Below are 115,343 nucleotides of genomic sequence, written 5' to 3'. Positions count from 1 at the left end.
CAGGGAATTGTGACAGAGGCTTGCCTGTCGTTGATCAGCCTATTGAAAGAAGCCGGCATTTCCTATATTACAGCGACACATGACAGGAATAATCCAAGAAGCGGAAAGGTAATGAAAAAGATAGGAATGACCTATCGTTATTCCTATGAAGAGCAGTGGCAGCCCAAAAATATACGGGTTACCTTCCGCATGTATCAGCTGAACCTGGATGGACAGGAGGCCCGGGTATATCAGGAATATTGGGATAAGTATCCAAACCATTTTATAGAAGAAATTTAAATCCGGTTTCCGTCGGTTCCCCGTATGGGGCAATCCGGATAAATCACCACTTCAGGCTTGTCATACGGTATTTTTCGCTGTATTCTATAATGAAGTTGGAGGAAACCAGATGAAATTTTTATTAACGGCAGTGAATGCGAAGTATATCCATTCCAATCCTGCCATATACAGTTTGCGTGCCTATAGTGTTCAGAAGGATTCTGAACTTGAGAAAAATATTGAACTTGCAGAATATACCATAAATCAGCCCTTCCAGGATATCCTGGCGGATATTTACAGAAGGAAACCAGACTGTATCGCGTTTTCCTGTTATATATGGAACTGGGAAATAATCAGGGATATCGTCCGGGAACTGGCAAAAATTCTTCCCGATGTCCCTGTTTGGCTGGGAGGGCCGGAGGTATCCTATAATGCGGAGGAAATCCTGGAAAAGCTGCCTTTTCTTACCGGAATTATGGTTGGCGAAGGGGAGGAGACTTTCCGGGAACTGCTTTGCTATTACCGTAATGGCAGCACAAAGGAAACCGCAGATCTTGAAAAGATAGCAGGTATTGTGTTCAGGCGCCATGCCGGTATATGCCGTACAGGGGAGCGGAGGCTTACTGATATCAGCGGACTTCCCTTCTTTTATAATGAAGAGGATATCGGGGATTTTCATAACCGCATCATTTATTATGAATCCAGCAGAGGCTGCCCGTACCGGTGCAGCTACTGTCTCTCCTCCATTGATAAAACGGTACGTCTGCGCAGCCGGGAGCTAGTGGAAAAGGAGCTTCAGTTTTTCCTGGACAAAAAGGTCCCCCAGGTAAAGTTTGTGGATCGAACGTTTAACTGCGATCATAAGCATGCCATGGGCATTTGGAAATATATAAAAGAACACGATAACGGAATTACCAATTTCCATTTTGAGATATCGGCGGATATTCTGAAGGAAGAGGAGCTTGCGATTCTGCAGTCCCTTCGTCCGGGTCTGGTTCAGCTGGAAATCGGGGTACAGTCCACGAACCCCAGAACGATTGAAGAAATCAGGCGCAGCATGGACTGGGAACGGCTTCGGCAGATTGTTGCCGCTCTCCGGGAAAAAGAAAATATCCATATCCATCTCGACTTGATTGCAGGGCTTCCTTATGAAGATATGGAGAGCTTCCGCCATTCCTTTAATGAGGTATATGCCTGCAGGCCGGAGCAGCTGCAGCTGGGATTTTTGAAGGTTCTGAAAGGTTCTTATATGCATGAGAAGGCTTCTGAATATGAGATCCATTATACAGATAAGCCTCCTTATGAAGTCCTTTTTACCAAATGGCTGCCCTATGACCAGGTATTAAAGCTGAAAAAAGTGGAGGAAATGGTGGAGCTTTATTACAACAGCGGCCAGTTTGTCCATACTCTTCCTGTTTTGGAAAAAGCGTTCTCGGATCCCTTCTGCCTGTATGAACGGCTGGCGGAATATTATGAGGAAAAAGGGTATTTTATAAATAATCCGGCAAGGGGATACCGTTATCAGGTGCTTCTGGATTTTGCCGTTTCAGCGGAGCCGGAAAAGGAGGAGCTGTACAGGCAGCTTCTGACTTTGGATATGTATCTGAGAGAAAATATGAAGAGCCGTCCGGCCTTTGCCCTCACACTCCTGGAAAATCAGGAGATAAAAGAAAAAATAAATGATTTTTACCGAAGGGAAGAAAAAAATCCCACATGCCTGACCGAATATGTACAGGATGGCTGCACGTCCCGCCAGATGGCCCGTATGACCCATATTGAATGTTTTACACTGCCGGTCTGGGAAAAGGAGCCTTTGGAACATAATAACGAAACTGCCATTTATTACCTTCTGTTCGATTACAGGAAAAGAAACCCTTTAAACCAGGAGGCGTATACCATATTGCTTCCTTTGACATAATGGAGAGTAAGTAATGAAACAAAAAGAACGAATTGAAACGATTCTCGGACTGCTGGATCAGCATTATGGTACGGATATTATCTGCTATCTTGACCATGAAAATGCATGGCAGCTGCTCATCGCCACTATTTTAAGCGCGCAGTGTACGGATGCCAGAGTCAATGTGGTGACAAAGGATTTATTCCGGAAATATACCGGCGTTGAGGCTTTTGCAAAGGCGGATTTAAAGGAGCTGGAACAGGATATCCGTTCTACCGGTTTTTATCATAATAAGGCAAAAAATATCATTGCCTGCTGTCAGGATCTGGTGAATAAGTTTGACGGGCAGGTGCCGGAATCCATAGAAGATCTGACTTCTCTTGCCGGAGTGGGAAGAAAGACAGCTAATGTAATCAGAGGAAATATTTATAATGAGCCGAGTATCGTTGTGGATACTCATGTAAAAAGAATATCCTTTCGCCTGGGGCTGACAAAAGAAGAGGATCCGGTAAAGGTGGAATTTGATTTAATGAAGGCTCTGCCCAAGGAGCACTGGATACTCTATAATCTGCAGATCATTGCTTTGGGCAGGGAAATCTGCAAAGCGCCCACCGCAAAATGTGAGGAGTGTTTTTTGACCGAATACTGTCCATACTATAAAAAGAACGCCGGCAAACAGGCGCGGGCGAAGAAAAAATCAGGTGCCGGTAAATGAGCGGCCCGGTGAAGGATTATGTCTGCCTGGATTTGGAAACCTCCGGGCTTTATCCTAAATACGATAAAATCATCGAAATCGGAGCCGTGAAGGTGAAAAACGGTCAGATTACCGACCGCTTCCGGTCTTTGGTTAATCCGGGACGGAAGCTGACGGAAATCACAACAGCAATTACGGGAATACATGACGGAGATTTGGTATCCGCACCGGATATTATGGAAATCCTTCCTTCTTTCCTGTCCTTCAGTGAAGCTTTGCCGCTGCTGGGTCACAGCATCCTTTTTGATTATTCATTTATTAAGAAAGCGGCGGTAAATCAGGGATTGTCCTTTGAACGTGAGGGGATAGACACACTGAAGCTTGCAAGGAAATTTCTCCCGGATCTGGAAAGCCGGGCTCTGGAAAATTTATGTGTTCATTTTCATATCCCCCATACGGCTCACAGGGCGTTGGGAGATGCGGAAGCGACACAGCAGCTGTATGTAAAGCTGTGTGAACTGTTTTGGAATGAAAAGGATTTTGCCCCCCGGCAGCTGGTTTATAAGGTGAAAAAAGAAGGACCCGCCTCAGGTGCACAGAAGGAGAGGCTGTACAGGCTTGCCGCCGTCCACAAGCTGGAACTGGATGCGGATATAGAAAAAATGACCAAGAACGAAGCCAGCCGTACCATCGACAAAATCCTGGCGCAATACGGGAAATTAACGGAACATGTGGAAAAACCCTGAAAAACAGCGGTTTGAACGGGATTTTCTGTGGCTTATTTCCGCTTATCTTTGCTTGCAAAAACAGAAGCTTTCATATATAATAATCATCTGAACAGTTAGGGTTGCATATGGTTTTTTCAAACAGGATAAAATCATGTGAAAATGTCGGGAGGCATAAAAATGTTTAATTTGAATAATAAGAAAACACAAAAAGTAATTTCATCAGTCATCATCATTTTACTGGTGTTGGCGATGGTAGTGCCCACACTTCTGTATTTTCTGTAAGGATAGGAGCAGCATATGAAGAAATGGATTTGTTTACTGGCGTTTGTATGTACTCTGGGTGTGGCTGTGCTTGCGGCAGGTATCCATTCCAAGGCGCAGGCAAAGCCGGATGATACGATACTGGAAGGCGTATATGCAGGTGAGATTTCACTCTCCGGTATGACAAGGGACCAGGCGAAGGCGGCTATTCAGTCTTATGTGGATTCGCTGGGAAGCAATACGATTGTTTTAAATGTCATGGACGGCAACACCGTGCCTGTTACGGCTTCCGAGCTCGGACTGAGCTGGGGGAATCCGGAGCTGGTAGAGGATGCGGTCAATCTGGGAAAATCTGGGAACGTGGTAGTGCGTTACAAAGCGCTGAAGGATCTGGAGCATCAGAACAAGGTATATGATATCGCTTTCTCTTTTGACAAAGAAGCGATTACATCCGTTGTGGAAAATAAATGTGACGCTTTTAACGTGGAAGCGATCGATGCCCATTTGAAAAGAGTGGACGGTTCTTTCGTCATCGAGGACGGACAGACCGGTATCGTTGTGGATAACACGGCTTCTGAAAACGCTATTTATGAATATCTTACCACACAGTGGAAGGGCGGCGATACATCCGTTGATCTGGTGGTGACGGAAGAGGTGCCTAAGGGGAATGCAGAGGAACTGACCAAGGTTAAGGATGTTCTCGGTACCTTTACCACCAGCTTTTCTTCCTCCGGCCGGGACAGAAGCGCCAACGTAACCAATGGCTGCAATCTGATAAACGGGGCCACTTTATTTCCCGGTGAAACCTTTTCCACCTATGAAGCGGTAAGTCCGTTTACGGAAAGCAATGGTTATTACATGGCGGGCTCTTACCTTAACGGCCAGGTAGTAGACAGCATAGGCGGCGGTATCTGCCAGGTGTCCACCACTCTTTACAATGCTGTGCTGAAGGCCGAACTTCAGGTAGAGGAAAGGCATAACCATTCCATGATCGTCGGTTATGTAAAGCCTTCCATGGATGCGGCGATTGCCGAATCGGCCGGAAAGGATTTCCGATTTGTCAACAATACAGGTTATCCTATTTATATCGAGGGATATACCAGCAATAAAAATATTACCTTTACCATTTATGGTGTGGAGACAAGAGATCCGGGCCATGTGGTGACTTATGAAAGCGAAGTGCTGGAAACTATCCAGCCGAATTCTGAAACCATTAACCAGACATCCTCACAGCCTATCGGTTTTGTGGATGTACAGTCCGCCCATATCGGCTATAAGGCCAGACTGTGGAAAATAGTTACGGAAAATGGCGTGGAGGTCAGCAGAGAGCAGATCAACAGCAGCAGCTATAAGATGGTTCCCCGTACGGCTACCGTAGGGGTTGCCACAAACGACAGCAACGCTTATAATGAAATGCAGGCGGCCATAGCCACAGGAAGCATCGATCATGTAAAGAGTGTGGCGGCAGCGCTGAAGTCCGGGCAGAGTACCGCTCCGGCTGATAACGGAGGAATGGATCCTGCGTTAGCGGCTATATTGGCAGGAAAATCACCGGAGGAGCAGGCTGCTATCATCCAGCAGTATAACGAACAGCTGGCCCAGCAGCAACAGCAGGCGGGACAATAGAAGCAGGGCAATAACAGAAACAGGAGCACGGAATGAAGATTGGCAAGGTGCCCGAGAGCGTCCTGAAACGCTCGATATTAAGACAACTGAAAACCCGCAGGGGTGAAATCATATTTGGCGCAGGTCTGGGGGAGGACTGCGCCATTTTGGCGCCTGGAGACGGGGAAGTGGTGCTGTTTTCTTCCGATCCTGTGACCGGTACGGGAAAAGATGTGGCATACTACGGAATCCACGCATCAGCCAATGATATCGCGGCGGCAGGAGGAGAGCCGGTAGCGGTATTGCTGACCCTTCTTTTACCCCCTTCCTGTGAAGAAAAGGAATTGAAGGCAATCATGGCTCAGGCGGAAGAAACCTGTGCCTCTTTACATATACAGATAGCGGGCGGACATACAGAGGTTACCGATGCGGTAAACAGGATTGTCCTCACGGTTACCGCGATAGGAAAAGCGGCAGCGGGCGCACCGGTGGCAACCGGTACGGCAAAGCCGGACGGGGATATTGTGGTTACCAAATGGATCGCCCTGGAGGGAACCTCCATTGCGGCGAAGGAGAGGGAAGAGCAGCTGCGCAGGCGTTTTCCTGCTTATTTAGTGGAGGCAGCCAAGGGCTTTGACAAATATCTTTCCATCATTCCGGAGGCCGCAGTCGCCGGAAAGTCCGGCGTTTGGGCCATGACAGACGTGACCGAGGGCGGTATATTCGGTGCGCTCTGGGAGATGGCGGAAAGTTCAGGCGTCGGACTGGAAATAGATTTGAAAAAACTGCCCATCCGGCAGGAGACAGTGGAGATCTGCAATCTTCTTGACTTGAATCCCTATGAATTGATTTCAGGAGGCTGTCTGCTGATTGCAGCGGAAAATGGCGCGGATCTGGTGCGCAGGCTGGAAGAGGAAAATATCCCTGCCACGGTAGTGGGAAGAACTACCGGCGGAAAGGATCGGATCATCAGGAACGGAGAAGAAAAGCGTTTTCTGGAACCGGCAAAACCGGATGAGTTATATCAAATATAGTAAGCCGGCCTGACAGCGGGACCGGCAGACAGGAGTAATAGTATGAGAGAACTGAGAGAACAGTTGTTGGGAATTATTGAAAAAAACAGCCGCATTGATTTAAAGGAGCTGGCTGTTATTCTTGGAGTGGAAGAAGTCGATGTGGTGAACGAGCTGGCAGCGATGGAGTCGGAAGGAATTATCTGCGGCTACCATACGCTGATTGACTGGGATAAGACCAGCCTGGATAAAATATCCGCACTGATCGAAGTGCGTGTAACTCCTCAGAGAGGGCAGGGCTTTGACAATATTGCGGAGAGGGTTTATAAATACCCTGAGGTGAATGCCGTATATCTTATATCCGGCGGCTTTGACCTTCTTGTAACCCTGGAGGGCCGCAACCTGAAGGAAATATCCAGCTTTGTTTCCGAGAAGCTTTCCGCGCTGGACGGCGTGCTCAGCACGGCAACCCACTTTATACTGAAGAAATATAAAGATCACGGAACGATTCTTGCTAAAAAATATGAAGATTCAAGGGAGAAAATTACACCATGAGAAATCCATTGTCCGATAAAATCGTAGATATCAAACCGTCGGGCATTCGGAAGTTTTTTGACATCGTGAGTGAAATGGAGGACGCCATTTCCCTTGGGGTGGGAGAACCCGACTTTGATACCCCCTGGCATATCCGGGATGAGGGTATCTATTCCCTGGAAAAGGGAAGAACCTTTTATACCTCCAATGCAGGATTAAAGGAATTAAAGGTTGAAATATGCAATTATTTAAAGCGCCGCTTTGATCTTACATATGATTATAACAATGAGGTACTGGTTACCGTGGGAGGATCGGAGGCCATTGATATTGCCCTTCGCACTATGGTAAATCCGGGGGATGAGGTACTGATCCCTCAGCCCAGCTATGTTTCATACGAACCCTGCGCCATCCTGGCCGATGCGGTGCCTGTAATTATTAACCTGAAGGCTGAAAATGAATTCCGCCTTACAGCACAGGAGCTGCGGGATGCCATAACGGATAAGACCAAGGTCCTGGTGCTTCCTTTCCCCAATAACCCGACGGGAGCCATTATGGAAAGGGAAGATCTGGAAGCTATCGCGGAAGTAATCCTGGAAAAGGATCTGTTTGTCATTTCCGATGAGATTTACGGAGAACTGACCTACAAAGAAGATCATGTTTCTATTGCCAATATACCGGGAATGCAGGAAAGAACCATTCTCATCAACGGTTTTTCCAAATCCTATGCCATGACAGGCTGGCGTCTGGGTTATGCCTGCGGCCCTTCCGTTATTATTGAGCAAATGCTTAAAATCCATCAGTTTGCCATTATGTGCGCGCCCACCACAAGCCAGTACGCGGCAGTGGAAGCCCTGCGCAACGGCGATGAGGATGTCAGGGAAATGCGCGAGGCCTATAACCAGAGAAGACGTTATCTGATGTATACCTTCCGTGAGATGGGGCTTCCGTGCTTTGAACCCTATGGAGCCTTCTATGTGTTCCCCTGTATAAAAGAATTCGGTATGACCAGTGATGAATTTGCCACCCGTTTTCTGCAGGAGGAAAAGGTAGCCGTTGTACCCGGCACTGCTTTCGGTGACTGCGGGGAAGGCTTTATCCGAATCTCCTATGCCTATTCCCTGGAAAACCTGAAGGTTGCAATCGGAAGGCTGGCGGATTTCGTGGAACGCCTGAAAAAGGAACAAAAAAAATAATATCCGGAAAATGACCGGTTACCTGCTGTGCCATGGCCCTGCCGACCTTTGTGAGAAGGCGGCAGGGCTGTGGTATTTCTGCAGGCAGTGAGCCAAAATCAGGATCGCTTCATAATATTTGATCTCCGGCTTTAGAAAAATGTTTGGGCTGGAAGATGTTTTTTGAATAACAAGGATATTGGAGGAACGAAAGAATGAATATTGTACTGCATCAGCCGGAGATACCGGCGAATACCGGTAATATAGGACGGACCTGCGTAGCTACCGGATCGGTGCTGCATTTAATAGAGCCTTTGGGTTTTCGATTGAATGAAAAGGAGATTAAAAGGGCAGGGATGGATTACTGGAAGGACCTGGATGTCAGACGGTATGTGAATTACGAGGAATTCCTGGAGAAAAATCCTGGAGCCAAAATATGGATGGCAACTACAAAGGCCAGACATGTATACACCGATGTTTCCTTCGGGCCGGATGACTTCATTATGTTCGGTAAGGAAAGTGCAGGGATTCCGGAAGAAATTCTGGTGGATAATGAGGATACATGCATCAGGATTCCCATGCTGGACAAGATTCGTTCTTTGAATTTGAGTAATTCGGTGGCAGTAGTTTTGTATGAGGCTTTGCGACAGAACAATTTCGAAGGGATGCTGCTTGAAGGGGAATTGCATAGGCTTCATTGGAAGGAATAGAGGGGGGCATACAATGGGAGTGGATCCAGGTTTAAAAATTGGAGAGAAGGTTAATTTACAAAAAATACGAGAAATATTTCAGTGTGGAAGTATGGGTGGAATGTTGCCAGTCAATCGTACCAATGTGATGGTTATAATAGCCGACCATACTCTTGATTTTTACCATGATAAATGGAAAGATGGTATTTTATACTATACAGGCACTGGAAAAATAGGGGATCAGCAGTTAGATGGGAATCCGGGATACAAAAATGGTAAATTATATCATTCAAAAACCAATGGGATGCAATTGCATTTATTTGAGATTCTTAAGAAACGCGAATATATTTATAGAGGAATAGTTGTTTTGGCAAATCAACCTTATCAAGAAGAACAACTTGATGAGAATGGTGTGAAAAGAAAGGTATGGATATTTCCACTTAAATTGGTGGAAGAAGAGTTAAAATTAGATTTACTTGATGACCAAACAATAATGACAAGCTTGGCTTCCGTTCAAGATAAAGACTTACCTTTTCATTTTTCTTATAATGGGAAACCAAAGGACAAAGGAAAACCGGTAGTTATAGATAAAATAGAAATATATAAACGGGATAGAAAAATTTCACTTAACGCCTTAGCTTATGCAAGATTTGAATGTGAAATTGATAGAACGCATGAAAGCTTTATAAGAAAAAATTCGAATACTAACTACACAGAACCGCACCATTTAGTTCCAATGGCTTTTCAAAATAATTTTTCTGTTTCTTTGGATGTGGAAGAAAATATTGTATCTCTGTGTAGTAATTGTCATAATTTATTGCACTATGGAAGAGATTATCTTTCTTTGTTGAAAAGACTCTATGAAAGTAGAAAAAATCTTTTGAAAAAAGTGGGTATTGATATAACATTTGAACGCTTAGTTCAAATGTATCAATAGTTATATTGTTTTTGGATAAAAGGAATGAGTAATCGATCAGCTGGTAACCAATCTATCTTGTTTAGGCTTGAAATATCTTCCCAAGCTGAGGCACTATGTACCATAAGAGTTAAATCTCCATTGATAATATTACATAGATAGCATTGCATAGATAAATGAAATTGAGGATAATCATACTCAATTGTCGTAATGTAATCTATAATATTAATGGTAGTTAAAAGTTCTTCTTTTATTTCACGTATTAATGCCTCTTGTGGTGTTTCTCCTAGCTCTATTTTGCCACCTGGGAATTCCCATTTACCTTTAAAATCACCATAACCACGCTGGGTAACAAATATTTTATTTTTATCTACGATTATAGCTGCAACAACTTGAATGGATTTCATTTGTTTTCCTCTTATTGAATCTTATGCTGTTGAAATGATTATAGGATAGAATTAGCTTAAAGACAAGATATACCTGTAGATGAAATGTGTATGAATTGGATAGATATAATTATTTGGATATTTTCGCCATTAATACCAATTGTCCCTTTTCCCTATTTGTGCTACACTGAATATACAAAGTGAAAAGCATTCAAACAGATGCTGACAGCGTATACAGGCGCTGGGAAAACAAAGGATGCCGCGCTCCGTGAGTCATCCTTATGTACAACAAAATAAACTTCGGAAGAAGAATCCGGGAGAGACAAGACCATCTGCGCCGAAGGGGCATAAACTCTCAGGCAAAAGGACCGGATTTGGACGAAACTCTGGAAAGGTGAAGTGCGTAAGATTGAACAGGCGCCGGCACCACCGACGAGGCAGCTTCTTTCTGCAGGGTATGATTCTTCAGACCTATGTGTGGAAAGGGGTAATCTTTCAGGTACGAAGACAGGGAAGGCATATAGCCGTGAGGCTATATGCCTTTTTGTGTCCCGACGGAACCTGGTATAACGTTCTGAAAGCTGGAATGTGAAAAGGAAGGGGTATAGTGCCAATGGAAGAATGCAGGACTTCTCTGTATGACACGCATGTGAAGTACGGAGGGAAAATGGTTCCTTTTGCCGGTTTTCTGCTGCCGGTACAGTATGAAAAAACAGGGGTTATTAAGGAGCATATGGCTGTGAGAACCGGGTGCGGGCTGTTTGATGTGTCTCACATGGGAGAAATCCTTTGCGAGGGGGAAGGAGCCCTGGCTAATCTGAATGCTCTGCTGACCAACGACTTTACGGGGATGTATGACGGGCAGGCCAGGTATAGCCCGATGTGTAATGAGGAAGGCGGCGTGGTGGATGATCTGATCGTATATAAAATCAGGGAAAACCGTTATTTTATCGTGGTAAACGCTGCAAATAAGGACAAAGATTTTGAGTGGATGCTCTCACATCAAAGGGAAGGGGCCATTTTTACGGATATCTCTCCGAAGGTAGGACAGATTGCGCTGCAGGGGCCTCTGGCACAGCGGATCCTTAGCAGGGTTTCGGCGGAAGAATCTATTCCCGGAAGGTATTACAGTTGTGTAACCGAAGGAAAGGCGGCCGGAATAGAGTGTCTGATATCCAGAACCGGCTATACAGGCGAAGACGGCTTCGAGCTTTATATGGACAGTGAAAAGGCGCCGGCTTTGTGGGAGGCGCTTATGGAAGCGGGAAAGGAGGATGGGCTGACGCCCTGCGGGCTGGGAGCCCGGGATACGCTTCGGCTGGAGGCGGCGATGCCTTTGTATGGGCATGAAATGGATGATGAGATAACACCGCTGGAAACAGGGCTGAAATTTTCGGTTAAAATGAAGAAGGATCATTTTATAGGAAAAGAGGCGTTGGAGAAGGCGGGGAACCCCACGAGAAAGAGAGTGGGCCTTAAGGTGACCGGAAGAGGAATTATCAGGGAAGGGGCTGATATCTATATAGGAGATGAGAGAATCGGAAAAAGTACTTCGGGTACACATGCTCCTTACCTGGGATATCCGGTGGCCATGGCTCTGGTTCAGGCGGAAAAGGCAGAAGTGGGAAGCCGTGTGGAAGCGGATGTAAGAGGGCGTCGCGTGGAGGCGGAAGTTGTGGAGCTTCCCTTTTATAAAAGACAGGTATAAGGCAGGGAAACAGAGTCCTGAGATGGTTTCAGCAGCATGAAAAGGAGAGAGTGATGGCAGTTATAAAAGGGCTGGAATGGACATTTGATACGGCGGCTGAAGTATATGAAAAAATGCGCCCGGGATATGTGGAGGAATTGTATCGGGATATTTTTCAATATATTCCTGTCGATGAATCGAGCAATGTTGTCGAAATCGGGATAGGCGGAGGGCAGGCCACGCCGCCTGTAGTGAAAACCGGGTGTAAGCTTACCGCAGTGGAATATGGGGAAGCCTTATCTGAGATATGCCGTGAAAAATTTAAAGAGTATCCTCGTTTTTCTGTGGCAACGTTAAAATTTGAAGACTATGTATGCGAACCAGATTCCTGTGATTTCATCTATTCTGCTTCTGCCTTTCACTGGATACCGGAAGAAACAGGATATAGGAAGGTATTCGAAATGCTGAAAAGCGGAGGGGTTTTTGCCCGTTTTGCCAATCACCCTTATAAAGACAAAGGCAGAGAAGATATCCATGAAGCGTTACAAAGAATCTATGCCGTCTATATGCCGAACTCTTCTGCACCTGAAGAATACAGTGACGCCGATGCAAAAAGGCGCGCAGAGATCGCATATAAATATGGATTTACAGATATTTTCTATAAGCTGTATCACAGGACAAGGACATTTACCGCCGATGAATATATTACTCTTCTGGGCACATATTCTGACCATATAGCGATTGAAGAAAAAACGAGGATGAAATTTTTTTCTGAAATAAAAGACGCGATTAATGGTTTGGGCGGGAAAATTACGATATATGATACGATTGATCTGCAGCTGGCAAGAAAACCGTAATTAGATGTATTCATTGAAAAATAATAAATAACAGGAGGAAAAAGATATGATTTATCCGGAAAATTACAGGTATTCAAAATCACATGAATGGGTATTGTTCGAAGAGGACGGCGCAGCCCGGATCGGGCTTACGGATTATGCGCAGAAGGCATTGGGGGATCTGGTTTTTGTAAATCTGCCGGAACCGGAGGACAGTGTCACTGCGGGAGAGCCTTTCGGAGATGTGGAGTCGGTGAAAGCGGTATCGGATGTTTACTCGCCGGTTACAGGGATTGTGGAGGAAATTAATGAAGAGCTTCTGGACAGCCCGGAGCTCATTAATTCGGAGGCAAATGAAGCATGGCTGGTAAAGGTGAGGGATATCACGGATCAGGAGGAACTGATGGACGCAGCCGAGTATGAGGCTTTTGTGGAATCCTTGGGAGAGTAAAGCCCCGGGAAGGAGAGATAAGCAGATGGGTTCTTATATACCGGCTACAGAAGAGCAGAAACAGAAAATGCTGGAAGCCATGGGGCTTTCATCTACGGATGAGTTGTTTTCCCATATCCCTTCACAGGTAAGACTGCAGGGAAAGCTCAGGATTCCGGAGGGATTATCTGAAATGGAGGTTCTCCGGAAAATGGAAGATTATGCGGGAGAAAACCGTATTTTCAGGCATATTTTCCGGGGAGCGGGCGCTTATGATCATTACATACCTTCCATTGTGAAGGAAGTGGTTTCCAAAGAAGAATTTATTACCGCATATACGCCCTATCAGGCGGAAATCAGCCAGGGGATCCTGCAGTCTATTTTTGAATATCAGACTATGATTTGTGAGCTTACCGGCATGGATGCCGCCAATGCTTCGGTTTATGACGGGGCTGCCGCTGCGGCGGAGAGTGTTTTCATGTGCAGGGACAGGAAACGTACCCGGGTGCTGGTGTCGGAAACCACCAATCCCCAGGTAGTTGAGGTGATGAAAACCTATTGTCACGGGCGTCAGGCTACGGTGGAAATGGTTCCTGCCCGAAACGGAAGCACGGATTCAGAGGCACTTAAGGAAATGCTGGATGAGACGGCGGCCTGTTTTTATGTGCAGCAGCCCAATTATTATGGGATTATCGAAGATGGAGAGGCGCTGGGTGAGCTCGTACATGAAAAAGGCGGAAAGTTCATTATGGGCTGTAATCCTATTGCACTGGCTATCGTGAAAACGCCGGGGGAATGCGGCGCGGATATCGCTGTGGGAGAGGGGCAGTCTTTGGGAATGCCTCTGGCTTTCGGAGGGCCTTATCTGGGATTTATGGCGGCCACCAGGGAAATGATGCGCAAGCTGCCCGGAAGAATTGTGGGGGAAACGGTGGATACGGAAGGAAAGAGGGGCTTCGTGCTGACCCTTCAGGCAAGAGAGCAGCATATAAGGAGGGAAAAAGCGGGCAGCAATATCTGTTCCAATGAAGCGCTTTGTGCGCTGACAGCCTCAGTATATCTGTCCGCCATGGGCCCGGAAGGCCTGCGGAAGGCGGCGGTACTGAGTACCTCCAAGGCTCATTATTTACAGAAGGAGCTGGAAAAAGCAGGGCTTCCTCCGGCATATGAAGGGGAGTTCTTCCATGAATTTGTCACGGATGCCCCACAGGGTGCGGAAAAGATACTTAAGGCTTTGGAAGAGAAAGGCTATTTAGGAGGACTTCCTTTGCCGGATGGCAGGCTTCTCTGGTGCACGACGGAAAAGAATACGAAAGAGGAAATGGATGAGCTGGTAAGCCTGATAAGGGAGGTGGGAAACAGATGAAGCTGATTTTTGAACGAAGTGTGGAAGGAAGAGGCTGCAGCCTGCTTCCCGAGTGTGACGTACCTGTTGTGATGCCGTCCATGGAAAGAAAGAGCCCGCTGCGGCTTCCCCAGGTGTCGGAAAACGATATCAGCAGGCATTATACGCAGCTGGCAAATGCTACCCATGGGGTAAATGACGGCGCATATCCGCTGGGCTCCTGTACCATGAAATATAATCCCAAGGTGAATGATGAAGCGGCTTCCCTGCCCGGCTTTACCCGTGTCCATCCGCTGCAGCCGGAGGAGACGGTGCAGGGATGTCTGCATGTACTGCATGATGCGGAGAAGATATTCTGCGAGATCACGGGAATGGATGCCATGACCTTCCAGCCTGCGGCAGGCGCTCATGGGGAATTTACCGGGCTGCTTCTCATACGGGCCTTTCATGAAAGCCGGGGAGACAGCAGACGGACCAAAATCATCGTTCCGGATTCCGCTCATGGAACCAATCCTGCCAGTGCGGTCATGGCGGGCTACCAGGTGGTGAATATCCCTTCCACGCCGGAGGGCTGTGTGGATTTGGAGAAGCTTGCGGAGGCGGCGGGAGAGGATACGGCGGGCCTGATGCTCACCAATCCCAATACGGTAGGACTGTTTGACAAAAATATTCTGGAAATCACCCGTATTGTCCATGAAGCGGGCGGATTGTGCTATTATGACGGCGCAAACCTGAACGCGGTTATGGGAGTGGTAAGGCCGGGAGACATGGGTTTTGACGTGGTGCACCTGAACCTGCATAAGACCTTTTCCACACCTCATGGAGGAGGCGGGCCGGGAAGCGGGCCTGTGGGCTGTAAGGAATTTCTGAAGCAGTTCCTGCCCGGAAGAGAGGCCGATGAGGGAGAACAGGGCTTTTATTTGCGCGAATATCCCGGTTCCATCGGCATGGTGAGGGCTTTTTACGGGAATTTCCTGGTGGTTGTGAGGGCGCTCTGTTACTGCCTGACATTGGGGCCGGAGGGAATTGTGCAGGCCGCCCATATGGCGGTGCTGAATGCCAACTATGTGCGTGTCAGGCTGTCTGAGGCCTACAAAATGGCATATGAGGAAACCTGTATGCATGAGTTTGTCATGACTCTGCAGCCGGAAAAGGAGACAATGGGAATTACCGCGGTGGATGTGGCAAAGGCGCTTCTTGATTATGGAATCCATCCGCCCACCATGTATTTCCCGCTCATTGTCCATGAAGCGTTAATGATAGAGCCTACGGAGACGGAATCCATGGAAAACCTGGATGAACTGGCGGAGGCATTTCTGGAAATCCACCGGAAGGCGCAGGAGGATCCGGAGTGGATCCGGACCGCGCCGCATACGACGCCGATAACCCGTCTGGATGAGGTGGGGGCGGCGAGGAATCCCAGGCTGCATTATGAATTTACCAGATAAAGGGCGGAAGAAAAATGATAGAGAAGCTATATACGATAGAATCCGGAAGCCTCAATCCCTATCTGAATATGGGCCTGGAAGAATACCTGATGTATCATACGGGCAGGGAGGAGTGTATTCTGTATTTGTGGCAGAATGAGCGTACCGTAGTAATCGGACGGAACCAGAATGCCTGGAAGGAATGCCAAACGGAGGAGCTGGAAGGGGACGGCGGGTATCTGGCCCGCCGTCTTTCCGGAGGCGGGGCCGTGTTTCATGATTTGGGAAATTTGAATTTTACCTTTTTGGTCAGAAAAGAAAACTTTAACGTGGAAAAGCAGACGGAAGTCATCCTCCGGGCTGTCAACAGCTTAGGTATCCATGCGGAAAAAAGCGGCAGAAATGACATTACGGTGGATGGCTGCAAATTTTCGGGAAATGCCTATTTCCATACGGGAGATTATTGCTATCATCACGGAACCATACTGTTGCATGCGGACAGGGAGCTCATGGAAAAGTATCTGCATGTGTCAGATAAAAAGCTGGAATCCAAGGGCGTTGACTCGATCCGAAGCAGAGTGGGAAATCTGTGCGATTGGGCGCCGGAGCTGAACCGGGAACGTATGGCGGAAAAGCTGAAAGAAGCGTTTGGCGTTTGTTTTGGGATCCCCGTGGAGGATTTTCCGGGAGAACGGCTGGCAGGAGAGGAAATCAGCAGACTGGCGGAGCGGTTTTCTTCCTGGGACTGGAAATATGGCAGGCAGATTCCCTTCAGTAAAGAAACGGAAGAACGTTTTTCCTGGGGAGAGATGCGGATTCAGCTCAGAGTGGACGGAGGAAGGATACAGGAGACGCGTCTTTTTACCGATGCCCTTGATGTGGAACTTACGGAGCGTGCGGAAAAATGTCTTTCAGGCCAGGTGTTTCAGAAAAAGGCTGTTCTGGATGCCATAGACGGAATCCCGACAGACAATAAGATGCAGGCCCTGATGAAAAAAGATATATGCGGCCTGATGGAAAGCTTTTTTTAAGGATTCGGCAGAGGCCCGTTAAAAAACGGGCGGGAGGGTTAGTATGGAAATGCAATATGATCTCATCGTAATAGGGGCTGGGCCGGGAGGCTATCCGGCGGCCATCCGGGCTGCGCAGGATGGTAAAAAGGTAGCTGTGGTGGAAAAAGGCAGGCTTGGCGGTACCTGTTTAAACAATGGCTGTATTCCGGTAAAAACGCTTCTTCATTCCTCCGGTCTGTACCGGAAAATGAGGGAAGCATCAGGAGAAGGAATCCGGGTGACAGATGTGCAGTTAGACGGAGCCGCCCTTCATAAGCGTCAGAAGGAAGTGATTCAAACGCTGCAGGAGGGAATCGCCCTGCAGTTTAAGAAAAATAAAATCGCTCTGTATCAGGGAAAAGCCGTGATAACAGAAGAAAACTGCGTAATGGTCACATCGGAAGCGGACGGACAGACCAGCCGTCTTACAGCCCGTCATATTCTGATTGCGGCAGGCTCCGAGCCTGCCATGCTTCCGATTCCCGGTATTTCCTCTCCGGGAGTAGAAAACAGCACTAGTATTCTTTCCGGGGAACGCCTCTATGATCATCTGATTATTATTGGCGGCGGAGTGATTGGAATGGAGTTCGCCCAATTTTACAGTGATATGGGCAAAAAGGTCACTGTCCTGGAGGCTATGGACAGAATCCTTCCCGGCATGGATAAGGAGATTTCCCAGAACCTGAAAATGATTCTGAAAAAAAGAGGGGTGGATGTCCATACAAAAGCGGCGGTAACCCGAGTGGAAAAAATGGAACAGGGCGGCTGGCTGTGTTATTATAAAGAAGGATCGGATCCGGAAAAAACGGAACAGGAATCATGGATCTCTGCGGACGGGCTGCTGGTAGCTGTGGGGAGAAGAGCCTGTGGGGAAGGCGTGTTTTCGCCGGAAATGGCAATCAGGGCCGGTGTGGAAAAAGGAAAAATCCCGGCAGATGAAAATTATCAGACACGGATTCCCGGAATTTATGCGGCAGGAGATGTGACAGGCGGTATACAGCTCGCCCATGCGGCTACGGCGCAGGGACTGCTGGCGCTGGACCATATGGAAGGACGCTGTCCTTCCCGGAACCTGCAGATCATCCCTTCCTGTGTTTATACGGATCCGGAAATCGCCTGTGCGGGAATCACCGCAGATGAAGCGAAGGCAGCAGGCATTCCCGTGAAAACGGGTAAATATATTATGTCTCTCAATGGAAAATCCCTGTTATCGGGGCAGGAAAGAGGATTTATCAAGCTGGTGGCGGAGGAAGGAACCGGCAGGCTTCTGGGCGCGCAGCTTATGTGCGCCAGGGCGACGGATATGATTGGCGCGCCTGCGCTCGCCATAGCCACCCACAGGACTGTGCAGGAGCTGGCGGCGACAATCCTGCCTCACCCCACCTTTGGGGAAGGAATAGGCGAGGCGGCGCAGGAGCTGTGCCGCAGGATGGAATAAGCAGGAAGGAAAAAGGAAAAAATGCAGGTTAAGACAACAAGCGGTTATGCAGAAGGTTACTGGAAGGATGGAATATATCATTTTCAGGGGATTCCCTATGCGGTGGCAAAGCGTTTTATGCCTCCGGAAAAATATCAATGGGAGGGAGTGTACAAGGCTTCCCGGTTTGGAAGAAAAGCGATTCAATCCTGTCCGCCGTCTGCGGAAAATGACCGGCTGACGTATTCGCAAGAATATGGGGAGAGCTGTCTGAGCCTGGATATTTATGTCCCTGGAGAAGCTCCGGAAAAAGAGGAAAAAAAGAAATTGCCGGTGGCGGTGTATATCCACGGAGGCGCTTTCCAGAATGGAAGCAGCCGGGATCGCAGCGGCCCCGGGATGATAAGGGATCACCGGTTTATTTATGTGTCAGTAAATTACCGGCTGGGTGTGCTTGGATACCTGTATCTGGGAAAAGCCCTGGGGGAAAGGTACCGGCATACAGGTAATAACGGTACGCTGGATCAATTGGCCGCGTTGGGATGGATCCGGGAAAATATTGAAGCCTTCGGAGGGGATATCTCCCGGATCACCGTTTTCGGGGAATCCGCCGGAGCGAAGTCCCTCGGCGCGCTTTTGCTGAGGCCGGAGATGAAAGCCCTCTGCAGTCAGGTTATGATGGCAAGCGGAGCTTATCAATGTATCCGGGATGAGAATACAGCGGCGGCAGTGGCGGATATTTTCTTTGAGCTGGCCGGTATGGAAAAACCGGAGGATATCCTTGGCCTGGATGTGGATAATCTGCTCAAAATTCAGGAGAGGCTTGTGGATAACCCGGGAAATACCTGCATGTTCGGTCCGGTGGCAGACGGGATTGTTATCCCTTATGACTGGGAAGAAATCCTGAAGGGCCCTTCCTGTTGGTCGGGTAACGCCATCGTAGGCTGCTGCAGGCATGAAATGATTTTCCGTCGGCTGGAGGATCCTGATTTCGTTTCCCATGCACCGGCGGTTTCCGGAGCCTTATTTGGAAGAAACGCGGGAATTGTCCGGGAAGAATTTGCGGATTATGAGAAGGAATGGGAAAGCAGGGGAGAAAATCTGACGGAGACGCAAAAAGGGGAAAAATGGGAGCAGCTTCTTTCTGATTATATGTACCGTACATACAGCAGCCGTCTGGCCCGGATAATGAGTAGGAACGGAAGCAGGGTATGGTATTACAGCATGGATTTCGGGACGGCCGCCCATGTGCTGGATCAGGCGGCTGCCTTTGACGGGGCCTGGAAGGAGGAGCGGCTTTTTCCGGGAATCCCCCTTGAAGAGCGAAGAAGAATGGCGGGGGTTATTTATGAAACCTATGTCCGTTTTTTTGAAACAGGAGATCCTAACTGGGAAGGAATCCCGGTATGGAAGCCTCTTTGTGAAAGCAGTGAAAAAATGGTTTGGGAGATGCCGATCCACACCGAACCGCTGACGGAAGCGGAAGCGTCTGACCGGTTCCCGGAATCGGTTTACCAGCTTGCAAACAGGTGGGACAGATATCTGGCAATTCCGGAGGTGGAGGAAGCGGCGGCAGCAAAAGAAACCTTTTGGCTTAATCCGGATCGGCTGCCCTTTGACCAGGCGGAGAAGGAGCTTTCCTTTACCATGGAGGATATTCTGGATGCACAGCGGCGCATCCGCCGGTTTGCGCCCTTCCTGGCCTCGTGCTTTCCTGAACTGGAAGAAAGCGCAGGAATCATAGAGTCCCCTCTGCAGGACATTCCCGCTATGGCGGACTCCCTGTGGAAGGATTGGGGAATGACAGGACAGGACGGGATACAAAAGGGCCGTGTGCTGATTAAGCTGGACAGTGAATTGGCTGTGGCGGGATCCGTAAAAGCCAGAGGCGGTATTTATGAGGTTCTCAAGGTAACGGAAGAACTGGCTTTTCGGGCGGGGATCCTGAAGGAAACCGATGATTATTCCCGTTTGAAGGAATACAGGGAGTTCTTTTCCGGCTATACTATACAGGTGGGTTCCACCGGAAATCTGGGATTGAGCATCGGAATCATGAGTGCGGCAATCGGTTACCGCGCCGTGGTGCATATGTCCGCCGATGCCAGGCAATGGAAAAAGGATCTGCTCAGAAGCAAAGGAGTCATTGTCAAAGAGTATGAAGGAGACTATGGAGAGGCAGTCGCTGAAGGAAGGGCGCTTTCCGATAAAGAGGAAACCAGCTATTTTGTGGATGACGAGCATTCCTCCCAGCTTTTCCTGGGATATGCGGTGGCAGCGCTGCATCTTCGGAAGCAGCTGGAAGAAAAAGGCATCCCTGTTGATTGCGATCATCCGTTGTTCGTGTATCTTCCCTGCGGAGTGGGAGGCGCGCCCGGAGGAATTACGCTGGGCCTGAAATATGTATTCAGGGATGCCGTTCACTGCTTTTTTGCGGAACCGGTACAGTGCCCATGCATGCTTCTCGGCATGGCGGCCGGAGAGGGTGAGAGAATCAGCGTACAGGATTTTGGCCTTACAGGAAGGACTATTGCCGACGGTCTTGCGGTAGGCAGGCCCTCGGGGCTGGCGGCCGGGAATATGAAGCCGCTCCTGGACGGTATTTATACGGTAAAGGATTCCTTTTTGTTGGACTGGATGCGCCGTCTGAAGGAAACGGAGGGGATTGTGATGGAACCTTCCGCCTGTGCCGCCTTCGGTGGCCTGAGAGCATTGGCGGGGAAAAAGGGGACTGCCTATTGCAGGGAGCAGGGGCTGCTGGAAAAAAGTGCCCGTGCCACGCATATCGTATGGGCCACGGGAGGCAGTCTTATGCCGGAGGATGTACGCGAAGAGTATCTTCAGACCTATTTGCAGTGACAGGCATCCGGCCTTTTAAACTGTAACCGAAAAAATTTTATTTTTTTATACTGTATGGTTTTATTCTGCCAGACGTGTTAAAATAAATAGAATTTATAGGAATAATAAATGAGTAACTATGTGGGAATAGGAGAAAATATGCAGTATAAAAGGTTTCCTTTATGGGAAAAGGGATGCCTGGCGGCTTTTATAATATTAATTCTGGCAGCTTTATTACCGGCGCGTTCTCTTGAGGCAAAAGAGGACAGGCCGGTAGTTCGTGTGGGATATCCCATTCAGCAGGGATTGACGGAAATAGATGAAAACGGGAATTATACGGGCTATATTTATGACTATTTACAGGAAATCGCCCAATATACCGGATGGGATTATGAGTTTGTCCGGGCTGAAGGGGATATAAACGAAAGCCTTATGACCCTGATGGAGATGCTGGAAAACGGAGAGATCGATATCATGGGAGGTATGCTGTATAACAGCAGGATGGAGGAGATGTATGATTACGCCTCCAACAGCTGCGGTATTGTATACACAGTATTAAAGGTACTCTATGAAGATACGGCGTTTAATGAAGCTTCCAGAGAAGAGAGGCCTCTCCGTGTGGCTATGATAGACGGAGCCGCCCAGCGCAGGGAGGAATTGGAAGAGTACTGCAGGATGAACATGCTGATTCCGGAAATTGTTCCCTGCGATACGGAGGAGGAAATGCTTCAGGCGCTGAGGGAAAACCGTGCGGATGTCATGCTCAGCACCAGTATGGAATTTATGGAAGGCTTACGGACGGTTGCCCGTTTTTCGCCCAGGCCGTTTTACTTTGTATCCACAAAGGGAAAAACAGACCTGCTGAATCAGCTGGATAAGGCTCTGCAGAGCATTGAACAGGCGGATCCCTATTTTTCAGCATCCCTTTATGAACAATATTTCAACCCGCCCAATACGGAGCTGTGGCTTACCTCAGAAGAAAAAAAATATGTGGAGACAGCGGGGACGCTGAAGGTGGGAGTCCTTTCGGATTTGCCGCCCTATCAGTATACGGACGAGGTAACCGGACAGCTTAAGGGGATCGGTGTGGATCTGCTGGAAAAAATACAGGAACAGACAGGACTTTCCTTTCAGCTGGTGGTAGCGCCGGACGAGAAAACCCTGAACCGTATGGCCGCGGAGGGGAGCATTGATCTGGTAGCCGGCATGAATTATGATTATGAGCTGGCAAAAGACAGGAATGTGGCCATGAGCAGGCCTTATATCACCACGCAGTATATGCTTTTGATAAGTGACAGAATGCAGAACCGGCGGCTGGAGGAAATGAGTATGGCCATGGTGGATGGCTGCGGCTGCTATTGGGAGAAAACAGACACAGGTGTTTATTTCCAGTCAAGGGAGGATATTGTCAGGGCGATAAACAGCGGTAAGCCGTATTACAGCTATATGGACGCTTATGTGGCCCAATATTACTTTAACAAGACGGAATTCAAGAGCCTGAAGCTGATTCCTCAGATATCCATTGACAGCAGTACCTGTATCGGGGTGGTTAAGCCTGCCAGCACGGAGCTTCTCAGTATCCTGAACAAGGTGATACAGGCATTGCCCCAGGATGAAATGCAGTCGATTATCTATGCCAATACTATTTTTAAGGAAAGCCCGACCCTGGCGGATTATATTAAGGAAAATCCCTTCCAGGCGGCAGCAGCGGCAGGGGTGGTTATTTTCCTGATCATTGCCGCCCTGGCATGGGGCATTTTCACGAAGGAAAAGCTGAACCGGAAAATAACTCTGGAGCTGGCGAAGCACAGGGAAATTTACGGGCTTGTTAATGATTATTTTTTTGAATATGATATCAAAAAAGATATTTTCACTATTTCCATGAAGCCGGACGGGAATGGGGAGGAACGAACTGCGATCTATAACCTGAAATCCGGAACTGATGAAAAAACAGACTATCGGAAGCAGCTTTTGGAGATTATGGTTCCCGGAAAGGACGGGATCCGGGAGCTTCAGCTTCCGGAATATAAGCAGAACCAGACGGAGGATAAGCTCACGCTCATATGGATCCGGCTTGCCATGAAAACCATCTATGATTATAAAGGAAATCCTGTCTGTATCATTGGGAAAATGAATGATATTGAAGAAGAGAGGCGTGAAAGGGATAAGCTGAAAAATCAGGCGGAAAGAGATGGCCTGACCCATGCGTACAATGCAAAGACCAGCCTGCGGCTCATCGAAGAACGGCTGCAGTGCCTGGAAGAAGGAAACAGGGGAGCGCTTCTGCTCATCGATATTGATAAATTTAAAAATATTAACGATACGTACGGACATATGGCAGGAGACCAGGTTCTCTGTGAGGTTGCGGCAGTGCTCCGGGAATGCTTCCGCGAAGAAGATATTGTGGGAAGGCCCGGAGGAGATGAATTTGTGGTTTATATGGACAGAATGAAGGAAAACAAAGCTCTTGCCGATACCTGTGAGAGACTGCTTCAGAATATCCGTAAAATCAATGCTGCAAATGCAGGAAAGGTGACAATCAGCGTAGGCGCTGTGGTGACAAAGCGCGGCGACCGTTATGATGAGGTATATAAACTGGCGGACAATGCTTTATATCGGGCCAAGAGAGAAGGACGGGACGGTTTTTTTATCGCCTGAATAAAAATGAAAAAGAAGGGCATGATAGTTACGTAAGAAAAGGAGGTAGCTGTCATGGGAAATAAAGGTCTTGATTATACAGCACTTGTGATTACAGTTATCGGCGCCATTAACTGGGGGCTTATCGGTCTGTTCCGATTGGACCTGGTAGCGCTGATATTCGGCCAGATGAGCTGGATTTCCAGAATCGTATATGTGATTGTGGGTATCTGCGGCATCTATCTGCTCACCTTCTTCGGCCGTGTTGGAAACGGCAGAGATGATTAAGCAGAAAATATGAGGAGGCCTCCGGAAGAATGAGAGTTTATTTTCCGGAGGATTCTTTTCTTTTTTCGGAAGGTGTACAGCCATATTTTTCATGGAACATTTTCCGGAACAGCTTATAATTGGTAAATCCGTGCCGGGTAAGCAGTTCAGTTATGCTTGTGTCGGTGCGGAGGATATCTTCGCAAATGTGGGAAAACCGTACCTGGTTAACGAATTCCAGAAAGGTGATTCCCATATTTTTTTTGAAAAAACGGCAGAAATATTCCGGATTCAGCGCGACAAGAGAGGCAGCGTCACTAAGGCTTATGCTTTCGTTATAATGGGCATTTACATAATCCATGACCGTTATCAGACGGGTGCGTTCTTCGTCCGTCATGGAACTGGCCTCCATGCCATCGGGAGCCTTAAAGCTGGTGATACACAAAAACAGCAATTCGTAAAGCAGACTGGTAAAATGGAGCTGATACCCCTGGGGTTTGCCCTCATAAATATACCTGATTTCTTTCAGACAGAAGCGGAAGGCTTCATCAGGCGCGGGGTTCCCGCAGGAACCATTGAGAAAACGGATCCTGTCGAAATCAGGAATGTGTTTCTTCAAAAAAGGATAGGGAATCTGCAGAACCTGGATCCGGGAATGCTCGGAACAGCTGGTGGCGTGGATATCCCTGGAATTGATAATGGCAAAATCGCCTGTTTCCAGGCGGAAGGCGGAGTCATTTATCATGATATCCATATCCCCTCCCGCTATATAGAGGATTTCCAGACTGTTGTGCCAGTGGCGGGGGACCAGGACGCCCGCATCCTCATAGGAAAAGCAGCGGACCTGGATTTCCGGCTCCACCTGTATATTTTCATGAATGTAGCTGGCGGGCAGGGAATTCTTTTTCAGATGAATCCCGTCAAAATAGCTTCCATTATAGGAATCGGCATAAGAGTCGGAGGACGGCTGGTAGCCGATCCCTTTTTCACCCTGAGAAGCCAGGGTGTCCAGTTCTCTTCTGATCTCATTCAGATATTTCATAAAAACCCCCTATAGGTAAAGAATAACCCTAAAATATGATTTAATTATGTTATATTTTTATAAATAAGTCAATATTGACCTATATTAAGTCAGTTTTGCAATAGCGGTTTCCTAAGGAACATGATATTATGAAAATATGGATGTCCTTCGGGATATCAAAGGTTAAGAACGTTGTTTTGTTTATGGGAAGGAGAATGGTATGACAAGGGAAAAACTGCAGGAACTGATTGGGAAGATGACATTGGAGGAAAAGGCCTCTCTGTGTTCAGGAGCGGACTTCTGGCATACGGAGAGTGTGGAAAGGCTGGGAATTCCGGCCATGATGGTTTCCGACGGCCCTCACGGACTCAGGAAACAGGATCAGGAAGCGGATCATCTGGGGGTTAACGACAGCATTAAGGCGGTTTGCTTTCCGGCGGGCTGCGGTACGGCGGCCAGCTTCAACAGGGAACTGATAACCGGCATGGGCGAGGTGCTGGGTGAGGAATGCCAGGCGGAGGGCGTTGGCGTTATTCTTGGGCCTGCCGTAAATATCAAACGTTCCCCTCTCTGCGGACGGAATTTCGAGTATTATTCGGAAGACCCCATGGTTGCTTCTGAGATGGCAGGCGCGCTGATCAAGGGCGTACAGAGCAAAAACGTGGGAACAAGCATCAAGCATTTTCTGGCAAATAACCAGGAGACGCGCAGGATGTCTTCCTCCTCCGAAGTGGATGAAAGAACGCTGCGTGAAATTTACCTGGCGGCTTTTGAGGGCGCGGTGAGCAGCCAGAAGCCCTGGACTGTTATGTGTTCTTATAATAAGATCAACGGCACCTATGCTGCTGAGCATAAAGAAGCCCTGACAGATATCCTCCGCGGGGAATGGGGCTTTGATGGCTTCGTGGTAAGCGACTGGGGTGCGGTGAACAACAGAGTACCCGATTTGGAAGCAGGACTGGATCTGGAGATGCCCGCATCCGGCGGCATCAATGACAAGCAGATCGTGGATGCCGTAAAAGAAGGCCGCCTGGAGGAATCTGTTCTGGACAGAGCGGTGGAAAGAATCCTGAATATCGTATACCGCTTCCAAGAAAACAGGAATGATTCAGCGGTATTTGACAGAGATAAGGATCATGAATATGCGAAAAAGGTAGCGGAGGAAACTATTGTCCTTCTGAAAAATGAAGATGGGCTTCTGCCTCTTTCGGAAAAGGAAGAAATCGCTTTTATCGGTAAATATGCAAGACAGCCCCGTTTTCAGGGCGGCGGCAGCTCCCATATCAACAGCCATAAGGTCACAGGGGCCTGGGATGTGGTAAAGGACTGGGGAAACATTACCTTTGCAGAAGGCTACGGAGATCAGGAAGATGTGACGGATGAAGCGCTGATCGCGGAAGCGGTGGAAAAAGCAGGCAAAACGAAAGCGGCTGTTATTTTTGCAGGACTTCCGGATGCATTTGAATCGGAAGGCTTTGACAGAAGCCATATGGGAATGCCGAACTGCCAGAATGAGCTGATTAACCGCGTGGCCGCCGTTCAGCCGAATACCATTGTGGTATTGCATAACGGTTCCCCAGTGGAAATGCCGTGGGCCGATCAGGTTAAGGGTATCGTGGAAGCATACCTGAGCGGACAGGCGGTAGGGGCCGCTGTTGTGGATATCCTCTTCGGAAAAGTGAATCCCAGTGCAAAACTGCCTGAAACATTCCCTTACAAGCTGGAGGATAACCCGTCCTATCTGTACTACCTGGGAGAAGGCGATAAGGTGGAATATCGGGAAGGTGTTTTTGTAGGCTACCGTTACTATGATACCAAGAAGATGGATGTACGTTTCCCCTTCGGATATGGTTTGTCTTATACAACCTTTGCTTATTCCAATCTTAAGCTGAGCGCGGCACAGATAAAGGATACGGATACCCTCACGGTAAGCGTGGATGTAACCAATACGGGAAGCATGGCGGGCAAGGAAGTGGTACAGCTTTATGTTTCCGATGTGGAAAGCACCGTAATCCGTCCTGTGAAAGAGCTGAAGGGCTTTGACAAGGTGGACCTGCAGCCCGGTGAAACAAAGACCGTAACCTTCACTCTGGGTAAGAGAGCCTTTGCTTACTGGAATACGCAGATTCATGACTGGCATGTGGAAAGCGGGGAATTCCGCATCCTTGTGGGCAAGTCATCAAGAGATATCCAGCTGGAGGAGACGGTTACCGTGGAATCAACGGTTAAGCTTCCCGTACATTTCACTCTGGACAGTACCTTCGGAGATTTGATGCAGGATAAAAAAGCCAGGGAGATTCTGGAGCCTATGATGAAGCTGGATATGGTAGGCGGACAGGAAGAGGACAGCGATGTGGCAGCTTCGGCTATTTCCTCTGAAATGATGGAAGCCATGATGAAATATATGCCTCTCCGCGGCGTGTTAAGCTTCAGCAGCGGTAAGGTGAGCCTGGAGCAGCTTCAGGGGCTTCTGGATCAGCTGAATGCATAAGTAATTATAAGGAATAAAGAAACCAGGCTTTGTCACCTGCCGGTAAGATACCGGCGGCGGCAGGCCTGGTTTTTTCATATCTTTCAGGATAATCGGTAAATGCCCGGTTTTATCAGGAATGCTCAGGACATCCCATTATCCCGGAAATTCTGCGTGTAGCTGTAAGCAGCTCTGGAATGATCCTGTGTTCCATTCTGTCATTATCCATACGTGAGCGCGGCGCGGAAATGCTGATTGCGGCGTAGGGCATATTGGTATAGTCAAAAATAGGACAGGCCGCGCAGCAGACATCGTTTTCATGTTCTTCATCGTCGATGGCGTAGCCGCATTCTTTGATGTGATCGAGCTCCTTCAGCATAAGCTCATAATCAGTTATTGTTTTAACGGTATAAGGAATGATTTCCGTAGCTTTCCAGATCTGCTCCTGTTCGCTTCGGGGGAGATAGGCCATGATGGCTTTGCCCACGCCGGTACAGTACATGGGATTATGGAGGCCGATATGAGAAGCCATCCGTACCGTATTTTTGGACGAATCCTCCTTGTAAATATACACGACCTCGTGCCCCTCCCTCACTACCAGATGGACGGCTTCATTTGTAATCCTGGACAGATGCTGCAGGTAAGGCCTGGCGGCGGAAAGGATATCAAAACCGGCAAGGCTGCGGCTGCTGATTTCAAAAAGCTTCAGGGTGAGAAGATATTTTTTTGACTCCGGATCCTGAGTGATGTATCCCCGCCCGGTCAGAGTGGAAAGCAGGCGGTGTACCGTACTTTTTGGGAGCCCCACATCAGAAGAAAGCTCCAGAAGCGTTAAGCCCTGAGGAGCCGAAGAAAGGTTTTCAATAATATCAAAAGTTCGCTCCACGGATTGGACGGAAGAATTGTCTGCCATAGTATACCTCGATTATTTCAAAATGGTATTTCACAGGAACCGGCTTTGTAACTGTTCAGTTCCTTCACGATTACCTAACTTTAGCACTTTTCATGGCTCAAGGCAAGGAGGCAGGGCAAAGGACAGCTTTGAAAGTTTAATCCTCCAGTATCTCACGAACTTCTTCCGGAGTAATTCTGCCTTTCAGGGCCCAAAAACGAAGGGTTAGCTGGTTGTAAGGAATACCCCAATATTTAGAAAAAGTACATTGACAGAGATGTAATATTGGGGTATAAAAAATATATAGTTCCATATTATAAAATATAGTTCCATTATACGGAATTAATGGGCGGGTTCATACACATTAAAGGGAAATATAGCTTCTCTAATGTGGAAAAGGGGGTATAATTAATGAGAGAATTGTGTTTAAAGCATCCGATTTGTGCTATTTTGAGGAATGTCCCGCTGGAAGAAACAGAAGACTACGCAAGGGTTGTTTTTGAGGGTGGGGTAAAAATGTTTGAGGTGGCGCTTAATTCTGATGATGCGCTTTCACAGATCATTCTGCTGAAAAAAATATTCGGAGAGGAAGCGGCAGTGGGGGCGGGAACAGTTACTACTCCGGAACGGTGCAGGATAGCCCTGGATTCCGGGGCGGAGTTTGTGCTGACACCCTCGGTCAACAGGGATACCATTGAATTCTGCCTGAAACATGCTATCCGGATTTTACCCGGGGTGATGACTCCTACGGATGTGGATGTGTGTTTATCTTATGGGCTAAACACCATGAAGCTGTTTCCGGCAGGGGATTTGCCGGAAAATTACATAAAAAGCCTGAAAGGGCCTTTTGATGGAACGGAATATGTGGCGGTCGGGGGTGTAAATGCCGGAAATATAGGCAGTTTTTTCGAAAGAGGGTTCATTGGAGTGGGAATGGGGCAGAATATGGTGCCCCGCGAATATGTGGAAAAGAAGCAGTGGGAGGAAGCCTCAGCATATGTCAGGGGCCTGGTTCAGGGAATAAGGAGAAAAAGCGTATGAAAATAGCAGAAGTCAATGTTTACTGGGGACGGCCCAGATGGGGATTTGTGGAGATTGTCACGGACGATGGCCTCACCGGCTGGGGAGAAGCGATTATCGAAGGAAAAGCCAATACCGTGCTTGCCTGCGTGGAAGAAATGAAGGAATATCTGTTAGGAAAGGATCCCAGGCGTATAGAGGATATCTGGAATACCCTGTACAGAGCAGGTTTTTATCGGGGAGGCCCTATTCTGATGAGTGCTATTTCCGGCATTGATCAGGCGCTTTGGGATATCAAGGGAAAATATTATCATACGCCTGTTTACGAGCTGATGGGAGGAAGCTGCCGGGATAAAATCAGAGTCTATTCCTGGATAGGAGGAGATCGGCCCAGTGATGTGGCAAGAGATGCTTTGGAAAAGAAGAAAGCCGGATTCACCGCTATAAAAATGAATGCCACAGAAGAGATGCAGATTATAGATTCCTATGAGAAGATTGATCGGGTATTGGAACGGGTGGCATCGATAAGGGAAGCCGTGGGGAAATATTTTGGGATAGCCATTGATTTTCACGGTCGTGTCCATAAGCCCATGGCTAAAATACTGGCAAAAAAACTGGAAGAATTCCAGCCCATGTTTATAGAAGAACCGGTTCTGTGTGAGCATATGGAAGAATTTATAGAAATACGAAGAGCCTGTGATATTCCTATTGCTACGGGAGAAAGGCTGTTTTCAAAATATGACTTTAAACGGCTGCTTCAGACCGGAGGCGTGGATATCATCCAGCCTGATTTGTCTCATGCCGGAGGGATTACGGAAGTGAAGAAAATTGCCGCCATGGCAGAAGCCTATGATGTGGCGCTTGCACCGCACTGCCCGCTGGGGCCGGTAGCCCTGGCAGCCTGCATTCAGGTGGATGCCACCTGCTATAATGCGTTTATCCAGGAACAGAGTATGGGAATTCATTATAATGAGCATCATGGTGTCCTGGATTATATTAAAAATAAGGAAGTCTATACATTTACCGACGGATTCGCCAGCCTTCCCGAGAAGGATGGCCTTGGAATAGAAGTTAACAGGGAATTGGTTCTGGAAGAGAACCGGATGCCTCACAGATGGAAGAATCCGGTATGGAGACATGAGGATGGATCCATAGCGGAATGGTAAAATAACAGACAAAAAGCAGGCGGAAGCGCCTGCTTTTTTGATGCCGTAAGGAAAAAACGACTCTGATTATTCCGATGCGGGTTATTCTAGTTTTTGCATTTAAGTACATTATCAGGCCGTTTAGGCCAATATCAGTATCCTTCTGTTTTCCTGTGATATAATTATTCAAACATGCGGAGCATTTTACCAGCAAAAGGGTAAAACCGTTACGGGATGATATAAATGAGGGGAGCTGTTGGTGTGTACGATATTGGGATTTGTGATGATGGTGAATTCACATGCTCTGAAATAGAAGAAATGTTATTGCAGTATGAAAAAAAACATATGATTAAATTTGCTGTCCATATATGGAATTCGGGAGAACAGCTATGCCGTTACCTGAAAAACTCCGGCGGGCTGGATCTCATTTTTCTTGATATAGAGCTGTTGGATCTGGATGGAATTGTTGTCGGCAGATATATTCGTGAGGAACTGGAAAACAGGGATATACAGATTGTATATATTTCATGTAAAGGGCAATATGCACAGCAATTATTTAAGATGCAGCCGATGGATTTCCTCGTCAAACCAATTTTGCAGAAACAAATAGATGAAACAATGGAATTAGCAATCAAAATAATAGATAAAAACAATATGTTTTTTGAATTTCAGAAAGGCGGTGAGTACTATAAGATTCCTTATGGCGATATTTTGTATTTTTACAGTGCCGGAAGAAAAATACACATTGTGCTTAAAAATAAGGAAATAGAGTTTTATGATAAAATCGATACTATTCGGGAAAAGTTACCGGAGGATTTTATATTGATACATAAATCTTATATTATAAACCGTAATCATGTAAGGAAATATACGTATGAAACAGCAGAAATGAGCAATGACAAAATTTTAAGCATAAGTAAGCCAAACAGAAAAGATGTAAGAGAACATATACTGAATCAAGGGTAAAAGGATGAAGGATGTATAATATATTAATTTGTTGGTTGAGCAATTTTTTCAGAATGGTACTTATACGGCGGTTTATGCAAGTTTTTTTTGGCAAAGAGGCATCAGGTAAAAAGGAACTCATTGTTTATGGCCTCTTTTATGTAGTGAATACCGTCCTTTACTTGGTTTTTCATCTGCCATTACTTAATTTTGTATGTAACCTTGCAGGTATATTTGTTATTACACGGTTGTACACACATACATTTAAAATAAACAGTATGGTTACTTTACTGGTTTATTTTATCAATATGGGATGTGATACGTTAGCGATAGTTATGTTTGTAGATAATTATAGAGAGAGTGTGATACATAATCAGGTATTTAGTCTGATTACAGTTTTGCTGTTTTTTATATGTATATTGGCGGCTGAAAAAATCGTTACCTCTAATAAGATGACTGACGTGGTTCTTCCGGAGCATAGTTTATCATTAATGCTTGTACCGTTGATAAGTATACTATTATTCGGAGGGTTGTTATTTGATAAAAACAGTCCTGATAATATGGTTTTTGAAATGGAAACATTATGTCTTTTGTTTATTAATATGGTAGTTTTCTATTTATACAATGAAATACTGAAAGCTTATACATATAAGATTGACAAACTGGTACTGGAACAAAAGATTTCCATGTATGCCAATCAATTGGATACTATCATGAAAACAGAAAACAAAATAAGAGGTTTGCAGCACGATATGAAACATCATATCATCCAGTTGGAACTTATGGCGAAACAAAACGGCCAATCAGATATAGAGGAATATCTGCAGAATATGGCTGATTTTATGAGTAATCCGGAGGAAGTGGTGCATACAGGAAATCTGGATATAGACAGTGTGCTGAATTACATGATTAGTAAGGCTGAACAGGTTTTAAAGGAAGTGAATGTAAAGGTAAATATTCCTTCAGACATTGCTTCCCATTTTAATATAAATGTGATCATCGGCAATCTTCTTGAGAATGCGATAGAAGCGGCAGTGAATACGGAAAATAAAATATTGGATATTGATATTCATTATAAACAGGGAGTTCTTTATTTGGATATATCAAACAGTTATTCAAATAAAGTAACAGTAAAGGAGCATAGGTTCCTTACAAGTAAGGAAGATGACCATAAACATGGAATAGGATTGGATAATGTAAAAAAGATGGTGGAGGAGCATAATGGTGTATTACAGTTTTGTTATGATGAGAATATGTTTCGTGTAAAAATTATGATGTATGCTGAATAAACAGGATAGCAAAGTTGAGGGAGAAGAGTAAGTGCCCTCAACTTTTTTCGTACATCTGTTTTTTACAATAATATGGTCAATTTTTGGCATGAGAATAAAAACGGGATAAATATGGGATATAATCAAAAATAAAAAAGGGAGGCAAATAAAATGAAGGAAAAGAGAATATCGGAAAAAATGAAAAAAGTTATTGTTTCTCTGGCTCAAAAAGCAGCCTGCATGGAAGCAAATACAGCCTGCTCATTTTGGTATTATCAGACCAATATTCCTGAATGTGTAAAAAAACTGCGTAAGTTTTAGTACAGATATATGAAGCTAACAGAGAATTTTATCCGGGAAGGTATAATAAATGCGGATGATAAAGAAATAATCGAATTTGGTTTGACGCGGATTAAAGATTTAATCATTGGTTTATGTATTACCTTCATTATAGGGATATGCTTTGGCATACCGGGGGAGAGCTTAATATTTTGGATATTCAGTATGCCATTGAGAATAAATGCAGGGGGATATCATGCTGATAGCAGAACGGGATGCAATTTGATATCGTCAGTATCTATAATTGTCTGCTTTTATTTTATATCAAATGTTTTTTGGAAAGAAGTACCCTCCTTTTTTGCGTGCTTGTTATTTTGGGTGATAATTTACAAAATGTCCCCGGTGCAAAATAAAAGAAAAGAACTGGATGCTAAAGAAAAAAGAGTGTATAAACGCAGAAGCAGAATAATCGTAAGTATAGAAGGATTAATTTTAACAACGGCATTTGTTTTCCAATGGAATACTCTGATAAAAATTATTACCATGGTATTTTTTATTATGTCATTGTCACTGGCTGCAGGCCATATTAAAAATAGGATACGGTGATTTATTCGGAAGGTATATAGGGGAAAGGGGAGAGGATGTTGAACAGTACCGGTTATTACAAACATATTCTTAAATGCAGTGAACAAATGGAAGATGGACGTATGATTTTATTTGATCCTGACAGTGGGAAGACCCACGTCCTGAATGCCACGGCAGGGAAAATTTATCGCCTATGTACAAATACAGAGCCTGAAGGGATTGCCCTTTCTATATTAGAGGAAGGCATGGATGTGGATAAGGAAGTGATTTTGGAGGATGTTTGCGACACAATCCAAAATTTTGTGGAACTGAAGATTATTGCAGCAATTTAGGGGCATATCTATGAGAAATTATTTAAAAGGATTATATATTGAAATCATATCTCAATGTAATGAAAAGTGTATTTACTGCTATAACGAAAAAAATATGACAGACTGCGAAATGCTTCCTTATGGGAAGACAGCAGATATTATAAGCCATGCAGTGAAAATGGGAGTTGAGAATATTGCTATATCAGGAGGAGAGCCTTTCCTTCATCCTGAAATTAAAGAGATTATAAGCATTATTAACGAGAATGGCCTGATACCGACAATAATAACAAATTTAACTTTATTGGATGAGAAAATGTCTGAATTCCTTTCAGGCAAAAAGGTAAACCTTCAGCTTACGTTAGACAGTGGGATTGAAGAAATACATGATTTATCCAGAGGTAAAGGAACATTTGGCAAACAGGTCAAAGCCATTGGGTTATTAAAAAAACATAGATTCCGCCATGATATTTTACTTAGGTGTAATATCTGGGAAAAAAATTGTTGCTATGAAAATATCTTATCTATCTTGGATTTTGCCCGGGAATATGGAATTTCAACAGTTAATTTCGCCCTGGCACATCGTACGGATTCCTTTTGCCTTACAGCGGAAAGTGAAAGAGAGAAGGAAGATATTATAAATTGGGTTGAAGCGGCCAAAAAAATTCATCCGAAGCTTGATATTGATTTCCCTGAGGGAAAAGTGAGTTGGGCATGTCCGTTCCTGGTTGGTGAAGAACACTTGGATTGTGGATTGCGGATAACGGCAGCAGGGAATGTATATCCGTGCCAGATGTTTGACAGTGAAGAATTTTGCATTGGAAATATTTATAGTAATAATCTGGAAGAAATTATAGAAGGAGACCCGTTTCGGCGCTTTTTAGAACTGATGAGGCTGAGAAAATTCTTCATACAGAAATGCAGGGAGTGTGTATGCCAGGTTATCTGTTATGGAGGCTGTCCGGCAAAGGCGCTTTTAGATAATAAAAATATACTGACGGTTGAAGGAACCTGTGAAAAGAGAATGTATTATTATAAAGAAATGCTCAAAAACGCGGTTCCTTTAAAGTAAAATATTTTAATATTAAGAAAGGAGGGATTGTATGTATAAGAAAGCTGAAATTTTTACATTAGAGAAGGCTCTATTAAGGGTGGACTCTTATGAATGTCCGAAGAAATATTGCGCTCTTGCGTATTCAGGCTGTCCGTTTTTGTATAGCGGCTGAGAAAGGAGATGTAAATTATGTATGAAAAACCGGATTGTGTAACTGTTAACAGCTCGGAATTAGATGTTTTTGTTTTTTGTCCGATTGGATATGTGGGATGTGGAACAATATATTGCCCTAAAAAATTTTCAAGCTGAAAGTAACAGAGAACAGGAGGCAATATGAAAGAATATTTAAAGCCGGAAGTAATTGTTCTGGATAAGAAAAATATGCCTGCCGTTTTTTTGTCGGGAGACGGAATTTGTTTTTTGGGCTATAAAGCCTGCTCAAATAATTATACTGGTACCGGAGTATGCGATAAAGGCTATGTTGGATGCGGCTTTTGTTATCCCATTGAAAAAGAAGAGGAATAGAGCGTGACCGCCACTCAGCCAGTGGCGGTCAGCTTTTTAAGGAGGTATCTGTGGAGATCAATTTCAGCATGTGGATAGAAATTCTTAAATTACAGCTTGCTGCTGTCGGTTTTCTGCAGATTAAACCGCAGGGAAAAAGCATGTATCCGCTTATGGAAACAGATGATACGATAACAATAATCAGAAAAGATGAATATAAGGTGGGGGATATTGTTTTATATACAAAGAAGGAGCGGCTAATTCTTCACAGAATTATTTATAAAATGGAAGAAGGCATTTATATTCTTGTGGGTGATAACGCACATGGATATGAAGATCAGGCCGCAGATTTCGAAATACTCGGTGCGGCTGAACAGATTATCGATACCAACCGGAAGGAAAAAGAGATTTCAGATTTTCCTCTTTATAATTATGCAGCGGTCAAATATGCACATGTTTTCCGGCATATCAGAAATAGCCCTATTTTAGGGGAGAGGATACGCTATATTGTATATAGGATCCTTCACTTTCTTTTTTATGGTATTCCGGTGATTATATACCGGCTGGAATGTAGGGGGATTCATGGAAAAAGGGAAAGGATTAAAAAAATATAACCTGATATCATTGGTAAGCACTCCTTTGAAAGCAGCTCCCTTTGCTTCAGGAGTATATCTGCTGATGAAGGCAATAGGGGCAGTTGTTCCCCTGATAGCGATAAAACTGGACGCAGGCTTTGTTGATGCTGTTTTAAAAATAAAAGATAGAGGAATAAACAAGGCCTTATTTTGGTTAATATTAATTGCGTTGTTTATATTTATATCAGAGCTTGTAAACTATATTTCACGGCTTTTATGGGAAAAGATCGAAATAAAGCTGAATGAAGAACTGCTGATAAGAGTGTCAGATAAGACCAGTGCTGTTAAGTATAAATATATGGAGAATAAAGAAGCCCTGGATCTTATTTCAAGAGTAAATGCGAATATAGTTCCGTACTTTTCTGAAGGCTTTCTTAAATGTCTGCATGCATTTGACATGGCAATCCGTGTTTGTGGTATTTCCATCATATTAATAAAAGGAGCATGGTGGGGAATTATTTTGATATTTGCGTTTTCCATACCCTTATGTATAATGGCTCAAAAAAGCGGTGCAGAGCATTATGAAGCCGCCATAAGTGTAACAGAGAAAAAAAGAAAGACGGAGGTACTGAATGATATCCTGTGTTCCAAGGATAAGGAAGAAGAGAGGTTTTTGTTTGGTTTTTCAACGGAATTAGGGAAAAAATGGGAGGAGTCATTTAAACAGGTATGTGGGATTCAGCTTGGCGTCAGAAAAAAATGGTTCATTAAAATGAAGGCTTCCGGAGTGTTTGTCTGTGGGGCCTCCATGCTGATTATCGTCTCGCTTCTTCCCGCAGTAATTAGCGGAAGCATGAGTGTTGGCCTGTTTATATCTCTTATTAATGCTATTTTAGAGCTCATGCAGGAAACCACATGGGGACTGACGGAGATTGTGGATTCCTTAACCCGTACAAATCATTTTTTTAAGGATTTGAATTCATTTTTCTCATGGGAAGAAATTGATGAAAAAGATAAAAATAGAATGCCATACGATAAAGAAGCGTTTGTTTTTAAGTCTCTTGTCTTCCGGAATACCAGTTTTACATATCCTGATACAGAGAAACAGGTTCTGAAGAATCTGTTTCTTGAAATGAAAGAAGGGAAACATTATGCGCTTGTCGGAAGCAACGGCGAAGGGAAGACTACAATAATTAAATTGCTGTTGGGTTTGTATGACGGATACGGCGGCGATATTCTGTTAAATGGAGAATCTATCCGAAAGGTGCCTGTCAGGGAAAGAAATCAGATTTTTTCCGTGGTATTTCAGGATTTTGTCAGATACAGTATGACAGTGAGAGAAAATGTTGAACTGGGGAACATTTCCCATAAGGAAATAAAAGAGGAAGAGCTTCTGAAGCTGTTGGATAAAGTCGGGCTGAAGAATAAAATAGATTCCTTATCTGATGGAGTGGAGCATGTTTTAGGTAAGCTTGAGAAAGACGGGCAGGATCTGTCCGGAGGTGAATGGCAGAAGCTGGCGATATTACGGGCCATGTGTTCCCCCGCACCTGTCTTATTGCTGGACGAGCCGGCTTCTGCGCTGGATCCGGAAAGCGAAAGGGATATATATTATTTGTTTTTAAACCTGATGAAGGAGAAAACAGCGGTAATAATATCCCATCGTCTGGGATTTACCAGATGGGTAGATGAGATCCTTGTATTGGGGAATGGCGGTGTCCTGGAAAAAGGGACATTTGATGAGCTGATATCGAAAAAGGGTATTTTTTATGAAATGTTTGAAAGCCAGAAAAAATGGTATGGGAAACAGTAACCTGAACGTCATGCTTTTGCCGTTAAAACTTTTGTGCCAAAAATATTTTTCTTACCTTATTTTATTTTTATTGGTGGGAATTATCTACAGTTTACTGAATACAGCTATCATTATGGCCAAAAGCAGTTTTGTGGATGAAGCCGCCGATTTATTGAATTCTGTTATGGCACAGAAACGGATTTGGTTTATGGCAGGCTTTCTTGGTCTGGTCAGCGCACTGGAGATTATCGGTAATGGAATTTATAATTTCATGTACGTAAGCCTGAGTCTGAAAATGCAGGGAGAAATCCAAAAAACAATATTTCAAAAAATAAACCGCCTGTCCCCGCTGGCTTTTGAAACCTCAGAAAACCTGGAAAGAATAAAAAAGGCCCGGGAAGGCGGAAACGGCATTTTTACCATGTGGCTTACGGTTTTTTCCATTATATCCTTTTATTTGCCCTATTTTATAATGATAGAAATATATTTATATCGAATGCAGCCGGTACTTTCCATTTTTCTTTTACTTATATTTTTGCCGGTATTTTTATCACAAATTATCAATCACACTCTGGTTTCTCATTATGTTGACACAAGTACGCCGTACAAAAGGAAATATGAATATTATAATCGCTGTATTACAGAAAAGAGGTTTTTTAAAGAAACAAGGTTCTGGGGAGCGGTTCCTTTTTTCAGGAGTAAGTTTATTGCTTCCTTAAAGGGCTATTCAGAAGAAACCTGGAAAATAAATAAAAAATCCACATTCATACATATGGGTATGGAAAGCCTTACAATAGCAGGCTATTTTTCAATCCTTTATCTTTTATTCCGTCTGTTGGTTGATAACACTATTACAATCGGAGTCTTTATGGCTGTTTTTACATCTATAAAAAGGATGTATGATTTAATGAATGAAATGATAGTCAGGCATATAGGAGGAATTCTCAGAAATTACGGGAGCGTAAAAAAGTACTGTACCTTTATGAAAATGCCTGAGTATTATGAAGCAGCGGTATCCATGGATGGAGATATCACACTCTCACATATTGATTTTACTTATCCGGAGGGGCAAAAGGCGGTATTCCGGGATTTTAATCTGCGGATAAAGAAGAATGAGACAGTGGCGATTATTGGAGCTAACGGTTCGGGAAAAAGTACACTGGCAAAGCTTCTCGCTTCTATTTATGAGACGGATTCAGGTGAAATAAAAACCTTGGGAAGGGAAAAGACATCAATGGTCTTTCAAAATTTTCAGAAATATGATATGAGTCTGAAGGATAACATACGGATCAGCGACCTTTACAGGGATGATAACGATGAGGGACAGCTCAGCCTGATGGATTCTTTGGATATGGCAGGACTGAACAGCAGGTATCTGCTGGATAATCTGGAGACAGAGGTAGGCAGAAAATTCGGAGGAATCGATTTGTCGGGAGGAGAATGGCAGCGGGTTGCCATAGCGCGCGGTATTTACAGAAAGCATGATTTACTCATATTGGATGAACCCACCGCAGCCATAAATCCCATGGAGGAAGACAGAATTTTCTGTTTGTTTGAGGAGTTGTCCCAAGAATGTACCTCGATCCTGATTACTCATCGTATGGGGGCGGTAAAGATTGCCGACAGGATTATCGTATTGGAAAACGGAAGAATAATTGAAGATGGCACCTATCAGGAATTATGTAAGTCCGGAGGCCGATTCGCAAAAATGATATCCCTGCAGGCGGAACTGTACGAATAGAAAGTGTACTCTGCGCCATGAATTTAATAAATCAATCTATATGGATAGCTCTTTCTTACAAGCACCTTTTCCGCAGTATAAATACCGAATCCCAAAACATGGAAAAATGATTGGTGCAATCCTGTTCCGGGTAAGTTATAATAGATCTGGGAATACTGGCAACAGGAGGATTTTGTCAATGGAAACAGCGCTGCAGAAGTTCAAGGATATGGAAAAAAGCTGGAAGTGGTATCAGATAAACCGTTTTTTTGGAGCCCTTGCCGGAGCGGTGATTTATTCTCTGGGAATAAATCTGTTTATCGTGCCGGTTGCTCTTTACAGCGGCGGGATCATGGGATTTTCCCAGGTGCTGAGGACGCTTCTTATTCAGTATCTGGATTTGCCGCTTCAGAATTTTGATATAGCCGGTGTCATCTATTATCTGATTAACGTTCCCATTTTACTGCTCTCCATGAAACGGATCGGAAGGCGGTTTTTTATAAAAACGGTGATGTGTGTTACCACAGTAACCATTCTTTTGTCGGTCATACCGATCCCGGCACAGCCCATACTGCCTGATGATACTCTGGCGTGCTGTGTCATCGGCGGAATCATCTGCGGCCTGGGAATGGGACTTGCTTTAAAGAGCGGCGGTTCCCTGGGCGGAATGGACATCGTGGGAATGATGCTGATTAAGTGGCGGAAGAATTTCAGGGTGGGACGTGTAAATCTGGTCACCAATATCATCCTGTATTCTATCTGTATGTTCCTGTTTGATATTCCCACAGTGATTTATTCCCTCATTTATGCTTCGTTAAGTTCTTTTGCCATTGATAAGGTACATGCCCAGACGATCAATGTGGAGGTGCGTATCATTACCAAGATGCAGGATGAAGAAATGGAAAAGGAAATCTTCAGCGAACTGGAACGCGGCGTTACCAAGTGGGAAGCCATCGGCGCTTATACGGATGAGTCGGTGCATATTTTATTTGTCCTGATTTCCAAGTACGAGCTGAGCCAGCTGAAGAATATCGTACACAAATATGATCCGCATGCCTTTATTGTGGTAAATGAAGGGGTGAATGTGGTGGGAAATTATAAGACCCGCTTATAGTATAAATAGTTATATAAAAGAAAACCCTTCGGGAGAAAAGGCGTTCCGGCAGTCAGAACGCTTATCACCCGAAGGGTTTTTGTATCGTAAAAAGTTTATTGCTGGTTATCCGATTCCGTTTTAGGATCACAGGTCAAATGCATTCCCAGCTTTTTGAATACCGCCTCATCCACAGAGGAGAGCATAACGGAAGAGTGAACCTCACAGCCCTTCAGCTGGCGCAGGGCGCTTAAGGCGAGGGCGGCCCTTTTGTCCGTAGCTGCACTGATGGACAGGGCGATCAGTATTTCATCCGTGTGGAGTCTGGGGTTAATGCTTCCCAGGTATGAGGTTTTCAGAGTCTGGATAGGTTCAATTGCCTGAGGGGATACTAAATGAACCTCGTGATCAATATCCTCCAGAACCTTCAGGGAATTCAGAAGGCAGGCGGAGGCTGCGCCTAACAGGTCGGAGGTTTTTCCGGTTACCAGAGTGCCGTCGGAAAGCTCTATGGCTACGGCGGGATGTCCGGTTTCCTCTTCCCGCTGCATTGCGGCTTTTACGACAGGCCGGTCATTGATGGTAAGTCCTGCCTGTTTCATGAGAAGCTGAAGCTTATACAGGATATCCTTGGAGCTGTTGCCCCTCTTTAGTTCGCAGAGGCAGTGGTAGTAGCGCCGGATGATTTCCTGATTGGCGGCTTCCCGGCAGCTGTCGTCATCGATAATACAGTTGCCTGCCATATTTACGCCCATATCCGTAGGGGATTTATATGGGCTTTCTCCCAGAATCTGTTCGAAAATAGCGTTGAGTACCGGGAAAATCTCCACATCCCGGTTATAGTTCACTGTGGTTTCCCCATAAGCTTCCAGGTGGAAAGGATCGATCATGTTTACATCGTTCAGATCGGCAGTTGCCGCTTCATAGGCCATATTCACCGGATGCTTCAAAGGAAGGTTCCAGATGGGGAAGGTTTCGAACTTGGCATATCCTGCCTGAATCCCTCTTTGATGCTCATGATACAGCTGGGAAAGACAGGTAGCCATTTTGCCGCTGCCGGGTCCGGGAGCGGTTATGACAACGAGGGGTCTGGTAGTTTCCACATACTCATTCCTGCCATAGCCTTCATCGCTGACGATAAGATCAATATTATCGGGATAGCCTTCGATCACATAATGAAGGAAGGAACGGATTCCCAGATTATTCAGCCGCAGACGGTATTGATCCGCCGAAGGCTGTCCGGAATACTGGGTGATAACAACGGAATTAGCCAGAAAGCCCATTTTTCGGAAGGATTCAATCAGGCGAAGGACTTCCGCGTCATAGGTGAGACCGGAATCCATGCGGATTTTATTCCTTTCAATAGAAGGTGCACTGATGACAAGAACTATTTCAGCCTGTTCTCTCAGCTGGTAAAGCATTTTAAATTTACTGTCCGGCTCAAAACCGGGAAGAACCCGGGAGGCGTGGTAGTCGTCAAAAAGCTTGCCTCCGAATTCCAGATAAAGTTTATCGCCGAACATGGCGATGCGGTCCCTGATATGCTCTGACTGCATTTTCAGATATTTGTTGTTATCAAATCCGTACTTCATTAGTCCCTCTTCATAAATTTTATTTGTTATTTTTCATTTGCAGTGCCGCGGCTATAAATCCACGGAACAGGGGATGGGGTCTGTTCGGCCTTGATTTTAACTCGGGATGAGCCTGGGTGGCAACAAAAAACGGATGCTCCGGAAGCTCACACATTTCCACAATACGGCCGTCGGGAGACAGGCCGGAAAGCTTCATTCCATGGGAAGCCAGCAGGCCGCGGTAATCGTTGTTGACTTCATAGCGGTGTCTGTGCCGTTCGTAAATGGTTTCATCACCATAAAGGGCGAAGGCTTTGGAAGACTTGTCCAGAACACAGGGGTAAGAGCCCAGACGAAGAGTGCCTCCGATATCCTCCACGCCGTTCTGATCCGGCATAAGTGCTATTACGGGATGTGTGGTGGAGGGATCCAGTTCCACGCTGTGTGCATCCGAATAGCCAAGCACATTCCTGGCATATTCCACAATAGCCAGCTGCATGCCGAGACACAATCCCAGATAAGGGATATTATGGGTTCTGGCATAGGAAATTGCCTGGATTTTACCGTCGATTCCCCGATCGCCGAATCCGCCGGGTACAAGGATACCGTCCACGTCCGACAGATATTCATCCGCGTTGGCTTTGGTAACCAGTTCGGAGTCCACCCACTTGATATTCACATTAACCCGGTTGGAAATGCCTCCGTGCTTCAGAGCCTCTACAACGCTGATATAAGCATCATGCAGCTGGATATATTTTCCCACCAGGGCGATGGTGACCTCATCTTCCGGAGAGCGGAGAGCCTCCACCATGCTTGTCCAGTCTGTCAGATCAGGTTCTCTGTTTTCCAGACACAGGCATTCGCAGACCACATCGGCCAGATGTTCTTTTTCCATGGCAAGGGGAGCTTCGTAAAGATATTCCACATCCAGATTCTGCAGCACATGTGCACTGGGCACATTGCAGAAAAGAGCGATTTTATCCTTAATACCCTGATTCAAAGGTATTTCGCTGCGGCATACGATGATATCCGGCTGGATTCCCATTCCCTGCAGTTCCTTTACGCTGGCCTGTGTGGGCTTTGTTTTCAGCTCCTGGGAAGCGCGCAGATACGGAATTAAGGTTACATGGATTAAAATGACATTTTCGTGACCGGCCTCATGCTGGAACTGCCGGATTGACTCCAGAAAAGGCTGGCTTTCGATATCGCCTACCGTACCGCCGACCTCAATGATGGCAATTCTGGTATCGTCATCGGTAAAATTGCGGTAAAACCGGCTTTTGATTTCATTGGTGATGTGGGGGATGACCTGAACCGTACCGCCGCCGTAATCGCCCCTTCGTTCCTTCTGCAGGACGGACCAGTATATTTTGCCGGTGGTGACGTTGGAATTTTTGCCCAGGTTTTCGTCGATAAATCTTTCGTAATGCCCCAGATCCAAATCGGTTTCCGTGCCGTCGTCGGTGACAAAAACCTCACCATGCTGTATCGGGTTCATGGTTCCGGGGTCAATATTGATATACGGGTCGAACTTCTGCATGGTAACCTTATAACCACGTGCCTTCAGAAGCCGGCCTAAAGATGCGGCGGTGATACCTTTACCGAGTCCGGATACCACGCCTCCTGTAACAAATACGTACTTTACTGCCATAGCGTTCTCCATTCTGTCAAAAATAGGTTTATCAAGTTGCCTGCTCCCGGAAAAAGAAGGAGTAAATTAGAAAAGTACGCCCTGAAGCGTACCGGTTCCCCGCCCTTTATTATTGAAAACTCAATTTTAATATTATACAACGGAAAATGGGAAAAAATCTACCGTTTTCTGCAAAAAAATTAATAAATCTTTTATAGTTTGCCCCATAATTTCATAGAATTAATATTGATTTATATTCTTTCAAACTCTATAATAGGAAATGATTATCAGCATTTGTCCAGTTTCTTGAGAGGAGCTGTTAAAGAAAGGTTTTACATTATGGATAATAACAACTTAAATAATTATAACGGCGGCAATGGCTTTAACAACGGCCAGGGCGGCGGCCCGGGGAACGGGCAGGGAGGTCCGGGAGGAAGCGGACAGCCACCTAAGAAGCAGAACCTGCTGCTGCTGTTGGTTGCAGCATTGGTAACGCTGGTATGCATGAGCTTTTTTATGAAAATGCTCAGCGGGGTATCCAATCAGGAAATCACCTATAATGAATTCCTGGAAAAGGTGGATGCGGGAGAGGTCAAGAGCGTGGAAATCAACGATGACCAGATTAATATAGTTCCCAAATCCGAGGAAAGTGATAACCCCTTCGTGCGGGCCGAGGAAATCAACTATTATACGGGACGTGTGGAGGATGATACCCTGATTCAGCATCTGCTGGATAAGGGAGTGGAAATAAAGGGTGAAATTCCTGATAATTCAGGCTTCCTGCTTTCCATACTTCTTACCTATGTACTTCCTTTTGTAATTATTATTTTCCTGTTTAACTTCCTTATGAAAAGGATGTCCGGGGGCGGAGGCCCTATGGGAGTGGGAAAGAGCAATGCCAAGGTTTACGTACAGAAGGAAACCGGCGTAACCTTTAAGGATGTGGCAGGAGAGGACGAGGCCAAGGAATCTCTCGTGGAGGTAGTGGATTTCCTGCACAACCCAGGAAGATATTCCAAGATTGGAGCCAAGCTTCCCAAGGGAGCGCTTCTCGTAGGCCCTCCCGGAACCGGTAAAACCCTGCTTGCCAAGGCAGTGGCGGGGGAAGCCCATGTTCCGTTCTTTTCTTTGACCGGTTCTGATTTTATAGAGCTTTATGTAGGTGTGGGTGCTTCCCGTGTACGTGATTTGTTTAAGGAAGCTACTAAGAATGCGCCTTGTATTATATTCATCGATGAAATTGATGCCATCGGCCGGAGCCGTGATTCCAAATACGGCGGCGGGAATGAAGAGCGGGAACAGACACTGAACCAGCTGCTTTCTGAGATGGATGGCTTTGACAGTTCCAGAGGTATCCTGATTCTGGGTGCTACCAACCGGCCTGAAATCCTGGATAAGGCGCTGCTGCGTCCCGGACGTTTTGACAGGCAGATCATTGTGGATAAGCCAGACCTGAAGGGCCGTGTGGAAATTCTGCGGGTGCATGCCAAGGACGTTCTCATGGATGATACCGTGGATTTCGATGCCATAGCGCTTGCAACCAGCGGGGCTGTAGGCTCGGATCTTGCCAATATGATAAATGAGGCCGCTATCAATGCGGTGAAACAGGGCAGGGATTATGTCTGCCAGAAGGACTTGTTCGAGGCAGTGGAACAGGTGCTTGTAGGAAAAGAGAAAAAGGATCGTATCATGAGCAAGGAGGAACGCCGCATCGTATCCTACCACGAGGTGGGGCATGCGCTTGTGAGCGCTCTTCAGAAGAACTCCGAGCCCGTGCAGAAAATCACCATTGTTCCCAGGACCATGGGCGCGCTGGGATATGTAATGCAGGTGCCGGAGGAGGAAAAATTCCTCAACACCAAGGAGGAGCTGCATGACATGCTGGTAGGCCTGCTGGCAGGCCGGGCCGCGGAGGAGATTGTATTTGACACCGTTACTACGGGGGCTTCCAATGATATAGAGAAAGCCACTTCCATAGCAAGGGCCATGGTAACGCAGTACGGTATGAGCAAGAAATTCGGCCTGATCGGCCTGCAGACCGTGGAAAGCCAGTATCTGGACGGCAGAGCCGTGATGAACTGCTCCGATGTAACAGCGGCGGAGGTTGATTCCGAAGTCATGCGCATCCTGAAGGAATGCTATGAAAAGGCGCTGGAGCTGCTCAGCGGCAACCGTTCCGTTATGGACAAGATTGCTGAATATCTGATAGAAAAAGAAACCATAACCGGTAAGGAATTCATGAAGATATACCGCAAGGAAAAAGGAATTCCGGAACCGGAAGAGAATAGTACCGAAGAAACCAAATCCCGTATTTCTGAAAATGCCCGTCCGGAAGCTGCTGTAAATACGCAAGCCGCAGATTCCTCTTCGGAGGCCGGTGCCGCTCCTGCTGTACAGGAAATGCCCGCCGGACAGAAGACGCAGGACAATACGGAAGAGGAAATTGTTCCCAAACCGTGGGATCTTCATTTCCAACAGAGCCAGAATACAGGTTCTGCCGCTGATGACAGTGAAGCCAGGCCTTCCGGGGAAGGACAGAATAAGAATACCGGCAGCACCGGTCAGAGCGACTGGTGGAACAATTCCGAAAGCGGTATACCCGGACAGGATTTGAATTTTTTCCATACACAGGAATCAGGCTCCGGAAATCCTCCGTCTCAGCAGGCAGAAGAGGATAATACACAGCAGACGTCTGTGTCAGGCGGAACAACAGATTCTGAAGAAGAAAAAGGAAATGATGATACATCCAACGGCCCGCGCGGCCCGGTAGGAAGATTTTCCAATACCGTCCTTCCTCCTTCTGATAAGAAATAAATACAGTTACAGACAGGGATTCTTATGATATTCTAATATAAGAATCCCTTTTCACGTAAAAATAAGCAATAAATTATCCCCTCGCCGCCCGTTGCGACGGAGGACAATCGGAGTGAATAAATATGTTTGATTTTGAAGAAGAGTTAAAGAAGCTTCCGCCAAAGCCCGGCGTTTATATTATGCATGATAGTGAGGATACCATTATTTATGTGGGGAAGGCCATCAGCCTGCGGAACCGGGTGCGCTCTTATTTCCGGGAGAGCACGAATAAAAGCCCCAAAATAGAAAAAATGGTTACTAAAATTGCCAGGTTTGAGTATATTGTGACCGATTCGGAACTGGAAGCGCTGGTTCTGGAAAATAATTTGATTAAGGAGCACAGCCCCCGTTACAATACCATGCTTAAGGATGATAAAACCTATCCTTATATAAAGGTGACAACGGGGGAGGATTATCCAAGAGTCCTGTTTTCCCGGCAGATGAAAAAGGATAAATCCCGTTATTTCGGGCCCTTTACATCGGCGGCTGCGGTAAAGGATACGATTGAACTGATCAATAAGCTTTATAAGCTGCGGACATGCAGCCGGGTACTGCCGAGGGACTGCGGCATGGACAGGCCCTGCCTGAATTATCATATCGGCCAGTGCAGCGCGCCCTGCCAGGGAGGGATACCCAGGGAAGAATACCGGGAACAGGTGGATAAAGCGCTGGATTTCCTGAACGGCAATTTCAAGCCCATTCTTGCGGATTTGCAGCAGAAGATGGAGGAGGCTTCGGAAAATCTGGATTTTGAAGAAGCGATCCGATTCCGGGATCTGTATAACAGTGTGAAGCAGGTGGCGCAGAAACAGAAAATCACGGACAGCAACGGCGAGGATAAGGATATTATCGCCCTTGCCAAGGATGATAATGATGCGGTGGTACAGGTGTTTTTTGTGCGGGACGGCAAGCTGATCGGAAGGGAGCATTTTTATATGACCCATGTAGCGGACAGCAGCTCCGCCCAGATCCTGCTTGATTTTGTAAAACAGTTTTATGCCGGAACACCATTTGTCCCCAAGGAGCTGATGCTTCAGGAGGAGATTGAGGATGTGGAGGTACTGGAGCAGTGGCTGGGATCCCGCAGGGGCAGCCGCGTACATATCTGGGTGCCTAAAAAAGGAACGAAGGAAAAGCTGGTGGAACTGGCGGCAACCAATGCCGCGCTGGTACTCAGCAAGGACAGGGAGCGTATCAAGAGGGAAGAGGGAAGAACCATAGGCGCGGTGAAGGAAATATGCGGCTTGCTTTCCCTTCCGGAAATCAGCAGGATGGAAGCCTTCGATATCTCCAATATCAGCGGATTTGAAAATGTGGGCTCCATGGTGGTATATGAAAAAGGAAAGCCTAAACGCAGTGATTACCGTAAGTTCAAGATACGTACCGTCAGCGGGCCGGATGATTATGCCTGCATGAAGGAGGTTCTGACAAGAAGGTTCCTTCACGGAATGGAAGAAGCGAAGGAGCTTCAGGAAAAACAGCTGGAAAAAGAATTCGGCAGCTTTACCAAATTCCCGGATCTGATACTTATGGACGGCGGTAAGGGGCAGGTTAATGTGGCGCGCCAGGTCCTGGATGAGCTTCGTATAGAAATACCGGTATGCGGTATGGTAAAGGATGATAATCACCGTACGCGGGGATTGTATTATCAGAATAAGGAAATAGCGATTGATACCCGGGGAGAAGGCTTTAAGCTGATTACCAGGATACAGGATGAAGCCCACCGTTTTGCCATTGAATATCACCGTTCCCTGCGCAGCAAGGATCAGGTGCGTTCCGTGCTGGATGATATTCCTGGCGTTGGGCCTGCAAGGCGCAAGGCCCTGATGCGGCATTTTAAGTCGATAGATGATATCCGGAATGCGGAGGTTTCACAGCTGTCGGAGGTTGATGAGATACCGGTGAATATAGCAGAAGAGATCTATGCCTTTTTTCATGGGAAAAAAAGTTAAAGATGTCAATAATTTTATTTACAATAAATTGACTGTGTCAATAAATTATGCTAAGCTAGATATAGAAAATCGAAAGGAGTGTTATAAATGGCTCAGACAAATATTAATATCCGTATGGACGAGAATTTGAAACAGCAATTCGACTGGCTTTGCAGTGAACTCGGATTAAACATGACTACAGCTATTAACATTTTTGCGAAAACCATGGTGCGCCAGCAAAAAATACCATTTGAAGTTGCCCTTGATGTCCCCAACACTGAAACCCTTGCTGCGATTGATGATGTAAATCACGGGCGTAACCTCAGCAAGCCATTCCACAGTGTAACAGATCTTATGGAGGACTTAAATGCTTGAAGTAAGATATTCCGCTAAGTTTAAGAAGGATTATAAGACGGTTATCAAACGCGGCTATAATCCCCAGCTCCTGCAGGATGTCCTGGAAATGTTATGCAGCGGACAGATGTTGCTGCCCAAATTCAGGGATCATAATCTGTCGGGTAACTACGAAGGGCACAGGGAATGCCACATCACGCCTGATTGGCTCTTGATCTATAAGATTGAGCAGGAAATATTGACATTGACATTAACCCGGACCGGAAGCCATAGTGACTTATTTTAAACACGCCCTGAAGCCCCCAAGGTTCGGGGCGTCTTTTGTCAGCATACCTATATTTAAAACGCTCCGGGTGATTCAGGGGTATCTTGCCCTGCAGATGACTGCGGGTTTATATTCCCATGTATTGCCGGAAATCAAACAAAAAGAAATGCAAAGGATTACCGGCCTTTTCTGAATATTATGGCTGCGGATGAACAATTATAGTAAAAGAAGTAAATCTGCACCGCTGAAATCTATTCTTTTTTTCATGGTTCTGTGGTAAAATAAGCAAAGGTATACGTATGGCAGAGAATCCGGGGCCAGGTAAAAGAACCGGCCCGCTGCCTTCGCGAGAATAAAGGAAATTGGAGGACAAGGTATGTCACATGTGAATCTAACGCAGATCATCGAAAAGATGAAGCTGGAAAATCTGACGCCGGAAATTGATGTAAAGGGGATTAAAATCACCCAGCCGGACATCAACAGGCCTGCGCTGCAGATGGCGGGATATTTTGAGCATTATGAGGCCACACGCCTTCAGATTATCGGCTTCGTGGAATACACGTATATGGAATCCATGACGGAGGAAAGAAAGCAGAAAATTTATAATCAGCTGCTGTCCTATCCTATTCCCTGTATTGTATTTTCCAGAGAGCTTCATCCGGATCCCCTTTTCCTTCAAATCGCGAAAGAAAAGAACGTGCCTATTCTTATGACTAAAAAAGCGACCTCCGCTTTTATGGCTGAAATAATCCGCTGGCTGAACGTTATGCTTGCCCCCTGTATTTCCGTGCATGGTGTATTGGTGGATGTATACGGCGAAGGCGTGCTGATTACCGGTGAAAGCGGAATCGGCAAATCGGAGGCGGCTCTGGAGCTGATCAAGAGAGGGCACCGTCTCGTGTCTGATGACGTGGTGGAAATCCGCAAGGTGAGTGACGATACCCTCATAGGAAATGCTCCGGACATTACCAAGCATTTCATCGAACTGCGCGGTATCGGTATCATTGATGTGAAAACCCTGTTCGGTGTATCCAGCGTTAAGGATACGCAGTCCATTGATCTGGTCATCCGTCTGGAAGACTGGAATAAAGATAAAGAATATGACAGGCTGGGACTGGAAGAGGAATATACGGATTACCTGGGCAACAAGGTAGTCTGCCACAACATTCCCATCCGTCCGGGACGTAATCTGGCGATTATCTGCGAATCTGCGGCAGTCAACCACCGCCAGAAGAAGATGGGTTATAACGCGGCTCAGGAATTGTACACCCGTGTGCAGAATTCCCTGGCACGCAGAAGAGAAGAAGATGAGGAGGACGATTAAATCATGGCAAAATATTGTTTCGGGGTAGACGTGGGAGGCACCACGGTAAAGCTGGGCTGTTTTGATACGGAAGGAACCCTTCTGGAAAAATGGGAAATCCATACAAGGACAGAAAACAGCGGGGAGGCAATTCTTCCTGATGTGGCGGACAGCATTCTGGATAAAATGAAGGAAAGAGAAATTGCCAGAGAAGATGTTGTCGGTGTCGGCATCGGCGCTCCCGGGCCTATTGACGGGGAAGGAACGGTTTACAATGCGGTGAATTTAGGCTGGGGAACCTTCAGCATAAAGAACCGCCTGCAGAGCCTTCTGAATATTCCCGTGGAAGCCGGAAATGACGCCAATGTGGCGGCCCTCGGAGAAATGTGGAAGGGCGGCGGACAGGGACATAAGAATCTGGTGGCCGTTACTTTGGGAACCGGTGTGGGCGGCGGAATCATTGCAGACGGCAAGATCCTGTCAGGCACTACCGGGGCAGCAGGCGAGATCGGCCATATCCATGTGATGGACGGAGAGAGTGAAAGATGCAACTGCGGCAATTACGGCTGCCTGGAGCAGTATACCTCTGCCACCGGTATTGTAAGGCTGGCGAAGCGCAGGCTGGAGGAGGACGATAAGCCCAGCGTGCTGAGAAACAACCCGAATATTTCCGCAAAAGCAGTTTTTGATGCGGTAAAAGAAGGGGACGAGCTGGCAATTGAAGTGGCAGAGCGTTTCGGTGAAATCCTGGGTAAAGAGCTGGCAAATATTGCCGGAGTGGTGAACCCGGAAATTTTTGTTATCGGCGGCGGTGTATCCAAAGCGGGTCCGATTCTGCTGGATTTCATCCAGAAGAATTACATACCGTATGTATTTGCGGGAAGCCGCGGTGCGCTGTTTGCTTTGGCAACATTGGGAAATGATGCCGGTATTTATGGGGCTGCCAAGATGGTGCTGGACTAAAAATACCGGTATCGGCATAATATATTGATAAGTTTATATAACTATTCAGTCAGGTCTGCGCATTTACTGCGCAGGGACTGAACAGTTACATGTTTATGAGGAATGGGAGCAGCAGTGAGTAAAGCTTTTATAGATTTTTTGGAGAGTATTGTGGCGGCGGAAAATATCCTTCTGGAGGAACCGATGCATAAGCATACCACCTTTCGCGTGGGCGGCCCTGCAGAGGTATTCGTAACCGTCGAGAATAAGGAACAGCTGGAAAAGATTATCAAATACCTGAATCTTGTGGAAAGGCCCTATTTTATTCTGGGAAACGGAAGCAATCTTCTGGTAGGGGATAAAGGCTACAGGGGAGTCATTATCCGTCTGGGCGGGGAATTCAACATTCTGAAAACGGAAGGCACCCTGCTGACGGCAGGTGCGTCTGTTCTCCTTTCGGCGGCGGCCAGGGCGGCCATGGAAAACGGATTGACCGGGATGGAATTCGCATCAGGGATTCCGGGAAGCATAGGGGGAGGCGTCAAGATGAACGCCGGGGCCTATGACGGGGAAATGCGGCAGATCGTGGAATCCGTGCAGGTCATGTATAAGGACGGAAGCATCTTGGATCTGGATAATGAAACCATGGAGTTCGGATACCGCAACAGCGTGATCAAGAACAGGCCCTATGTGGTCCTTCAGGTAAGCCTGCGCCTTCAGCCGGGAAACAGGGAAGAAATTCTCGCCAGGATGAATGAGCTTGCTGCCAGAAGAAAGGAAAAACAGCCGCTGGAATTTGCCAGTGCAGGCAGTACCTTTAAACGGCCGGAGGGGTATTTTGCAGGAAAGCTTATTATGGACAGCGGGCTTAGGGGAGCCAGGATAGGCGGGGCACAGATCTCTGAGAAGCACTGTGGCTTTGTGATTAACGACGGCACTGCCACGGCTGCGGATATTGCCGAACTGATACAGGAAGTGAGTGAAACTGTAAAGGAGAAATTCGGCGTCACGCTGGAGCCGGAAGTAATTTTACTGGGAGATTTTTAAAAGTATACATGCATTTATGCGGAAAAAGAAACGAAAGCCTCCTGCGGGGCTTTTGCTTTCTTTTAGCCGGACAGGGTACAGGGGAGGAAGAACAGTGAGATTCGTTATTGTAACCGGGATGAGCGGCGGCGGGAAGAGCACGGCCATGAGGATGCTGGAGGATGTGGGATTTTTCTGTGTGGATAATCTTCCTGTGCCTTTGATTGAAAAATTCATGGAGCTGCTCGTGATGCCGGGAAATGAAATATCCAAAGCGGCGCTGGGGCTGGATGTGAGGGCGGATCAGTCCTTTGGGGACGCCATGAAAATACTGGACAGGATGCGGCAGAACGGCTTTATATTTGAAGTCCTTTTTATGGATGCTTCGGATTCCACACTGGTAAAACGCTATAAGGAAAGCCGGAGGGTGCATCCGCTGTGCACACCGGAGGACAGCCGGGTTGAGCACGGCATCTCCAAGGAACGGGAAATCCTGACGGAGATGAAAAAGAAGGCGGATTATATTATTGATACCTCCAAGCTTCTCACCCGGGAATTAAAGGAAGAAATAGACAGAATTTTTGTAAAGAATGGTGAATATAATAATCTCATCATAAGCATTATGTCTTTTGGTTTCAAACATGGGATTCCGGCGGATGCGGATTTGGTGTTTGACGTCAGGTTTTTACCCAATCCCTTTTATATTGATGAACTGAAGTATATGACGGGGAATGATAAAGGGGTACAGGAATATGTGATGGGCTTTCCGGAGGCAGGCCAGTTTATGGACAAGCTGGAGGATATGCTCCGTTTCCTGATTCCCAATTATATTAAAGAAGGAAAATACCAGCTGGTAGTGGCAATAGGCTGTACAGGCGGCAAGCACCGAAGTGTAACGCTGGCGAATGAACTGTACAAACGCATGAAGGATAAAGGAAATTATGGGCTAACCATCAGCCACAGGGATGTAAAATAAATTCCGGAGGCTGGCCTGTGCCGGGAGGGCTGGATATGTCTTTTTCAGGAGAAGTAAAGGAAGAACTGCAGAAGCAGGTGGCGGCGGCAAGGCACTGCCAGATAGCGGAGCTGGCCTCGATTCTGCATTTTTGCGGAAGTTACCGGGCGGCAGATGAAACTTATAATCAGGATGAAGAAAAGAAATCCTCTGCATTTTGTGAAATGCTTCTGATTCAGGCAGAAAATGAAGCTGTTATCAGAAAATGCTTTACATTATTGCAGAAAACATTTAATATAAATACTAGCGTGAATGAAAAACGCGTGGGAAAGAGCGGCAGACCGGGTGTAAACAGTGCAAGGATCAGGGCTTATGATATAGAACTGACGGATCCGGTTCAGATAAAGCAGGTGCTCCAGGCCACAAAGTTTATGGATAATGAGGGAATGCTCCGGGATATGAGAGCTCCTGTGAGCGCTATTCTCATTAAAAATTCATGCTGTCAGAGAGCTTTTTTAAGAGGCGCATTTCTGTCATCGGGTTCTATGAGTGACCCGGGAAAAAGCTATCACCTTGAAATTGTATGCACAAACCTTTTTCAGGCAGAACAGATCCAGACAATTTTACTTTCCTTCGAAGTGGAAGCCAGAATTGTACAGAGGAAAAAGTACCAGGTTGTCTATATGAAGGATGGTACGGGGATATCTGATTTCCTTAATATTGTCGAGGCCCATAAATCCCTGATGAACTTCGAAAACTACAGAATTGTAAAAGAAATGCGTAATTCTGTTAACAGAAGAGTAAATTGTGAAACGGCCAACATCGGTAAGACCGTGAATGCGTCAACGAGACAGGCAGAGGATATCCTGCTTCTTCAGGAAAAGTACGGATTTGAGAATCTTCCGGACGGCCTGAAGGAAATGGCGGAGATAAGACTCGCTTATCCTGATGCCCCTCTTCGTGAGTTAGGCGAATATCTGGATCCCCCCGTAGGTAAGTCAGGAGTGAACCACAGGCTTCGCAAGTTGAGTGAATTAGCCGATAATGTCAGGTCGCAGCAGGGGATAAATAGTTAAAGAAGTGGAAGGAAAGCAGTAAAAGGAGGAGTAATTTATGAAAATGAAAGCAGTCAAAATTCAGTTAAGCGGCGGACTGGAAGCAAGACCGGTTGCTATGCTTGTTCAGGTGGCCAGCCAGCATGACAGCACTGTTTATCTGGAATCAGAAGGTAAAAAGGTAAATGCAAAAAGTATTATGGGAATGATGAGTCTTGGCCTTGACAGCGGCGAGCTGGTGACCGTTATTGCAGACGGCCCCGACGAGGAAGTTGCGGTAGAGGATATTGCAAAGTATCTTTGCAGCGGCAAGAGCAACTGAATGGAATAAAGACTTTCAAATAAAGAGAAAAGGAGCATGCGTATGCTCCTTTTTTGAAGTTCCGAGGGGGCCATATAAGGAGAAATGTGAAGATGGCGAAGAAAAAAATGCTGTTTATTTATAATCCCAAGGCTGGCAAGGGACAGATTAAAAACAATCTCAGTGATATTATTGATATCTTTGTAAAGGCCGGAAATGAGGTCACCGTTTATCCTACGCAGTATGCGGGAGATGCCGTCAGAATGGCGGCGGAGAAGTCTAAAAAGTACGACCTCCTGGTCTGCAGCGGCGGGGACGGAACGCTGGATGAAGTGGTAACCGGCATTATGCAGAGCAACAAGCTGGTGCCTGTGGGTTACATACCGGCAGGAAGCACCAATGATTTTGCCAACAGCCTGGGAATCCCTAAAAATATGAAGGCAGCTGCGGAAACCGTGGTGGACGGCAGGCTGTTTGCCTGTGACATCGGCGCCTTTAATGACGATACCTTTGTTTATATTGCGGCTTTCGGGCTTTTCACCGATGTTTCCTATGAAACAAAACAGGAATACAAAAACGTGCTGGGGCACATGGCATATATACTGGAGGGCATGAAGCGCCTTCCCTCCATCAAATCCTACCAGATGAAATTCACCGCGGAGAATCTGGAGATCGAAGGGGACTTCATTTTCGGAATGATCACCAATTCCATGTCTGTCGGGGGCTTCAAAAGAATTACCGGCAAATATGTGGAGCTGGATGACGGCGAGTTCGAAGTGACGCTGATTAAGCGTCCCGCCAACGCCATTGAGCTGAACCAGATACTTACGGATCTGGTTAACCGAAATATAGACACGGATCAGATGTACTGCTTTAAGACGGCCTCCCTTCATATTGAGTCCGAAGAAGAGGTGCCCTGGACCCTGGACGGTGAGTTCGGCGGAAAGCATTATGTCGTGGATATGCAGAATCGGAAACAGGCGCTGGAAATACGGGTGCCCTGGACTCTGGAAGAGTAGGATTGCGTGAAAAGTTTAACTTTCTTTTTTTAAGAAGATGGGTTATAATAACACCAGTAAAGGGAATTTATTTTACAATTTAACGGAGGTAAATAAAATGTTAGTATCAGCTAAAGAAATGCTCGACAAAGCAAAAGCCGGCCACTATGCAGTAGGCCAGTTCAACATTAACAACCTGGAATGGACCAAAGCCGTTCTGCAGACAGCACAGGAACTGAATTCTCCTGTAATCCTGGGAGTTTCCGAAGGTGCTGGCAAATACATGTGCGGATATAAGACCGTTGTTGGCATGGTAAACGGAATGCTGGAAGAAATGAACATCACTGTTCCGGTAGCTCTTCACCTTGACCATGGCAGCTATGAAGCATGCTACAAGTGCATCGAAGCAGGATTTTCTTCCATCATGTTCGATGGTTCTCATTATGCAATCGAAGAAAACGTTGCAAAGACCAAAGAACTGGTTGCAGCAGCTCATGAAAAAGGAATCTCCATTGAAGCTGAAGTTGGATCCATCGGCGGAGAAGAAGACGGCGTTATCGGAATGGGCGAATGTGCAGATCCTAACGAATGCAAGATGGTTGCTGATCTTGGCGTTGATTTCCTGGCAGCAGGCATCGGCAATATCCACGGCAAATATCCTGCAAACTGGAAGGGACTTTCCTTTGAAACTCTGGATGCTATCCAGCAGCTGACAGGGGACATGCCTCTGGTTCTTCACGGCGGCACAGGTATTCCGGAAGACATGATCAAGAAAGCCATCTCTCTTGGCGTTTCCAAGATCAATGTTAACACCGAATGCCAGCTTTCCTTTGCAGCAGCTACCAGAAAGTATATTGAAGCTGGCAAGGATCTGGAAGGCAAGGGATTTGACCCTCGTAAGCTTCTGGCTCCCGGCGCACAGGCTATCAAAGATACCGTTAAGGAAAAAATGGAAATGTTTGGTTCTGTTGGTAAGGCTTGAGAATAAGCTTTGTCGGAATAGATTTGAAATAGTGAATAAAATGAGAGCGTTGGCTGAGAGGCTGGCGCTCTTTTTTGATCTACAATTTTTAAGCTTAATATGTGTTGACAGTTTATCTGTAAATTTGTTTAAAGGGCGAGAAATTGTTGATTGTAGAAGATGGAGGTTAATGTTATATTGAGCAGGTAAAATAAACAGGGAGCGGAGGTAGCGAAATGGGAGCAGCTAAAAAAACATTCTGGCAGCGTTTCAGAAAACAGGGCGCACTGCAGGTTTTTGTATTGGCGGGAATGGTATATTTGATAATTTTTAATTTGATCCCTATGTTTGGAATTATTATGGGATTTAAAGATTATTCCATAAGCAGCGGCGTGAAAGGAATTTTTACAAGCAGCTGGGTAGGACTTAAGTATTTTAAAGAATTTGTTACGGACTATAAATTTGGGAAACTGGTTCGCAATACAGTGGCGCTTAGTGTATTAAAACTGATCTTCACGTTTCCCCTTCCCATCATTTTTGCTTTGATGATTAATGAAATAAAGCATCTTAAATTCAAAAAAATCCTTCAGACCTGCAGTTATCTGCCGCATTTTATTTCATGGGTAATTATATCCAGTATATCTTATCAATTTTTATCGCAATCAGGAATTATTAATGTATTACTTACTAAGTTCCACTTAATAGAAAAACCTATTAAGTTCCTGACGGATGCTAAATTGTTCTGGGGACTGGCGGTGTCACTGGATATTTGGAAAGAGATGGGCTGGTGGACAATCATTTTTTTAGCTGCCATTGTAGGAATCAGCCAGGATTATTATGAAGCGGCACAAATTGACGGGGCAACAAGAATGCAGAGAATTATTTATATAACTCTTCCCTGTATTAAAAGTACAATCGTAGTTGTATTAATTATGACTATGGGAAATTTATTCGGAGGGGGCTTAAGCGGTTCTAATTTTGAACAGTGCTATCTTCTGGGAAACAATGTGAACTCAGATACTTCTTCTATTATACAGACTTATGTTTTTGATGTTGGTTTGGCACAGGGGCGTTACGCATATGCAACCGCGGTAGGATTAATCCAATCGGTTATTTCCTTGATTCTTATTTTTTCCAGTAACTTTGTTTCCAAGAAGCTGGCCGGTTCCGGATTATTTTAATGAGTTAAATAAAACTACACATAATTGGTGCAGATAGGAGATTATATGGAAAAAGCAACTGCAATTACCAGGAAAAAGATGAGAAAAAGCAAAGAGGACTGGATTCTCGATATTATCATTTATACATTGGCTGTTGTTATACTCTTTATTACTGTGTATCCTTTTTATTATGTCTTTATGCTGTCCTTTAATGAAGGATTGGATGCCAGTCTTGGAGGGATCTATTGGCTGCCCAGAAAATTTACCTTAACTAATTACAGCAAGTTTTTTACTGACTGGAAATGGGTGAGAGGTTTAGGGGTAACTGTGGCAAGAACCGTAATAGGGACTTTTTTGGGAGTACTTTTTACCACATTGGTGGCATATGGGATTTCCTTTAAGGATTTGATCGGCAGAAAAGCTTATATGACATTTATTATTATATGTATGTATTTCTCGGGAGGGATTATTCCTTATTATACATTACTGAGAGGACTGCATCTTATTGATACCTTTTGGGTTTATATTGTACCGGGAATGCTTAATCTGTTTTATATTACAATTGGTAGGACATTTTTTGAAGGGATACCCGATTCACTCAGAGAATCGGCTAAAATAGATGGAGCAAGCGAACTGCGGATTTTTGCAAAAATAATTATGCCTATTTCCAAGCCATTTATGGCTACACTGGCTTTATTTATCGGAGTGGCTCACTGGAATAACTGGTATGATTCTACATTTTTTGTAAAGACGAAGACGCTCCGGACACTGCCTTATCTGATGATGGAAATTATCAATCAGTTCCAGACGAATGCTGCAGATTTGAATGCGGCGGCGCATCAGAGTACAGGAACGACAAGTCTGTCCGTTCAGATGGCAGCAATGGTGATATCTGTGGTCCCGATTATTTTCATCTATCCATTCCTTCAAAAATATTTTGTTACGGGAATGATGGTAGGTGCGGTAAAAGAATAGAAAACAGGAGGGAAAGAAATGAAAAAGAAGTTATTTTCACTGTTACTTTGTGTTACCTGTATAGGAACCCTTCTTACAGGATGTCAGATGACTGACTCTACGGAAGGCGTATCAGCAGTCCAGGAAGAAAGCTCGGATGTAGCGAGTGAAGAAAACGATGCAGACAGCACTGCAGTTTCCAAAACTGCAAATGATGCTGTTAAATTGGATCTGTATATTGATTTTACATGGTTTCCTACGGATACCTGGACGGGTATTATACCTGAAACATTAACAGCAAACGGAGGGGTAACTTTTGATGTTACCCGTTCAGCCGATGACAGCCAGCTTGGCTTAATGATTGCATCTGGAGATTTGCCAGATGTTATTTTCACCTCAGATGAAATTGACAGACTTTGTGACAGCAATCTCTGCTGGAGTTATGACGAATTAATTGAAACATACGGTGTTGACTGGCAGCCGTCCCAGGATAGGATAGGAATCGCAAGAAGCCATAATGCCAATCCAGAGGATGAGCACTATTATACTATTATCCAGAATTACAATACAAATGAGGAATGGGAGAATGCCGAGGGCGTAGTACCTTCCATAGCCTGTGTATATTATAGGAAAGACATCTGGAGAGAGTTGGGAGAACCGGCTATGGATACCATGGAAGATCTGATAAATGTTTGTAAAATGGTAAGAGAAAAATATCCCGAGATGATGCCGGTAAATGCAGGCAGCCCCTCATGGAGGCTTACACCTTTTCAGAGTTGGACAGGAGCTGCAAGTGAATTTATATATACCGATGAGAGTCATACATCCGTTGCATATACAGATACAACTGCTGAATTTTATGATTATCTGAAATATGTTAATGAGATGTATAGAGAAGGACTCTTCTCTGAAGAGAATCTGGCTATTATCAATCAAGACGATGGAAAACAGCAGGCATTGAATGGAAAATGTTTTGTATATGAATGGAATAGCAGGCCTACGCAGCTGGCACAGCTGAATACTTCCACACAGGCGAATGTGGAAGGCGCTGAATGGGCTTCCATGCCGATTCCGGATGACGCTAAAACAATAGTAAGAACCAATGCAGGCTGGGCGGGAGTATTTATCTCCAAAAAGTGTAAGGATCCGGAAGCGGCAATTAAGATGATTGCCTATATGAACAGTACGGAGGGACAGCATCTTGCATTGTGGGGACGCGAAGGTATCGATTATGTTCTGGATGAAAAAGGAACACCCCAGTTTTCCGATGAATGGCTGGAGACTTCTAAGGATCAGGATCTTATGACCAGTAAATTTAATAATAATTATTTTATGTGCACTACCGAACTGGATGAAGCTTATACTTACTATTCAGGTGCGGATCCAGAGGTGATAGCAGATTTTTCCAAAAATTTGGATAAAGTGGTAAACTATCCAGAGCTTTCCATTGCGCTTCCTGTTTCCACTTCCGACATGGGAATCATACGCGCCAAGATTAAAGAGGCGAGAGAGGCGGAGCTTGTAAAGATTTATACTGCGGAGACGGATGAGGAATTTGAGGCTTCCTATAAAGATTATATGAGACTTCTGGATCAGATTGGTGTGCAGGAGCTTAACAAGTATATGACGGAAGAAACGGCAGATATCAAGACAAAATTTAATTTTTAGTTATCAGATGACCTAAAAAGGACACAGGCTATGGAATAGGTTCCATAGCCGTTCCTTTTTCACCGGCTAATATTAGTTACTGATTCCTGTAATCCGAAGGGGAAAGAGATTCATATTTTCTGAAAATCCTGCCGAACTGTGTGGAACTGTTGTAACCGACCTGGCGGGCTATTTCCTCAATGGAATAGTCCGTTTCCTTAAGCATCTTTTTAGCAGCCAGGATCCGTTCTTTATGGAGACAGGTCAGATATGACTGGCCTGTTGCTTTTTTAAAATAGGTACAGACATAATTGGGATGAAGACCTACTGCGTCGGATAAATCATCCAGAGATATGTCCTCACGGTAATGCTCTTTGATAAACGCCAGCAGCTGATTGGTCAGCATTTCATTGCCATTATCAGAATAATTTTCCTTGATCCGGGATTTTAGCTGCAGTATCTGAAGAATAATCTGTTCAGCCAGCCCAGCCTCACTTCCGATTGAACAGGGAGGTGCGGTAAGATGTGAAAAATCCTCAGAAATCCCCATATTTTCCAGATAAAGAATAATGTTCTGAAAAAAACTGATGTAGATCTGTTCCAGATAGGAGTCTGAAGGCTCATCTACCAAACGGAGCTTATGCATGTAATTCAGAAGGGCATAACGCATGGACTCAGTATCGTTTTTGGTGAATATCTGGATACAATCCTGATAAGAAAAGCAAGCGGTTCCGGTAAGGCCTTCATTGGAGCCAAACGCTTTTTTATAGAATATACGCTGACAGGAATTGGTATACAGATGATGAATTTTATGGATGGAATTAGAACTTATGCTGATTCCAAGAAGAAACTGACACCCCAGGATCTGATAAAGTTTATCCTGCAGATTTGACGGTTTCACAAAAAAGGTATCATGGTTGCAGATACAGATTAGCTGTTGTCTTTCATGTAAATAAAAACAACGGCATTGTTTATAATATAGTTTTAAGAGAACTTCCACCTGCAGAGTGTCCGCCTGTGGGGCTTCCAGAGAGGCAGTTATCACTGTAAAGTAGGTATAGGGGAATAATTCCTCCAGAATATCATCCGTCAGGAGCAGGTCAGATGCGGAAACATCATACAGCAACATCGTGAGAGTTTTCAGATAATAGGATTCTCTGGCCTCATCCAGTTCTTTTTTCCTGACTTCATAGGAATGTAGAATAACTTTTTTCAGGGATTCCTCATCAATAGGCTTCAGGATAAAATCAGATACATTATAGCGGAGAGCTCTTCTGGCATATTCGAAATCCGCATGGCTGGTTAAGATGACAATCTGGCTGGAAAGCCCCTGACTGCGGATATACTCAATCAGTTCAAATCCATCCATAACAGGCATTCTTATATCTGTAAGAATAAGATCGGGCGTATTCTTTTCCAGGAAAGACATGGCTTCAGGAACATTATTGGCAAGGGATACTTCTACGGGAAAGGATAAATCAAGTAACTCCTTAATCATAAAGCTGCAGCCATTCAGAATAATACGTTCATCGTCAACAATCAGAATCTGAAACATTTGCACTGCTCCTTTCAATAATAATGAGAGTTCGGGTAAAATGCTCATCCAGCTCCATATGGATAGAGGTATGTCCGTGATAAAAGATGCGCAGCCGCTCCTTAATGTTATATAGGGCGAAGCCATTATGGTTTCCTTTGAACGCTGACAGTTCCCTTTGACCGAATAAGAGTTCATTGATCTCAGTCAGTCTTTCCGGCGAAATTGTTTTGCCGGTATTGGATATCCGTATATAGATATTCACGCTGTCTTCATAGATGGAGACATCGAGTTCACAATTATCGAAGGTATCGGATACCCCATAGATAATGGAATTTTCCAGGATAGGCTGCAGGATAAAGGAAGGAATACGGATTTCGTTCAGGGTTTCATCGGTTTTGAAGGTGTAGTTCAGGCGCTCTCCGAAACGATATTTTTGTATTTTTAAATAATGCCTCGCGATTTCTATTTCATCTGCCATAGTAACAGCTTTGGAAGAAATAGACAGGGACTGTCTGATTAGTGCGGAAAGGGAAAATATCATATCCGCCACATCCCTGTCATGATTCTGCAGGGCGAGCATACGTATGTTTTCCAGTGTGCCATAAATGAAGTGCGGATGAATCTGCGCCTGCAGAGCCTGATATCGGGCATCCTGGCTCAAAAGCTCCATTTTCTGCACTTTGGACATAAGAGTAGAGTTTTCACGAATTAAATTGTTATAAGAATTTATCAAATGATGAAGTTCCTTATACTCCTGTTTGTATTTATCCGGTTCTTCCTGGTAAAGGGTAAGGTCATCCGGGCTGGAAGTACGGATATAAGTGGAAAAATCCAAAATCTGTCTGGATAAATCGGCTATATTCATAAAGAAACGTATGAGCAGGATTAGGAGCAGGCAGATAATCAGACTCAACAGTAAGGTGAGCAGATTATTGGGCTGTCCTGATAAATCACTCAGCTTTCCGGTAATACACAGTCTAAGATTGGTTTGGGGAATTGTGACCGTATTTGTGTATGTGTTTTTCAGAATAGAAGATGCTGCTGTATTTTCGGGCATAGATGAAATATCTTTATCAACGGAAAGAAGAGTATCTTCTGTACTGCTGTATATGGGATATCCATCTTTGTATACAGTAAATAAACCACCATGAAAAGAGGAATTATTTTCAAACTGATTAAAATACTCGGTGAGGATTTCAGGATTAAGCTTCAGCTCCAGATATCCGATAACATGATCATAATTATAGGCGTACATTTTTTGATAAGCATAAATATCAGGAACGTTTTTAGCAATCCCATTCACATTATCAACGGGAGTAATATGCCATAATATCTTGGTGGGTACAGAATCCATGAGCTTTTGTTTTTCATTATCATCCAAAGGTATGTCATCCAGAGGAAAAAATGGTTCCGCATAAAGCAATCCCGGTTTGCTGCTGTAGATCTTTATGGAATTGATAGATGCATTTCCATTCCGCAGATCCTCACACTGAACCCGGATGGATTTTTTAAGAGAGTAAAGCATTTCTCTTTTGTTAGAATAAACATCAAGATAGTAAATGATTTCAGGTATGCTTTCCAGAGATGAAAAAACATTATCCGCATTGGAAAAAGAGAGGTTCAGCTGTGAAAGGGAATTTTCCAAATATGTCTGTTGAATGGAAAGTGTGTTATTGATAAAGTATATGTTCAGTACAGCCAGATATATAATCCATAGTGAAATGGTAGGTATTATAATGGTAAGAAGAAACTGACGCAGGAACTTTATAATAATACTGGATTTACCCTTATGAAATTCATTTAGGAAATAAGAATTAATTTTTTTCATATGTGTATTTTAGCATAGAAAAAGGATAAAGCATACGGTGAAAATGATAAAGGAGGGGATGGAAATGAAGGAATTTCGGTTGGCTGCTGTTTTTTCCAGCCATATGGTTTTGCAGAGAGATAAAAAAGTTTGTGTGTTTGGGGAGGGCCCGGAGGGGGAAAAAGTAACAGTAGAATTTGCAGGACAGTTAATGGAAACCAGGATTAAAGAAGAACGCTGGCAGGTAATTCTGTCACCTATGAAAGCGGGAGTCCGGGGAGAATTGGTAGCGGTATGCGGAACCAGATACCATATTTTTACGGATGTGTGTGTCGGGGAAGTATGGCTTGCGGGCGGCCAGTCCAACATGGAGTACGAGTTATCACGGAGTGTGGGCGGCAAAGAGGCTTTGGCAGGGGAGGAGCCGGATGTACGGTACTATCAGGTGCCCAGGTTAAGCTGGAAAAATGATAATTTTTGTGAAGAGGAAGCAGCTTCAGCCTGGGAACTGTTCTCCGAAGAGAAGGCCGGGAAGTGGTCGGCTGTGGCATTTTATTTTGCCCAGCGTATCAGCAGGGAGTTAGGGGTTACGGTTGGAATTATCGGATGCAGCTGGGGAGGAACTTCCGCGGCTGCATGGGTACCGGAAAATGTACTTCAGGAGGATTCTGTTCTGCGTATTTATTGGGAAGAATATGAAGAAACTGTTGAAGGGGTATCACAGGAGCAGCAGCTCAGAGAGTATGAGGAATATGAAACATATTTCGAGCAATGGAACAGGAAAGCCATGGAATACTGGAGAAAATTTCCTGAACTTACCTGGCAGGAGGTGGAAAGAGACTGCGGAGACAGCCGATGGCCAGGACCTGTAAACTGTGTTCATCCATTCCGACCTTCAGGGCTGTATCATTGTATGCTGGAACGGGTTATGCCTTATACAATGAAAGGATTTCTCTACTATCAGGGAGAAGCCGATGAAGCAAGGGCTGGGATGTATGGCAGACTTTTAGGCAGGCTGATCGAACAGTGGAGGACAGACTGGGAGGAAGAGAATATGCCGTTTTTATTGGTTCAGCTCCCCGGATATCAGAATCCGCTCAGGGAGGATGACAGAAGCTGGTGTATAATCCGTGAGGCGCAGATGCAGGTTTTCCATACCATCAAAAATACAGGGATAGCGGTGATATTGGACTGCGGAGATAAGAACGAGATACATCCGGCAGACAAGCGGGAAGTAGGCAGGAGACTGGCTTTGCAGGCGCTCTGTGAAATATATGGGGTTATTGATAAAGAAGAAGCCTTCGGGCCGGTTTACAGGACCAGTTACCCCTGTGAAGATAAAATGGAAGTGGAATTTGATTATACCGGACGGGGTATACAGCTTCGGGAATATGGAGAAGAAGCTGCACCCTTCGAAATAGCAGGCGAAGATAAAATTTTCAGAAAAGCAAATGCAGAAGTAAAAGGAGGTAAGTTGCTGGTTTGGTCGGATGAAATAAAGATGCCGATGTATGTGAGATACTGCTGGCATAACTTTTCAGTACCTGTTGTATTTGGAATGAATGGGATACCTGCGGCTCCCTTTCGGACATCAAAAAATGATTAATTTCTACAGGATAAATTGACATTCACCGTCTCAGGCGTCTATAGTAAAAGAAAAGAAAATATACCGGAAAGGATGCGGAAAATGATACGGAAAATTACTTATGGAACGCCTTTTGATACCGAGGCGGTAACCGGTGTCTTTGAGGAATGGGCGGGTGAGCTGCCTTATTTTACACAGGAGGAAGGAAGAAAATTCTCCTATACCATGGAAGAAGAGGATATTGTATATGGCCTTGGGGAAAACGTGAGAGGAATCAATAAAAGAGGCTGGATATATGAGAGTAAATGCAGCGATGATCCTAACCACAGAGAAGATAAGCGTTCCCTGTACGGAGCCCATAATTTTCTGCTGGTGGATGGGAAGGAATGCTTCGGTGTGTTTTTTGACTATCCGGGGAAGCTTGTGTTTGACATCGGCTATACGGATCGGAATGTGATGACTGTGGAGGCGGAAGAAGGAAATATAGCTGTCTATATCATGGAAGGGGAAAATCCGGAGATGATTGTAAAACAGTTCCGCGGCCTGGTGGGGAGAAGCTACATCCCGCCGAAATGGGCATTCGGATATGGGCAGAGCAGATGGAGCTATATGAATGAAGATGAGATCCGGGAGGTGGTAAAAAAGCACAGGGAGGCAGGTATCCCGCTGGACAGCATTTATCTGGACATTGATTATATGGTGAAGTACAAGGATTTTACCGTCAATGAAGAGACGTTCCCGGATCTGGCTGGTTTTGCCCGTGAAATGAAGGATCAGGGGATTCATCTGGTTCCGATCATCGATGCCGGGGTGAAAATAGAAGAAGGCTATGATGTGTATGAGGAAGGGGTAAAGAACGGCTATTTCTGCAAGGAGGAGAACGGAGAGGAATTCGTGGCAGGAGTCTGGCCCGGCCGTGTCCATTTCCCGGACATGCTCAGGGAAGACACGAGAAAATGGTTTGGCGGAAAGTATAAGATCCTACTGGATCAGGGGATTGAGGGCTTCTGGAATGACATGAACGAGCCCGCCATTTTCTATTCGGAGAAGCATCTGAAGGAAGTATTTGAGAAGCTGGAGGATTTCAAGGGAATCAATCTGGACAATGAGGCCTCAGCCTCCCTGCATCAGCTGGTGGATGGGCTTAGCAATAATGAAGAGGATTACAAGCTTTTTTATCATGAGCATAAGGACGGAAGGGTGAGGCACGATAAGGTACATAATCTTTATGGTTATAATATGACCCGTGCGGCGGGAGAGGCCTTTGAGGAACTGGAGCCGGATAAAAGGATCCTCATGTTTTCCCGTTCCTCCTATATTGGTATGCACCGTTATGGCGGGATATGGACAGGGGATAACCTTTCCTGGTGGTCGCATATCCTTCTGAATCTGCACATGATGCCCTCTTTAAATATGTGCGGTTTCCTGTATACCGGAGCGGATTTGGGAGGCTTCGGAGCGGATGTGACCGAAGAACTGCTGATGCGCTGGCTGGAATTGGGGATTTTCACACCTCTTATGAGAAATCATTCGGCATGGGGGACCAGGCGTCAGGAGGTTTACCGTTTTACACAGACAGAGAGCTTCCGCAGAATCATTGAGCTGCGTTATGCCCTTCTGCCCTATATTTACAGTGAATACATGAAGGCGGCCCTGCATGATGAGATGATGTTCCGTCCGCTCTCCTTTGTATATCCTTCGGATCGGTCTGCACGCCGGGTGGAAGACCAGCTGATGGCAGGGGAAAGTATAATGATTGCGCCGGTATACGAGCAGAATGCCAGGGGGCGTTATGTGTATCTGCCGGAGCGTATGAAGCTGGTGCGTTTCAGAGGGCCTGAAGACAGAAAAGAAGAGATATTGGAAAAAGGCCATCATTATGTGGAAATAGCGCTGGATGAGGTGGTTTTCTTTATCCGTCCGGATCATCTGGTACCTGTGTCCCGCGGAGGCCAGTATGTGGAGCAGGTGGATTTTGATCATCTTGGGCTGCTTGGATTTGTGGAAGAAAGCGCTTCCTATGAGCTGTATGATGATGACGGTTATGGAAAAGATTATGAAAATCCCGGAAATTATACCAGGGTATATGTGAATAAAAATGGCGGAGTGAGCAGTACGGGAACGGACGGAAAGACGTTCGCACTGCTGTAGGAAGCAAAAACGGAGCCTGTGGCTCCGTTTTTGTTTGTATGAGAGGGCTTCAAAGTAAAGCCGCAGGAAACCTTTCCGTACAGGGCATTCCATGAAGGAGCTGTTCACGGGAATCCTGGTAAAGCATGATAAATATGGAAGAAAATATGCGGGTAAAGACTGCTTCGTCATTCTGCAGGAGAGCATCCGGAAGTTTGGAAAAAAGGCACTGCATTTCCCGCGTGAATGCTTTTGATTCAGCAGTCTGCGTTTTTACTCTGTCCATATAGTGGCCCCAGATCAGAATGTCGTCAAACTGGTCAAGAATATTCTGAAGGCATGGATACGGTATCTGTTTTTTCAGAAAATGGAGCAGAATCTGGACGATTAATGCAGTGGAGCCGGGTTCCGGATATCCGCTCCAAAGCATGGCCGTCTCTTTTTTCCCGGAAGGGCTCAGGGAAGAAAAGGCAGCAGAAGAAAGGCGGTTGGAACAGATGGCAAGTATCTGAAGAATATCCAGAAACATAATTATATGATCGATTATTTTTTTCTCATCCAGCCGTACAGGAGGCAGGGGTTCCCCCTTCCGGCGTACGATTCCTTTTTTGTCCAGAATTCTGACAAAACCGATATCGCTGAGCAGGGCGATGGCGTTGGATGCCGTGGACTTGGAAATACCGTATTCCTGCATCAGCTGTGGCACGGAGGGCAGATAGATACGGCTGTCGAATTCGCCCATTTCCGTCCGCTTGAATAAATCACGGGCCACTACTGTGTATAAGGGAATGCGCGATTTCCCGGAAAACCAATGATAGGAGTCTTTTTCAGGGACTTCGGGATATTTTTCCTTCAGCATATCAAGATAATTGGCGGCATGCTTCCCCATCCCCCGGTATATCTGCTGCAGGCAATCGCTCAATGCCCTGTCCTGCTTTTGTCTGGCAAGGGACAGGACATGGAGTAAAAAAGAACAGGCATAGCCTTCGGTAAGGGTGTAGGGATATGCCATGTCGGAAACCGACAGATAGGGAATCCAGGCGTAATGCTCCATATCCGAACGGAGATCCAGAATAACCGGATTATTCAGGGGTATAAGAAATTCAGTTAAAAACTGATTGATCTGTATATAGGGTTTATAGGAATCCGTTTCCCTGCTGACAGCGGGAAGGGAATCCTCCAGCTTATCATACGCCGTGTAAAGATGGGCGCCCGCCACATAGATGGAGGGCATGAGAATTTCCAGTCCCCGGCATACGTCCGATATGCTTTCACGTCTCCTGAGCAGCGTGGAAATATAGGCCTGGTCCTTATCATTAAAGCAGACGACAGCCCGTTTGCCGGAAGCAGTACGGATAAATCCGTTTTCCTCCAGCATGCGCATGACTTTCCGAATCGTCGTGATGCCGATATTATACTGTCGGCAGAGCTCCTGCTGGGAGGGGAGAGAATGACCGCACCGCAGTGTCCCGTTGTATAACTGCGTGAGCATGGATTGATATACCATTTCATATAAATGAGTTTCGGCCTTCATGGCGGCATCTCCTTACGTCAGTGTACTATATCAAACTAAGTATAACATAAATGAAAAGGATGCAGAAGACTTGCCAATTCATTGAAGAAGGAATAGAATAAACCTATAGCTAAAACGAGAAAGATTACGCGGAGAGTTCTTCAGTAAGTGCAGGGGAGATAAGATGGATACAGAAAACCGGGAAAGAGATTATGAATATACAACGCTCATGAATATGCTGCATGTGAGCGTGAGCAAGCATTTGCTGAACGAACATTTTTCTTTGGTGTGGGCGAATGATTTTTATTATGAATTAATCGGATATACCAAGGAAGAATATGAGGCAATATATCATAATCATTGTGACAGCTATTACAGCAACGATGAACTGGGTATTCATGATGAAGATGACTGGAACGTGCTGGGAGAGGCGGTGACAAAGGCTCTCAGTGAAGGCAAATCAGGATATAGCATCATAGGGCGGATACGGAGGAAGGACGGGGAGTATATTCTTGTACAGATGTCCGCCACTTTTGTGGATGATTATATAGACGGGTATCAGGTATCTTACACGGCAATGACGGATGTGACGGATCTGGTCATGCAGCAGAGGGAGCAGTCGGTAACCTATGATAACCTTCCGGGGTTTGTGGCTAAATGCCGGATCGGGCAGAACATGGAAATGACGCTTTTAAGCGCCAATACCAGGTTTTATGATTTTTTTGGCGAAAATACCGGGAATAGCGGGGAAGAAAATCCTTTATTTTTGAAGAACCTCAAACAGAACGAAGAAGTGATGTATGCGCATAAAGAGGAGTTTGCCGAAGGAAAACCGGTGCATTTTGTGGTGCGTGTGACAAGCCGGGCGGGAAAGGAAGCATGGCTTCAGGTCAATGCCGCCTGTGTGGATACCTTGGGAGAGGCCCCGGTTTATCTGCTCCTGTTTATTGATATTACAAATGAGACAGAGCTGCGCCTGATGCAGGAGAAGCTGGAAAAGCAGGCGCAGGAGCTGAAGACGGCGCTTCATCTGGCGGAGCGGGCGAACCAGGCCAAGTCGGATTTCCTCTCCCACATGTCCCATGACATACGGACGCCTATGAATGCGATTGTAGGGATGACGGACATTGCAAGTCTGCATTTGAATGAGCCGGATAAAATACAGGACTGTCTTAAAAAAATAGCCCTGTCGGGGCGGCACCTGCTGGGGCTGATCAATGATGTCCTGGACATGAGCAAAATAGAAAACGGAAATATTTCTATCAGCCGGATTCCCTTGTCCCTTCCGGAGCTGATAACTAATGTGGTTACCATCACACAGCCTAATATCAAGGCCAGGAATCAGAAGTTTTCGGTGAAGCTTCATAATCTCAGGCATGAAAGATACTGCTCCGATGCGCTGCGTCTGCGGCAGATACTGATAAATCTTTTGTCCAATGCATCCAAATTCACTCCTGCCGGAGGAGAAGTGAGTATGGATATCGAAGAGAGAAAAGGGGAGGACGAGCTTTCCGTTTTTCTGGATATGGTGATAACAGATACCGGTATAGGCATGAGCGAGGAGTTCATGGAGCATATTTTTGAGCCCTTTTCCCGGGAGCAGGACAGCCGTGTGGATAAGACGGAAGGAAGCGGGCTGGGAATGGCTATTACCAAAAGGCTGGTGGAGCTGCTCGGAGGGACTATCCGTGTGACGAGCAAAAACGGCGCTGGTTCTACTTTTTCTGTGACGATTCCCATGCAGATTGATGATATGCCTCCCATATATCCTTATTTCCCGGATCTCAGGATACTTGTGGTGGATGACGGGGAAGACATTCTGGAATATATGGAACAGGCCCTGAAGGAATTCGGCGTCACTGCGGAATGCACGGAAAGCGGTGCGGATGCGGTAGCCAGGGTGAAGGAAGCCCATGAAAAGGGAGAAAATTACGATGCCGTTATCCTGGACTGGAAAATGCCGGTGATGGATGGTTTGCAGACGGCCCGGTGTATCCGGGAAGAGGTGGGAAGCGAAATTCCTGTTTTGATAATGTCCGCCTATGACTGGAGTGAAATAGAAGAGGCGGCGCAGACGGTAGGAGTGGCCGGCTTTCTTCAGAAACCTATTTTTCTTTCAACGCTGTGCTACGGAATACAAAAGTACGTATTGGGTGAGAATGTGTTGAAAAATGAACTTCCGACCTATGATTTTACCGGCAGGCATTTCCTTCTGGTGGAGGATAATGAGCTGAACCGGGAAATCGCAAGAGAGCTTCTGCAGCAGACCGGGGCGGCGGTGGATATTGCCGGAGACGGAAAAGCAGGGCTGGAAGCGTTTGAAAATTCCATGGAAGGTTTTTATGATCTGATTTTGATGGATATCCGGATGCCGGTGATGGACGGTCTGTGCGCCACTAAGGAGATCCGCCGGCTTTCCAGAAGGGATGCGTCCGGGATTCCTGTCATCGCCATGACGGCGGATGCGTTTGCGGAGGATATTACCGTAGCCATGCAGGCGGGGATGAACGCGCATATTGCCAAACCCATAGAGGTGCAGCAATTGTACCGTCTTATAGACTCCTTCCTTGCCTGAGACTGCCCTGGAAAAAGAAAAAAATACATAAAAAAAGCCCTGTAAAAAGGGAGGATGCCAGGTAACTGATTACCTGGCATTTATTATGAAAAAGCTATTTATAAAAAGTTTTGTTGTACGCTTGAGAGGAGAAGATGAAGCAATGGTGCTTTTTGTTTCCTTCATCTTATGACTATAGTATAGGGAATAGAAGTGTCTAAACCATGTTTGACGGATTAATTTTTTTTAAAGTTAATATGAACAATATATGAACCCTAAATAAGGAACAAAAATTCATGAAATGCTGGTATCTTTGAGCTCGTTTCTGTAAACACTGTACTGATTCCGGCCATTTTGCTTGGAGGAATACAGGGCGCTGTCAGCGTTTTTATATAGCTGTGAATAGGTACTTTTCACGGAATCCGTAAAGCAGATACCAATACTGGCCGATATCATATATTTGCGGTGATCCTTGTTCAGACATGTGAAAATGCTTTTGTTCAGTTGGGCCGCTTTTTTTAAAACGATATCTTTATCGGGGAGCTTTGTCATGAAAATCATGAATTCGTCTCCGCCGAGGCGGCAGATACAGTCGCTGCTGCGGAAAATCTGATTCAGCTTTGTCCCCGTTTCACGGATGATCTTATCGCCGTACATATGGCCGAAAACATCGTTCACTGTTTTAAAATGATCAATGTCCATGATCAGCATGGCGCATAAATCGCTGTTCCTTTCCAGATAATCGGTAATGTATTTCTGGGCGGCCTTTCGGTTGCGGAGATTGGTTAAAGGATCTTTATCCCGCTGCTTCAGGATCCGCCCCTTCGCCAGAAGATCGTTGATTCGGGAAGCGCTTGTGTACGAAGCTACAAAGATGCCTATGATAAGGCTGATCGTAATATTTATCAAATCCATCAGAGCCAGGGAAATCTCCTTGGACAGAAAAGAAAAAAGACAGCAGAGTATGGAGGCGGAGGCCATAAGAATGAAAATCCTGCCGGGCCTGTCAAGCAGAAGCGCGCCGAGGGTAATCAGGGTCACACAGAAGGTGACTGCATTTCCATGAGGATGCATCAGGGTTCCCAGAACAGCGGTTTCCAACAGGATGCCCGACCAGAAGCCGTAAAACCAACCGGCGGAAGTCCCGGCCTGTTTTTCCTCAAAAAAGCGGAACAGCAGCACGCAGACCACAGATAATATTGCGCCCAGGGCGTAAATAAGACGGGAACTGCGCATGATTTCGGAGAAGAAGCTCAGTAAAAAGGCCAGGGTGTTGACCGTGACGGAAAGGAAGGAAGCGTAATGAATAAGTATCCGGTTTTCGTTATAGATACGTTTTTGATACAGGGTATAATTGTCCTGTTCTTTTTTTCTGTTTCCCATAAATCCACTGTACGGAAAAAAGAACCGCTTTTAAGCGGTTTCCGGGTTCCTTTCTGAGGGTGTATGATTGTTATCCGGCTTTTCCTGAGATCAGCGCTCCCGGAAAGCCTGTTGTATAGTATCAGATTATCAGGCGCATAACATCAAAACCGCAACAAAAGAGAAGAAGCAGGAAAAAATTATTTCGTACGAAGCAAAAGAAAAATACCCCGCAAGGCTGCGGGGCATTCACTCACATTTTATCAGGTTCGGGATATTCCACACCGAAGGTTTCAACGGTCATAGTCTTAATGCGCTGATCCTCCATGGGACGATCGGAATAATCGGTCTTTGCTTCAGCAATTTTATTTACATTTTCCATGCCTTCCGTTACCTTGCCGAAGGCGGCATAGGAGCCGTCCAGGTGAGGGGCATTTTTATGCATGATAAAGAACTGGCTTCCTGCGGAGTTAGGTGCCATGGAGCGCGCCATGGAAAGAACGCCTTCGGTATGCTGCAAATCATTTTTTACGCCATTCTGCGAAAATTCACCCTTGATGGAATAACCGGGGCCTCCGGTTCCGTTTCCGTCAGGATCTCCGCCCTGGATCATGAAACCCTTGATGACTCTGTGGAAAATCAGTCCGTCATAAAATTTTTTGTTGATCAAGCTGATAAAATTGTTTACGGAAACAGGGGCGGTTTCAGGATAAAGCTCAGCCTTTATGATATCTCCGTTTTCCATAGTGATTGTTACAACAGGATTCTGTGCCATAAAATAAATCTTCCTTTCTGCAGTTATCTTGGTTACAATAATCATGTGGGCTTTCACGGACGGTGATGCGGATTGTCACGGATAAGCCGACAGGTTTATTGTAGCCGAAATAAGTAAATTCGTAAAGGGAGTACGGCGATTATGTTGGAGAAAGTGGTTCTGGAGCTGGGGTGGGAACCGGCGGCAGAGGAGATAGAGGAGCTGAGGGAAGGGCTGGCTTTGTATCAGGTGAAGCTGGAGAGCGGTATGAGGGAAAAGGGTGAACAGGGGGAGGGTGTGGTCTATATTACGGACAGGCCTGACGCGGTTCGGGAGAAAATGGGGGATGAGGCTTGTATATTACTGTTCCTGACAGAGGAAAACAGGAAGCTGGAGTGGGGGAATATTCCTTATGCGGTGGAATCGCTGGAGGGGCTGGACGGGGACTTTCTGGGGAAGGTGTATCAGAGGCACAGAGGGGAGCCCTGGGTGATACTGGAAACGGAAAGGCTGGTGGTCAGGGAAATGGAAGAAGGGGATTTGGAGGCTTTATACCGGATTTATGACCAGAGGGATGCGGCGGATTTCCTGGATGGGCTTTCTGCGGATAGGGATGAGGAAAGGGCTTATATCAAGGACTATATAGAAAAGGTTTATGCTTTTTATGGGTTCGGGATCTGGATGCTGGAGGAGAAATCGGGGGGAAGGTGCGTGGGAAGGGCAGGCTTTCATATGAGAGAAGGCTTTGCCTATCCGGAGCTTGGGTTTATAATGGCACAGGAGGATCAGAGGAAGGGGTATTGTCTGGAAGCCTGTTCTGCTTTGCTGGAGTATGGTTTCCGGGAACTGGAGTTTGACGGAGTCCAGGCTCTGGTGGCGGAAGGGAACAGGGCCTCGGAGGAAGTGTGCAGGAGGCTGGGAGGAACCCCGGCGGAAAAAATCTGCTGGAAGGGAAAGAAGTGTCTGCGGTTTGTCTGGGAGGCTTAACCGCAGCTATCCGCTGTTGACGTGGGGGAAGTGTGAAGTTATAATCGCTTTATAAGTGATTTTACGGAAGAAATATGGGGAGAAATGATGAAAAACAGGGTGGGGAAATTAATAGGTATATTATTGCTGGTTATGGGGCTTTTCCTGGCAGCAGGATGCGGGAGTAAGGCCGGGGAGAGTGAGGCGCAGGAGACGGAGTCGCAGCAGGAAAGAGTAACGATTTATTTTTTCCATAACAATCCCTGCGAATCCTGCCATGAGGGGCAGAAAATCAGGGAGCTGGCAGAGAAGGTGATGGAGGGCAGGGAGAATCCCATTCATTATCAGACAGAGGAATACTATGCTTTCCGGACGGACGGAAAGCAAAAGCTGGAACGGCTGGCGGATGAGCTGGGAATTCCTGATGAGGATCTGTCCTTTCCCATGGTCATTATAGGGAACCGGTGGGTTTCCGGATATACACGGATAGAGGAGGAGCTTTATGACTGTCTGGCGGAGGCTGCGGGAAGGGATACGGAGAGCAGCGGAGCCGGAGAAAAGGGCAGCTCGGAAGAGGCCGGAGGGAATCCGGAGGAAAAAGCGGGACGGGACGGGCTGTTCGCCGCTACGGAGGGAGAGAAGGACAGTATGAATATCCTTCTGTTTACCACCGAAAGCTGCAGCAGCTGTGATAAAGTGAAGGCTTTTCTGAAGGAGCTGCCGACGGAGATGGAGACAGAGAAGGGAGCCTGCTCTGTGAATATACAGGAGCTTTCCGTGATGGAAGAGGAGAATGCCGTTTATCTGCTGCAGCTGTATGAAGCCCGGCAGGTGCCCGTAGCTTTGCAGAAGGTTCCGTTTCTTTTCATAGGGAACAGGTATCTGTCCGGGGAAAAAGAAATCCGAAGCGGGCTTGAGGCTTTGATGAAGGCGGGGGAAGGGATCGGCGCCGATTATAACCCGGAAATACCTGTGGACAGTGAGGCGGGAAAAAATAAATTTGCGGGAATTGCCTCCATAGGCACGGTGGTGGTCACCGGGTTCCTGAACGGTCTGAATCCCTGTGCGCTTTCTATGACGCTCTTGTTCCTGTCGCTGCTTGCGGCAGCAGGAGGACGTTTTCTGCGGTACGGGCTATGCTATCTTGCGGGGAAATTCCTGGCATATCTGGGGCTGGGAATGGCGGTTGCTGCCGCTGCGTCTTCCATTCCCATGGATGCCTTCGGAACGGCCAGAAATATACTGAATGTACTGCTGCTTATTTTCTGCCTGGGCGCGGCTTTTGGCAATCTGTGGGACTTTGTCCAGGTGAAAAAAGGGAATTTCGGCAGAGTCAGGATGCAGCTTCCCAGGGCGCTGCGCAGATGGAATGAGAAAATGATGCAGGCTGCCGTGCGTCCGAGTATGGGGAAGCTTTTGTTCCTCGCTGTATTCGGGGGAAGTGTTGTGATTGCTCTGGGCGAATTTTTCTGCACCGGGCAGATTTATCTGGCGTCCATACTTCAGTGGGTACAGTCGGCTCCCGGAGAAGGAGTTCCCTTTTTCGTATTCTGTCTATATATTGCAGCCATGTGTATTCCGGCGCTGCTCATTATCATTCTTGTGGCAGGAGGGAAGAGCGTTTTTGCCCTTTCGGAGAAAAGCCTGCAGCGGATGCCTGCGGTGAAGCTGCTGTATGCGGTTCTGTTTCTGGCGTTTGCCCTGTTTTCGCTGTATATGCTGATATAAGGGAGGTACCGGACTGTGTTTGGGAAAAAGAAGGAAAAAGAAAAAGAGAAGGTGATCCGCGTCTGCCTGAAGGGAGAAGAGGTCTACCGGGGGACAATGACGGATTTGCCTTTGAAGGAAGAAATTATTCTGAGCAAAAGCGATGAGTTTTTTAATGATCCCAATCCCTGCTTCATCCACCGCAGCGCGGTGCGGGTAAGGCTCATCGCCGAATTGGAGGAGGCCGTGGCGCAGGAAAACTGGGAGCTTTGGAACCGCTATGCAGACCTTCCGGGAGTAGATTACACGGAATACATCTGAGACTGGATGTTAAGAAAATATAAAAAAAATGAGAAAAAACATTTGACAATCATTATGAGGTGTGTATAATAGAGTTCAAACAAAGGCGTTTTAACCATTATCCGGTTAAGACGTCTTTTTTGTTTTTCAGAAATGACGTCATAAGTCTGTTTCTCAAGGAGGGAAAGCGTATGAAAAAGCTGGAAATCATTATTAAGCCCGAAAAGCTGGAGGATTTGAAAGAGGTTCTGGATACGGAAGAGGTAAACGGCCTTAATATAGTGAATATTATGGGTTACGGCAATCAGAAGGGCATTGTTAAGAAATACCGCGGAGCCGAGTACAGAGTGAACCTTCTTCCCAAAATCAAGGTGGAAACTGTTGTGGCGAAGGAAAATGCGGATAAGCTGATCGATAAAATCGTGAAGGAAATAAACACCGGTAATATCGGCGACGGGAAAATCTTCGTATATGATGTGGCGGATGCAGTAAGAATCCGTACCGGCGAGCGGGGAAAAGAAGCCCTGTAAAGGCTGGCCGGGAGAGACAGTAAGGAAATGCATAAAAAGAATATTATGAAAAATAAGTTTATCGAAGGAGATAACAAAGGGTCAAACTCTTTATTATCTCCTTTTTTTATGAAACAGTGAGGGAAAGCATCTTTCCGGATGCTGTGAAAAGAGGAGGAAATGTTATGTATTTATCTGATCTGATTGCGGGCGGCATGAGTTCGGAGGCCGCGGTGGAATTGCTGCTTAATATTGTATGGACCTGTCTTGGCGCGTTTCTGGTATTTTTTATGCAGGCAGGGTTTGCACTGGTTGAAACCGGATTTACGAGAGCGAAGAACGCCGGAAATATAACCATGAAAAACCTGATGGATTTCGTATTGGGAAGTATCTTTTTCTTTATCATCGGTTTTGCAATTATGTTCGGTAAGGATGCTGGAGGATTTATAGGAACAACCGGATTTTTCAGTACATATGGTCTGGCAGATGCGGATGGCATGTTCCATGGGCTTCCCATCGGCGTATTTATGATTTTCCATACAGTATTCTGTGCTACGGCAGCCACGATTGTTTCGGGGGCCATGGCTGAAAGAACAAAATTTTCAACATATCTGATTTACAGCGCGGCTATTTCTATTTTCATTTATCCGGTAACCGGTCACTGGATCTGGTCGGACGGATGGCTTTCCGGTATCGGCTTCCATGATTTTGCCGGTTCCACAGCAGTTCATATGGTAGGCGGTGTATGTGCCTTTGTGGGCGCTGCCATTGTCGGTCCCCGTATCGGTAAGTTTGATAAGAATAAAAAGCCTCAGGCTATTCCGGGCCATAACATCGTTATAGGCGCTTTGGGTGTATTCATTCTCTGGTTCTGCTGGTTTGGCTTCAACTGCGGTTCTACCACTGGTGCGGCTACCAATCTGGGTGATATCGCCATGACCACTAACCTGGCTGCAGTAGTGGCTACGGTCACGGTGCTTTTCATAACCTGGTTCCGCTATGGCAAGCCTGATGTTTCCATGACACTGAACGGAACTCTGGCGGGTCTTGTTGCCATTACCGCCGGCTGCGATGTGGTTTCCCCTTATGCGGCTATGGCCATCGGCCTTATTGCAGGCTTTATCGTAGTCATCATTGTAGAGCTTCTGGATAAGGTCCTGAAGGTGGATGACCCGGTTGGTGCGGTTGCTGTCCACTGCGGCTGCGGCGCGATGGGGACGATCCTCACCGGCGTGTTTGTGAAAGGATCCGTATTGGCGGACTGGGGAATGAGCCGTCTGCAGTTTTTCGGAATCCAGGTTCTTGGAGTAGTATCTGTTATGGCATATGTTGGGGTATGCGCTTTCATCCTGTTTACAATATTGAATAAAACCATTGGGCTGCGGGTATCCGCAGAGGAGGAAATCGACGGTCTGGATATGCATGAGCACGGCATGAGCGCTTATGCGAACTTCCGGCTGCACGATGACAGATAATAAATTTGCGTTCATCTTAATCCCTTAGTTTTAGTATATACGAGTCCGCCAATTCGGGCGGACGGAAATCCCCGGGTGCTTCCACCACCCGGGGATTTTTCTGTCCTGCGCTGTTTCCCGGATTTCAGAAAGGGATATGGCAGCCTCTATTCTTTTTGGGGACATTCAGAAAATAAATGCAGAAAGGCATTTCCGGCCAGGGATATGGGAGTGTCGGTCCTTGATATAACACAGATTTCTCTTTCGGGAATGCTTTCAGTCAGTTCGATTTCAAATACCTTTCCTTCCTTCAGCGCACTTTCCGCAAAGGGGCGGGGGACGAAACCGACTCCCAGGTTATTGACAGCCATGGGGGTGATTAAATCCGTGGTGGCCAGTTCAATATCCGGGCTTATGGTAAGATGATAGGGCAGGAAAAAATCATCCAGATACTGTCTGGTAACGGTTCCCGGTTCCATACAGATTAGGGGATAATCTGCCAGCTCCGGGGGAGTGACACTATGTCCGGAAAGCTCTGAAAAATCATTCCCTGCAATGAAAATATCCTGGAAGCCGGCCAGCCTTGTGACGGAGAAGCGGTCTCTCGGAAGAAAGGCCCCTTTATAGTCCGGGCGCATGACCAATATGGCAAAGTCGATATGCCCCGCGCGCAGGGCGGAAAGGGAGGCGGGAGTGCTGGTATTGTTTACCTTGATTTTCACACCGGGATATAAGGTTTTAAACTGCTTCAGATAGGGAAGCAGAAAAAAATGCAGCGTGGTTTCCCCTGCTCCGATCCGTATCTGGCCCTCCAGCAGTTCCTTTTTTGCCTTCAGGGCGTTTTCCGCTTCAAAGATGTGTTCACAGGCGGCTTTCACGTGTTCATACAGCATCGCCGCTTCCGGAGTCAGGGATACGCCCTTGCGGGAACGCTGGAAAAGGATGCAGTCCAGTTCTTTTTCCAGCATCTGAATGGCATGGGTGACGGTGGGCTGTGTGACGTAAAGCGCCCTGGCAGCCTCCGTAAAGCTTCTGAATTTGGCAACGTAATAGAAGGTTTTGTAAGAATCAAAGCTGACGCCCATGGCAGGTTTTCCTTTCTGTTCCTCTCAGCTGCGGACGAGTACGGATAAAAGCGGTTCTTTTATCCATCGCCGCAGGAATTATATGACAGGATATATAGATAAAATCTATGTAATGAATAGAAAATATTGATTTTATTTATCTTATGGAAAGTAGTATAATACAAAACGGCCTTAAGGGCAAATGGAATGGAATCAGATCACAAATAAACGGAGGAAACGGGATGAATAAGGATTTGACGGCAGGGAAACCACAGAGCGTATTATGGAGATTTTCCATACCTATGTTTGTCAGTGTGATTTTCCAGCAGCTGTATAATATTGCGGACAGTGTAATTGCGGGGAAATTTGCGGGAGAGGACGCATTGGCGGCGGTAGGGGCATCCTACCCGATTACGATGATTTTCATGGCGATTGCCGTGGGAAGCAATATAGGCTGTTCGGTGCTGATTTCCCAGTATTTCGGTGCGAAATGGTATAAAGAAATGAAAACGGCGGTTTCCACGACGCTTCTTGCCTCACTGACGCTGTCCGCAGTGCTTACGGCTGTGGGCCTGGCGGGGAGCAGGGGGCTGATGATCATGATTAATACTCCCGATAATATATTTGCGGATGGTGATTTGTATCTGCGGATTTACATAGGCGGGTTTGTTTTCCTTTTTCTGTATAATGTGGCTACCGGAATTTTCACCTCTCTGGGAGATTCCAAAACGCCGCTGTATTTTCTGATCGGTTCCTCCATCGGAAATATATTTCTGGATATGCTTTTTGTGGCGGTCTTTCACTGGGGCGTGGCAGGTGTGGCCTGGGCGACCTTCCTCGCCCAGGGAATTGCCTGTGTGCTGGCGCTCATCACCCTGAAAAAAAGGCTGGCTTCCATACATACGGAGGAAAAAGCGGAGGTCTTTTCCTGGAATATGCTGGGGAAAATCAGCAGGATTGCCGTTCCCAGTATTTTGCAGCAGAGCTTTATATCCATCGGCAACATTTTTATCCAGGGTTTGATCAATTCCTTTGGTTCTTCCGTTATCGCCGGCTATTCGGCGGCAGTTAAGCTGAATACATTCGCCATTACCAGTCTGACGACTCTGGGCAACGGTACCAGCAGCTTTGCCGCACAGAACCTGGGGGCGGGGAAACAGGAAAGGGTTGAACAGGGATTCAGAGCCTCGGTAAAGCTGGCTTTAATTATTACCGTTCCCTTTTTTGCGGCGTTCTTTTTCGGAAGCCATGCCATGCTGTCTCTGTTTATGAATGAGGGAAGCACCATAGCCATGGAAACGGGAACACAGTTTTTGCGGATTGTGTCGCCCTTCTATTTTGTGATTTCCCTGAAGCTGATGGCGGACGGGGTCCTGCGCGGGGCGGGAGCCATGAAGTCCTTTATGATAGCGACGTTTACGGATCTATTTCTGCGTGTGATACTGGCGTTCCTGCTGTCGGTAAGATTCGGAACGATGGGCATCTGGCTGTCATGGCCTATCGGCTGGACGATAGCCATGGCTTTATCCCTTTTCTTCTATAAAAAGGGTGTGTGGAAGACCGGTTCTTTCACCGCAAGGGAGGAGCAGATGGAGGAAGCGGACATGGAACGGGAGTCAGAGAGCGCATTTCTGTATCCGGAAGAATAAAACATCTGAAGAATTGTCCCCTTATGTGAAGAATTGTTTCTGTACGTTTTCCCTGAAATGTGTTAAAAACAAGATAGGATAACTGCTTCGGCAAAGAAAGGGGAAATAAGGGGATGAAGGATTATTATTTATGGGAAAAACAGCCCGCAGAACAGTTCTGGGACGCTCATTATCTGGGAAACGGAAGCCTCGGCATGTCGGTTATGGGAGATCCGGTACTGGAGGAGGTATATATCAATGAGGATACCCTCTGGTCGGGAAGCGAAGGATTTTACCTGAACCCACAGCATTATGGCTGTTTTATGGAAGCAAGAAGGCTTGCCCTGGAAGGAAAAGGGAAGGAAGCCAATACTATCATTAATAATGATATGGAGGGGCGCTGGTTGGAAACCTATCTTCCGTTAGCCAGCCTTCATATAACCATGGGGCAGGCCGATAACCGCCGGAATATGCCCCTGAAGATGGTGATAGAGCCTCAGCCGGGAGATATTGAGGATTACCGGCGCTGCCTGAGCTTGAGTGATGCGGCGGAGACGGTTTCCTGGATCCGGGACGGGATTCGATACCGGAGGGAATATTTTGTCAGCTATCCGGACAGAACGGCTTATGTCTACTGTACGGCCGAGCCGAAAGAAGGGGAAGGCCGTGATAAGGTGCTGGATTTCGCCTTTGGTGTGGACTCTTCCCTTCATTATATAAACGGGGCAGAGGATGGAGAGGCTTTTTTGACCGGAATAGCTCCGGATCATGCGGAGCCGAGCTATACGGCGGTGGCTCCCCGCTTTATCTATAAGGATCCGGAAAGCTCGGATGCCCTCAGGTTCGCATGCTGTGTAAGGGTGATTTCCACTGACGGCACGGTGGCTTCCGACGGGGCGAGGGTATACGTGAACGGGGCGAGTTATGCGCTGCTCGCTGTCCGCGCCGGGACCAGCTATGCAGGCTTCCGGGTTCCCAGGGACCGGGATGCAGGAAAGGTGCTGGAAGAGTTGCGGAAAGGGCTTGACGGCCTGCAGAAGGCGGGACGGGATTATGAAGGAGCCAGAAAAGATCATGTGACGGATTACCAGGCGCTTTATAACCGGGTGGATCTGGACTTGGGAACGGAGCTGTCCGGAAACCTTCCTACAACACAGAGGCTTCATTTCTGTGGAGAAGGGGTGGATGACCCGTCCCTGGCGGCGCTGATGCTGCAATATTCCCGGTATCTGACCATTGCAGGCTCCAGGCCGGGCAGCCAGGCCCTGAATCTGCAGGGGATATGGAATGATACGCCCAATCCGCCCTGGTCCAGCAATTATACCAACAATATCAATGTAGAGATGAATTACTGGCCCTGTGAGGTGCTGGGACTTCCGGAGTGCCATCTTCCCATGATGGATTTGCTCACGGAGCTGGCAGATTCCGGTAAGCAGACAGCAAAGGAATACTATCATATGAACGGCTGGGTGGCCCACCACAATGCAGATCTGTGGCGTTCCACGGAGCCCAGCTGTGAGGATGCCTCCTGGAGCTGGTGGCCGTTTGGCGGCGCATGGATGTGCGAGCATATCTGGACCCACTATGAATTTACGCAGGACAGGGAATTTTTAAGAAAAATGTATCCGGTACTGCGGGAGGCCGCCGCATTCATGCTGGATTTCCTGGTGGAGAATAAGGACGGCTATCTGGTGACGGCGCCTTCCCTTTCCCCGGAAAATAAGTTCCTCACCAGCGGTGAGGAGACCGTGATCGAACTGATTGACGAGGTGGCGAAGGAGAGCAGATGTTCACCCAATCATCCCTGCATCAGCGCAGTTACGATAGGATCTACCATGGATATGAGTATTCTGCGGGAGCTTTTCTCCAATGTGGCACGGGCGGCGCAAATTCTGGACATCAGTGATGATCCGGTGCCCGTACAGGCGCTGGAATCAATGAAAAAATTTCCGCCCTACCGCACAGGCCGGTTCGGACAGCTGCAGGAATGGTACGAGGATTACGAGGAGTGTACTCCCGGAATGTCCCATACCTCTCATATGTATCCCGTTTATCCGGGAGGTCTGATTACAGAAACCGGAACGCCGGAACTGTTTGAGGCAGCACGCCGAAGCCTGGAAAGAAGGCTCCTTCATGCGAAAAGACAGGGAGGCTGGCCGGGATCCTGGAAGATTTCCCTGATGGCCCGGTTTAAAAATCCGCTGGAATGCGGGCATATCCTGAAAAGTACCGGTGAGAATCTGGGCGCGGGCATGCTGACGGAAGGCAGCCAGCAGATCGATGCAATTTTCGGCCTGGGAGCCGGAGTGGCAGAGATGCTTCTGCAGAGTCATCAGGGCTTTATCGAACTTCTTCCTGCCGTACCGGTGGACTGGATAGACGGTTCCTTCCGCGGAATGTGCGCCAGAGGCGGCTTTGTGGTATCGGCTTCCTGGAAACGGGGAAGACTGACCGGAGCGGAAATAAAAGCGCAGATGAACGGAGCCTGCCGCATAAAAGCCCGCGGGCTGCTCCGGGTGAAGGGATCCGGAAATACCTGGGAGGCGGCGGATGGAATGGCAGAATGGGAAGCCAGGCAGGGAGAAACCTATGTGCTGGAATTTTCCGGGGAAGAGATTGCCGGACGGGAGTACCAAATATAAGAAGGAAGACAATGCTGTCCCGCTGTAGAACAGACAGATAAAAAAAGAACAGGGCCGCACGGAGGGAAAATCCCTTCCGGGCGGTCCTGTTTTCTGCCCGGGAGTCCGGCGTTATCTAAAACGCCCTCCCCGGCACTCTTTATGAAATTAACAATGCCAGCTAAGCCGCACTCACAACAACACGTCCGCTGCGGGTCAGTGCGATGCCGATATGGAAAACCTCCACACAGGCACAGAGCTTATCCGCACCGGTAATGATCCAGGCTTCCTGGGTTTTGGGAAGAGGGCCCAGAGGAAACATATGAGACAGTATGGCTTCTTTTTCTTTTTCGGTGATATCGAAGGTCGCCTTGCTGTTTGCCGCAGCTACCTTGGGATGGCAGAAAGCCTGCAGCTCCCTGGAAGGCCGTCCCTGCTTCGGATCATACAAAAAGAAATCGTGAAGCAGTCCGGCTCTTGCCGCCGCTTTGGCGTCACAGCCCAATTTCTTTGCCAGCAGCCATGAAATATAGGAAACATTCATGCTGTGCATCAGCCTTGTTGTTGCATAGTGATGCTTGAAGCAGTTCAAGGCCAGAAACTCTCTGTTTGTGAGGATGTCAGAGACATCCTCAAGATACTCCGGATCGATATCTTCCGACAATGTAATGTCCATTGGCAACACGTCCTTTCTTTGTCTTTCTATTTATATTATGGCGCAATTCCCAAAGGGTATCAATAACTTTAAGAAAGATGTAAGATTCTTTTCACAAATTTATGAATTACGGCTCATTTATACGCCTGCCTCTTCATTCCCGAAGAATCTTCGGAAAAGGCGGCTGCCCTGTTCGAAAAGCCAAAGGGCCGTATGCATGACCGGCTGGGCGAGAAGCAGGAAAACGGCGAGCACCAGGGCGGTCTGCAGGGTCAGCGGCGTCAGGCTGAAAAGGTTTCCGAAAAAGACGAGGCATACGAGGGCGGCTGCGGTCATGCTGCCCCAGATAACCCGCCTTTTCCAGTCAAAGGGCCTGCATACCTGGTACAGGACTAAAAGGCCCACAAAAAGCACGGTGATGGCTGATATGGTATACAGCTGATCCAGCGGAAAGGCAAAAGCATAGGTAAAAAGCTCCACTCCGAGCACCAGCACAAGGTTTGTCAGCCCTCCGGGGAGAGCCTTGTAGAAAACGTTGCTGAGGAAATGACCCTCCACCCGGCTGTTATTGGGCTCCAGTGCAAGGAAGAAGGACGGGATCCCGATGGTCAGGGAGCCGATAAGGGACAGCTGCAGGGGCAGAAGGGGATAAGGGAAGCCCGCAAACAGACTGACCAGCGAAAGCAGCAGGGAGAAAATATTTTTTACCAGGAACAGGGAAGCGGCCCGCTGGATGTTGTTTATGACTCTTCGTCCTTCGCCTACGATTGCCGGCATGGACTGGAAATCGGAATTCAGCAGCACAAGCTGGGCGATCTGACAGGCGGCCTGGCTGCCGGAAGCCATGGCGATGCCGCAGTCGGCTTCCTTCAGCGCCAGCACATCATTCACGCCGTCGCCGGTCATGGCAACGGTATGGCCGTTTTTCTGCATGGCTCGGATCAGCCGGCATTTCTGTTCCGGAGTGACACGGCCGAAGACCTTGTATTTTTCGGCAGCGGCTTCCAGGCTGCTGTCCGATTTTAAGGTGGAAGCATCCACGAACTGGTCGGCGCCTTCTATGCCGGCCTGTATGGCAACCCGGGACACTGTTTCGGGATTGTCGCCGGAAATGACACGGATAGAAACACCCTGCTCCCTGAAATACCGGAAGGTTTCCGCAGCCTCGTTCCGCAGCCGGTTCGTAATGAGAATCAGGGCCATGGGGTGGATCTGATCTTCTGTAAGGCCGCCTGTATCCGGTTCCCCCTCATAAGAGGCGGCGAGCAGCACACGCATCCCCTGCTCCGCCCAGGGACGTATTTTCTTTTTCAGCTCCTTTATACGTGAGCCCATAATGAATTCCGGCGCGCCGATAAGAAAGCTGCCGTGTTCCGCAAAGGTGATGCCGCTCCATTTTGTTTCGGAAGTAAAGGGATAAAATTCCCGGGCCTCCCAGTCGGAATCATTTTTAAAACAAGCGGCAAGGGCGGCACCGGTGTCATTGTCCGCATCCATATTATCATAGAAAGCCGCCAGCATTTCCATGACAGCCTCTTCCGGGAAATTCTCTTCATCCAAAAGAACAAGCTTGTCCACATCCATTCCGGGTTCTGTGATGGTTCCCGTTTTATCCACACAGAGGGTATCCACGCGCGCCAGGATTTCCACACAGTTCATATCCCTGACAAGAACCTTGCGGCGGGAAAGACGCAGGACGCCAACGGCAATTGCGATACTGGTAAGAAGATACAGGCCCTCGGGGATCATGCCGATAAGGGCCGCCACAGTCGCTTCCACAGCGCCTTTTACGGTGAGGCCCATCTGGTGCTGGGTGAGGAAAAGGCAGATTCCCACAGGCACAAGAAGGATGCCGATCACGCGGATCAGGCGGTCCAGGGAACGCATCATTTCAGATTTGGCGAGCTTTACATCACTTTTGGCCTCTTCCGCAAGCCGGGACGCATAGGAATCGGCGCCGACATGGGTGAGACGGGCGGTACAATGGCCGCCGCTTATAAAGCTGCCGGATTTCAAATCATCGCCGGGCAGCTTGGGAATGGCATCCGTTTCCCCTGTAAGCAGAGACTCATTTACAGTAACCTGCCCCAAAAGGACAACGGCATCCGCACAGATCTGGCTTCCGTTTTCGAATTCCACGATATCATCCCGCACAAGCTCCGAGGAAGGGATTTCCTCCCGCGTACCGTCCCTGATACAGGGAACCTTCTGTTCCGCAAGAAGGGTGAGCCGGTCGATTGCCTTCTTGGAACGGATTTCCTGAAAGATGCCGATAAAGGTATTGGCGGCGGCGATGATAAGGAAAAGCAGGTTGGAATAAGACCCCACTGCGATCAGGCAGACGGCCAATATGACAAATACCAGGTTGAAGAAGGTAAGGGTATTGGATTTTACAATCTGTCCGACTGTTTTGGTAGGAGAGGAATTGCTTATGTTTCCATAACCATTTTCCAGACGCGCCTGCACCTCATCGGCGGACAGGCCGACGGCAGGATCGATTTCCCGGGCCGGGATTTCCGGCCGGGGTATGAGCTCCTCTTTTTCATTTTGATGTTTTTTTCGTATATCAGGCATTTGGATATGTTTCATAGGCACCGTTCCTTTTCTGGCTGCTTCCTGGAGCTGTCAAGAGAATCCTTCGTATTTTCCGTTATTATAACGCGAAAAAATCAGGCTTCCTATATACATTTTACCACTTTTGTCTGATTTTATGGGAATTTAAGGAATCATTAATAAAGCTTTAACACTTAATGCTGAAATTTCTTGTTTGTATAACACAGGAATGCTAGAATAGATAAAATAAGATATTATAGTACGGCTTTTTGATAATGGATATTTGGGGAAACAGGAGGAAAATTACATAAATGGAAAAAAGTATACAGGTGGGAAACATAGTGATCCGCAGAAGCAATGTTTTGGACAAAGAAGAAAAAGAACAGATTTCACGGTTGGCAGCTGTCTGCAACAGGGCCGACGGCACCTGCAATGAGCTGTTTCTGACTAATGAATTTAACGTATATCCGGAAATGCCCTGTTTTTTCCGGGCTTATGTGGAAAACGGGAGCACGGAGTTGGGGCTTGCCGGGATTCTCATCATATATGGAGATCAGGAAAAAATGGCGGAAATATCTGCCTATGTACTTCCTGAACAGAGGGGGAAAGGGGTTTTTCATGCTCTTTTTCATACGGCTCTGGAGTATATCCGGTTTTTTGGCTACAGTGAACTGGAATTTAAAACAGAAAAAGCGTACCCGGCTGCGGGAGATATCCTGAAAAAATATGGGGCAGTGCTTATAAGGAAGGAATATCTGATGATCTGGCGGGAAAAAGAGGAAGCTGCAAAAGACAGCGGAAGTCCTTCGGTGGTCAGACAGGCTCAGAAGGGTGATCTGGACATAATGACTGAGATTCAGGCCGAGGCGTTCGGCGATACGCCTGAAATGGCAAGGCGTTATGTGGAAAGCTCTTATCAGAGCAGTGATACAATGCTGTTTGTTATAGAGACGCAGGGAAGATGTACAGGCTGCTGCTGTGTGGATACCAGCGGGGAACGGGCCATGATATTCGGATTATGTGTGGCGGCGGATTTCCGGGGAAAGGGGCTGGGAGGACAGCTGCTGAGGGAGTCTGTAAAAATAGCGGCAGATAAGAAGGGAGAGGTGTCCCTGTGTGTGGAGGCGGAAAACAAGAACGCCCTGCATCTGTATGAAAGCTGCGGTTTCCGGGAAGCGACGGAGTATTGGTATTTCGGGTGTCCTGTGGCGGTTATAGGCCGGTAAGCTCATCCTGTTTTTGAGAGCGGCGTAAAATTTTGAGACCGGCGGAGGAAAAGCGGCGGGCGGCATTTCGTGTATGGCACAAAACGCTGCCCGCTGCCTGAGAAAAAATCCGGGAGATATCCTTATGTATAAACTCAGCATTCACCGCAAAGGGAGAACATAAGCGTATCCCCCAAACGCATTTCAAGCTCAAGTCTCGTTATGTTATGTCCGTAATATTTCTTTTCATATACCTCAAAGGGACTGCACGGATTTTTGAAATATAAAGTATGTGTTCCTTTATATGAGGCATGGATCATCACAAAGTTCTTATTGGCACAGAGAATATCGTCATCCTTATTGAAAAGGTGGCAGCCCGCATATTCCGCAAGGGAGGCCAGCAGTTCAGCCCTAAGGATCTGCGGAGCACAGTATACGCTTGTCCAGCCGTCCATTTCCTTCAGCCCGTAGGCGGGAAGGCCCAGCTCACAGTAGGTTCCCAGAATCTCGGCCTCCGGATCATCAATATAGAACCCCGGATTCATATAGGCGGGCAGAATCACGTTTTCCAGCCAGACATTGGAGTGCACATCCCTGTCAATATAGCCATACCGGCGATCCTCCGCCGCATACCTTACCGCGGGATGCTTCAGGCTGGTGATTTTAAACCTCGGCGAGCAGGTATGATCGATCCGTCCTGTTTTAAATCCGGTCAGCTGCTCTATATTTTCATTGTCCATCACAAGGTCAGCATCCGGGTTAATAAAGCCGGGGGCATACAGCCACAGCACTACCGCGTGGTTTTTTCTGGCTTTTCGGAGAATCACTTCCCGTTCCTCGTCCGTCAGCCGGAAAACATTCATCATCACATAAAGCTTGTAATCCGGCATATCCTCCCGTGCACAGTCGTTGTGAAAATAATAATCCACCGGCGCGCCGATCCGCGGCAGATCCGAGGTCCTGTAATAATCCAGCATGAGCGTATTCGTATACATGGAAACGGTATGACAGCTTTCCTGATCATAAATCAAAGCGATTTCATTTTCTTTATTTCGGTCGAGGCCGTATGCAAACTGCGCGATTTCCTCCTGTCTTCGGAACAGCTTATAAATCTCCTCATGCTGATACCGTCCGCCTTCCGCATGCTGGTCAAACCACCAGGCATAGATATCCTCGCACAGGACTCTTGCGAAATCCCGTTTCAGGGTGACGATGCTGTCCCGCACATCATAAAGTCCCATGGCGTCCCTGTAAAAGCTGTCCTCCAGATGGGTTCTGCTGTCCTCCTCCGCCACAAACATCTGACCCCGCAGCCGGAAGGAATCCTGCATCTCTCTCTGCGCAACGCTGCCGCCCGGCTCTCTGTTATTATAAACGCCCGGCGCCGCGAGAAAATCCACATAACCGGAGTCCAGAATCGGAAGAGTGGAGGTGGCTGTACTGCTGTTAAAGAAATCGGTGCATCCGTAGGAACCATAAAAAGCTCCCACGATTTTTCCGGCATAACGCTCCTTTAACAGCTTCGCAAAATAAATAATTGCCTCCGCCGTCGCTTCATGAAAGGCATCATAAAAGTCAGCCACATATCTGTAATCCTTCATATTTAAAAATACGCCCAGGTTAGCAGCTTTCTCCGCATCCATATCGATATTTTTACCGATGATCCGCTCCGCGCTTTCATAATACTTCATGGCATCCATGATGCCCTCTTCCATAAAAATGAAATACTGCTCCTGCACGTTGGGAATGATCGGCTTTTCAAAAGAGGCATCCTCCTTTTTCCAGGCCTTTTTCAGCATTTCCTCCGTACCGTACCGTTTCTTCAGGAATTCCCCGTAAAATTTCACGAAAGAGGGTGAAAAATCCCCATATTTATTTTTCCCCCTGTCACAGAGCACATTTACAGGATACCATTCCGAGGTGCCGCCCGCCGCCAGGAAATACCCGATGACCCGATCGGCAAACGAAAGGGAATCCACCTTATCGCAAAACTCCTTCAGGGCCTTTCCCGCCGCTTCCTGCCATTTCCCGGAAGCAAAGGAATACATCCCCGGAATCTCATCCTTATGTACCTCGGAAGACAGGATCGCCGGTTCATGGCTTCCGTCCTGATAGGTTATCAGTTCATCCCTGTTGGCCTCCATCCAGTCCACCGGCGGATGAAGCCCGATTCTTACGATGATATAGGCATCCGGCACCTCTGCCAGCAGCGTTTCCGCATTCCTGACAAATGCCTCCATTCCGCCCGGTTCATGCCGCTGTATTCCCTGTTCATCCGTATAATCCCTTCCAGGCCGCAGCCAGTCCGTATTGGTCATCAAAAAGAAAACCTTCAGCCCGGATTCTCCCAGGCGTTTAATATACTCCGGCTTATGGAAACGTGTTGTCATAGCCATGGGAGGATAAGCCCTTCCGTCAATCACCAGGGCCGGACTCCCATTTACCTTCTTAACCTCAGCAAAACTCATACCCTTACCCTCTCTTCCCCGATATTATATTCACTGCGCATTCTTTTTTCCTTCTATTATTCCTTTACAGAACCTACCGTAATTCCCTTCACAAAGAACTTCTGAAGAAACGGATAAACCACCAGAATCGGTATGATGGAAATGAACAGCTGGGCGCTTCTTACCGTCTTTTCACTGAGGCTGGAAAGCAGGGCGAGCTGCTCCGGCGTCATATTCGTCATGCTCTGGTTATTGTTGATGATCTGCGTTGCCAGGTAGGTTGCCATAGGATAATTGTTCGGATTATTCATGTAGAACATGCCGTCAAACCACGCATTCCAATGCCCGATCATGGAAAAAAGAAGCAGGGATGCCAGGGAAGGCTTGGACATGGGCAGAATGACCCGGAACAGTGTCTGCCAGTGATTGGCCCCATCCACAAAGGCCGCCTCCTCCACCGCACGCGGCAGGCCTCTTATAAAGTTCATCATGATGATCACATTCCAGATATTCATGGCGCAGGGAAGGATCAGAACCCAGAAGCTGTCCAGAAGATGCAGGTTTTTAATAACCATATAGGTCGGGATCAAGCCCCCGCCAAGGAACATGGTTATGGCAAAATAGGTCATATACCAGGTACGCCCCCGGAAATGAATGGAGGAACGGGAGAGCGGATAGGCGGTCAGCACGATCAGAATCATATTCAGGGCTGTGCCTATTACCACTCTTCCTCCCGCTATTCCCACGGAATGGAAGAAATCGTTCTTTTTCATCAGATACTCATAAGCGGAAAGGGAAAACTCCACCGGAAGGAAGGTGACACGTCCGGCCATTGCAGCATTGCTGCTGCTTAAGGACATGGCGAGAACATGCAGTATGGGAAAAATACAGGTGAGCGCCACGAGAGCAAGAACCACCGTATTAAACACCTGATAAATATAATAAGAACCTGAACGCTTGATTTTCATCTGCCGCACCCCCTTTAAAATACGCGGTAATCGCTCTTTTTATAGAGAATCAGATAGCTGGTTCCCACAAAAATCAGCGAAATCACCGATTTGAACAATCCCATGGCCGCCGCGGCCGAATACTGGTGGCTGGTCATGCCGAGCCGGTAGACCAGGGTATCCAGGATATCCACTGTTTTCTCGACGGTAGGATTATACATGATCAGAATCTGTTCAAACCCTGCATTCAGAATATTTCCCAGTCCAAGGACGGTCAGGACTGCCACCATCGGCAGGATGCAGGGCAGTGTTACATGAAGCACCTGTTTCCAGCGTCCTGCGCCGTCCACCTGGGCGGCTTCATAAAGAGTGGGATCCACATTGGTGATGGCCGCCAGCAGCAGAACCGTATTATAGCCCATTCCCTTCCATACATCGGAACCGATAATGATGGTACGGAAATATTTGTTGCTCACCAGAAAGGCCGTGGGATCCGTGCCGAAAAGGTGGAGCATGGTATTATTGATGATACCGTCATAAGCGAAAATTTCCAGTATCATGCCGGCAAGAATTGCCCAGGAAAAGAAATAGGGGATGAATACAATGGTCTGCACCGATCGCTTAAACCAGCTTTTCGTCACCTCATTTAACATCAGCGACAGTATCATGGGAACAAGAATACTCAGAATGATCTTAAAAAAGGAAATGATCATGGTATTTACGAAAGCCGTCCGGAAGCTGGGCATGGTAAAAATATACCGGAACTGCTGTAAGCCTACGAAGGGAGATTCCCGGAAGCCCATCAGGGGTTTAAAATCCTGGAATGCCATCACCAGGCCGAAAATCGGCAGGTATGCAAAAAAAGTGGTGAACAGTACTGCCGGTATCAGCATAATGTGAAGCTCTCTCGTCCTGTACAGGCTCTTTTTTTTCTTTTTCTCTTTTCCTTCTGTTTTCTGCTGTGCCATGGACTTTTACTCCTTTCCAAACCGATAAACAACGGATGCCGCGCGTCGCGGGCCATCCGTTGTTTAAGAAAATGCCATATTTTACGTATAAAATATGGCATAATTCCTTATAATGGCTGCATTTTTAGTTTATTTGTTATTCTGATACCATTCATTTACTTCTTTGGCTATTTCATCGCCGCCCTGTGCCTTCCACTGTTCTACGAACTTGTCGAAATCTGAAACAGGTGTTTCGCCCATTACCATGCTCAGGAAGGTATTGTTGCGCAGCTTGTCAAGCTCAGCTTTTCTGGAAACCATGGCGGGTGTGGTCACATAAACCTCATCGTAAATGATGTCTGCGGTTTCTATCGTATGAATCATGTTGGCGACACCGCCGTCCGGTGCGAGCCGGCTGAAATAAGTCCCCCAGGCGACGCCGTCGTCCGGATTTTCCTTATAATTCAGGTAGGAGGTCCAGGCGCCCCAGAATTCATTGTTTTTAGCGGCATCCGCATCTGTGATTTCCGTCTTGCCTTCTTCGGCAAGCTTGTTGATAACTTCGAAATTGGTCCGTAAGCAGGTAGGAGAGTAGATGCGGTAAGGAAGCCATGTATAAACGTAGCTGTACCATTCTGTTTTTTCTTCCTCTGTCATAGCATTCTGTCTTTCGGGATTGCTGTTTTCCAGCGTATACTGTAAGGACCAGTACATCATCTTGAATACGGCTTCCGGGTTCTTGCAGTCACGGCCGACCACTACAAAGTTATTTACCGGATAACGGTCAACCATGATAGTTGGCTGATTTCCGTCAGGAGAGAGGTTGGGTCCGATCACCCAGTTGGAATCGGGATGTTCTACCTTATTGGTATTAAGCGGCCAGTTGGGAACCCACCAGGAAGCGGGAACAATAGCATATTTTCCGGCTACGATATCATTGACAACAGGAGAATCTGCGGCCCAGATATCATATGCGGCGAAATCCTTCTGGAAATAGCCCTTGTTATACCATTCGTTCAGCTTTGTCAGAGTGGTCTTGATCCCTTCGTCGATACCTGCATACTGCAGAGTCCCGTCTTTATCATACCAGCCGTCCGCCCATGTTTCATAAGCATGGAAGAAGGGCTCAAAATCTGCCAGCTGTGCATCCATATAGTTCTTGCAGGCAGGAATGACAGGGCCGCCGGTCTTTCCGTCGCCGTTATAATCCACTTCCATCAGCTTGTCGCAGAGGGCTTCAAACTCCTCAATGGTTTTCGGCAGCTGATCTGCGGAAGTAATGCCCACGCTTTCCAGCTGTGTCATGTTGTAAATCATCTGGGAGGTCATCTGTGCAGGATCCGTGCCCATAGGCAGTCCGTAGATTTTTCCGTCCTTTTTGGCGACGTTGATGAAGTTTCCGTCATAGTTGAAAATATTGTCCAAATCATCACAACGGTATTTTTCATAGTATTCGGTCAGATCCGCAAGGCCGCCCTGATTGGATAAATCCTCAAAATCATTTGGATTTACCATGAAGACATCCGGAAGATTTCCGGCCGCCAGCTCAGCGCCGAATTTCTGTTCATACTGATCCGCATTCACGATCCAGTCATATATCAGATTGATATTCATTTCTTCCTTCAGAAGCTTTACTGCCGTGGATGTTTCCGGCGTACAGTCGGAAGGCGTATTGGGATCCTCGGATTCCCTGTACTGAAGTACGATGTGAATATCCACCGGTTCGTCATAGGGCTCCAGCAGAAGCTCCTCCACACTCTTGGCCTGCTCCCCGGAATCTGTCTGTGCAGTGCCTGTATCCGCCGCAGCTTCGGTATCGGCGGTTTTGCTGTCGGTATCCGCGCCGCCGGAGGTGGTTTTACTGTTTCCGCAGCCTGCCAGGCATCCCACAGCCATAGCTGCTGTAAGAAGCACTGCAATTAATTTCTTCTTCATACTTAATCCCCCTTATTTATCGTTTATTTATTGATTATAATTATATCAAATGTAATATAAAAACGAAGGGCGCTTTGTGCATAAAAACGGGATAATTGTATTTTTTTATTTTTTTGAATACAATTATCCCCTTTTGATAATACGATTGTGCAGTTTTGATATTCTTACGCTTGCTTCTGTGAAATTTCAGTTATTTTCACGGTACTGTTTTGGATTTTTCCCAGTCCTTTCCCTGAAAATCCTTCGGAAATAGTGTTCGTCCGTATAGCCTACCTGGTTCGCAATCCAATATATGGGCTGTTTGGTCTCTGCCAGATACTTTTTGGCGGATTCAATACGCATGTCATTCAGATAAGTCACAAAAGTCTTTCCTGTGATCTTTTTAAAGTTTTTGGAGAAATGGCTTTTACTCATCCCGGTCAGATGCAGAAGCTCCTCCAGCGTGATTTCCCTGTCCATATGCTCCCTGATATAATTCATGGCCTTATGCATGGCTTCCATTGTACTGATTTCCGCATTCGATTCCCCAATCCGTTTCAACACCAGGCTGCGGGTTTCATCAAACCATGCTCTCCATTGGTACCACCACCGGAAGCCGTTTACCTCTTCAAAATACCGGGTAAAATCCTTCCCTGAAAAATCGGACCAGTAAAGGCTGAAATGATAGAAAACAGCCGTACGCTCCTCCGGGGAAAGCGCGGCACGGCAGATTTTTTCCATTCCCTCTTCATAACATTCCCCATTGAGCATAAATTCCATTTTCAGACACAAATCCAGGATCTCCTTTCTGGAGGCACCGGAATGCACCTGCAGAAGACTGGGGTAAAGATAGGCGTAGGTAAAGCAGCCCGGCCTGCGGTCCTCAAACAGTTTATCTGCCATGGAGGCCTTCAGCGTATCCGCCAGCTGGTCATAGGGGATACCCTTCACCTGCTTGATTTCCAGAAGAGAAGAATCCTCAGGCCCGAAATCCTCGATGATGGATTTCAGTCTTATGACATTGCATTCCCCGGAAAAAAGAAGCCGTGTTTCACTTAAAAATTCAAAGGGAAACCTGTTTCTTTCCAGTGTCTTGACTGCCTCCTCGCACCTCTTCTTATTATCCGTTTCCCAGATATAAACCTCGTTATAGAGCACATTTCTTTCGCCCAGCTGTGTATGGCGCATGGTTTCCAGATAACGGATTTTAATCCCGTCCATGAGGGCATCTATATTTTCTTCCTCGATCTGGGCCTTGGTGATGTAATCCAGGATGCCTATCCGGAGAGCCTGCTGGATGAGTTCAAATTCCTGATGCATGGTAAGAACGACAATCTGAATGTCAGGACGGATCAGCCTGGCCTCCTGCAGAAAAGGGATCCCGGAAAGCCCGGGCATTTCCAGATCGGAGAAAAGAAGATCCACCTCCCTTTTTCTTAGAAATTCCAGCGTCTCTTCCCCGCTTCCCGAATCGCCCACTACCTCCATGCCATATTTTTCCCAGTCAATCAATCCGAGAATTCCCCTGCGGACCAGCTTTTCATCATCCACAACAAATACCCTTATCACTTTACGGATACCCCCTCTCAGACTTATCCGGTTTCCCGCTGATTTCGTCCGCTTCAAACGGAATCCGGATTTCCACCACATTCACCCCGTCCTCCGTCCGCTCCGCTTTCAGTTCAAAATCATTCCCAAACCGGTTTTCCAGCATGCGGGCCACGTACTGAAGCCCGATTCCGTTAGAAGAAATATCATTTTTCTGTACCAGGACCTCTTTGATTTTTTCCGGATTGATCGGAGTACCGTCGTTTTTTACAAGAATTGCAATTTTGCCGTTTGCCAGTAGCTCCACCTCAATCCAGATATTTCCCTCATTGGAACCGCTGTGCAGGATAGCGTTTTCCACGATCGGCTGCAGCACGAACCGGGGCATGTCGGCCTGCAGGATTTCCGGATGCTTTCCGGTGTCCATGGAAAAACGGATATCATACTTCAGCTGCTGCAGGACAATATAGGCGCTCACGGCATCCAGCTCACTTTTCAGAGTGGTATCACTTGTTTTCGACATATTATATAGCAGAAGCTTATTCAGAGCTGTGATAAAATGAACCATTTCCCGATCTTTTTTCCCGGCGGCATACCATTTCAGGGTATCCAGGGTATTGTAAAGGAAATGAGGATTTATTTTGCCCAGAACCACCTTGAGTTCAAGCTCCGACCTCTTTTTCCCCTCCGCCTGAACCCGGTTCAGAAGAAGGAGAATGTTGCTTTTCATCTTGTCGAGCAAGGCAAAATTATCATCAAATTCCTGGATGTTCATCTGCTCCACCTTCGTTTCCACATCGTTGTCCGATGCTATCAGCTGGAGCCTTTTTTCAAATTTGGTAAAAGGGGTATAGATACTTTTCCACTGAAGGACAGAAACAAGAATACAGGCAAAAACAGCCAGCAGGGTGACAACACTTAAATTGAGCGCCATCCCGTAAATCTGCCGGTAATATTCCCTGACAGGAACCCAGAGATGGATTTTCCAGCCGCCTTCCTCTGTCCTGACGTAGGTTTTATAGAGATGATTTTTTTCTTCCAGTTCTTTTCTGTAGGAATCCAGATCCGAATAAAGAGGAACCAGTCTGCTGTCGGAGCAATACATGGTCCGTCCCTCCTCCGATTCGATCAGAAAGACGGTATCCATACCCATGACGCTGCCCGGGATGAGCTTCTGCAGATACTTGTACCCCGATTCCAGATAGATGTAGATATCCCCATATTCCTGTTCCATTTTATAGGAACGCAGCAGGGAGAAACAGGGGTAAGAGGCCACTTTGGATTTCGATTCATGCGGCCCGTAAAAATTCATGTTCTGCCATTTGCACAGATAATAGGTATCATCCGGCAGTTCGCCGTTAGCCAGAGAGGTCTGGTTGATCTTGACAGGCGTTGTTTCGCCTCTGGGAATATAGATATAGGTAAGATTTCCGATGGAGGGGTTGGCAATTTCATAGTTGGCGATCTGCTCTCTGAGATAAATCAGAAGATCCCCCTTTTTTATCGTATCCTCCTCATCAAAATAAAGATGAAGGTTCTTCCCGACAGTACCGTCGGCTTCCAGGAGCCAGGATATGGAATTCATGTTGTTCATGAGATCCTTCATATCGACGGATACTTTGTTCAGATTATTTTCTATTTCCTCATCCACATCATTGTGGTTGATTCTGTAAAACTGCCACAGAATCAGCGATTCCACCACAAGAAGAGGAACCAGCACTCCAAAAATCCAGACCTTGATTATACGTCTGGCGAAAGATTTTGAAGCCTTTCCTCTTAACTTACGTTCATCATGCATGTTATATGTATCCCTTTACATTCCGGTCAACCCCATAATTTATTTACAGTATATCATATATCCGTTTTTCATTCTACCCATAAGTCTTTCATAGGAACGGAAGGAAAATGACGGGGGTCATGCGGCGTAAGGGGCTGGATATAAAAACGGGAATGCCGTCATTAATTCTGCTGTTTCACCATTCCGGGAGATATCCCTTCATATTTCTTGTAAATACGAATAAAAGAGGATACATTGGTATAGCCCACCAATTCCGTAACCTGAGAAACGGAGTAGGTCTGAGACAGCAATAATTCTTTTGCATGCTGTACACGGACATGATTAATATGATCCAAAAGCCCGGTGTTGGTTTCCCGTTTAAAAAGCTTGCTGATGGAAGCCGGAGACATCTGAAAAGCAGCGGAAATGCTGTTCACACTTAAATCATAACATTGATAATTCTGATCAATATAGTCATATATTTGCTGTATCAGCCGGGCTGTACGGGTATGCGTCTGTTGTTCCAATCCCTCGGAAAGCTTTTCCAGGTTAGAACGAAGCGTATCCTTTAATTCTTCTATGGTGGTACAGTTTAAAAGGGCTTCCATCTGTTTTTCCACGGAAACAGGGAAATTTTTATCATCCAGCTTCATGAGGCAGGAACGGAAAAGACTGATGATAGAATACATGTTCAAACGGACATCGGAAAGAGGCTGCCCCTGATAAAAGTGAAGAAGGAAAAGCTGGTCAATATATTCGGCGGCACGGCTGAATTCAGACACAGCTATGGCATTTTGAAATTTGTAGGTAATCCCCGTTAATTGCTGATAATCTTTTGTAAAATGATGTCCGCAGGACCAGTTGATATTATAATCTGCCCAGTTAAGATTAAAAATCCTGCAGTATTCCAGTGCCTCGGCAGCTTCTTTATAAAAATCCGGAAGCGAAGTGACGGAGGTGATTGTCTGCTGGCGGCTTACGCCAATACGAATACTTGCATTGTAGGAAACCAGAAGAGGCAGCAAAATCTGTTTCAGACTGTCTAAAATGGCTGAAATTTCCTCACTGTCCCCGTGGAAAATCGCAATGAACAGGCTATCGTCTATAATATTTTTATACTGCAGGGTATCCGGTATCAGTTCAGACATAACATTTGTGATTATAAAACGAATCAGGGAAAGGTTTTCCTGCTGGTCCCCCTGTTCATGAAAAAGCTGTCCGCAATCCTGAAGATCCAGGATAAGGACCGCGGCAGTTTTTGTCTGCATATTTATGGCCTTTACGATAGGTATTGCCTGTATGGCCGGCCATTCCTGCGCCGTATGCGCTCTGGTAAGAAACCTTCTCAGATAATAATCGGATAGAGCGAGCTTATTCCGGGTCAGTTCCTTTTCTATTTCCGAGGATTTTTGGGTAATATTGTCAATATGGTTTTCAAGCAGGTTATATTCATTTTGTGAACATGTTCCGGCTCCCACTTTGGCAAGCAGTTTAATAAGCGGCTTATAGTTTTTCCTGGCAAAATAATATGCCAGAAGGACGGAGATCGCCATACTGGAAAGGTTGCATAACAAAATCAAAAATTGAGTGTTCTGAAAACGTGAGACATACTCCTTTTCCGGAACATATAAGCTGTAGGTGAAGCCTGAAATATCAGAAGCTATCGATAAAACAGAACTCTTTTTTTCGCTGTCAAAAGTATTAGAAGCCGTTGGAAGAAGTAATTCATTGTTATCGGAATCGGAACGGATGGATAGCATGTGGTTGGCAATGCTGAAAGGCAGCGTGTCAAGGACGGAAAGCTCCATCGTGACAGCCAGATAAGCATTGCCGGGAGAATTGGCGATAAGGGGGAGGGAAAGCAGGTATAATATACCGGAATCAGGCAGGACATAGTAGGTATTCTGAAAAGATTTTTCAGGATATGCCTCCGAAGGCAGGTTTTCTATGCAGTAATCATGGAAAAGCGTGCCGGTATAACAGGATTTGTTGGTAATACAGGTTTGTAAATCCGGAAGATATAATGCGATGGAACTTATATAGTGGTTAGAAATGCTGTAGTCCTGAAAACGCTGCTGCAATAAGTAAAAAGAGTAATGTTCCTGGGCAGAGAGGCCGGATAAGGATACCAGCCTGTCCACTTCCTTATTTAAAGAAAATTCCAGTGCCATCCGGCTCATTTCTGATAATTTTTCATCCAGCAGAATTTGGGTGTTCAACAGTTCATTTCGGTAAGCTTCCTGTGTTTCCTGCCTTACGGATTGGATTAATAGCTGCATCAATATACTGGATATGCAGAATGGCAGGCAAAGTATGATCAGGTAAGAGATGATCCATGAATAAAGTACGGTGTTCCTGTGTACCAGATGCTCCCTTATTTGTTTGCGCATATGATTTTATCCCCCGCTTCAGATAGATATAAAGGAATTATAGCATAAGGATATGAGGAAATGCATGAAAGGGAAGAAATTGAATATGCCGGAAAAAATTGTGCATTCAAAATCGGAGGTAAATCCGATTTGGTTTACTCAGGAAAAAATTGTAAATTTACCGGCCGTGAAAAAGCTGTTATAACCAAAATATGTTCTGACAAGGTGCGCACCGGTTAAGAACGATGGATGTACGTACAGGGTTAAAAATAGTTCACAGGATATAAGAAAAGGAGAGGGATAAGAATGGGATTCTACAGGAAAAAGAGTTGGCTGAAAAAAGGACTGGCTTTAACGGCTTCCCTTGCATTGCTTATGGGAACCGCCGGATGCGGCAGTCCGGCTGAGGAGACACCATCCAAGGCACCTGAAGAAACAAAGAAGGAAGAAAGCGGACAGGAAACAGCAGCGTCTTCCGGCAATGCTTTTGAAGAATTATCATTAGAAGGAGTGGAACTGACAATCTGGGCGCCTATTTATTGGGTGGGAAAGACAATGACTTATGATGATAATGAAGTCTGGCAGAAGGTGCAGGAGGAAACCGGGGTAAAATTAACTTTTATTCATCCGCCGGCAGGAGAAGAAACAGAGCAGTTTAATCTGATGATAGCATCGGACAGCCTTCCGGACATTATCTGTACCGGATGGGGAGGGGATGGATTGTTTATCGGAGGCAGGGATAAATATGTGGAGGATGAAATCATTATCCCGCTGGATGATCTGATTGATACCTATGCGCCTGATTATAAAGAAGCAATAGAAAAGGTTGTTGTAAAAGAGCAGCAGAAGGATTTTTATACAGATAATGGGAATTTAACTGCATTTTATGCCATATCACCTTATGAAGAATGGTGCTATAACGGGATCCTGATACGACAGGACTGGATGGAAGAGTTAGGGCTGGAAAGGCCTTATACGATGGAACAGTATGAGAATGTGCTTACTCAGTTTAAAGAAAAGAAAGGGGCACAGAGCCCTCTGATACTTCCTAAAACAGGTATCGACGGATTTTCCGGTGTGTTTATGACGGCATGGGGGATTGGTCCTGGTTTTTATCAGGAAAACGGAACCGTAAAATATGGCCCTGTTCAGAGCGAGTTTAAGGAATATCTGAAGCTCATGAATGACTGGTATGAAAAAGGTCTGATTGACAAAGATTTTTCCACAAGAGATGACGATGCCATGAAACGTATGATGACGACAGGGGGTTCAGGCATGATAATCCATAGCCCCGATACGGTAGGTTCCTGGATGAATGGGGTGTCTCCTATCATGACCGGCGGATATCCTGTGCTGAAAGAGGGAGAGAGGGTTAATTACCGCCTTACAAATTACCAGGTAAGACCCCAGTTCAGCTATTCGATTACAACAGCCTGTAAAAATCCGGAGGCTGCGGTAAAATTCCTTAATTATGGATATACCAAAGAAGGCTATATGCTTTATAACTATGGTATTGAAGGAGAGACATATAATCTTACAGGGGAAACGGTGACTTATAACGGAATAGAATACCCTCTTGTAGAATATACGGACAAGATGCTGAATAATCCGGACTATCCTGTCCTGGATGCTATTCTCACATTTAAAACCCATATGGGGCCTTTTATCAGATTTGAACATGAAGGGAATCCCGCTTTGGATATGCAGAATGCCGAAATCAGAAAGGCATTGACAGAAGAGGCGGATACGGGCCTGAATATTCCAATGACAACCTTGAACGCAGAAGAAGGGAAGGAATACGCCCGGATTATGAACCAGATACAGACATACCAGGATACTGCCGTGCTGCAGTTTATCATGGGAACAAAAAGCCTGGATGAATTTGATTCTTATGTCAGTGACATGAAAAAGCTGGAAATCGAAACAGCCATATCATACCAGCAGGCGGCGCTGGAAAGATATAATAACAGATAATTTAAGAATAGGAATTCGGATATTTGCGGACGCTGCAGCCGGCAGAAAGAAAACGGCTGCAGCGTCCGGGTTCCTATCTGACAGGAGGGAGATCAAAATTTATGCCGGAGAAATTAATAAAAGATATCAAAAAATATAAATATGTTTATTTGATGCTGATTCCTGTGCTGGCCTATTATATCATTTTCTGTTATGTGCCGATGGGCGGCCTTATAATGGCTTTTAAGGATTATGCGCCGAGAAAGGGAATATTTGGGAGTGATTGGGTTGGATTCAAATATTTTCTTGATTTTTTTAAGGATATGTATTTCGTCCGATTGATGCGCAATACTTTTATGCTGAATGTATACGACATTATTATAGGTTTTCCGGCTCCGATTATCCTTGCCTTGCTGCTGAATGAAATAACGGGTAAAAAATTTAAGAATACGGTCCAGACGATGCTGTATATGCCTAACTTCGTTTCGTTAGTGGTGCTTTGCGGGATTGTAGTGGATTTTTGTGCCACGGAAGGCGTGATCAATGATATTCTGGCGTTTATAGGTTTTGAACCGAATAACCTTCTGCAGAATCCCTGGCTGTTTAAACCCATATTTGTTATAACGAATCTGTGGCAGTATGCCGGATGGAACAGTATCATCTATATGGCGGCAATTATGGGAATAAATGAGGAGCTGTATGACGCTGCATATGTGGATGGCTGCGGCAGGATGAAACGGCTGATTCACGTGACGCTGCCGGGGCTTGTGCCTACGATTGTGATAATGTTTATTCTTCGTCTGGGGAATATCATGACAGTTGGCTTTGAAAAGGTTATTCTGCTCTATAATCCGCTGACCTATGAAACGGCGGATGTAATTTCCTCTTATGTATACAGAAGAGGTATTCTTGAGGCAAACTACAGCTATGCAGCAGCAGTTGGTTTATTTAATTCTCTCATAAATTTCGCTTTTTTAGTACTGGCTAACTGGCTGAGCAAAAAAGCTACGGATGAGAGCCTGTGGTAAATGGGAAACTGTAAATGAGCAGCCGGAAGGCTCAGGGAGAATATGATGAAAAGAAAGAAAAAAGCGTCTTATATTTTGGGAAACCTGGCTATGGAACTTTTTCTGGGGATTGTTGCTGTTTTATGCCTGTATCCTATTTTATATATAATTTTTGCCTCATTCAGTGATCCGCTGAGACTGGTTCAGCATACGGGATTATTATTTAAGCCCCTGGGCTTTACTCTAAAGGGGTATGATGTTGCTCTTAGCTATAAAGGAATATTTACAGGCTATATGAATACGGCTGTAATAGTAGTACTTGGTACTTTGATTAATATGGTAATGACGGTTTTAGGGGCGTATGCACTTTCCAGAAAAGAGATGTATACCTATCGGTTCCTTAACTTGTTTTTTGTTTTTACTATGTTTTTCAGCGGGGGGCTCATCCCTACTTATATATTAATAAAAAACCTGGGTTTAATTGACAGTCTGTTTGCATTGATTCTTCCTGTAGCAATCAATACATGGAATCTTATCATACTGAGGACCACCATTTCCGGCCTCCCGGAAAGCCTGGTGGAATCCGCAAGGATTGACGGTGCAAATGATATTGTGATCCTCTGCAAACTCATCGTTCCGCTTGTGAAGCCGACCCTCGCGGTGCTTGTGCTTTATTACATAGTAGGACACTGGAATTCCTGGTTTAATGCCATGCTCTACATCAAGGACAGAGATAAATTTCCATTACAGCTGATTCTAAGGGAGATATTGATTGCGAATACATCCAATGCGGCTTCTTCCATGGTGATGGATTTGTCTGAAATGGATAAATATAAACAGCTGGTAAAATACTGTACAACTGTAATTGCCACGTTGCCTATCTTATGCGTATATCCTTTTCTTCAAAAATATTTTGTAAAAGGTGTCATGGTCGGCGCGGTAAAGGGCTGAGAACCTGCTGGTAATGCAGGGAATTTATAAGGAGGGAATATGGAAAAATTAAGTGAATACGCCGGGAAAATTCTGAATGACGAAACTTGCATTGCGGTCAGGGATGAATGGTTCGCAAGGATGCGGAATCTGTTTGACGGAAAGGGAGATCCCTTTCTGGACACCCATTTCTTGGCGCTGAACGGAGTTATTGGTAATGCCGATGCCGATCTTTTATATGAAGAACCGGAAGTATGGGTTAACAGGGCGCTGGAGGATCTGGCCGGTAAAGTAAATTGTATAAAAAATGAAGAAATGTTCGTTCCCTTGTGTATTGAACCTCCATTTTACGGAGTGCATTTTATTGATAAAATAATGGGGGCGGAGGTTTTCTTCCAGGGCGGCCAATGGTATAACCATTATCTGGATCAGGAGGTAGGATGCCTGGAGAGGCCGGATCTTGAAAATAATAAAACATGGGAGCTCGCCCGAAGAGCGGCGTCGGCATTTACAGAGGCAAAAGTAGGGCTTCCGTTATTCGGGCTGCCAACCATTGCGAGTGCCCTGAATATTGCAACTAATTTATATGGGGAAGAAATTTTGGTAGCCATGCTGACAGAGCCAGAGGCCGCAGCCCATGATCTGGGAATAATCAATGATTTATTATGTGAAATCCATCAATGGTATCGGGAGCATATTCCGGCTTGCCAGCTTCAGCCGGTTATCTCCTGGAACCGTACTCAGCCGCCGGGCTATGGTCAGCTATGCGGCTGTACCACTCAGCTTCTTTCCGCATCGTTATATGAGGAATTTATTATGCCGTTGGATGATAAACTGCTAGCTGTATATCCTGACGGCGGTATGATACATTTCTGCGGTTCGCACACTCATCTTTTGGAAGTATTGAGAAATATGCCGCATTTGAAGGCAGTCCAGCTAAATGACAGGGCAGCCTGGGATTTGAAAGAATACTATGATAGGCTGCGTGAGGATCAGATGATCTATCTGAATCCATGTGAAGGGATGGGCATTAAGCAGGCAATTGAAATTACCGGAGGCAGACGGCTGGTGATAGCAGATACGGTGGAACATTCCGGTTATGAACCGGCAGAATCATTTTTATAAAAAATTAATAGTAGGAAGCCGGCACTTTCCTTGACATATACGGTATATTTTCTTTATAATATTTTCATCGAAGATATGCAGAGAAAGGAAAGGTCTTTCATGGAAGACGCGGACCCTGAGGGGGAAACGAATCATTATTTGAATAAAATACGAAAACCTTTTAAGGGCATAGCCTGTTAGCATCAGCTTGACAGGCTGTGTCTTTTTGTGCTTTTCGGGGTAAAAGCGCTGCCGCAGGACGGCAAAGAGGGAGGACGGGAAACCGTCCTGAACAACAGAGAAAAAAGGAGAGATTTATTTTGACATCAATACCAAGACAATTGCTTTTACAGGTTATTCTTATTTTATTGAATGCATTTTTTGCTGCCGCGGAAATTGCGGTGGTTTCCCTGAATGGGACGAAGCTGCGCAGGCTTGAGGAGGAAGGGGATAAAAAGGCCGGCCGGCTGCTGAAGCTGGTAGAGGAACCGGCTTCCTTCCTTTCCACCATACAGGTAGGCATCACCATGGCCGGTTTTCTGGGAAGTGCCTTTGCCGCGGATAATTTTTCCGAATATCTGGTAAAATGGGTATACGAGGATATCGGCTTTCATGGAATACCGGAAGCGGCGCTGGATACCATATCTGTGGTGGTAATTACCATTATCCTGGCGTATTTCACCCTTATTTTCGGGGAACTGGTACCCAAGAGGATCGCCATGCAGAAGTCTCTGGAGGTGGCGAAGTTCAGTAGCGGAGTGATATCCGGTGTGGCGGTGGCCATGAAGCCGGTCATCTGGTTCCTGTCCTTTTCCACCAACACGGTCTTACGTATCCTTCATATGAAAACAGAGGCGGAAGAGGATTCTGTTACGGAAGAGGAAATACGCATGATGGTGGAACTGGGCGGTGAGAAGGGCACTATCGATCAGGAGGAACAGGAATGGATACAGAATGTATTCCGGTTCGATGATATTTCTGTAAGGGACGCCATGACAAGAGAGGCCGATGTGGTTGCCTTTTCTCTGGAGGAGGAAGACGAAGTGATCATGCGTACCATCCGGGAAACCGGCCTGTCCAGATACCCGGTATATGACGAGGATATCAATGATATTGTCGGAATTATGAATGCAAGGGATTATCTGCTCAACAGGGCCGGCGATGAGCCCGGGCAGATAAGGGAGCTGCTGCGGGAAGCCTATCTGGTACCTGACACGGTTCATGCGGATGACCTTTTCCGTGATATGCAGACCAATAAGGTACACATTGCCATCGTCATTGATGAATACGGCCAGACGGCGGGAATTATTACCATGGAGGATTTGCTGGAAGAAATTGTGGGAAATATATATGATGAGTTTGATCCGGCTCAGCAGCCGGAGATTGTACAGCTGGAAAATAATCTCTGGCAGGTTTCCGGAGGGACTGATATTGAGGAGCTGGCTGAGGCGCTTGATATTGAACTGCCGGAGGATCCGGATTATGATACGGTGGGAGGCATGGTATACAGCTGCCTCCGCACAATTCCTGCAGACGGCAGCCAGTTTGACGTGCAGGTGAACGGGCTGGATATCCATGTGGAAAAAATCAGGGACCAGCGGATTGAGACGGCCCTGATCCGAAAAAGGGAGGCAGCAGAGGAGGAGCAGAAATGATAAAAGTACTTTGTCTGGATTATGATAATACGGTTTTTGACCACAGGGCCGGTAAAATACCGGAAAGTGCGGAAAAGGCCCTGGAGGCCGTAAGAGGAAAGTGCAGAATTGTCCTGGCAAGCGGACGATTCTTCAATGATGTGTGGAATGCTCCAATAAAAGAGCTGATTAAGCCTGACGGAATCATACATTCCAACGGTTCCATGGTGGAGTCGGAAGGGCTGGTGTTAAAGGAGACCTTCCTGGATCCGAAGCTGCAGAAGGAGGTTCTTGATTTTGCCTATACCCATGAGCTTTGTCTGGGTGGCCTGTATGAAGGGAAATGGTATACGACCAATCCGGAAAAACAGTTGTCCAGATGGAAGGGAAAGGAGCAGCTTTTCCGCAGGGAGCTTTACGATGCAGGAATGCTTTATGAAATTCCCATGCATGCGCTGTACCTGGATGATACCGTGGAAGCGGCCCGGCTGATAGCGGAAAATTTCCCCGGGCTGCGGACGCCGCTCATGAATGAAATTACGGGAGGGGCGGATGTTATCCCCTCTTATCTTTCCAAGGCGTATGGTCTCACTCTTTTGCTGGAGCATTGGGGGCTGGGCTTTGCAGAAACAGCGGCGGTGGGCGACAGCATGAATGACCTGGAAATGATACAGGCAGCAGGTGTGGGGATTGCCATGGGAAATGGGGTCAGTGCGCTGAAGGAAGCCGCGGATTTCGTGACGGCAGATATCAGTGAAGACGGCCTGAAACGAGCGTTGGAATATCTGGAGCTTCTTTCATAAAATATATACATGCTTTGAGAAATCAGTGGAATATACGAAAGCCGTTATTTCGTTTTATAGGTTCTCCAAACCGATATAAATCGGGTTGGAGAACTTTTTCCTGTACGAAGTGACGGATTTTTTATATATTTTTTATACTTTTTTTCTAAAAAGTATATTGTAATTACAAGCTCTCAGGGCTATAATCTTTAACTATAACAATTATTAACATTGTTAAATGTTGTCCTTGCAAAACACATTTCGGTATGCGGCTGCCAAAGAAAAATGCCGGCGGGGAGATACCTTCCGGCGGAGAAGCTACAGCTTCTTCCGCAATCAGGTGCAGCCAACAGCCGCGAAAGGAGAGAAAGAATGACGACGGATGAGATGCGCAGTGCTTTGCTTCGTACGACTTTCCGGTACGGGAAGGTGAATATGGGAATCCGCCTGGGGAACATTACTCATGGAGAGTTTATTACACTGCAAATGGTTCATAGATATATGAAGAACCATCCTGACGAACACGGCATCGGGGTTTCCGAACTGGCGAGATGTTCCTACATGTCTCCTCCCGCCATGTCCCGGACATTGAAGTCTGTGGAAGAAAAGGGGCTGGCGGTACGGATGGTAGATAAAAAGAACAGAAGGAAAACCTACGTCTGTCTGACTGATGAAGGAGAGGATGCCAGACTGCAGGCCTGGAAGACGTGTACGGATTATATCGATTGGGTCCTGAAGGAAATGGGAGAAGAAAAGATGGAAACGTTCCTGGAACTATGGGGGGAATTAGTGGACCTTATGGAGAAAAACATACCTGTGTTTTATGGAGAAACATCTTAATTAATAACAGCATCTGAAAGGAGAAACTGAAAGAATGTGGAAATTGTTTAAACATTTGGGCGAGCATAAGGTGACTGTTCTGCTCATTATTCTGCTTCTGATTGGCCAGGCGTACTGCGATCTGGCACTGCCTTCCTATACTTCTGATATCGTGGATGTGGGAATTCAGCAGGGAGGCATAGAAAATGCGGTGCCTGATAAAATGAGGGAAGAAACCCTTGACAGCCTGGGCCTGTTTATGACAGCCGATGAGAAAAACGAAGTACTTCAGGCCTATGATCTGGTTGACGGTATATATGAGCTGAATACCTCGGATAAAGAGACGATTGATCGTCTTAATAATGATTTCGGAATGCCCATGGTTATACTGAGTTCTGTCCAGGAATCAGGGATGACGGATATGGACAGTCTGAAGGGGATGATAGCTGCCCAGGGAATGGACGATACCAAGCTTACCACGATGAAGGATGAGGCTGTAGAGGAAATGGGGGATATGAGCGATTCCATCATTACCCAGAAGGCAATTCTTTTTATCCAGAAGGAATATGAAGCTATGGGTATGGATCTGAATCAGGTGCAGATGAACTACCTGCTTTCCACAGGGGCCAAAATGCTCGGCCTTACGCTGCTCATGATGGCGGCCGCCATACTTGCAGGCCTTTTATCCTCAAGGACAGCTGCTAAAATCGGTATGGATCTGCGGGGAAAGGTATTTACCAAGGTGGTATCCTTTTCCAATAACGAACTGAATAAGTTCTCCATAGCTTCCCTCATTACACGAAGCACCAACGATATCCAGCAGGTGCAGATGGTAGAGGTTATGCTGCTTCGTATGGTACTGTATGCCCCTATCATTGGTATCGGAGGCATTGTCAAGGTTATGAGTACCAGAACCGGCCTGGGATGGATTATCGGAGTGGCGGTAGTGGCTATTTCCGCAGTGGTTCTTGTGCTGATGCGGATCGCCATGCCCAAATTCAAGAAAATGCAGTCTTTGGTTGACCGTCTGAATCTGGTATCCAGGGAAATCCTTACAGGTGTTTCCGTAATACGTGCCTTCAGCCGGGAAAAGTTTGAGGAAGACCGTTTTGAAACAGCCAATAAGGATCTGATGAAAACACAGCTGTTTACCAACCGGGTTATGACGTTCATGATGCCCATGATGATGATGATCATGAACTGCATCACCGTCATGATTATCTGGTTCGGCGGAAAAGGGATTGATGCCGGAAACCTGCAGGTAGGCGATATGATGGCATTCATTACCTACACCATGCAGATTGTCATGGCATTCCTCATGATCACAATGATTTCCGTTATGCTCCCCCGTGCAGGCGTGGCGGCGGAAAGGATCCAGGAGGTTCTCGATACGGAGCCTACCATACATGATGCGCCTTCTGTAAAGGATGCTCAGTTGTCCCAGGTAAAGGGAGAACTTTCCTTTGAGGATGTTTCCTTCCGTTATGACGGGGCCAAAGCGGATGCACTGGAAAAGATCAGCTTTACCGCGAAGCCGGGAGAAACGACGGCGATCATAGGAAGCACCGGCTGCGGAAAATCCACGCTGATGCATCTGATTCCCCGTTTTTATGATGTGACAGAAGGAAAAATTACGATAGACGGTGTTGATATCCGTGAAATGTCCCAGCATAAGCTGAGAAGCATACTGGGCTTTGTGCCTCAGAAAGCGAACCTGTTCTCAGGTGACATCGAATCCAACATCAAATACGGCGGTTCCTATATTACAGATGAAATGATGGAGCAGGCGGCGGATATTGCCCAGGCAACTGAATTTATCGACAGTAAGCCGGAGGGCTATGAAAGCCCTATCGCCCAGGGCGGCAGCAATGTATCCGGCGGACAGAAGCAGCGTCTGTCCATTGCCAGGGCCATTGCAAAGAATCCGAAGATTTTCCTGTTTGATGACAGCTTTTCCGCCCTTGATTACAAGACGGATATGGTACTGCGGAAAGCCCTTCATGACAAAATTGCCGATGCCACAATCATTATCGTGGCACAGCGTATCAGCACAATCCTCCATGCCAACCAGATCATTGTGCTGGATGAAGGAAAGATAGCCGGTATCGGAACCCATGAAGAACTGCTGGCATCCTGTGAAGCATACCAGGAAATTGCCCGTTCCCAGCTGTCTGAGGCAGAGCTGAAAGGAGGAAGCGCATCATGAGTGAGAATCAGAGAAGACCGGTAAGGATGCATGGCCCCGGCGCCCGGATGGGCGGCGAAAAGGCCAAGGATTTTAAAGGCACCATAAAAAAACTTGTGAAATATATGGGCAGCTATTGGCCCGCATTTGTCGCCGTATTATTTTTTGCGATCGGCAGTACCGTGTTCGGAATCATCGGACCCAAGATCTCCGGTAAGGCTACGACGGAGCTGTTTAACGGACTTGTAGCCAAGGTCTCCGGAACCGGCAGCATTAATTTTGAAAAAATAGGACAGATTTTGCTCCTTCTTTTGGGGCTGTATGTACTGAGCGCAGTCCTTTCCTTCATACAGGGACTGATTATGACCGGTATCTCCCAAAGGCTGGCCTACCGTTTCCGTGAGGAAATCTGTTCCAAGATCAACCGGATGCCCATGAAGTATTTTGAAAGCAGGACCGTGGGCGAGGTACTGTCCCGTATCACCAATGATGTGGATACGCTGGGACAGAGCCTTAACCAGAGCGTTACCCAGCTGATCACCTCCCTGACCACCATGGTGGGTGTACTGATCATGATGCTGAGTATCAGCCCTCTGATGACCCTGATAGCAATTGTCATTCTTCCGATATCAGCGGGACTGATAGGATTCGTAGTAAAAAAATCACAGAAATTCTTCGTTGCACAGCAAAAATATCTGGGCGAAATCAACGGCCAGGTGGAAGAGGTATACAGCGGACATAATATCGTAAAGGCCTATAATAAAGAAGAGGACGTGGAACAGACCTTCCATGACACCAACAATATCCTTTACCAGTCCGCATGGAAATCCCAGTTCCTTTCAGGATTGATGCAGCCTATCATGACCTTTGTGGGAAACCTGGGTTATGTGTCCGTAGCTGTTGTGGGAAGTATGCTGGCTGTGCGCGGAACAATCACCGTAGGTGACATCCAGGCATTTATCCAGTATGTAAGGAACTTTACCCAGCCTATTACCCAGCTGGCGCAGGTTTCCAATATGCTGCAGTCAACTGCCGCCGCCGCAGAACGCGTTTTTGAATTCCTGGAAGAGGAAGAAGAGGTACAGAATGTGGAGAACCCTGTCCATCTGGAATTCCCTCAGGGCAGAGTTGACTTCCAGAACGTAGTATTCGGTTATAATCCGGATAAAATTATTATCCATAACTTTAACTGTTCCGTGAAGCCCGGCCAGACCGTAGCCATCGTAGGGCCTACCGGCGCAGGAAAAACCACAATGGTGAAGCTCCTGATGCGTTTTTACGATGTGAACAGCGGCGCTATCCTGGTGGACGGCTCCAATGTACGCGATTTCAACCGCAGCGAGCTGCGTGAGATTTTCGGAATGGTACTTCAGGACACCTGGCTGTTTAAGGGGACCATTATGGAAAATATCCGGTACGGCCGTCTGGACGCCACGGATGAAGAAGTCATCCAGGCGGCCAAAGCCGCGCACGCCCATCACTTTATCCAGACGCTGCCGGGAGGCTATCAGATGGAGCTTAATGAAGACGCCAGCAACGTTTCCCAGGGGCAGAAACAGCTTCTTACCATCGCCCGTGCCATACTGGCGGATAATAAGATAATGATACTTGATGAAGCGACCAGCTCCGTAGATACCAGAACGGAGCAGCAGATCCAGAAGGCCATGAATCGTCTGATGGAAGGAAGAACCAGCTTTGTTATTGCTCACAGACTTTCCACCATCCGCGATGCGGATTTGATTCTGGTTATGAAAGACGGCGATATCATCGAACAGGGCAAGCATGAAGAACTCCTTGCAAAGAACGGCTTCTATGCAGAGCTTTACAATTCGCAGTTCGTGGATGCAACGGCATAGAAAAGGAGAAATGAAAAATGGGAAATCTGAGAACAATTACTATAGAACGTCAATATGCCAGCGGCGGCCGCGAGATAGGCAAACGGCTGTCGGAGAAGCTGGGGATCCCCTTTTATGACGGGCAGCTTCTTATGCTGGCGGCGGAAAAATACGGTCTTAATCCGGAAGAAGTGAAAGCTAACGACGAGAAAGTCAACAGAAGCCTTCTTTACTCTGTGGCTGCTGCGGTGGAAAATTTCCGGGGAAATGACCGGGGGATGCTGCCTTACCGTATTTACCAGGCCCAGGCGGAGACCATCCGCCGCCTGAGCATGGAAGGCCCCTGCATATTTATCGGCCGCTGCGCAGGAGAGATACTGAAGGAAAAACGAAGGAGCCTGAACGTATTCATATACGCCTCATCCATGGCGGAAAGAAGGGAACGTGCCAACCAAATCGACAATATTCCCATGACTGATGCAGATTCCTATATACACATGAAAGACAAACAGCGCAGAGACTACTATAAAATGTATGCGGAAAAAGAATGGGGAGATCCCCTGAATTACGACCTGTGCATGAACAGCTCCGCACTGGGATACGACAGGTGTGTTGAACTGATAGAAAGAGCTGTGCGGATTTAAGGGGAAATAGGATATACAAAATACAGGCTGGTTTTCATGGGAAAGCCAGCCTGTTTGGATCTTGATGTTTTCAGGGATTTATAACATATTTTGTTGCCTTGGCTTTTCCTGTTACACGGATCTTTCCCTGTGACAGCAAGGAATTAAGAATTTTTCTGGCCGGGAAACCGGAACATCCTAATAACAATTCTACGTCTCTGCGTGTGATTTCCTTTTTGGACTCAAATAAATCTAAAACCCTGCTTTCAATAAGTTACAGCCTGTAAAAGACATTTGCAAGGACCATGTTTCTTGACTGTGATATACCATGCATAATGTCCGGCAATGTAATCCCTTTTACCAATCCCCCGATAGACACGAATTCCATACCGCCCTCCTTATATTTCTTGAAATATTATATCGCAATTGAATCGCGATTCAATCGTGATTATTTTCTTATTTATTATGTTAAAAAAATGTATATTTCAGAAAAAAAGGGAAAAACTTTAGCTACATCGTTCTACAAAGTAAAAAATCAGGAAAATAATTAATATAAGGAAAGGATTTAAGTATGGAATCAGTAAAAATATGTTTTGACAATGCGGATGAAGTATGGAAATTCGTAAACACCATAAGAAAATTTGACGGCGAATACGATTTAGCCATGGGCAGCTACACAGTAGACGCCAAATCGATCCTTGGAGTATGCGCCCTGGGAACCGGAAAATCACTGGAACTAAAACTGATAAACCCCAAAGGAGAAGAAAACCAGCTCCTGACAGCCCTGCATGAATACATGGTAAAAAAATAACGGCAGACGGACATGATAACCATCTGCCGCTAACGGCTACATAAGTTCCCCCTTCACCCCCGCGGGCCCTCTGCACGCCCTCTTTCCCTTCGGCCCCTTCCTGCGCCTTCCCTTCTCCGGCTGCTCCGGCCCGGGTGAGATGCTGGCGGCAGGTTCATCGGATAAAAAGGTGATTATTTCTTACTGTTCTGCATTTCCTGTCTGTGGTCCGCTCTTAGCGGCGACTGTTTGACGACCAAAGGGAGGAGTTCAGCCGCGTTGACCACAGACAGGAAATGCAGAACAGTTAGAAATATCCCTTTTTTGAGGCTGAATCAGCCGCCAGCATCTCACCCGGGCCAAAGCAGCCGGAGAAGGGAAGGCGCAGGAAGGGGCCGAAGGGAAAGGGACGTGCAGAGGGCCCGCGGGGGTGAAGGGGGAACGCCCCTCCATACATCAACTGTACATGAATGCATAGACAGATTTAAAGGGACAATGGTATAATGAAGTCCATTCCCTTTATATGGATTCGGAAATACAGTGAGGTAAAAGTGAATGCAGGAGCAATTTGTAAGAACAGCCCTTCTTCTGGGAGAGGAAGGAATCGATAAATTAAGCCGATCCAAAGTGGCGGTATTCGGAATCGGAGGCGTGGGAGGCTTTACTGTGGAGGCGCTGGCACGAAGCGGCGTGGGGTATTTCCTTCTGGTGGATAATGATAAGGTGGCGCTGTCTAACCTGAACCGGCAGATTATAGCGACCCTGGATACGGTGGGCAGGTATAAAACGCAGGTGATGAAGGAGCGTATTCTTTCGATCAATCCCCAGGCGGCGGTGGAAACACGGGAATGCTTTTTCCTGCCGGAAAACGCGGACGAATTTGATTTTTCTTCCTATAGTTATGTGGTGGATGCGGTGGATACGGTGACGGCAAAGCTGGAACTGGTGGTGCGGGCAAAGGAGGCCGGTGTACCGGTTATCAGCAGTATGGGAGCCGGCAATAAGCTGGAGCCCACCCGCTTTGAGGTGACAGATATCTATCAGACAAGCGTGTGCCCTCTTGCCAGGGTTATGCGCAGAGAGCTGAAGGCCAGGGGAATTCAAGATCTGAAGGTGGTGTATTCCAGAGAAGAGGCACGGAAACCGGAGAAAAGCCTTATGACGG

At 46.4% G+C, this 115,343-nt stretch carries 92 protein-coding genes and 1 riboswitch (2 of these 93 only partly in view); of the genes, 72 read left to right on the top strand and 20 right to left on the bottom strand.

The genetic code is table 11. The features are described 5' to 3' along the window. The 10 genes from BLA28_RS04765 to BLA28_RS04720 all read left to right on the top strand — a co-directional run. On the top strand, nucleotides 1–279 hold the 3' end of the coding sequence (locus BLA28_RS04765; RefSeq protein WP_069156177.1) for a GNAT family N-acetyltransferase. 309 nt of this gene lie to the left of the window's left edge; the window shows 279 of its 588 coding nt (coding positions 310–588); its start codon lies off the left edge, out of view; the stop codon is at nucleotides 277–279. A gap of 109 nt (nucleotides 280–388) precedes the next feature. Then, nucleotides 389–2,176 (top strand): DUF4080 domain-containing protein, encoded by a 1,788-nt coding sequence (locus BLA28_RS04760; protein WP_069156176.1) that lies wholly within the window; start codon nucleotides 389–391, stop codon nucleotides 2,174–2,176. A 13-nt stretch (nucleotides 2,177–2,189) separates the two neighbouring features. After that, complete coding sequence (gene nth / locus BLA28_RS04755) at nucleotides 2,190–2,870, top strand: endonuclease III (RefSeq protein ID WP_069156175.1); 681 nt, start codon at nucleotides 2,190–2,192, stop codon at nucleotides 2,868–2,870. Further along, a complete protein-coding gene (locus BLA28_RS04750) occupies nucleotides 2,867–3,595 on the top strand; it encodes a 3'-5' exonuclease (protein ID WP_069156174.1) in 729 nt (242 codons plus the stop codon). The genes nth and BLA28_RS04750 overlap by 4 nt, the downstream gene beginning before the upstream one ends. Nucleotides 3,596–3,874: 279 nt before the next feature. Next, nucleotides 3,875–5,464: a VanW family protein gene (locus BLA28_RS04745; RefSeq protein WP_044965506.1), complete on the top strand. Its 1,590-nt coding sequence runs from the start codon at nucleotides 3,875–3,877 to the stop codon at nucleotides 5,462–5,464. 32 nt (nucleotides 5,465–5,496) lie between these two features. Then, nucleotides 5,497–6,477: an AIR synthase family protein gene (locus BLA28_RS04740; RefSeq protein ID WP_069151661.1), complete on the top strand. Its 981-nt coding sequence runs from the start codon at nucleotides 5,497–5,499 to the stop codon at nucleotides 6,475–6,477. Between the two features lie 51 nt (nucleotides 6,478–6,528). Next, nucleotides 6,529–7,011 (top strand): Lrp/AsnC family transcriptional regulator, encoded by a 483-nt coding sequence (locus tag BLA28_RS04735; protein ID WP_025485878.1) that lies wholly within the window; start codon nucleotides 6,529–6,531, stop codon nucleotides 7,009–7,011. Beyond that, nucleotides 7,008–8,183, top strand: a complete 1,176-nt coding sequence (locus tag BLA28_RS04730) for an aminotransferase class I/II-fold pyridoxal phosphate-dependent enzyme (RefSeq protein WP_069156173.1) — start codon at nucleotides 7,008–7,010, stop codon at nucleotides 8,181–8,183. The genes BLA28_RS04735 and BLA28_RS04730 overlap by 4 nt, the downstream gene beginning before the upstream one ends. A gap of 194 nt (nucleotides 8,184–8,377) precedes the next feature. Beyond that, nucleotides 8,378–8,872, top strand: coding sequence for a tRNA (cytidine(34)-2'-O)-methyltransferase (locus tag BLA28_RS04725; RefSeq protein WP_009251600.1), 495 nt, complete (start codon nucleotides 8,378–8,380; stop codon nucleotides 8,870–8,872). Nucleotides 8,873–8,885: 13 nt separating this feature from the next. Beyond that, nucleotides 8,886–9,788, top strand: coding sequence for an HNH endonuclease (locus BLA28_RS04720; RefSeq protein ID WP_050018550.1), 903 nt, complete (start codon nucleotides 8,886–8,888; stop codon nucleotides 9,786–9,788). Here the strand turns inward: BLA28_RS04720 and mutT are convergent. Continuing rightward, a complete protein-coding gene (mutT, locus tag BLA28_RS04715; protein ID WP_069156172.1) occupies nucleotides 9,782–10,174 on the bottom strand; it encodes an 8-oxo-dGTP diphosphatase MutT in 393 nt (130 codons plus the stop codon). The two genes, BLA28_RS04720 and mutT, sit on opposite strands and share 7 nt — an antisense overlap. Before the next feature lie 283 nt (nucleotides 10,175–10,457). After that, nucleotides 10,458–10,534: riboswitch (glycine riboswitch) on the top strand. 232 nt (nucleotides 10,535–10,766) lie between these two features. On the opposite strand from mutT, the gene gcvT reads away from it, so the two are divergent. From gcvT to BLA28_RS04660, 10 genes are all read left to right on the top strand, one after another. Further along, on the top strand, nucleotides 10,767–11,861 hold the full coding sequence (gcvT, locus tag BLA28_RS04710; RefSeq protein WP_069156171.1) for a glycine cleavage system aminomethyltransferase GcvT: 1,095 nt from the start codon (nucleotides 10,767–10,769) through the stop codon (nucleotides 11,859–11,861). A gap of 53 nt (nucleotides 11,862–11,914) precedes the next feature. Further along, on the top strand, nucleotides 11,915–12,697 hold the full coding sequence (locus BLA28_RS04705; RefSeq protein ID WP_069156170.1) for a class I SAM-dependent methyltransferase: 783 nt from the start codon (nucleotides 11,915–11,917) through the stop codon (nucleotides 12,695–12,697). A gap of 46 nt (nucleotides 12,698–12,743) precedes the next feature. Beyond that, nucleotides 12,744–13,127 (top strand): glycine cleavage system protein GcvH, encoded by a 384-nt coding sequence (gene gcvH / locus BLA28_RS04700; RefSeq protein ID WP_069156169.1) that lies wholly within the window; start codon nucleotides 12,744–12,746, stop codon nucleotides 13,125–13,127. A 25-nt stretch (nucleotides 13,128–13,152) separates the two neighbouring features. Further along, entirely contained in the window at nucleotides 13,153–14,472 is a 1,320-nt protein-coding gene (gene gcvPA / locus BLA28_RS04695) for an aminomethyl-transferring glycine dehydrogenase subunit GcvPA (RefSeq protein WP_069156168.1), read from the top strand. Next, nucleotides 14,469–15,899, top strand: a complete 1,431-nt coding sequence (gene gcvPB / locus BLA28_RS04690; RefSeq protein WP_069156167.1) for an aminomethyl-transferring glycine dehydrogenase subunit GcvPB — start codon at nucleotides 14,469–14,471, stop codon at nucleotides 15,897–15,899. The genes gcvPA and gcvPB overlap by 4 nt, the downstream gene beginning before the upstream one ends. A 14-nt stretch (nucleotides 15,900–15,913) precedes the next feature. Beyond that, on the top strand, nucleotides 15,914–16,909 hold the full coding sequence (locus BLA28_RS04685; protein ID WP_069156166.1) for a lipoate--protein ligase: 996 nt from the start codon (nucleotides 15,914–15,916) through the stop codon (nucleotides 16,907–16,909). Between the two features lie 43 nt (nucleotides 16,910–16,952). Further along, nucleotides 16,953–18,368 (top strand): dihydrolipoyl dehydrogenase, encoded by a 1,416-nt coding sequence (lpdA, locus tag BLA28_RS04680; RefSeq protein ID WP_069156165.1) that lies wholly within the window; start codon nucleotides 16,953–16,955, stop codon nucleotides 18,366–18,368. A 21-nt stretch (nucleotides 18,369–18,389) separates the two neighbouring features. Then, complete coding sequence (locus BLA28_RS34495; protein WP_081329845.1) at nucleotides 18,390–21,203, top strand: D-serine ammonia-lyase; 2,814 nt, start codon at nucleotides 18,390–18,392, stop codon at nucleotides 21,201–21,203. A 108-nt stretch (nucleotides 21,204–21,311) separates the two neighbouring features. Continuing rightward, on the top strand, nucleotides 21,312–23,840 hold the full coding sequence (locus BLA28_RS04665) for a transporter substrate-binding domain-containing diguanylate cyclase (RefSeq protein ID WP_081329844.1): 2,529 nt from the start codon (nucleotides 21,312–21,314) through the stop codon (nucleotides 23,838–23,840). Between the two features lie 54 nt (nucleotides 23,841–23,894). Further along, nucleotides 23,895–24,107 carry a DUF378 domain-containing protein gene (locus BLA28_RS04660; RefSeq protein ID WP_009251588.1) on the top strand — a complete coding sequence of 71 codons (213 nt, stop codon included), beginning with the start codon at nucleotides 23,895–23,897 and terminating at the stop codon, nucleotides 24,105–24,107. Nucleotides 24,108–24,144: 37 nt separating this feature from the next. On the opposite strand, the gene BLA28_RS04655 is transcribed toward BLA28_RS04660, so the two are convergent. Further along, entirely contained in the window at nucleotides 24,145–25,128 is a 984-nt protein-coding gene (locus BLA28_RS04655; protein WP_081329843.1) for a helix-turn-helix domain-containing protein, read from the bottom strand. A gap of 199 nt (nucleotides 25,129–25,327) precedes the next feature. Between BLA28_RS04655 and BLA28_RS04650 the strand changes: the two genes are divergently transcribed. After that, a complete protein-coding gene (locus BLA28_RS04650; protein ID WP_069156164.1) occupies nucleotides 25,328–27,598 on the top strand; it encodes a glycoside hydrolase family 3 C-terminal domain-containing protein in 2,271 nt (756 codons plus the stop codon). A 112-nt stretch (nucleotides 27,599–27,710) separates the two neighbouring features. Here BLA28_RS04650 and BLA28_RS04645 read toward each other — a convergent pair whose 3' ends face one another. Further along, nucleotides 27,711–28,490: an IclR family transcriptional regulator gene (locus BLA28_RS04645; RefSeq protein WP_069156163.1), complete on the bottom strand. Its 780-nt coding sequence runs from the start codon at nucleotides 28,488–28,490 to the stop codon at nucleotides 27,711–27,713. A 390-nt stretch (nucleotides 28,491–28,880) separates the two neighbouring features. Here BLA28_RS04645 and BLA28_RS04640 point away from each other — a divergent pair, with 390 nt between their 5' ends. The 13 genes from BLA28_RS04640 to BLA28_RS04580 all read left to right on the top strand — a co-directional run bounded on the left by BLA28_RS04640 (nucleotide 28,881) and on the right by BLA28_RS04580 (nucleotide 40,778). Next, nucleotides 28,881–29,510 carry a bifunctional 4-hydroxy-2-oxoglutarate aldolase/2-dehydro-3-deoxy-phosphogluconate aldolase gene (locus tag BLA28_RS04640; protein ID WP_069156162.1) on the top strand — a complete coding sequence of 210 codons (630 nt, stop codon included), beginning with the start codon at nucleotides 28,881–28,883 and terminating at the stop codon, nucleotides 29,508–29,510. Continuing rightward, the gene (dgoD, locus tag BLA28_RS04635; RefSeq protein ID WP_069151675.1) at nucleotides 29,507–30,655 is read left to right on the top strand and encodes a galactonate dehydratase; all 1,149 of its coding nucleotides are present in this window, start codon (nucleotides 29,507–29,509) and stop codon (nucleotides 30,653–30,655) included. The genes BLA28_RS04640 and dgoD overlap by 4 nt, the downstream gene beginning before the upstream one ends. A gap of 222 nt (nucleotides 30,656–30,877) precedes the next feature. Next, nucleotides 30,878–31,600, top strand: coding sequence for a LytR/AlgR family response regulator transcription factor (locus tag BLA28_RS04630; protein ID WP_242880557.1), 723 nt, complete (start codon nucleotides 30,878–30,880; stop codon nucleotides 31,598–31,600). Nucleotides 31,601–31,611: 11 nt separating this feature from the next. Further along, complete coding sequence (locus tag BLA28_RS04625; RefSeq protein ID WP_044972891.1) at nucleotides 31,612–32,868, top strand: sensor histidine kinase; 1,257 nt, start codon at nucleotides 31,612–31,614, stop codon at nucleotides 32,866–32,868. Nucleotides 32,869–33,018: 150 nt separating this feature from the next. Continuing rightward, nucleotides 33,019–33,168 carry a cyclic lactone autoinducer peptide gene (locus BLA28_RS04620; protein WP_081329842.1) on the top strand — a complete coding sequence of 50 codons (150 nt, stop codon included), beginning with the start codon at nucleotides 33,019–33,021 and terminating at the stop codon, nucleotides 33,166–33,168. 9 nt (nucleotides 33,169–33,177) lie between these two features. After that, nucleotides 33,178–33,732 carry an accessory gene regulator B family protein gene (locus BLA28_RS04615; protein WP_069156161.1) on the top strand — a complete coding sequence of 185 codons (555 nt, stop codon included), beginning with the start codon at nucleotides 33,178–33,180 and terminating at the stop codon, nucleotides 33,730–33,732. A 35-nt stretch (nucleotides 33,733–33,767) separates the two neighbouring features. Next, nucleotides 33,768–34,043 carry a PqqD family protein gene (locus BLA28_RS04610; protein ID WP_069156160.1) on the top strand — a complete coding sequence of 92 codons (276 nt, stop codon included), beginning with the start codon at nucleotides 33,768–33,770 and terminating at the stop codon, nucleotides 34,041–34,043. 10 nt (nucleotides 34,044–34,053) lie between these two features. Further along, nucleotides 34,054–35,091 carry a radical SAM/SPASM domain-containing protein gene (locus BLA28_RS04605; protein ID WP_069156159.1) on the top strand — a complete coding sequence of 346 codons (1,038 nt, stop codon included), beginning with the start codon at nucleotides 34,054–34,056 and terminating at the stop codon, nucleotides 35,089–35,091. A gap of 315 nt (nucleotides 35,092–35,406) precedes the next feature. Next, entirely contained in the window at nucleotides 35,407–35,598 is a 192-nt protein-coding gene (locus tag BLA28_RS04600; RefSeq protein WP_044972895.1) for a hypothetical protein, read from the top strand. Nucleotides 35,599–35,648: 50 nt separating this feature from the next. Next, on the top strand, nucleotides 35,649–36,191 hold the full coding sequence (locus tag BLA28_RS04595; protein WP_069156158.1) for a S24/S26 family peptidase: 543 nt from the start codon (nucleotides 35,649–35,651) through the stop codon (nucleotides 36,189–36,191). After that, nucleotides 36,160–37,965: an ABC transporter ATP-binding protein gene (locus BLA28_RS04590; protein ID WP_081329841.1), complete on the top strand. Its 1,806-nt coding sequence runs from the start codon at nucleotides 36,160–36,162 to the stop codon at nucleotides 37,963–37,965. The genes BLA28_RS04595 and BLA28_RS04590 overlap by 32 nt, the downstream gene beginning before the upstream one ends. Then, nucleotides 37,922–39,685, top strand: a complete 1,764-nt coding sequence (locus tag BLA28_RS04585; protein ID WP_069156157.1) for an ABC transporter ATP-binding protein — start codon at nucleotides 37,922–37,924, stop codon at nucleotides 39,683–39,685. The genes BLA28_RS04590 and BLA28_RS04585 overlap by 44 nt, the downstream gene beginning before the upstream one ends. A gap of 178 nt (nucleotides 39,686–39,863) precedes the next feature. Continuing rightward, nucleotides 39,864–40,778 (top strand): YitT family protein, encoded by a 915-nt coding sequence (locus tag BLA28_RS04580; RefSeq protein WP_081329840.1) that lies wholly within the window; start codon nucleotides 39,864–39,866, stop codon nucleotides 40,776–40,778. A gap of 95 nt (nucleotides 40,779–40,873) precedes the next feature. On the opposite strand, the gene BLA28_RS04575 is transcribed toward BLA28_RS04580, so the two are convergent. Further along, nucleotides 40,874–42,349 carry a DUF1846 domain-containing protein gene (locus BLA28_RS04575; RefSeq protein WP_044972898.1) on the bottom strand — a complete coding sequence of 492 codons (1,476 nt, stop codon included), beginning with the start codon at nucleotides 42,347–42,349 and terminating at the stop codon, nucleotides 40,874–40,876. 19 nt (nucleotides 42,350–42,368) lie between these two features. After that, nucleotides 42,369–43,979 carry a CTP synthase gene (locus BLA28_RS04570; protein WP_069156608.1) on the bottom strand — a complete coding sequence of 537 codons (1,611 nt, stop codon included), beginning with the start codon at nucleotides 43,977–43,979 and terminating at the stop codon, nucleotides 42,369–42,371. Nucleotides 43,980–44,297: 318 nt separating this feature from the next. Between BLA28_RS04570 and ftsH the strand changes: the two genes are divergently transcribed. From ftsH to BLA28_RS04490, 15 genes are all read left to right on the top strand, one after another. Further along, complete coding sequence (gene ftsH / locus BLA28_RS04565) at nucleotides 44,298–46,772, top strand: ATP-dependent zinc metalloprotease FtsH (protein WP_071698891.1); 2,475 nt, start codon at nucleotides 44,298–44,300, stop codon at nucleotides 46,770–46,772. Between the two features lie 122 nt (nucleotides 46,773–46,894). Then, nucleotides 46,895–48,763 carry an excinuclease ABC subunit UvrC gene (uvrC, locus tag BLA28_RS04560; protein ID WP_069156155.1) on the top strand — a complete coding sequence of 623 codons (1,869 nt, stop codon included), beginning with the start codon at nucleotides 46,895–46,897 and terminating at the stop codon, nucleotides 48,761–48,763. Between the two features lie 87 nt (nucleotides 48,764–48,850). After that, on the top strand, nucleotides 48,851–49,117 hold the full coding sequence (locus BLA28_RS04555) for a type II toxin-antitoxin system RelB/DinJ family antitoxin (RefSeq protein WP_069156154.1): 267 nt from the start codon (nucleotides 48,851–48,853) through the stop codon (nucleotides 49,115–49,117). Further along, nucleotides 49,110–49,382 (top strand): type II toxin-antitoxin system RelE/ParE family toxin, encoded by a 273-nt coding sequence (locus BLA28_RS04550; RefSeq protein WP_069156153.1) that lies wholly within the window; start codon nucleotides 49,110–49,112, stop codon nucleotides 49,380–49,382. The genes BLA28_RS04555 and BLA28_RS04550 overlap by 8 nt, the downstream gene beginning before the upstream one ends. Nucleotides 49,383–49,737: 355 nt before the next feature. Then, entirely contained in the window at nucleotides 49,738–50,685 is a 948-nt protein-coding gene (hprK, locus tag BLA28_RS04540) for an HPr(Ser) kinase/phosphatase (protein WP_009251561.1), read from the top strand. 3 nt (nucleotides 50,686–50,688) lie between these two features. Continuing rightward, a complete protein-coding gene (locus BLA28_RS04535; RefSeq protein ID WP_069156151.1) occupies nucleotides 50,689–51,627 on the top strand; it encodes an ROK family glucokinase in 939 nt (312 codons plus the stop codon). 114 nt (nucleotides 51,628–51,741) lie between these two features. Next, complete coding sequence (gene murB / locus BLA28_RS04530; protein WP_176726804.1) at nucleotides 51,742–52,653, top strand: UDP-N-acetylmuramate dehydrogenase; 912 nt, start codon at nucleotides 51,742–51,744, stop codon at nucleotides 52,651–52,653. 94 nt (nucleotides 52,654–52,747) lie between these two features. Then, nucleotides 52,748–53,608: an RNase adapter RapZ gene (rapZ, locus tag BLA28_RS04525; protein ID WP_009251558.1), complete on the top strand. Its 861-nt coding sequence runs from the start codon at nucleotides 52,748–52,750 to the stop codon at nucleotides 53,606–53,608. A gap of 35 nt (nucleotides 53,609–53,643) precedes the next feature. Beyond that, a complete protein-coding gene (whiA, locus tag BLA28_RS04520) occupies nucleotides 53,644–54,663 on the top strand; it encodes a DNA-binding protein WhiA (protein ID WP_044969508.1) in 1,020 nt (339 codons plus the stop codon). A 37-nt stretch (nucleotides 54,664–54,700) separates the two neighbouring features. Further along, nucleotides 54,701–54,964: an HPr family phosphocarrier protein gene (locus BLA28_RS04515; protein ID WP_009251556.1), complete on the top strand. Its 264-nt coding sequence runs from the start codon at nucleotides 54,701–54,703 to the stop codon at nucleotides 54,962–54,964. A 92-nt stretch (nucleotides 54,965–55,056) separates the two neighbouring features. Then, nucleotides 55,057–55,962 carry a diacylglycerol/lipid kinase family protein gene (locus BLA28_RS04510; protein WP_069156149.1) on the top strand — a complete coding sequence of 302 codons (906 nt, stop codon included), beginning with the start codon at nucleotides 55,057–55,059 and terminating at the stop codon, nucleotides 55,960–55,962. Nucleotides 55,963–56,059: 97 nt separating this feature from the next. Next, nucleotides 56,060–56,923: a class II fructose-1,6-bisphosphate aldolase gene (gene fba, locus BLA28_RS04505; RefSeq protein WP_009251554.1), complete on the top strand. Its 864-nt coding sequence runs from the start codon at nucleotides 56,060–56,062 to the stop codon at nucleotides 56,921–56,923. A gap of 290 nt (nucleotides 56,924–57,213) precedes the next feature. Beyond that, the gene (locus tag BLA28_RS04500; RefSeq protein WP_242955412.1) at nucleotides 57,214–58,083 is read left to right on the top strand and encodes an ABC transporter permease; all 870 of its coding nucleotides are present in this window, start codon (nucleotides 57,214–57,216) and stop codon (nucleotides 58,081–58,083) included. A 45-nt stretch (nucleotides 58,084–58,128) separates the two neighbouring features. Continuing rightward, a complete protein-coding gene (locus tag BLA28_RS04495; protein ID WP_207648273.1) occupies nucleotides 58,129–59,037 on the top strand; it encodes a carbohydrate ABC transporter permease in 909 nt (302 codons plus the stop codon). A gap of 18 nt (nucleotides 59,038–59,055) precedes the next feature. After that, the gene (locus tag BLA28_RS04490; protein ID WP_069156147.1) at nucleotides 59,056–60,684 is read left to right on the top strand and encodes an extracellular solute-binding protein; all 1,629 of its coding nucleotides are present in this window, start codon (nucleotides 59,056–59,058) and stop codon (nucleotides 60,682–60,684) included. Nucleotides 60,685–60,760: 76 nt separating this feature from the next. Here the strand turns inward: BLA28_RS04490 and BLA28_RS04485 are convergent, their stop codons facing one another. Together BLA28_RS04485 and BLA28_RS04480 are read right to left on the bottom strand one after the other, a co-directional pair. Further along, nucleotides 60,761–62,218 (bottom strand): response regulator, encoded by a 1,458-nt coding sequence (locus tag BLA28_RS04485; RefSeq protein WP_069156146.1) that lies wholly within the window; start codon nucleotides 62,216–62,218, stop codon nucleotides 60,761–60,763. Continuing rightward, on the bottom strand, nucleotides 62,196–64,028 hold the full coding sequence (locus BLA28_RS04480; protein WP_069156145.1) for a sensor histidine kinase: 1,833 nt from the start codon (nucleotides 64,026–64,028) through the stop codon (nucleotides 62,196–62,198). The genes BLA28_RS04485 and BLA28_RS04480 overlap by 23 nt, the downstream gene beginning before the upstream one ends. 64 nt (nucleotides 64,029–64,092) lie before the next feature. On the opposite strand from BLA28_RS04480, the gene BLA28_RS04475 reads away from it, so the two are divergent. Further along, complete coding sequence (locus BLA28_RS04475) at nucleotides 64,093–65,613, top strand: sialate O-acetylesterase (RefSeq protein ID WP_069156606.1); 1,521 nt, start codon at nucleotides 64,093–64,095, stop codon at nucleotides 65,611–65,613. 81 nt (nucleotides 65,614–65,694) lie between these two features. After that, the gene (locus BLA28_RS04470; RefSeq protein ID WP_069156144.1) at nucleotides 65,695–67,743 is read left to right on the top strand and encodes a TIM-barrel domain-containing protein; all 2,049 of its coding nucleotides are present in this window, start codon (nucleotides 65,695–65,697) and stop codon (nucleotides 67,741–67,743) included. Between the two features lie 49 nt (nucleotides 67,744–67,792). Here the strand turns inward: BLA28_RS04470 and BLA28_RS04465 are convergent, their stop codons facing one another. Next, a complete protein-coding gene (locus tag BLA28_RS04465; RefSeq protein WP_069156143.1) occupies nucleotides 67,793–69,256 on the bottom strand; it encodes a GntR family transcriptional regulator in 1,464 nt (487 codons plus the stop codon). Nucleotides 69,257–69,419: 163 nt separating this feature from the next. Here BLA28_RS04465 and BLA28_RS04460 point away from each other — a divergent pair, with 163 nt between their 5' ends. Continuing rightward, nucleotides 69,420–71,810 carry a PAS domain-containing hybrid sensor histidine kinase/response regulator gene (locus BLA28_RS04460; protein WP_069156142.1) on the top strand — a complete coding sequence of 797 codons (2,391 nt, stop codon included), beginning with the start codon at nucleotides 69,420–69,422 and terminating at the stop codon, nucleotides 71,808–71,810. A gap of 273 nt (nucleotides 71,811–72,083) precedes the next feature. Here the strand turns inward: BLA28_RS04460 and BLA28_RS04455 are convergent, their stop codons facing one another. Both BLA28_RS04455 and BLA28_RS04450 read right to left on the bottom strand, forming a co-directional pair. After that, on the bottom strand, nucleotides 72,084–73,172 hold the full coding sequence (locus BLA28_RS04455) for a GGDEF domain-containing protein (protein WP_069156141.1): 1,089 nt from the start codon (nucleotides 73,170–73,172) through the stop codon (nucleotides 72,084–72,086). A gap of 232 nt (nucleotides 73,173–73,404) precedes the next feature. After that, nucleotides 73,405–73,926 carry a peptidylprolyl isomerase gene (locus BLA28_RS04450; protein WP_069156605.1) on the bottom strand — a complete coding sequence of 174 codons (522 nt, stop codon included), beginning with the start codon at nucleotides 73,924–73,926 and terminating at the stop codon, nucleotides 73,405–73,407. A 141-nt stretch (nucleotides 73,927–74,067) separates the two neighbouring features. Here BLA28_RS04450 and BLA28_RS04445 point away from each other — a divergent pair, with 141 nt between their 5' ends. The 5 genes from BLA28_RS04445 to BLA28_RS04425 all read left to right on the top strand — a co-directional run bounded on the left by BLA28_RS04445 (nucleotide 74,068) and on the right by BLA28_RS04425 (nucleotide 78,862). Then, on the top strand, nucleotides 74,068–74,892 hold the full coding sequence (locus BLA28_RS04445; protein WP_069156140.1) for a GNAT family N-acetyltransferase: 825 nt from the start codon (nucleotides 74,068–74,070) through the stop codon (nucleotides 74,890–74,892). Between the two features lie 84 nt (nucleotides 74,893–74,976). After that, nucleotides 74,977–76,599, top strand: a complete 1,623-nt coding sequence (locus BLA28_RS04440; protein WP_141702871.1) for a thioredoxin/cytochrome c biogenesis CcdA family protein — start codon at nucleotides 74,977–74,979, stop codon at nucleotides 76,597–76,599. Between the two features lie 15 nt (nucleotides 76,600–76,614). Next, nucleotides 76,615–76,899 carry a hypothetical protein gene (locus BLA28_RS04435; protein ID WP_069156138.1) on the top strand — a complete coding sequence of 95 codons (285 nt, stop codon included), beginning with the start codon at nucleotides 76,615–76,617 and terminating at the stop codon, nucleotides 76,897–76,899. A 170-nt stretch (nucleotides 76,900–77,069) separates the two neighbouring features. Beyond that, on the top strand, nucleotides 77,070–77,408 hold the full coding sequence (locus BLA28_RS04430; RefSeq protein ID WP_009251520.1) for a P-II family nitrogen regulator: 339 nt from the start codon (nucleotides 77,070–77,072) through the stop codon (nucleotides 77,406–77,408). Between the two features lie 164 nt (nucleotides 77,409–77,572). Continuing rightward, complete coding sequence (locus BLA28_RS04425; protein ID WP_081329837.1) at nucleotides 77,573–78,862, top strand: ammonium transporter; 1,290 nt, start codon at nucleotides 77,573–77,575, stop codon at nucleotides 78,860–78,862. A gap of 146 nt (nucleotides 78,863–79,008) precedes the next feature. On the opposite strand, the gene BLA28_RS04420 is transcribed toward BLA28_RS04425, so the two are convergent. Beyond that, nucleotides 79,009–79,926: a LysR family transcriptional regulator gene (locus tag BLA28_RS04420; protein ID WP_069156137.1), complete on the bottom strand. Its 918-nt coding sequence runs from the start codon at nucleotides 79,924–79,926 to the stop codon at nucleotides 79,009–79,011. Nucleotides 79,927–80,147: 221 nt separating this feature from the next. Here BLA28_RS04420 and BLA28_RS04415 point away from each other — a divergent pair, with 221 nt between their 5' ends. Both BLA28_RS04415 and BLA28_RS04410 read left to right on the top strand, forming a co-directional pair. Further along, nucleotides 80,148–81,554 (top strand): MATE family efflux transporter, encoded by a 1,407-nt coding sequence (locus tag BLA28_RS04415; RefSeq protein ID WP_009251517.1) that lies wholly within the window; start codon nucleotides 80,148–80,150, stop codon nucleotides 81,552–81,554. A gap of 113 nt (nucleotides 81,555–81,667) precedes the next feature. Continuing rightward, nucleotides 81,668–84,175: a glycoside hydrolase family 95 protein gene (locus BLA28_RS04410; RefSeq protein WP_069156136.1), complete on the top strand. Its 2,508-nt coding sequence runs from the start codon at nucleotides 81,668–81,670 to the stop codon at nucleotides 84,173–84,175. A 160-nt stretch (nucleotides 84,176–84,335) separates the two neighbouring features. Here BLA28_RS04410 and BLA28_RS04405 read toward each other — a convergent pair whose 3' ends face one another. Together BLA28_RS04405 and BLA28_RS04400 are read right to left on the bottom strand one after the other, a co-directional pair. Beyond that, entirely contained in the window at nucleotides 84,336–84,830 is a 495-nt protein-coding gene (locus BLA28_RS04405; RefSeq protein ID WP_009251515.1) for an HD domain-containing protein, read from the bottom strand. A gap of 117 nt (nucleotides 84,831–84,947) precedes the next feature. Then, nucleotides 84,948–87,398 carry a cation-translocating P-type ATPase gene (locus BLA28_RS04400; RefSeq protein ID WP_176726803.1) on the bottom strand — a complete coding sequence of 817 codons (2,451 nt, stop codon included), beginning with the start codon at nucleotides 87,396–87,398 and terminating at the stop codon, nucleotides 84,948–84,950. 275 nt (nucleotides 87,399–87,673) lie between these two features. Between BLA28_RS04400 and BLA28_RS04395 the strand changes: the two genes are divergently transcribed. After that, nucleotides 87,674–88,588 carry a GNAT family N-acetyltransferase gene (locus BLA28_RS04395; protein WP_069156135.1) on the top strand — a complete coding sequence of 305 codons (915 nt, stop codon included), beginning with the start codon at nucleotides 87,674–87,676 and terminating at the stop codon, nucleotides 88,586–88,588. 134 nt (nucleotides 88,589–88,722) lie between these two features. Here the strand turns inward: BLA28_RS04395 and BLA28_RS04390 are convergent, their stop codons facing one another. The 7 genes from BLA28_RS04390 to BLA28_RS04360 form a co-directional block, all read right to left on the bottom strand. Continuing rightward, nucleotides 88,723–91,035, bottom strand: a complete 2,313-nt coding sequence (locus BLA28_RS04390; RefSeq protein WP_069156134.1) for a hypothetical protein — start codon at nucleotides 91,033–91,035, stop codon at nucleotides 88,723–88,725. Nucleotides 91,036–91,091: 56 nt separating this feature from the next. Beyond that, nucleotides 91,092–91,982 (bottom strand): carbohydrate ABC transporter permease, encoded by an 891-nt coding sequence (locus BLA28_RS04385; RefSeq protein ID WP_009251511.1) that lies wholly within the window; start codon nucleotides 91,980–91,982, stop codon nucleotides 91,092–91,094. Between the two features lie 14 nt (nucleotides 91,983–91,996). Next, on the bottom strand, nucleotides 91,997–92,929 hold the full coding sequence (locus tag BLA28_RS04380) for an ABC transporter permease (protein WP_009251510.1): 933 nt from the start codon (nucleotides 92,927–92,929) through the stop codon (nucleotides 91,997–91,999). 129 nt (nucleotides 92,930–93,058) lie between these two features. Continuing rightward, on the bottom strand, nucleotides 93,059–94,843 hold the full coding sequence (locus BLA28_RS04375; RefSeq protein ID WP_069156133.1) for a type 2 periplasmic-binding domain-containing protein: 1,785 nt from the start codon (nucleotides 94,841–94,843) through the stop codon (nucleotides 93,059–93,061). Nucleotides 94,844–95,029: 186 nt separating this feature from the next. Further along, nucleotides 95,030–96,391 carry a response regulator transcription factor gene (locus tag BLA28_RS04370; protein WP_069156132.1) on the bottom strand — a complete coding sequence of 454 codons (1,362 nt, stop codon included), beginning with the start codon at nucleotides 96,389–96,391 and terminating at the stop codon, nucleotides 95,030–95,032. 1 nt (nucleotide 96,392) lies between these two features. After that, nucleotides 96,393–98,168 carry a sensor histidine kinase gene (locus BLA28_RS04365; RefSeq protein ID WP_069156131.1) on the bottom strand — a complete coding sequence of 592 codons (1,776 nt, stop codon included), beginning with the start codon at nucleotides 98,166–98,168 and terminating at the stop codon, nucleotides 96,393–96,395. A 161-nt stretch (nucleotides 98,169–98,329) separates the two neighbouring features. Beyond that, nucleotides 98,330–100,537: a helix-turn-helix transcriptional regulator gene (locus BLA28_RS04360; RefSeq protein ID WP_071698890.1), complete on the bottom strand. Its 2,208-nt coding sequence runs from the start codon at nucleotides 100,535–100,537 to the stop codon at nucleotides 98,330–98,332. Between the two features lie 285 nt (nucleotides 100,538–100,822). Between BLA28_RS04360 and BLA28_RS04355 the strand changes: the two genes are divergently transcribed. From BLA28_RS04355 to BLA28_RS04295, 12 genes are all read left to right on the top strand, one after another. Beyond that, the gene (locus BLA28_RS04355; RefSeq protein ID WP_069156129.1) at nucleotides 100,823–102,490 is read left to right on the top strand and encodes an extracellular solute-binding protein; all 1,668 of its coding nucleotides are present in this window, start codon (nucleotides 100,823–100,825) and stop codon (nucleotides 102,488–102,490) included. Between the two features lie 101 nt (nucleotides 102,491–102,591). Then, nucleotides 102,592–103,497, top strand: coding sequence for an ABC transporter permease (locus BLA28_RS04350; protein ID WP_069156603.1), 906 nt, complete (start codon nucleotides 102,592–102,594; stop codon nucleotides 103,495–103,497). A gap of 45 nt (nucleotides 103,498–103,542) precedes the next feature. Beyond that, a complete protein-coding gene (locus tag BLA28_RS04345; RefSeq protein ID WP_081329903.1) occupies nucleotides 103,543–104,427 on the top strand; it encodes a carbohydrate ABC transporter permease in 885 nt (294 codons plus the stop codon). Nucleotides 104,428–104,466: 39 nt separating this feature from the next. After that, nucleotides 104,467–105,531: a hypothetical protein gene (locus tag BLA28_RS04340; protein WP_069156127.1), complete on the top strand. Its 1,065-nt coding sequence runs from the start codon at nucleotides 104,467–104,469 to the stop codon at nucleotides 105,529–105,531. A gap of 299 nt (nucleotides 105,532–105,830) precedes the next feature. Continuing rightward, the gene (locus BLA28_RS04335; RefSeq protein ID WP_069156126.1) at nucleotides 105,831–107,165 is read left to right on the top strand and encodes a hemolysin family protein; all 1,335 of its coding nucleotides are present in this window, start codon (nucleotides 105,831–105,833) and stop codon (nucleotides 107,163–107,165) included. Continuing rightward, a complete protein-coding gene (locus BLA28_RS04330; protein ID WP_069156125.1) occupies nucleotides 107,162–107,947 on the top strand; it encodes an HAD-IIB family hydrolase in 786 nt (261 codons plus the stop codon). Before BLA28_RS04335 ends, BLA28_RS04330 begins: the two co-directional genes overlap by 4 nt. 351 nt (nucleotides 107,948–108,298) lie before the next feature. Next, on the top strand, nucleotides 108,299–108,766 hold the full coding sequence (locus BLA28_RS04325) for a MarR family winged helix-turn-helix transcriptional regulator (RefSeq protein ID WP_050018857.1): 468 nt from the start codon (nucleotides 108,299–108,301) through the stop codon (nucleotides 108,764–108,766). Between the two features lie 34 nt (nucleotides 108,767–108,800). Beyond that, nucleotides 108,801–110,951 (top strand): ABC transporter ATP-binding protein, encoded by a 2,151-nt coding sequence (locus BLA28_RS04320; RefSeq protein ID WP_069156123.1) that lies wholly within the window; start codon nucleotides 108,801–108,803, stop codon nucleotides 110,949–110,951. Further along, nucleotides 110,948–112,786 (top strand): ABC transporter ATP-binding protein, encoded by a 1,839-nt coding sequence (locus tag BLA28_RS04315; RefSeq protein ID WP_069156122.1) that lies wholly within the window; start codon nucleotides 110,948–110,950, stop codon nucleotides 112,784–112,786. Before BLA28_RS04320 ends, BLA28_RS04315 begins: the two co-directional genes overlap by 4 nt. A 17-nt stretch (nucleotides 112,787–112,803) precedes the next feature. Further along, complete coding sequence (locus BLA28_RS04310; RefSeq protein ID WP_009251501.1) at nucleotides 112,804–113,409, top strand: cytidylate kinase-like family protein; 606 nt, start codon at nucleotides 112,804–112,806, stop codon at nucleotides 113,407–113,409. Between the two features lie 550 nt (nucleotides 113,410–113,959). Then, nucleotides 113,960–114,199, top strand: a complete 240-nt coding sequence (locus BLA28_RS04300; protein ID WP_044971812.1) for an HPr family phosphocarrier protein — start codon at nucleotides 113,960–113,962, stop codon at nucleotides 114,197–114,199. 534 nt (nucleotides 114,200–114,733) lie between these two features. After that, nucleotides 114,734–115,343, top strand: the 5' portion of a protein-coding gene (locus tag BLA28_RS04295) for a tRNA threonylcarbamoyladenosine dehydratase (protein ID WP_069156120.1). The gene runs 116 nt beyond the window's last position; the window shows 610 of its 726 coding nt (coding positions 1–610); its start codon is at nucleotides 114,734–114,736; its stop codon lies beyond the right edge, outside the window.

Source organism: Eisenbergiella tayi (genome assembly GCF_001881565.1).
GTDB lineage: Bacteria > Bacillota > Clostridia > Lachnospirales > Lachnospiraceae > Eisenbergiella > Eisenbergiella tayi.
The sequence above is the reverse complement of the archived record's forward strand: the minus strand, read 5'-3'. Positions and strand labels throughout refer to the sequence as shown.

Bases quoted from the DNA above. Each gene is read 5' to 3' on its own strand.
- BLA28_RS04300 (WP_044971812.1), top strand. From the start codon at position 113,960: ATGGAATCAGTAAAAATATGTTTTGACAATGCGGATGAAGTATGGAAA.
- BLA28_RS04430 (WP_009251520.1), top strand. From the start codon at position 77,070: ATGAAAAAGCTGGAAATCATTATTAAGCCCGAAAAGCTGGAGGATTTG.
- BLA28_RS04455 (WP_069156141.1), bottom strand. From the start codon at position 73,172: ATGGGAAACAGAAAAAAAGAACAGGACAATTATACCCTGTATCAAAAA.
- BLA28_RS04365 (WP_069156131.1), bottom strand. From the start codon at position 98,168: ATGCATGATGAACGTAAGTTAAGAGGAAAGGCTTCAAAATCTTTCGCC.
- BLA28_RS04315 (WP_069156122.1), top strand. From the start codon at position 110,948: ATGAGTGAGAATCAGAGAAGACCGGTAAGGATGCATGGCCCCGGCGCC.
- BLA28_RS04685 (WP_069156166.1), top strand. From the start codon at position 15,914: ATGATAGAGAAGCTATATACGATAGAATCCGGAAGCCTCAATCCCTAT.
- BLA28_RS04665 (WP_081329844.1), top strand. From the start codon at position 21,312: ATGAGTAACTATGTGGGAATAGGAGAAAATATGCAGTATAAAAGGTTT.
- BLA28_RS04575 (WP_044972898.1), bottom strand. From the start codon at position 42,349: ATGAAGTACGGATTTGATAACAACAAATATCTGAAAATGCAGTCAGAG.
- gcvH (WP_069156169.1), top strand. From the start codon at position 12,744: ATGATTTATCCGGAAAATTACAGGTATTCAAAATCACATGAATGGGTA.
- BLA28_RS04485 (WP_069156146.1), bottom strand. From the start codon at position 62,218: ATGTTTCAGATTCTGATTGTTGACGATGAACGTATTATTCTGAATGGC.
- hprK (WP_009251561.1), top strand. From the start codon at position 49,738: ATGTCACATGTGAATCTAACGCAGATCATCGAAAAGATGAAGCTGGAA.
- BLA28_RS04440 (WP_141702871.1), top strand. From the start codon at position 74,977: ATGATGAAAAACAGGGTGGGGAAATTAATAGGTATATTATTGCTGGTT.
- BLA28_RS04385 (WP_009251511.1), bottom strand. From the start codon at position 91,982: ATGAAAATCAAGCGTTCAGGTTCTTATTATATTTATCAGGTGTTTAAT.
- BLA28_RS04460 (WP_069156142.1), top strand. From the start codon at position 69,420: ATGGATACAGAAAACCGGGAAAGAGATTATGAATATACAACGCTCATG.
- BLA28_RS04600 (WP_044972895.1), top strand. From the start codon at position 35,407: ATGAAAGAATATTTAAAGCCGGAAGTAATTGTTCTGGATAAGAAAAAT.
- fba (WP_009251554.1), top strand. From the start codon at position 56,060: ATGTTAGTATCAGCTAAAGAAATGCTCGACAAAGCAAAAGCCGGCCAC.
- BLA28_RS04330 (WP_069156125.1), top strand. From the start codon at position 107,162: ATGATAAAAGTACTTTGTCTGGATTATGATAATACGGTTTTTGACCAC.
- BLA28_RS04640 (WP_069156162.1), top strand. From the start codon at position 28,881: ATGAGAGAATTGTGTTTAAAGCATCCGATTTGTGCTATTTTGAGGAAT.
- gcvPA (WP_069156168.1), top strand. From the start codon at position 13,153: ATGGGTTCTTATATACCGGCTACAGAAGAGCAGAAACAGAAAATGCTG.
- BLA28_RS04550 (WP_069156153.1), top strand. From the start codon at position 49,110: ATGCTTGAAGTAAGATATTCCGCTAAGTTTAAGAAGGATTATAAGACG.
- BLA28_RS04425 (WP_081329837.1), top strand. From the start codon at position 77,573: ATGTATTTATCTGATCTGATTGCGGGCGGCATGAGTTCGGAGGCCGCG.
- BLA28_RS04470 (WP_069156144.1), top strand. From the start codon at position 65,695: ATGATACGGAAAATTACTTATGGAACGCCTTTTGATACCGAGGCGGTA.
- BLA28_RS04340 (WP_069156127.1), top strand. From the start codon at position 104,467: ATGGAAAAATTAAGTGAATACGCCGGGAAAATTCTGAATGACGAAACT.
- BLA28_RS04655 (WP_081329843.1), bottom strand. From the start codon at position 25,128: ATGAAATATCTGAATGAGATCAGAAGAGAACTGGACACCCTGGCTTCT.
- BLA28_RS04555 (WP_069156154.1), top strand. From the start codon at position 48,851: ATGGCTCAGACAAATATTAATATCCGTATGGACGAGAATTTGAAACAG.
- BLA28_RS04500 (WP_242955412.1), top strand. From the start codon at position 57,214: ATGGTATATTTGATAATTTTTAATTTGATCCCTATGTTTGGAATTATT.
- BLA28_RS04585 (WP_069156157.1), top strand. From the start codon at position 37,922: ATGAAATGTTTGAAAGCCAGAAAAAATGGTATGGGAAACAGTAACCTG.
- BLA28_RS04400 (WP_176726803.1), bottom strand. From the start codon at position 87,398: ATGAAACATATCCAAATGCCTGATATACGAAAAAAACATCAAAATGAA.
- BLA28_RS04740 (WP_069151661.1), top strand. From the start codon at position 5,497: ATGAAGATTGGCAAGGTGCCCGAGAGCGTCCTGAAACGCTCGATATTA.
- BLA28_RS04725 (WP_009251600.1), top strand. From the start codon at position 8,378: ATGAATATTGTACTGCATCAGCCGGAGATACCGGCGAATACCGGTAAT.
- BLA28_RS04495 (WP_207648273.1), top strand. From the start codon at position 58,129: ATGGAAAAAGCAACTGCAATTACCAGGAAAAAGATGAGAAAAAGCAAA.
- BLA28_RS04350 (WP_069156603.1), top strand. From the start codon at position 102,592: ATGCCGGAGAAATTAATAAAAGATATCAAAAAATATAAATATGTTTAT.
- nth (WP_069156175.1), top strand. From the start codon at position 2,190: ATGAAACAAAAAGAACGAATTGAAACGATTCTCGGACTGCTGGATCAG.
- BLA28_RS04745 (WP_044965506.1), top strand. From the start codon at position 3,875: ATGAAGAAATGGATTTGTTTACTGGCGTTTGTATGTACTCTGGGTGTG.
- BLA28_RS04660 (WP_009251588.1), top strand. From the start codon at position 23,895: ATGGGAAATAAAGGTCTTGATTATACAGCACTTGTGATTACAGTTATC.
- BLA28_RS04380 (WP_009251510.1), bottom strand. From the start codon at position 92,929: ATGGCACAGCAGAAAACAGAAGGAAAAGAGAAAAAGAAAAAAAAGAGC.
- BLA28_RS04375 (WP_069156133.1), bottom strand. From the start codon at position 94,843: ATGAAGAAGAAATTAATTGCAGTGCTTCTTACAGCAGCTATGGCTGTG.
- BLA28_RS04580 (WP_081329840.1), top strand. From the start codon at position 39,864: ATGGAAACAGCGCTGCAGAAGTTCAAGGATATGGAAAAAAGCTGGAAG.
- BLA28_RS04610 (WP_069156160.1), top strand. From the start codon at position 33,768: ATGTTGAACAGTACCGGTTATTACAAACATATTCTTAAATGCAGTGAA.
- BLA28_RS04325 (WP_050018857.1), top strand. From the start codon at position 108,299: ATGACGACGGATGAGATGCGCAGTGCTTTGCTTCGTACGACTTTCCGG.
- BLA28_RS04345 (WP_081329903.1), top strand. From the start codon at position 103,543: ATGAAAAGAAAGAAAAAAGCGTCTTATATTTTGGGAAACCTGGCTATG.
- gcvT (WP_069156171.1), top strand. From the start codon at position 10,767: ATGGAAGAATGCAGGACTTCTCTGTATGACACGCATGTGAAGTACGGA.
- BLA28_RS04730 (WP_069156173.1), top strand. From the start codon at position 7,008: ATGAGAAATCCATTGTCCGATAAAATCGTAGATATCAAACCGTCGGGC.
- BLA28_RS04445 (WP_069156140.1), top strand. From the start codon at position 74,068: ATGTTGGAGAAAGTGGTTCTGGAGCTGGGGTGGGAACCGGCGGCAGAG.
- gcvPB (WP_069156167.1), top strand. From the start codon at position 14,469: ATGAAGCTGATTTTTGAACGAAGTGTGGAAGGAAGAGGCTGCAGCCTG.
- BLA28_RS04310 (WP_009251501.1), top strand. From the start codon at position 112,804: ATGGGAAATCTGAGAACAATTACTATAGAACGTCAATATGCCAGCGGC.
- BLA28_RS04750 (WP_069156174.1), top strand. From the start codon at position 2,867: ATGAGCGGCCCGGTGAAGGATTATGTCTGCCTGGATTTGGAAACCTCC.
- BLA28_RS04450 (WP_069156605.1), bottom strand. From the start codon at position 73,926: ATGGCACAGAATCCTGTTGTAACAATCACTATGGAAAACGGAGATATC.
- BLA28_RS04395 (WP_069156135.1), top strand. From the start codon at position 87,674: ATGGAAAAAAGTATACAGGTGGGAAACATAGTGATCCGCAGAAGCAAT.
- dgoD (WP_069151675.1), top strand. From the start codon at position 29,507: ATGAAAATAGCAGAAGTCAATGTTTACTGGGGACGGCCCAGATGGGGA.
- ftsH (WP_071698891.1), top strand. From the start codon at position 44,298: ATGGATAATAACAACTTAAATAATTATAACGGCGGCAATGGCTTTAAC.
- BLA28_RS04475 (WP_069156606.1), top strand. From the start codon at position 64,093: ATGAAGGAATTTCGGTTGGCTGCTGTTTTTTCCAGCCATATGGTTTTG.
- BLA28_RS04480 (WP_069156145.1), bottom strand. From the start codon at position 64,028: ATGAAAAAAATTAATTCTTATTTCCTAAATGAATTTCATAAGGGTAAA.
- BLA28_RS04590 (WP_081329841.1), top strand. From the start codon at position 36,160: ATGGAAAAAGGGAAAGGATTAAAAAAATATAACCTGATATCATTGGTA.
- BLA28_RS04630 (WP_242880557.1), top strand. From the start codon at position 30,878: ATGAGGGGAGCTGTTGGTGTGTACGATATTGGGATTTGTGATGATGGT.
- mutT (WP_069156172.1), bottom strand. From the start codon at position 10,174: ATGAAATCCATTCAAGTTGTTGCAGCTATAATCGTAGATAAAAATAAA.
- BLA28_RS04405 (WP_009251515.1), bottom strand. From the start codon at position 84,830: ATGGACATTACATTGTCGGAAGATATCGATCCGGAGTATCTTGAGGAT.
- BLA28_RS34495 (WP_081329845.1), top strand. From the start codon at position 18,390: ATGCAGGTTAAGACAACAAGCGGTTATGCAGAAGGTTACTGGAAGGAT.
- BLA28_RS04390 (WP_069156134.1), bottom strand. From the start codon at position 91,035: ATGAGTTTTGCTGAGGTTAAGAAGGTAAATGGGAGTCCGGCCCTGGTG.
- BLA28_RS04615 (WP_069156161.1), top strand. From the start codon at position 33,178: ATGAAGCTAACAGAGAATTTTATCCGGGAAGGTATAATAAATGCGGAT.
- lpdA (WP_069156165.1), top strand. From the start codon at position 16,953: ATGGAAATGCAATATGATCTCATCGTAATAGGGGCTGGGCCGGGAGGC.
- BLA28_RS04360 (WP_071698890.1), bottom strand. From the start codon at position 100,537: ATGCGCAAACAAATAAGGGAGCATCTGGTACACAGGAACACCGTACTT.
- BLA28_RS04465 (WP_069156143.1), bottom strand. From the start codon at position 69,256: ATGAAGGCCGAAACTCATTTATATGAAATGGTATATCAATCCATGCTC.
- BLA28_RS04535 (WP_069156151.1), top strand. From the start codon at position 50,689: ATGGCAAAATATTGTTTCGGGGTAGACGTGGGAGGCACCACGGTAAAG.
- BLA28_RS04415 (WP_009251517.1), top strand. From the start codon at position 80,148: ATGAATAAGGATTTGACGGCAGGGAAACCACAGAGCGTATTATGGAGA.
- BLA28_RS04490 (WP_069156147.1), top strand. From the start codon at position 59,056: ATGAAAAAGAAGTTATTTTCACTGTTACTTTGTGTTACCTGTATAGGA.
- uvrC (WP_069156155.1), top strand. From the start codon at position 46,895: ATGTTTGATTTTGAAGAAGAGTTAAAGAAGCTTCCGCCAAAGCCCGGC.
- BLA28_RS04720 (WP_050018550.1), top strand. From the start codon at position 8,886: ATGGGAGTGGATCCAGGTTTAAAAATTGGAGAGAAGGTTAATTTACAA.
- BLA28_RS04515 (WP_009251556.1), top strand. From the start codon at position 54,701: ATGAAAATGAAAGCAGTCAAAATTCAGTTAAGCGGCGGACTGGAAGCA.
- BLA28_RS04320 (WP_069156123.1), top strand. From the start codon at position 108,801: ATGTGGAAATTGTTTAAACATTTGGGCGAGCATAAGGTGACTGTTCTG.
- BLA28_RS04620 (WP_081329842.1), top strand. From the start codon at position 33,019: ATGAAGGAAAAGAGAATATCGGAAAAAATGAAAAAAGTTATTGTTTCT.
- BLA28_RS04645 (WP_069156163.1), bottom strand. From the start codon at position 28,490: ATGGCAGACAATTCTTCCGTCCAATCCGTGGAGCGAACTTTTGATATT.
- BLA28_RS04510 (WP_069156149.1), top strand. From the start codon at position 55,057: ATGGCGAAGAAAAAAATGCTGTTTATTTATAATCCCAAGGCTGGCAAG.
- BLA28_RS04355 (WP_069156129.1), top strand. From the start codon at position 100,823: ATGGGATTCTACAGGAAAAAGAGTTGGCTGAAAAAAGGACTGGCTTTA.
- BLA28_RS04650 (WP_069156164.1), top strand. From the start codon at position 25,328: ATGACAAGGGAAAAACTGCAGGAACTGATTGGGAAGATGACATTGGAG.
- BLA28_RS04420 (WP_069156137.1), bottom strand. From the start codon at position 79,926: ATGGGCGTCAGCTTTGATTCTTACAAAACCTTCTATTACGTTGCCAAA.
- BLA28_RS04410 (WP_069156136.1), top strand. From the start codon at position 81,668: ATGAAGGATTATTATTTATGGGAAAAACAGCCCGCAGAACAGTTCTGG.
- BLA28_RS04625 (WP_044972891.1), top strand. From the start codon at position 31,612: ATGTATAATATATTAATTTGTTGGTTGAGCAATTTTTTCAGAATGGTA.
- whiA (WP_044969508.1), top strand. From the start codon at position 53,644: ATGTCTTTTTCAGGAGAAGTAAAGGAAGAACTGCAGAAGCAGGTGGCG.
- BLA28_RS04570 (WP_069156608.1), bottom strand. From the start codon at position 43,979: ATGGCAGTAAAGTACGTATTTGTTACAGGAGGCGTGGTATCCGGACTC.
- BLA28_RS04760 (WP_069156176.1), top strand. From the start codon at position 389: ATGAAATTTTTATTAACGGCAGTGAATGCGAAGTATATCCATTCCAAT.
- BLA28_RS04605 (WP_069156159.1), top strand. From the start codon at position 34,054: ATGAGAAATTATTTAAAAGGATTATATATTGAAATCATATCTCAATGT.
- BLA28_RS04705 (WP_069156170.1), top strand. From the start codon at position 11,915: ATGGCAGTTATAAAAGGGCTGGAATGGACATTTGATACGGCGGCTGAA.